This window comes from Agromyces badenianii (assembly GCF_003070885.1).
Taxonomy (GTDB): Bacteria; Actinomycetota; Actinomycetes; order Actinomycetales; family Microbacteriaceae; genus Agromyces; species Agromyces badenianii.
Genome location: NZ_CP028913.1, coordinates 1,652,414 through 1,767,756 on the forward strand (window position 1 = coordinate 1,652,414; position 115,343 = coordinate 1,767,756).

The following is a 115,343-nucleotide window of genomic DNA, read 5'->3' on the forward strand; positions in this document are numbered from 1 at the left end:
CCGGCGACGGCCTCGAGCTCTCCGACCTCGAGGCGCTGCGCACCTGGGGTTCGAAGACCCCCGGACACCCCGAGTACGGCCACACCGACGGCGTCGAGATCACGACGGGCCCGCTCGGCCAGGGCCTCGCCTCGGCCGTCGGCTTCGCCTACGCCTCACGCTTCGAGCGCGGCCTCTTCGACCCGGATGCCGCGGCGGGCACGAGCCCGTTCGACCACTTCGTCTACGTCATCGCGGGCGACGGTGACCTGCAGGAGGGCGTCACGAGCGAGGCATCCTCGCTCGCCGGTCACCAGCAGCTCGGCAACCTCGTCGTGATCTACGACTCCAACCAGATCTCCATCGAAGACGACACCAACATCGCCTTCACCGAGAACGTCGCCGAGCGCTACGAGGCCTACGGCTGGCACGTGCAGACGGTCGATTGGAAGAAGACCGGCCAGTACGTCGAGGACGTTGCCGAACTCAACGCGGCCGTCGAGGCGGCGAAGGGCGAGACCGCCAAGCCGTCCATCATCATCCTGAAGACGATCATCGGCTGGCCCTCCCCCGGCAAGCAGAACTCCGGCAAGATCCACGGCTCGGCGCTCGGCGCGGCCGAGCTCGCCGCGACGAAGGAGGTGCTCGGCTTCGACCCCGAGCAGAGCTTCGTCGTCGCAGACGAGGTTATCGCCCACACGCGTCTCGCCGTCGAGCGCGGCGCAGCAGCGCACGCCGAGTGGCAGCTCGCCTTCGACGCGTGGGCCGCGGCGAACCCCGACCGCAAGGCGCTGCTCGACCGGCTCGAGGCGGGCGAGCTGCCCGAGGGCATCGAATCGGCGCTGCCGGTCTTCGACGGCGGCACCGAGGTGTCGACGCGTGCCGCATCCGGCAAGGTCATCAACGCGCTCGCCGGTGCCCTGCCCGAGCTCTGGGGCGGTTCGGCCGACCTCGCCGAGTCCAACCTCACCACGATCAACGGGGCCGCCTCGTTCATCCCGACCGAGTGGTCGACGCACGAGTTCTCGGGCAACCCCTACGGCCGGGTGCTGCACTTCGGCATCCGCGAGCACGCCATGGGCGCCATCGTCAACGGCATCGTGCTGCACGGCAAGACCCGCGCCTTCGGCGGCACCTTCCTCATCTTCAGCGACTACATGCGCCCGGCCGTGCGTCTGGCGGCCCTCATGAAGGTGCCCTCGATCTTCGTCTGGACCCACGACTCCGTCGCACTCGGCGAAGACGGTCCGACGCACCAGCCCGTCGAGCAGCTCGCAACCCTCAGGGCGATCCCCGGACTGACGATCGTGCGCCCCGCCGACGCGAACGAGGTCGCGCACGCCTGGCTCGAGATCCTGAAGCGCACGGATGCCCCCGCGGGCATCGCACTCACCCGCCAGAACATCCCCGTGTTCGAGCGCGGCGACGCCGAGGCATCCGGCGACACGCTCGCTGCCGCGTCGAACGTGGCCAAGGGCGCGTACGTGCTCGCCGAGGCCGCATCGGGCACGCCCGACGTGATCCTCATCGCGACCGGCTCTGAGGTGCAGCTCGCCCTCGCCGCCCGCGAGACGCTCGCCGCCGAGGGCATCGGCGCGCGCGTCGTGTCGGCGCCGTCGCTCGAGTGGTTCGAGGAGCAGTCCGCCGAGTACCGGGCGCAGGTCCTCCCCGAAGCTGTGACGGCACGGGTCTCGGTCGAGGCGGGGCTCGCCCTCTCCTGGCAGCGCTACCTCGGCACGCGGGGCCGAGCCGTCTCCATCGAGCACTTCGGCGCCTCCGCCGACTACAAGACCCTGTTCCGCGAGTTCGGCATCACGGCCGAGGCCGTCGTCGCCGCCGCGAAGGAATCGCTCGCGTCGGCCTGACGCGAGCCAGAAGAGGAGACACTCACATGACCAGCTCCCCCACCGCAGCCCTCTCGGAGGCCGGCGTCAGCATCTGGCTCGACGACCTGTCCCGTGAACGCATCGCCTCAGGCGACCTCGCCCGCCTCATCGCCGAACGCGACGTCGTCGGCGTGACCACCAACCCGACGATCTTCGCCGGCGCCCTGGCGAAGGGCGAACGCTACGACGACCAGGTGCACGAACTCGCCGCCGCCGGCGCCGACGTCGACACCGCGGTCTTCGAGATCACGACCGACGACGTGCGCGACGCAGCCGACGTCTTCCGCCCCGTGTACGACCGTTCGAGCGGCTTCGACGGCCGCGTCTCGATCGAGGTCGCCCCCGGACTCGCGCGCGACACCGCCGGCACGATCGCCGAGGCCAAGGCGTTGTGGGCCAAGGTCGACCGCCCGAACGCCATGATCAAGATCCCCGCGACCGTCGAGGGTCTCGATGCGATCACCGAGGCCATCGGGTCGGGCATCAGCGTGAACGTCACCCTCATCTTCAGCCTCGACCGGTACCGTCAGGTCATCGAGGCCTACCTCGCCGGCCTCGAGCAGGCCAAGGCCGCAGGACTCGACCTCTCGACCATCCACTCGGTGGCATCGTTCTTCGTCTCGCGCGTCGACACCGAGATCGACAAGCGGCTCGTCGCGATCGGCACCGACGAGGCGCTCGCACTGAAGAGCAAGGCGGGGGTCGCCAACGCCCGTCTCGCGTACGAGCTCTTCGAGCAGGAGTTCGGCGGCGAACGCGCCTCGGCACTGCTCGCGGCCGGCGCCAACCGCCAGCGTCCGCTCTGGGCGTCGACCGGTGTGAAAGACCCTGCACTCCCCGACACGCTGTACGTGACCGAGCTCGTCGCGCCCGGCGTCGTGAACACGATGCCCGAGAAGACCCTCGAGGCGACCTTCGACCACGGCGTCATCACCGGCGACACGGTCACCGGCGCATACACCCAGGCCGCCGAGGTGCTCGACGCCCTCGCAGGCGTCGGCGTCGACTACGACGACGTGACCCTGGTGCTCGAGAACGAGGGCGTCGACAAGTTCATCGTCTCGTGGAACGAGTTGCTCGACACGGTCCGCGGCGCGCTGGAGGCAGCGCGATGAGCTTCCGCATCTCCGTCAGCGGGCCTGCGGCCGAGGCGGTGCGCCGCACCGTGCCGGCCCTCGTCGCCGACCTCGTCGCGAGCGGCATCACGGCTCAAGACGCCGCGCTCTGGGGCCCGGCGGCCGAAGAGGAGTCCGCGAAGCGGCTCGGCTGGACCGAGGCCGTCGCCGTCTCACGCCCCCTCGTCGCCGAGATCGAAGCGCTCCGCGCAGAACTCGACGCAGCGGGAGTCGACCACATCGTGCTCGCCGGCATGGGCGGCTCGTCGCTCGCGCCCGAGGTCATCACGCGCACGACGAACGTCGACCTCACGGTGCTCGACTCCACCGAGCCCGGCCAGGTGCGCGCCGCCCTCGCCGACCGCCTCCAGACATCCGCTCTCGTCGTCTCGTCGAAGTCGGGCTCGACCGTCGAGACCGACAGCCAGCGTCGCGTCTACGAGCAGGCCTTCCGCGACGCGGGCATCGACCCCGCCACGCGCATCATCGTGGTGACCGACCCGGGCTCGCCGCTCGACGAATCGGCCCGCGCCGCCGGCTACCGGGTGTTCAACGCCGACCCCAACGTCGGCGGTCGATACTCGGCACTCACGGCGTTCGGACTCGTGCCCTCCGGTCTCGCCGGCGTCGACATCTCCGAGATCCTCGACGAGGCCGAGACGATCGAGCTCTCACTCGCCGTCGACAGCCCCGAGAACCCCGGGCTCGTGCTCGGCGCAGCGATCGCGGCGACGACCCCCCTGCGCGACAAGCTCGGCATCATCGCCGACGGCACCCACATCGTCGGGTTCGCCGATTGGGCCGAGCAGCTCATCGCCGAATCCACCGGCAAGGCGGGCACCGGCCTTCTCCCGGTGGTGCTCGGTGTCGACGCGCCCGAGCTCGGAGAAGACCTTCCCGACCTGCAGATCGTGCGACTCGTCGACGATGCCGGCGACCAGATCTTCGGTCACGACGAGTCGGGCGAGATCCGGGTCTCGGGCACCCTCGGCGCCCAGTTGCTCGTGTGGGAGTACGCGACCGCGGTCGCGGGCCGTCTCCTCGGCATCAACCCGTTCGACCAGCCCGACGTGGAGTCGGCGAAGATCGCCGCACGCGGCCTGCTCGACGCCCGACCCGAACCTGCCCCGGCGGCCTTCGTCGAGAAGGGCATCGAGGTGCGCGGCACCCCCGAGGTCATCGGCGCATCGAGCGATCTGGCCTCGGCCGTCGATGTGCTGCTCGAAGAACTGCCGATCGACGGCTACCTCTCGATCCAGGCCTACGTCGATCGAGTGGCGCACCCCGAGCTCGAGCGGCTCCGCGATCTCCTCGCCGCGCGCTCCGGCCGGCCCGTCACGTTCGGATGGGGGCCCCGGTTCCTCCACTCCACCGGACAGTTCCACAAGGGCGGGCCGGCGGTCGGTGCGTTCCTGCAGATCACGCAGACCCCTGCCGACGACCTCGCGATCCCCGAGCGTCCGTTCACCTTCGGTCAGTTGATCGCGGCGCAGGCCTCCGGCGATGCGAGTGTGCTCGCCGACCACGGCCGGCCGGTGCTCACCCTGACTCTCACCGACCCCTCGGCCAACGCGGCGGCCCTGTTCGACGCCGCCAGCTGATCACCGGAGGAACGATGCAACCGGCCGCGATCACCGCGCAGCACAATCCGCTCCGCTCCCCCAAGGACTACCGGCTGAACCGCATCGCGGGTCCGTCGAGCCTCATCATCTTCGGCGTGACGGGCGACCTGTCGCGCAAGAAGTTGATGCCGGCGGTCTACGACCTGGCGAACCGGGGCCTGCTGCCGCCGGGATTCGCACTCGTCGGGTTCGCCCGGCGCGAGTGGGCCGACCAGGACTTCGAGCGAGTCGTGCACGACTCGGTCAAGGAGTACGCGCGCACCGAGTTCCGCGAAGACGTGTGGCGGCAGCTGGCCCGCGGCATCCGCTTCGTCCCGGGTGATTTCGACGACGACGCGGCCTTCGACCGGCTCCGCACCGTCGTCGAGGAGCTCGACCGCGAGCGCGGAACGATGGGCAACCACGCGTTCTACCTGTCGATCCCGCCGAAGTCGTTTCCGCTCGTCACCGAGCAGCTCAAGCGCTCCGGCCTCACCGAGCAGTCCGACGATCAGTGGCGTCGTGTCGTCATCGAGAAGCCGTTCGGCAGCGACCTGAAGACGGCCCGCGAACTGAACGACGTCGTGGCCTCGGTGTTCCCGCCCGACTCGGTGTTCCGCATCGACCACTACCTCGGCAAGGAGACCGTCCAGAACATCCTGGCGCTCCGCTTCGCGAACCAGCTCTACGAGCCCATCTGGAACGCCAACTACGTCGACCACGTGCAGATCACCATGGCCGAAGACATCGGGGTGGGCGGTCGCGCCGGCTACTACGACGGCATCGGTGCCGCGCGCGACGTGATCCAGAATCACCTGCTGCAACTGCTCGCCCTCACGGCGATGGAGGAGCCGATCTCCTTCGAGGCGGGCGACCTGCGCGCCGAGAAGGAGAAGATCCTCGCGGCGGTGCGTCTGCCCGAAGACCTCGCGAGCGGCACGGCGCGCGGGCAGTACTCCGGCGGCTGGCAGGGCGGCGAGAAGGTCATCGGGTTCCTCGACGAAGATGGCATGAACCCCGAGTCGACGACCGAGACCTATGCCGCGATGAAGCTCACGATCGGCACCCGGCGATGGGCGGGTGTGCCGTTCTACCTTCGCGCCGGCAAGCGGCTCGGCCGCCGGGTCACCGAGATCGCGGTCGTGTTCAAACGCGCCCCGCAGCAGGTGTTCGCCGACAGCCAGACCTCCCAGCTCGGCCAGAACGCGCTCGTCATCCGCGTGCAGCCCGACGAGGGGGTCACGATCCGTTTCGGTTCGAAGGTGCCGGGTGCCGGCATGCAGGTTCGCGACGTCACCATGGACTTCGGCTACGGCCACGCGTTCACCGAGGCGAGCCCCGAGGCCTACGAGCGCCTGATCCTCGACGTGCTGCTCGGCGACCCGCCGCTCTTCCCCCGCCAAGAGGAGGTCGAGCTCTCGTGGAAGATCCTCGACCCGATCGAGGAGTTCTGGGCGACGCAGGGCCAGCCCGAACAGTACCGACCCGGCACCTGGGGCCCGGCCTCCGCCGATGAACTGCTCCAACGCGACGGACGAAGCTGGAGACGCCCATGATCGTCGATCTGCCCGACACGACGACGAGCCAGGTCTCCAAGACCCTGGTCAAGATTCGGGAGGAGGGCGGTGTCGTCGCCCTCGGCCGCGTGCTCACGCTCGTCATCGCGACCTCGCCCGGTGCCGAGGAAGAGGCGATCGAGGCGGCCAACGACGCCTCGCGCGAGCATCCGATGCGCGTCATCGTCGTCTCCACCGAGCCCGGAACCGAGACCTCGGAGGTGCCGCCGCGCCTCGACGCCGAGATCCGCGTCGGCGGTGACGCCGGCGCGAGCGAAGTGATCGTGCTGCGCGCGTGCGGCGATGCGGCCCGCGATGAGGAGAGCCTTGTCATGGCGCTCCTGCTCCCCGACGCTCCGGTCGTCACCTGGTGGCCGGGCGCCGCCCCAGAAGTTCCGGGGCGTTCGGCGCTCGGGCGCATCGCACACCGTCGAATCACGGATGCCTCGGCCCAACCCGATCCGCAGGCGGCGCTCCGCGCGCTCGCCTCGACGTACACGCCGGGAGACGCCGATTTCGCCTGGACCCGGCTGACCCTGTGGCGGGCCCAACTCGCCGCCGTGCTCGACCAGCCGCCGTACGAGCCGGTCACTGCGGTGCAGGTCACCGGAGCGATCGACTCGCCGTCGACCACCCTGCTGGCGGCGTGGCTCCGGCTGGAGCTGAACGCACCGACCGAGTACGAACTCACCGGTGCCGAGGCGGGCGTCCACGGCCTGCACGGCGTGCGGCTGGTGCGCGACGGCGGTGCCATCGAGCTCATCAGGGACGTCCCCGGCATCGCGACCCTCCAGCAACCGGGTCAGCCGCTGCACGACCTCGCGCTGCCGCGCCGCACCCTGCGCGACTGTCTCGCCGACGAACTTCGGCGGCTCGACCCCGACGAGCTGTACGGTGAAGTCATCACGAGCGGGCTCGAGCTCCTCGGCACCGGCAACGAAGGAAGCGTGGCATGACCAACGAACGACGCGTGCTCGTGCACCCCGACAAGGGCTCGCTCGCGGGCTCGGTCGCCGCACGATTCATCACGAAGCTCCTCGACATCCTCGACACGCAGGCCGTCGCGCACGTCGTCCTCACCGGCGGTTCGATGGGCGGCACCGTCCTCGCCGCGGTCGGCGCCTCGCCGGCGCACACCTCGATCGACTGGTCGCGCGTGCACTTCTGGTGGGGCGACGAGCGCTGGCTCCCTGCGGGCGACGCGGAGCGCAACGACGAACAGGCGAGGGTCGCGTTCCTCGGCGAACTCGACATCCCGGACGGAAACACGCACCCCTTCCCCGCATCCGACTCCGGCCTCGAGCTCGACGCCGCGGCCGAGGTGTACGCCGCAGAGCTCGCGTCGCACGGCGTCGATGGACTGGCGCATCCGCTCTTCGACATCACGTTCCTCGGCGTCGGGCCCGACGGGCACATCGCCTCGCTCTTCCCGCACCGTTCCGACATCCAGGTCGTCGACCGCACGGTGATCCCCGTGCGCAACTCGCCGAAGCCGCCGCCCGAGCGGCTGAGCCTCACCCGGCCGGTTCTCAACTCGTCGCAACGCGTCTGGTTCGTGCTCGCAGGTGCCGACAAGGCTTCGGCACTCGGCCTCGCCCTGGCGGGCGCGAGCCGCGATGAAGTGCCGGTCGCCGGCATCAAGGGACGTCGCCGCACCGTGTTCTTCGTCGATGCCGATGCCGCGTCGGAGGTACCGGAGTCGCTGATCGCTCGCGACTACTGATCGCACCGTCTGCGGGAGTTCGCCAGCTTCGGACGGCACCGCGCACACACGCAGAAAGGGTCGGCCCACGGGCCGACCCTTTCTGCGTGTGCGAACCGAGTTACTTCTTCGGTGCCTGACCGCGACGGGTACGCAACTGGGTGAGTGCGTCGTCGAGCAGCGCGGCCGCCTCTTCGTCGGTGCGACGCTCCTTCACGTAGGCGAGATGCGTCTTGTACGGCTCGAGCTTCGAGACCGACGGCGGGTTCTCCCGGTCGCGGCCGGCCGGCAGACCGGTCGACGGGCTGTCGATCGTCTCGGGGATCTCTTCTTCGGGCAGGCTGGCGGCGAAGTGGCGCACGGTCTCGTTGCCGTGGGCGTCCCAGTAGCTGATCGCGACGCGATCGGCGTGGAAGCCGCGGTCCTGTTCGCCCATGGGGCCCGCTCCGACGCGTGACCCGCGGATGGCGCTGTTTCCTGATGCCATGATGGTACTCCCGTCAGATTCCGGCGTCGAACTTGGTGATGAGCCCCAGCACGACGATGCAGGTGACCCACACGAGCCCGAGGATGACCGTGATGCGGTTCAGGTTGCGCTCGGCGACACCGGATGCACCGAGGCTCGACGTGACGCCGCCGCCGAACATGTCCGACAGACCGCCACCACGCCCCTTGTGCAACAGGATGAGCAGCGTCAGCAGCAGGCTCGTGAGACCGAGCAGCACCTGCAGGACGACCTGGAGAATCTCCACGGGTTGAACCTTTCCGGGCACGACAGATGGGTCGATGCCGACAATCGAGTATAGCGGGATACGCCGTCGTGCCCGGGAGCGCAATCGCGCGCTCCCGGGCACTCGCGTTCAGGCGCCGACGTGCTTCTTGAACCGCACGATGCTCGAGAACTCGTCGATGTCGAGGCTCGCGCCGCCGACGAGCGCGCCGTCGACGTTCGGCTCGCGCAGGAACGAGGCGATGTTCGCCGCCTTCACCGAGCCGCCGTAGAGCACGCGAGTCGACTGGGCGACCTCTTCGCCGAGGAGTTCCACGAGGAGCGCGCGAAGCGCGGCCGCGACCTGCTCGGCCTGGGCCGGCGTCGCCGCCTGGCCGGATCCGATCGCCCAGACGGGCTCGTAGGCGACGACGAGGCCCTTCGAGCCGTCGACGCCCTCGAGCGCCGCCCGCAGTTGGGCGACCGGCACGGCACTCGGCCCGTGCGTCTCGAGGTCGTCGGCGGTCTCGCCGACGCAGACGACCGGCACGAGACCGTGGCGGTGCGCCGCCGCGACCTTGGCGTTGACCTCTGCGTCGGTCTCACCGTGCAGCGTGCGCCGCTCGGAGTGGCCGATGATGACGTACGTGCAGTCGAGCTGCGCCAGGAACGCGCCCGAGATCTCGCCGGTGTATGCACCTGAGTCGTGCGCCGAGACATCCTGCGCGCCGTACCCGATGGGCAGGGAGTCGGCCGCGACGAGCGTCTGCACCGAACGAAGGTCGGTGAACGGCGGGAACACGGCCACCTCGGCATCGGCGAAGTCGTGCTTCGCGTCGGCGAGGGCCCATGCGAGCTTCTGCACGAACGCGATCGCCTGCAGGTGGTCGAGGTTCATCTTCCAGTTGCCTGCGATGAACGGGGTGCGCTTCACTGCCATCCGAGGACCTCCAGTCCGGGGAGCTTCTTTCCTTCGAGGAACTCGAGGCTCGCGCCTCCGCCGGTCGAGATGTGACCGAACTGTGCGTCCTCGAAGCCGAGTTGGCGAACGGCGGCCGCCGAATCGCCGCCGCCGACGACGCTGAGTCCGTCGACCTGGGTGAGCGCCTCGGCGACCACGCGGGTTCCCGCTGCGAACGGGGCGAGTTCGAACACGCCCATCGGCCCGTTCCAGAACACCGTCTTCGAACCCCGGATGCGGTCCGCGAAGGCGGCCGCCGTCTCAGGGCCGATATCGAGCCCGAGACCGGATGCTCCGAACGGCGTCTGCTCGATGGCCTCAGCCGGTGCAACGACGTGCTCGGCGTCGGCCGAGAACGACGCCGCCACGACGACGTCGCTCGGCAGGACGATGTCGACGCCGCGCTCAGCCGCCTCCGTCAGGTAGCCCTGCACCGTTTCGATCTGGTCGGCCTCGAGCAGGCTCGAACCGACCTTGTGCCCCTGGGCGGCGAGGAAGGTGAACAGCATGCCGCCGCCGACCAGCAACGCGTCGACTCGCGGCAGCAGGTGCGCGATGACGCCGAGCTTGTCGGAGACCTTCGAACCGCCGAGCACGACCGTGTACGGGCGCTCGGGGTTCTCGGTGAGCCGGTCGAGCACGTCGAGCTCGGCCGCGATGAGCAGGCCGGCCGCGCTCGGGCGCAACTGCTCGAGCTCGAAGACGCTCGCCTGCTTGCGATGCACGACGCCGAATCCGTCGGAGACGACCGCATCGGCGAACTCGGCGAGCTCTCCGGCGAACGCCGTGCGCTCGGCCTCGTTCTTCGAGGTCTCGCCGGGGTTGAACCGCAGGTTCTCGAGCACGAGCACCTCGCCGTCGCCGAGCGCCGCGACCTTCGACGCGGCATCCGCTCCGACGGTGTCGGCCGCGAAGGCGACCGGTGCGTCGAGCAGTTCGCCGAGGCGGGCCGCGACCGGCGCGAGGCTGTATCGGGGGTCGGGTGCGCCATCGGGGCGCCCGAGGTGGGAGACCACGATCACGCGGGCGCCTTGGGCGACGAGCGCCGCAAGGGTGGGGACCGACGCCCGCACGCGGCCGTCGTCCGTGATGACCGTGTCCCGGAGGGGGACGTTCAGGTCACAACGGACGACGACGCGCTTGCCGGCGAGCGGACCGAGGGAGTCGATCGTTCGCAGGGTCACTGGTTCTCGATTCAGAGACGGTCGGCGACGTACTCGGTCAGGTCGACGAGACGGTTGGAGTAACCCCACTCGTTGTCGTACCAGCTCGAGAGCTTCACCTGGTCGCCGAGAACGCGGAGCAGGCCGGCGTCGAAGATCGAGGAGTGCGGGTCGGAGACGATGTCGCTCGAGACGATCTCGTCTTCGGTGTACTTCAGGATGCCCTTCATGGGCCCCTCGGCAGCGGCCTTGTACGCGGCCTTGACCTCGTCGACGGTCACGGGGCGCGACGAGGTGACCGTGAGGTCGGTGATCGAACCGGTGGGCACGGGCACGCGCAACGCGAAGCCGTCGAGCTTGCCGACGAGCTCGGGCAGCACCAGGCCGATGGCCTTGGCGGCACCGGTCGAGGTCGGCACGATATTGACGGCGGCGGCGCGGGCGCGGCGCAAGTCTTTGTGGGGGCCGTCCTGCAGGTTCTGGTCGGCGGTGTACGCGTGCACCGTGGTCATCAGGCCGCGCTCGATGCCGAAGTTGTCGTTGAAGACCTTCGCGAGCGGTGCCAGGCAGTTGGTCGTGCACGAGGCGTTCGAGATGATGTGGTGACGCTCGGGGTCGTAGTCCTGCTCGTTGACGCCCATGACGAACGTGGCGTCTTCATCGGTCGCGGGAGCAGAGATCAGCACCTTCTTGGCGCCGGCCTCGATGTGCTTGCGAGCGTCGGCGGCCTTCGTGAAGAACCCGGTCGATTCGATGACGATGTCGACGCCGAGCTCGCCCCAGGGCAGGTTCGCGGGGTCGCGCTCGGCGAACGCCTTGATGGCCTTGCCGTTGACGATGATGTTGTCGTCGTCGTACTCGACCGTGGCGTCCAGGCGACCCGTGATGGAGTCGTACTTCAGGAGGTGGGCGAGCGTCTTGTTGTCGGTGAGGTCGTTCACGGCGACGATCTCGAGGTCTGCGCCCTGAGCGAGGGCGGCGCGGAAGTAGTTGCGGCCGATACGACCGAAGCCGTTGATGCCGATCTTTACAGACACAGATGTCTCCTGGTTGACGATGGCGCGAACGCGCACTTTCACTGGTGAACTGGTCGGACGGCAGTGTCCCCGGATGGGCCCGGGGACACCATCCGTTTACGACAGTAGCAGCAGCCCTGAGGTCTTCTCACCCGCCGTCTGGAACCGCTTCTGGACGTTTTCCCAGTTCGCGATGCCCCAGAACGCCTTGACGTAATCGGCGCGCACGTTCTTGTAGTCGAGGTAGTACGCGTGCTCCCAGACGTCGAGCATGAGCAGCGGCACGATGCCGGCGGGCAGGTTGCCCTGCTGGTCGAAGAACTGCACGATGATCAGGCGTTCTCCGATGGAGTCCCACGCCAGCACCGCCCAGCCCGAGCCCTGCACGCCCAGCGCGGTCGCCGTGAAGTGCGCCTGGAACTTGTCGAAGGAACCGAAGTGGTCGTCGATCGCCGCGGCCAGCTCACCGGTGGGCTTGTCACCGCCGTCGGGCGAGAGGTTCGTCCAGAAGATCGAGTGGTTGACGTGGCCGCCGAGGTTGAAGGCAAGGTCCTTCTCGAGCTTGTTGACGTTCGCGAGGTTGCCCGAGTCACGGGCCTCGGCGAGCTGGGCGAGTGCGGTGTTCGCGCCCGTCACGTACGCCTGGTGGTGCTTCGAGTGGTGCAGCTCCATGATCGTGCCGCTGATCGCCGGCGCGAGCGCCGAGTAGTCGTAGGGCAGATCGGGGAGGGTGTAGTCAGCCATTGCTTCTCCTTGTCAGATGCGCCGGGGCGTCCGGGCGTATCCCCGGGGTTCCGCGGCTGCCTTCCGAGTCTATGCCCGCCGCGCGGAGGCACGCCAAGTGTGCACGGGGGTTGACACTGCATGACGCGCAGCGCGCTCGCGAACCCGGTTCACCGAGCCTGCCGTCACGGGCGGGACCAACGGGCGACCTGGGGCCGTCGCCTCAGACCTCGTCGAGATCCGCCGGAAGACTCGCTTCGGTGCCCGGCACGCCGAGGTCGGCGGCGCGCTTGTCGGCCATGGCGAGCAGGCGGCGGATACGGCCTGCGACCGCGTCTTTCGTCATCGGCGGGTCGGCGTAGTGGCCGAGTTCGTCGAGACTCGCCTCACGGTGCGAGAGCCGAAGCTCACCCGCGTACTTCAAGTGGTCGGGGATCCCGTCGCCGAGCAGTTCCATCGCACGCTCGACTCGAGCGCACGCCGCAACGGCGGCCTGCGCCGATCGGCGCAGATTCGCGTCGTCGAAGTTCACGAGGCGATTGGCCGTGGCACGCACCTCGCGGCGCTGGCGCAGCTCCTCCCAGTTGCGCACCGTGTCGGTGGCCCCCATCACGGCGAGCATCGCGCTGATCGCCTCCCCGTCACGGATGACGACGCGGTGCACGCCGCGCACCTCTCTCGCCTTCGCCGAGATGCCGAGCCGGCCGGCCGCACCGACGAGCGCCATCGCGGTCTCATTGCCGGGGCAGGTGACCTCGAGCGCGGCCGAGCGGCCCGGATCGGTCAAGCTCCCCTTGGCCAGGAACGCGCCGCGCCAGATCGCCGCCACCTCGTCGCGGGATCCGGTCGTGAGCTTGTTCGGCAGACCGCGCACCGGGCGGCGTCGCGCATCGAGCAGTCCGGTCTGGCGAGCGAGAGTCTCTCCCCCGTCGAGCACACGCACGAGGTATTGGTTCGAGCGCCGCATACCCGTCGGCGAGATCACCGAGACATCCGGGCGCACCCCGTAGATCTCGGCCAGGTCACGAGTCACCCGTCGCACTAGGGTCGGCGAATCGAGCTCCGCTTCGATCGCGATGCGGTTCGAGATGATGTGCAGTCCGCCGGCGAACCGCAGGATCGATGCGAGCTCAGCGATCCTGACCCCCGTCTTGGACACCTCGACGCGCGCCAGTTCCTCTTTCACGTCAGCGGTCAGTGCCACTTCGTCGTCCCATCTCTCATCTTGTCGCGTGGCCGTCGATCACTCGCGGCCGAGATCCCGGTCTTTCACACTCACCACGACACCGGGCAATGCGGCGATGCGCTCGCTCAGCTCGCGCACCAGGGCGACGGAGCGGTGCTTGCCGCCGGTGCATCCGATCGCGATCGTGGCATGTCGTTTGTTCTCACGCTGGTACCCGGCGAGCACGGGCTCGAGCGCCTTGGCGTACGCATCGAGGAACTCGACCGCGCCGGGCTGGCCCAGCACGTACTCGGCGACAACCGCATCGTTGCCGGTGAGATGGCGGAGTTCGGGAACCCAGAAGGGATTCGGGAGGAACCTGGCGTCGGCCACGAGGTCGGCGTCGGAGGGCACGCCGTACTTGAAACCGAAGCTCTCCATGGTGATGCGAAGCCCGGCATGGCCGGCTTCGGCGAACGTCTCGGTGACGAGGTTCGCGAGCTGGTGGATGTTCAGGTCGGAGGTGTCGACAAGGATGTCGCTCGCTCCGCGCAACTCGGCGAGTCGCCCACGTTCGGCTCCGATGCCGTCGAGCAGCGTGCCGTTGCCCTGCAATGGGTGCGGGCGTCGCACCGACTCGAACCGCCGAACGAGCACGGCGTCGGTCGCGTCGAGGAAGACGACGCGAACGTTGACGCCCGTGCGCAGCGCCTGGATGATCTCGCGCAGCTCCGAGAAGAAGTCGCCGCCGCGAATGTCGACGATCGCGGCGATGCGCGGCAGTGACGTGCCGGCCCGTTCGACGAGTTCGACGAGAGGGCGCAGCATCTGCGGCGGCAGGTTGTCGACGACGTACCAGCCCAGGTCTTCGAGCGCATTGCCGACGGTGGAACGCCCCGCGCCAGACATGCCCGTGACGATCAGCATCTCCTGCTGTTCGGAATCAGCGGTCATCATGTCGAGGCCCCCTTCCGTGTCGACACCCAAGCCTATCGGGGTGCGGGGGCCACATCCGCGTGCAGGGCGCGGTGCACGGTCGCCGCAAGCGTCGGGCCGATGCCCTTCACCTCGGCGATGTCGGTCTCGGATGCCGCGCGCAGCTGCTTCACGGAGCCGAAATGCCGCAGCAGCTCCTTCACCCGCGACGGCCCGAGCCCCGGGATATCGGACAGCACACTGCCGATGTCGCGCTTCCGGCGCTGCCGCTGATGGGTGATCGCGAAGCGGTGCGCCTCGTCTCGCACCCGCTGGAAGAGGAAGAGCGCGTCGCTGTTGCGGGGCAGGATCACCGGGTAGTCGCCGTCGGGCGTCCAGATCTCTTCGAGGCGCTTGGCGATGCCGCACAGGTAGATGCCCTCGACACCCGACTCCTCGAGTGCCCGCGCGGCGGCGGCGACCTGCGGCTGCCCGCCGTCGACCACGAGCAGATTCGGACGGTAGGCGAACCTCTTTCGACGATCGGATGCCGCGGCATCCGTCTCGCCGTCGCTCGCCGCGATCTCGGCTGAGACGCCTGCTGCCGCGCCGCCGACTGCGGCGTCGAGTTCACGGCCGTCTGCGGCACCGACCCCGATCGACCCCGGGTCCGACTCGATCGGCGAACCGATCGAGTCGGGCGCCTTCAGGTATGCGAGCCGTCGCGTCAGCACCTGGTGGATCGAGTCGGTGTCGTCGGTGGAATTCGGAATGGTGAAACGGCGGTACTCGTCTTTGCGCGGCAGCCCGTCTTCGAAGACCACCATCGACGCGACGATGTTCGTGCCGCTGAGATGGGAGACGTCGTAGCACTCGATGCGCAGCGGCGCGTCGGCCATGCCGAGCGCCTCCTGGATGTCTTCGAGGGCGCGGGAACGTGTCGTGAAGTCGGCGCTGCGCCGCGTCTTGTACAGCATGAGCGTCTGCTTCGCGTTCTGCGTCGCCGTTGCCAGCAGTGCCGCCTTGTCGCCGCGTTGCGCGGCGCGCAATCGCACCTTGCGCCCGGCGATCGATCCGAGCCAGGTCTCGACCGCATCGGCGTCGTCGGGCAGTTCGGGAACGACGACCTCGGCGGGCGGGACGATGCCATCGCCGTAGGCGTTCTGCACCACCGAGTCGACGAGGTCGCCGAGCGGCACATCGAGCTCCTTGTCGACCGTCCACGAGCGGACACCGCGGATCCGGCCTCCGCGCACGATGAACAGCTGCACCGCAGCAGCCAGTTCGTCGTGATCGATGCCGAACACGTCGATGTCGACCTTCTCGCCGAGCACGACCGCGCTCTTCTCGAAGAACGACGTCGCCGCCTGCAACCGGTCTCGCAATCGGGCCGCCGACTCGTAGTCCTGCACGGCCGCGGCCGCCCGCATGCGCTGCGTGAGTTCACCGATGATGCGCCGGTCTTGATTCTGCATGAAGGACACGAAGCGATCGACGTTCTCGCGGTGCTCCTCGATGCTCACGCGGCCCGAGCACGGACCGAAGCAGCGCCCGATCTGCCCGGCGAAGCAGGGCTTGCCGCTGGCCATCGCGCGGCGGTAGTCGGAGTCTTTGCAGGTGCGGATCGGGAACAGCTTGAGCAGGATCTCGAGCGTCTCGTTGACCGCCCAGACCTTCGGGTACGGCCCGAAGTACCGAGCGCCGCGAATGTTGCGATTGCGGGTGACGACCGCTCGCGGCGCCTCGTCGCCGAGTGTCACGGCGAGGTACGGATAGGACTTGTCGTCTTTGAACTGCACGTTGAACGGCGGATCGAACTCGTTGATCCAGGTGAACTCGAGCTGCAGCGCCTCGACCTCGTTGGCGACGACCGTCCATTCGACGGAAGCGGCCGTGGTGACCATGCGGCGCGTTCGTTCGTGCAGTGTGCGCAGCGGAGCGAAGTAGTTCGACAGCCGCGCGCGCAGGTTCTTCGCCTTGCCGACGTAGAGCACACGCCGATCAGCGTCACGGAAGCGGTAGACACCCGGAGCGGTGGGAATCTCGCCCTTCTTCGGGCGATACGGGACGCCCTCGGTGCTCGACAGAACTGTGCTCATCGCCTCAGCTGGCGACCGCAGCGCGCGTCGACGCCGCGTCGAGGATGTCGCGCAGGAAGTACCCAGTGTGGCTCTCGGACACCGCGGCGACCTCTTCGGGCGTGCCCGTCGCCACGATCTGGCCGCCGCCCGAGCCGCCTTCGGGCCCGAGGTCGATGACCCAGTCGGCCGACTTGATGACGTCGAGGCTGTGCTCGATCACGATGACCGTGTTGCCCTTGTCGACGAGCTTGCCGAGCACCTTGAGCAGCTTCTGCACGTCTTCGAAGTGCAGGCCGGTCGTGGGCTCGTCGAGCACGTAGACGCTGCGGCCGTTCGAGCGCCGTTGCAGCTCGGTCGCGAGCTTCACCCGCTGCGCCTCGCCACCCGACAGGGTCGTGGCGCTCTGGCCGAGCTGCACGTAGCCGAGTCCGACGTCGACGAGTGTCTTGAGGTACCGGTGGATGGCCGAGATCGGTTCGAAGAACTCGGCCGCCTCGCTGATCGGCATCTCGAGCACCTCGGCGATGTTCTTGCCCTTGTAGTGCACCTGCAGGGTCTCGCGGTTGTACCGCTGGCCGCCGCAGACCTCGCACGCGACGTAGACGTCGGGCAGGAAGTTCATCTCGATCTTGATCGTGCCGTCGCCGGAGCATGCCTCGCAGCGCCCGCCCTTGACGTTGAAGCTGAAGCGACCGGGCAGGTAGCCGCGGGCCTTCGCCTCGGTCGTCTCGGAGAAGAGGTTGCGGATGCGATCGAAGACGCCCGTGTACGTGGCGGGATTCGAACGGGGGGTGCGCCCGATCGGCGCCTGGTCGACGTGCACGACCTTGTCGAGCTGATCGAGTCCCGTGACCCGGCGATGCTTGCCCGGCACCTTGCGCGCACCGTTGAGGCGGTTCGCGAGCACCCGATAGAGGATGTCGTTGACGAGCGACGACTTGCCCGACCCGCTGACGCCGGTCACTGCGGTCAGCACGCCGAGGGGGAACTCGACGTCGACGCCGCGCAGGTTGTTGGCCTCTGCACCCTGCACGACGATTGTGCGTTCGGGATCGATGCGGCGCCGCTGCTCGGGCATCGCGATCTCTTTGCGGCCCGAGAGATAGTCGCCGGTGAGGGAGCGCGTGTTCTTCACGAGGTCGGCATAGCTGCCGGAGTGCACGACGGTGCCGCCGTTGACCCCCGCGCCCGGGCCGATGTCGACGATCCAGTCGGCGGTGCGGATGGTGTCTTCGTCGTGCTCGACGACGATCAGGGTGTTGCCGAGATCGCGCAGCGCGATAAGCGTGTCGATGAGGCGTCGATTGTCGCGCTGGTGCAGGCCGATGCTCGGCTCGTCGAGCACGTAGAGCACGCCGGTGAGCCCCGAGCCGATCTGGGTGGCGAGTCGGATGCGCTGCGCTTCTCCCCCGGAGAGAGTGGCCGCTGCCCGCGACAGATCGAGATAGCTGAGGCCGACGCGGATCAGGAAGTCGAGGCGCAGCTTGATCTCTCGCAGCACCTGCGCCGCGATCGCCTGCTCGCGATCGGTCAGTTCGAGCCGGTCCATGAATGCGCGGGCGTCGGTGAGGCTCAGGAGCCCGACATCGGCGATGCTCGCGTCGTGGATGAGCACCGAGAGCACCTCGGGCTTCAGCCGCTTGCCGTCGCAGACCGGGCACGGCACCTCGCGCAGGTACTCCGACCAGCGGGCCCGCTGCACATCGGTCTCGGCCTGGAGGTACTGGCGCTCGATGTAGGGCACCACGCCCTCGAAGCCCGAGGTGTAGCTCATCTCGCGGCCGTACCGGTTGCGCCATTTCACCTTGACCTCGAAGTTGTCGCCGCGAAGCACCGCCTGTCGGGCGACGTCGTCGAGCTCCTCCCACGGGGTGTCGAGCGAGAAGTCGAGGTCGCGGGCGAGGCCGCCGAGGAGCTTCTCGTAGTAGTTGTAGAGGCTCTTGCCCTGCGACGTCCACGGCAGGATCACGCCTTCGGCGATGCTGAGACTCTGATCGCCGAGCAGCAGCGAATCGTCGACCGACATGCGGGTGCCGAGGCCCGAGCACTCGGGACAGGCTCCGAACGGCGCGTTGAACGAGAAGGTTCGCGGCTCGATCTCGGTGAGCTGGATCGGGTGCTGGTTCGGGCACGAGAGCTTCTCGGAGAAGGTCGCCCACGCGGCCGGGCCGGTCTCGTCGACATAGTTGACCTGCACGAGCCCATCGGTCAGGCGCAGCGCCGTCTCGAGGGAGTCGGTGAGGCGCCCGAGCAGTTCGGGGCCGGCGACGAGCCGGTCGATGACGACCGAGATGTCGTGCTTGACCTGCTTCTTCAGCTTCGGCGGTTCGTCGAGCCGGATGACGTCGCCGTCGACGACCGCCCGCGAGTACCCCTGCGCGGCGAGATCGCGGAAGAGGTCGACGAACTCGCCCTTCTTCTTCGACACGACCGGGCTCACCACTTGGTAGCGAGTGCCCTCGGGCAGCTCCATGAGCTGGTCGGCGATCTGCTGCACCGTCTGGCGCTGGATGCGCTCGCCGCACACCGGGCAGTGCGGCACGCCGATGCGCGCCCAGAGCAGGCGCATGTAGTCGTAGATCTCGGTGATCGTGCCGACGGTCGAGCGCGGGTTGCGGTTGGTGGACTTCTGGTCGATCGACACCGCCGGGCTCAGCCCCTCGATGAAGTCGACGTCGGGTCGGTCGACCTGGCCGAGGAACTGCCGGGCGTAGGCCGAGAGCGACTCGACGTACCGTCGCTGCCCCTCGGCGAAGATCGTATCGAAGGCGAGCGATGACTTGCCGGAGCCCGACAGACCCGTGAACACGACCATCGCGTCGCGCGGAATCTCGACGTCGACGTTCTGCAGGTTGTGCACGCGGGCACCGCGAACACTCAGGTGCGAATGGGCATCGAGACGTGAAACTGGCACCCTTCGAGTTTAGAGAGCACCACCGACATGGATGCCTCGACTGCACGTGCTCTGAGCGAACATACGTTCGAACGAGCGAAGCAACCCGGCCTCGAGCAGCGCTGAGCCTGCGACGCGGAACCGCCGACTCACCTGCCGTTTCGGGCGAGCGGCATACCGATCGTTCAACCGAGGTGCCCAGCCTTCTCCATCTGCCGGAGCTCCCGTTTCAGGTCTGATACCTCGTCGCGCAGGCGCCCGGCGAGCTCGAACTTGAGCTCGCCGGCCGCGACCAGCATCTGGTCGTTGAGATCGCGGATGAGGTCTTCGAGATCGTTCGCACCGGCCGCTGCGATGCCCTCGCGGCGGAGGTTCGGTACTGACGTCTTCTTCTTCGCGTCGCGGCCCGCGAGGAGCGCGGCCGTATCTGCTTCTTCGCGCGCGAGCACGTCGGTGATGTCGGCGATGCGCTTGCGGAGCGGCTGCGGGTCGATGCCGTTGACGCGGTTGTACTCGATCTGGCGATCACGGCGCCGCGTCGTCTCGTCGATCGCCGATTTCATCGAGTCGGTGAGGACGTCGGCGTACATGTGCACCTCGCCGGAGACGTTTCGCGCGGCTCGGCCGATGGTCTGGATGAGCGAGGTCGACGACCGGAGGAACCCCTCTTTGTCGGCGTCGAGGATCGCGACGAGCGACACCTCGGGCAGGTCGAGACCTTCTCTGAGGAGGTTGATTCCGACGAGGACGTCGTAGACGCCGGCTCGGAGTTCGGTCAGCAGCTCGACGCGACGCAGCGTGTCGACATCGGAGTGGAGATACCTCACTCGCACCCCGGCCTCGGTGAGGAAGTCGGTGAGCTCTTCGGCCATCTTCTTCGTGAGCGTCGTGACGAGCACTCGCTCGTCACGCTCGGCCCTGGCCCGGATCTCTTCGAGCAGGTCGTCGATCTGACCCTTCGAGGGCTTCACGACGATGTGCGGGTCGACGAGGCCGGTGGGCCGGATGATCTGCTCCACCACGCCATCGGCGATGCCCATCTCGTAGCGCCCGGGCGTGGCCGAGAGGTACACGGTCTGCCCGACACGGGCCTTGAACTCGTCCCACTTCAACGGCCGGTTGTCGAGTGCGCTGGGCAGGCGGAACCCGTGCTCGACGAGCGTGCGCTTGCGAGAGGAGTCGCCCTCGTACATCGCACCGATCTGCGGCACCGTCACGTGCGATTCGTCGATGACCACGAGGAAATCGTCGGCGAAGTAGTCGAGCAGGCAGTGCGGCGCCTCGCCCGCCTGACGGCCGTCGATGTGCCGCGAGTAGTTCTCGATGCCCGAGCAGAATCCGATCTGCTCCATCATCTCGAGGTCGAACGTGGTGCGCATTCGCAGTCGCTGCGCCTCGAGCAGCTTGCCCTCTCGCTCGAGCTCGGCGAGTCGCTCTTCGAGTTCGATGCGGATGGTGCCGATCGCGCGCTGCATCACCTCGGTGCTCGCCACGTAGTGGGACCCTGGGAAGACCGGCACCGAGTCGAGCTTCGCGACCACCTGCCCCGTCAGCGGGTGCAGGCTGTAGAGCGCTTCGATCTCATCGCCGAACATCTCGATGCGGATCGCAAGCTCTTCGTAGATGGGGATGATCTCGATGGTGTCGCCGCGCACCCGGAAGTTGCCGCGCGAGAAGTCGACGTCGTTGCGCTGGTACTGCATCGAGACGAACTTGCGGATGAGCCAGTCGCGATCGACGCGCTGCCCCACCTGCAGCGGCATCATCGCGCCGAGGTACTCCTCTGGCGTGCCGAGACCGTAGATGCACGAGACCGATGACACGACGACGACGTCGCGACGGCTCAGCAACGAGTTGGTGGTCGAGTGCCGCAGCCGCTCGACCTCGGAATTGATCGAGGAGTCTTTTTCGATGAAGGTATCGGTCTGCGGCACGTATGCCTCGGGCTGGTAGTAGTCGTAGTACGACACGAAGTACTCGACGGCGTTGTTGGGCATGAGCTCGCGGAACTCGTTTGCGAGCTGGGCCGCGAGGGTCTTGTTGTGCGCGAGCACGAGCGTCGGCCTCTGCACCTGTTCGATGAGCCACGCGGTCGTCGCGGACTTGCCGGTGCCGGTGGCGCCGAGCAGCACGACGTCGGTCTCACCCGCATTGATACGCCCCGCGAGTTCGGCGATGGCCGCGGGCTGATCGCCGCTGGGAGTGTACTCGCTGATGACCTCGAAGGGCCGAACGGAACGGGTGGCCTGCATGCGCTCCAGTCTACGAGCGCCCGCTGACACTACGCCCGGGAGCGGCGCTCCTCGTTGATGCGGTGCCAGAGCGCGTCGGTCTGGCTCATCGTATGGGCCAGCGAACCGTCGGTGTCGATCACGACGTCGGCGATCGCGAGCCGGGCGGTGTTGTCGACCTGCGCATCGACCCGCGCCTCGGCCTGGTTCTGCTCGAGGCCGCGAAGTTCGACGAGGCGCTCGACCTGGGTGCGGCGCGGCGCGTTGGTCACGACGATCAGGTCGAAGGGGTGGTCGACGGCGGCCTCGATGAGCAGGGGCACGTCGTAGACCACGACAGCATCGGGGTCGTCTTGCTCGGCCTTCGCGATGAGCCGGTTGGAGAGCTCGCGAACCGCGGGGTGCACGATCGCGTTCAGCTTCTCGAGGGCGACCGGATTGCCGAAGACGTGTTCGCCGAGCTTCGCACGATCGAGCGACCCGTCACGGCGAAGCACGTCGGGGCCGAACTCCTCGACGACCGCCGCGAGTGCCGGGGTGCCAGGCTCGACCACACGACGAGCGAGCTGGTCGGCATCGATGTGCACGGCGCCGTGCTCGTAGAGCCGGCGCGCGACAGTGGATTTTCCTGAGGCGATGCCGCCCGTGAGGCCGATCAGATACACGCCCACCACTCTAGCCGTGCGATCGCCGGGCGCGGCGTCCACCGAGGGCACCGTGTACGCCGGAAGGCCGGCCCCCCGAGGGGACCGGCCTTCCGTATCGCGGATCGCGACTAGTTGTTGCTCGAGAGCTTCTCGCGCAGCGCCGCGAGCGACGCGTCGTCGGCGAGGGTGCCCGCGCCGGCCGAGTCGCTCGAGAACGATGCAGCGCTCGAGGTGAACGAGTCGTCGGCCACAGCAGCAGCGTTCGCCGCGGCGACCTGCTTCTTGTGGGCCTCCCAACGAGCCTGGGCGGCAGCGTAGTCCTGCTCCCACTTCTCGCGCTGGGCCTCGAAGCCCTCGCGCCACTCGTTGGTCTCGGAGTCGAAGCCCTCGGGGTACTTGTAGTTGCCCTGCTCGTCGTACTCGGTGAGCATGCCGTAGAGCGCCGGGTCGAACTCGGTGCCCTCGGGGTCGACGCCCTCGTTCGCCTGCTTCAGCGAGAGCGAGATGCGGCGACGCTCGAGGTCGATGTCGATGACCTTGACGAAGACCTCTTCGCCGACCGACACGACCTGCTCTGCGAGCTCGACGTGCTTGCCGGAGAGCTCGGAGATGTGGACGAGGCCCTCGATGCCGTCGGCGACGCGAACGAACGCACCGAACGGAACGAGCTTCGTGACCTTACCCGGGGCGACCTGACCGATCGCGTGGGTACGGGCGAAGACCTGCCACGGGTCCTCCTGCGTCGCCTTGAGCGACAGCGAGACGCGCTCGCGGTCGAGCTCGACGGAGAGCACCTCGACGGTGACCTCCTGGCCGACCTCGACGACCTCGCTGGCGTGCTCGATGTGCTTCCACGAGAGCTCGGAGACGTGGACGAGACCGTCGACGCCACCGAGGTCGACGAACGCACCGAAGTTGACGATCGACGAGATGACGCCCTTGCGGATCTGGCCCGGGTGGAGGTTCGCGAGGAACGTCGAACGCGACTCGGACTGCGTCTGCTCGAGGAGCGCGCGGCGCGAGAGCACGACGTTGTTGCGGTTCTTGTCGAGCTCGAGGATCTTCGCCTCGATCTCCTGGCCGAGGTACGGCGTGAGGTCGCGCACGCGGCGGAGCTCGATGAGCGACGCCGGGAGGAAGCCGCGCAGGCCGATGTCGACGATCAGGCCGCCCTTGACGACCTCGATGACCGAACCGGTCACGACGCCATCGGCTTCCTTGATCTTCTCCACGTCGCCCCAGGCACGCTCGTACTGAGCCCGCTTCTTCGACAGGATGAGGCGGCCTTCTTTGTCTTCCTTCTGGAGGACGAGGGCCTCGACGGTGTCGCCGACGCCGACGACCTCGCTGGGGTCGACATCGTGCTTGATCGAAAGCTCACGCGAGGGGATGACGCCCTCGGTCTTGTAGCCGACGTCGAGGAGCACCTCGTCGCGGTCGATCTTCACGACGGTGCCCTCGATGAGGTCGCCGTCGTTGAAGAACTTCAAAGTCTTCTCGACCGCGGCGAGGAAATCGTCAGCAGATCCGATGTCGTTGATCGCGACCTGCTTGGGTGCCTTGGTCGTTGCGGTTGTCATGTAGTGAATGCTCCGTAAAGGACAAAATCGAGCCCATCGCGCGGTAGAGCGTTGTGTTGGTTCCGCGATGGGCATGCGGACAGGGATGTCACACGAGTGACGATCCATCCTAACGGAAGCACTCCCCCGGCAGCAACCGGGCCCGTCATTGCTCCTGCGTCGTCGTTCGCACCGGCTCCGCCTTCTCCAGTTCAGGCGTCAGGCGAGCAGCGCCGAGCGCAGCGTGTCGAGCCCCACGCCGCCGAGTGCGAGCGACCGGCGGTGGAACTGGCGGATGTCGAACGCCGCGCCCTCACGGCGCGCCACCTCGTCGCGCAGCTGCTCCCACATGCGCTGGCCGACCTTGTACGACGGCGCCTGGCCGGGCCAGCCGAGGTAGCGATTCACCTCGAAGCGCACGAACCCCTCGTTCATGTTGACGTTCCGGCCGAGGAACTCGAAGGCGTACTCGCCCGTCCAGGCGCCCTCGCCGTCGGGCCGCTGCTTGCCGAGGTGCACGCCGATGTCGAGCACGACGCGGGCGGCGCGCATGCGCTGGCCGTCGAGCATGCCGAGCCGGTCGGCGGGGTCGTCGAGGTACCCGAGGCCCTGCATGAGCCGCTCGGCGTACAGCGCCCAGCCCTCGGCGTGGCCGGACGTGCCGGCGAGCTGTCGTCGCCACGTGTTCAGCTGGCCGCGGTTCACGACGGCCTGGCCGATCTGCAGGTGGTGCCCCGGCACGCCCTCGTGGTACACGGTCGTGAGCTCGCGCCAGGTGTCGAACTCGGTCACGCCCTCGGGCACCGACCACCACATGCGACCCGGGCGCGAGAAGTCGTCGCTCGGGCCCGTGTAGTAGATGCCGCCCTCCTGCGTCGGCGCGATCATGCACTCGAGCGTGCGGATCTCGGCCGGGATGTCGAACTGGGTGCCGGCGAGCTCGGCGACCGCCCGGTCGCTCGTCTCCTGCATCCAGCGCTGCAGCGCATCGGTGCCGTGCAGCTTGCGAGACGGGTCGTCGTCGAGGAAGGCGATGGCCTCGGCGACGGATGCCCCGGGCAGGATCTCGTTCGCGATCGACTCCTGCTCGGCGACCATGCGGGCGAGTTCCTCGATGCCCCACTCGTAGGTCTCGTCGAGGTCGATCTCGGCACCGAGGAAGTGACGCGATTGCAGGGCGTAGATCTCGCGACCGACCCCGTCGTGCTCGCCGGCGACCGGCTGGAGTTCGGTTTCGAGGAACTCGGCGAGACGCCCGTAGGCGGACGCCGCAGCGCCCGCGCCAGCGCCGAGGTGGCGTGTCAGCGAGCCGGGGAGTTCGGCTTCGCCCGCCCGTGCAGAGCCGGCGAACGTCGCGAAGAAGCCGTCGGGCTTCGCGATGCGCCGAGCCTGCGCGGCCACCGCTCGCACCTGGCGGACCGCGGGAACGATGCCCTGCCCGATGCCCGCACGCAGCGTTTCGACGTAGCCGTCGACGGCTGACGACACCGCCTCGAGGCGAGTCGCGATGCGCTCCCACTCCTCGGGCGCGTCGGTGGGCATGAGGTCGAACACCTCTCGGATGTCTTGCGCGGGGCTCGCGATGACGTTCAGGTCACGCAGGTGCAGGCCGGCGTCGTGCCGCTCGAGCTCGAGTTCGAGCTCGCTGCCGAGGTCGGCGACGGTGATGCGGTCGACATCGTCGACGGGCGTCGCCGAGCGAAGTGCGGTGAGCGTCTCGCGGGTGGCGGAGATGCTGCGCTCGTGACCTGCGGGCGAGTAGTCGGCGAGGCGGTCGTCGTGCGTCGTGCGCCCGATGTAGGTGCCCACCCCTGGGTTCAGCTCGACGAGCGTGTCGACCCACCCCTCTGCGATGCGATCGACGTCGGTCGGGGTGCGCTCACTCGATGCCATGCAGCGAGCCTAGTGCGCCGCGTCTTCCCAGTTGGCGCCGCGCCCGATCTGCACGTCGAGCGGCACGAGGAGCTCGGCGGCGTGCGCCATGCGGTCGCGCACGACCTCTTCGAGCACCTCGGACTCACCCTCGGCGACCTCGAAGATGAGCTCGTCGTGCACGGTCAGCAGCATGCGACTGCCGAGTCCGCGCTCGGCGAGATCGACCTCGACCCGCGACATCGCGATCTTGATGATGTCGGCGGCCGAGCCCTGGATGGGCGAGTTCAGTGCCGCGCGCTCGGCGTTCTCGCGGTGCACCCGGTTCGGGCTGTTGAGGTCTGGGAACGGACGCCGCCGGCCGAAGATCGTCTCGGTGTATCCGTCGATCTTGGCCTGCTCGACGACGCTGCGCAGGTAGTCGCGCACGGCTCCGAAGCGCTCGAAGTACTCCTTCATGAGCTGCGTCGCCTCGGCGCGATCGATGCGGAGCTGCTTCGAGAGCCCGAACGCGCTGAGTCCGTAGGCGAGGCCGTACGACATCGCCTTCACCTTGGTGCGCATCACCGGGGTGACGTCGCCCGGGTCGACGGAGAACACGCGCGCGCCGACGAAGCGGTGCAGGTCTTCACCCGCGTTGAACGCCTCGATGAGCCCTGGGTCACCCGAGAGGTGCGCCATGATGCGCATCTCGATCTGCGAGTAGTCGGCCGTGAGCAGCTCGGTGTACTCCGTACCGTGCCGGAACGCCTTGCGGATGCGTCGGCCGTCTTCGGTGCGGATCGGGATGTTCTGCAGGTTCGGATCGTTCGACGACATGCGACCGGTCGCGGCGCCGATCTGGCCGTAGCTCGTGTGGATGCGGCCGTCGTCGGCGATCGACTTGTCGAGGGACTCGACGATCTGGCGCAGCTTCGTGGCGTCGCGGTGCTCGAGCAGGTAGCCGAGGAACGGGTGCGGGTTCGACTCCTGGAGATCTGCCAGCGCGCTCGCATCGGTCGTGTAGCCCGTCTTCGTCGCCCGCGTCTTCGGCATGCCGAGCTGGTCGAACAACACCTCCTGCAGCTGCTTGGGCGAACCGAGGTTGACCTCGCGCCCGATCTCGGCGAAGGCCGCCTCGGCCAGGCCCGCGGCCCGCGCACCGAGTTCCGCCGAGAGTGCCGCGAGCTCGGTGTGGTCGACGCTCACCCCGCGCAGCTCCATCGCCGCGAGCACACGCACGAGCGGCATCTCGATGTCGGCGAGCAGCTGCCGTGAGGTCTCGGGAAGCGCCCGGAGCACGACGGGTGCGAGCCGAAGGGTGTACCAGGCGTACTCGGGTGCACCCGCGTCGGCGCCTTCTTCGGGCACGAGTTGGGCGGGGTCGGCCTGGGGAACGTTCTCGCCGAGGTATCGCTCGACGAGGTCGGCGAGCGTCTTCTCGGCGAGGATCGGCCGTACGAGCCACCCGGCGACGAGGGTGTCGACGACGAGCCCGTCGAAGGCGAGCCCCGAACGCATGAGCGCCTTCAGCTGCGGCTTCGCGTCGGTCATGATCTTCGGTGCATCGCTCGCGAGCCACGCCTCGAACGGCGCGTAGTCGGAACGCCCGGACTGCCACGACAGGTGCACGGTCTCGTCTGCGGTCGCGATGCCGGCGCCGATCACACGGCCGTCGAGCACTTCGAGGCTGAGCCCGAGCCCGGCCGGTTCGGCGGCGACGGCGCGTTCGAGCCAAGCGGCGAGTTCTTCGTCGAGCAATCGGCGCGAGGCCGGCGCGACGGGCGCGGGAGACGCATCCTCCGCCGGTGCCGCCGCGACCGCCGGGGTGCTGGAGGGGCTCGCGCTGCCATTCGCCTCGCCCGCGGCGATCTTCTTCATGCGTTCGAAAAGCGTGCGGAACTCGAGTCGCTCGAAGAGCGGCTGCACGGCCTCGATGTCGATCGGCTTCGCAGCGAGCTCGTCGAGCGACACGTCGAGTTCGACGTCGTCGACCAGCCGGTTGAGCCGACGGTTGCGAATCGCGTTCTCTTTCTCGTCGCGCAGGTTCTGCCCGACGACGCCCTTGATCTCGTCGGCGTGCTCGAGGATGCCGTCGAGGTCGCCGTAGAGACCGAGCCACTTGACCGCGGTCTTCTCTCCGACCTTCGTGATGCCGATGAGGTTGTCGCTCGATTCGCCGACGAGCGCCGCGACATCGGGGTACTGCTCGGGCCGGATGCCGTAGCGTTCCATGACCGCCGCCGTGTCGTATCGCTTCAACTGCGAGACGCCCTGCGTGTTCGGGTAGAGCAGCGTGACGTCGTCGTTGACGAGCTGAATGGTGTCGCGGTCGCCCGAGACGAGCAGCACCCGGTAGCCCTCTGCCCGCCCACGCGCCGCGAGCGTCGCGAGGATGTCGTCGGCCTCGTAGTCCTCTTTCTCGAGGGTGCGCACGCCCATCGCCTTCAGGGCGTCTTGCAGCAGCGGCACCTGCCCCTTGAACTCGACCGGCGTCTCACCGCGGGTGCCCTTGTACTCGGGGTACTCCCGCGTGCGGAACGAGAAGCGCGAGATGTCGAACGCGACGGCGATGTGCGTCGGCTTCTCGTTCTGCAGGAGCAGGAGCAGCATCGACAGGAAGCCGTGGATGGCGTTCGTGTGCTGTCCGTCACGGGTGGTGAAGCTGTCGACCGGGAGGGCGTAGAAGGCCCGGAAGGCCAACGAATGGCCGTCGACGACGAGGAGGGTGGGCTTTTCTGCGTCCGACACCCCCCAAGACTACAAGCGGCCGACCACACTCCCCGACGGCCCGTTTCGAGGGCGGGCACGACCCCCGCGGGCGGTCCGATCGAGTCCGTGCAGGCGCGCATTCCGCGACGGGAAACGGCGGATGCCGCGGCGACACGTGTCGCCGCGGCATCCGCCGTTTCTGAGAGCTGTTCTTACTTCTTCGCCGCGAGCTGTTCGATGATCGCCTGCGAAACGTCTTTCATGGTGAGGCGTCGGTCCATCGACGCCTTCTGGATCCAGCGGAACGCCTCGGGCTCCGACAGGCCCATCTTCTCGTTGAGGAGGCCCTTCGCCCGATCGACGAGCTTGCGGGTCTCGAAGCGCTCGACGAGGTCGCCGACCTCGGCCTCGAGCGCGATGATCTGCGCGTGCCGGGCCAGGGCGATCTCGATCGCGGGCAGCAGGTCGTTGGGCGTGAACGGCTTCACGACGTAGGCCAGTGCGCCCGCCTCGCTGGCGCGCTCGACGAGCTCCTTCTGGCTGAACGCCGTGAGGAGCACGACCGGGGCGATGTGCCCCTTCGAGAGTCGCTCGGCCGCCGAGATGCCGTCGAGCTGGGGCATCTTGACGTCCATGATGACGAGATCGGGCCGAAGCTCGGTGGCGAGTGCCACTGCGGTCTCGCCGTCACCTGCTTCACCGACGACCTCGAAGCCGTTGTCGCGCAAGATCTCGACGATGTCGAGGCGGATGAGCGACTCATCTTCCGCCACGACCACGCGGCGCGGTGCCGGCTGGGTTGATTCCGTGTCTGTCACGCACCAAAGCCTACGGTATTCTGGGCGAGGCCTCTGGCCGGTGTGGCGGAATGGCAGACGCGGAGCACTCAAAATGCTTTGCCCGAAAGGGCGTGTGGGTTCGACCCCCACCACCGGCACCAGTTCGCCTGTTCGCGACCTCACTCGGGCGACGATGCGGCGAGGTATTCGTTGCGGCGCTCGATGAGACGGTGCAGATACGGGCCGATCACGAGCTCGGCGATGACTCCCAGCGGCCCGAACGGCGCGGCGAAGGACACGCGATCGATCATGAGGGTGCCGGCACCGGATGCCGCGGCATCCGGTGCATGCATGCCGCCACGCACGCAGAAGGAGCCGGCCCGAACGGACCGGCTCCCTCACGAGCTGACGGCTAGAGCACCTCGCCGACGACGTGCACGCGCACGTCGTTCGTGGTGCCGGGGATTCCGGGAGGGGAACCCGAGATGATGATGACCTTCTCGCCGTTCTCGGCCTTGCCGGTCGTGACGAGCACCTCGTCGACCTGGCCGACCATCTGGTCGGTGTGTGTGACTCGGGCGACGACGTACGACTCGACGCCCCAGTTGAGCGCCAGACGACGACGGATCGCGGGGTCGGGCGTGAACGCGATGATCGGGATCTTGGAGCGGAGGCGCGTCATGCGGCGCACCGACTCCCCCGACTCGGTGAAGACGCACAGGTATTTCGCCTCGACGAAGTCGGCGACCTCGACGGCTGCTGCCGTGATCGCACCGGCCTGCGTGCGGGGCTTGGTACCGAGCGGCGCGATGCGGTCGAGCCCGTGCTGCTCGGTCGACTCCACGATCCGCGCCATCGTCTGCACGGTGATGACGGGGTACTCCCCGACGCTCGTCTCGCCCGAGAGCATGACGGCGTCCGCACCGTCGAGCACGGCGTTCGCGACATCCGAGGTCTCGGCACGGGTCGGCACCGGGCTGTGGATCATCGACTCGAGCATCTGCGTCGCGACGATCACGGGCTTGGCGAGACGACGGGCGATCTCGACCGCGCGCTTCTGCACGATCGGCACCGCCTCGAGGGGAAGCTCGACGCCGAGGTCGCCGCGCGCGACCATGATCGCGTCGAAGGCCTCGGTGATCTCTTCGAGCGCGTCGACCGCCTGGGGCTTCTCGATCTTCGCGACGACCGGCACCCGGCGGCCCACTTCGTCCATGATCTCGTGCACGCGGGTGATGTCGGAGGCGTTGCGCACGAAGGAGAGCGCGATGAGGTCGGCGCCGAGCTCGAGGCCCCAGCGCAGGTCGGCCTCGTCCTTCGCCGAGAGGGCAGGCACGTTCACCGCGACGCCCGGCAGGTTGATGCCCTTGTTGTTCGACACCGGACCGGCGACGATGACGCGGGTGGTGACGACCGTGCCGTCGGTCTCGACGACCTCGACGCGCACCTTTCCGTCGTCGATCAGCAGGAAGTCGCCCGGCTTCACGTCGTCGGGCAGGCCCTTGAAGGTCGTGCTGACGAGCTCCTTCGTGCCCACGACGTCTTCGGTCGTGATCTTGAAGATGTCGCCTTCAGCGAGCTCGTGGGGGCCGTCGGCGAACTTGCCGAGCCGGATCTTCGGCCCTTGCAGGTCGACGAGCACGGCGATCGCACGACCGGAGTCGTTGGCCGCCTTCCGCACGTTCTGGTAGACGCCCTCGTGCACGTCGTAGCTTCCGTGACTGAGGTTCATCCGTGCGACGTCGATGCCAGCATCGATGATCGCCCGGATCTGTTCGTAGCTCGATGTCGCCGGCCCGAGGGTGGCGACGATCTTCGCTCGTCTCATGTGGTGTGTGCTCCCGATTTTCCGCGCCTCAGCGCTTGCGTGGTGGTCGAAGCGCGCCGCTCGGCGCGCCATGGGTCAAATGGAGAACGCGTGCGCAGTCGATGGGATCGGCGCTGGCAGCAGTGTCTCGCCTTCAAGGTAGCGGTCGACGGCGGATGCCGCGGCACGTCCTTCGGCGATCGCCCAGACGATGAGCGACTGGCCGCGGCCGGCGTCACCGGCGACGAAGACGCCCTGGTGAGCCGTTGCGTAGTCGGCCTCGCGAGCGAGGTTGCCGCGGTCGGTGACCGGCAGTTGCAGCTGCTCGTCGAGCGAGTCGGTCTCGGGTCCGGTGAATCCGAGCGCGAGCAGCACGAGGTCTGCGGGGATCTCCCGTTCGGTGCCGGCCTTCGGCACTCGACGGCCTGCGAGGTACTCGGTCTCTGCGACGCGGATGGCGCGCACCTCGCCGGCCTCGTTCGCGAGGAACTCCACCGTCGAGGCGAGGAACTGACGGTTGCCGCCCTCTTCGTGCGCACTCTGCACCTCGAACAGCGTCGGGTGCATCGGCCACGGCTGGTGTTCGGGCCGGTTCGCGCTCGGCTCCTTGCCGATCGCCAGGTTCGTGACCGACAGCGCACCCTGGCGGTGGGCCGTGCCGATGCAGTCTGCGCCGGTGTCGCCGCCACCGAGGACGACGACGTGCTTGCCCTCGGCCGTGATCTGGTCGAACACCTGGTCACCGGCGAGGTGGCGGTTCGACTGGGTCAGGTAGTCCATGGCGAAGTGCACGCCGGGAAGGTCGCGGCCGGGAATGGGCAGGTCCCGGGGCACGATCGCACCGGTGGCGATGACGACGGCGTCGTAGCGCTCGCGGAGTTGGCCCCACGTGAGGTCGACGCCGATGTTCACGCCGGCACGGAAGCGGGTGCCCTCGGCGGTCATCTGCGCGAGTCGCTGGTCGAGGTGCTTCTTCTCCATCTTGAAGTCGGGGATGCCGTATCGCAGCAGCCCGCCGATGCGGTCGTCGCGCTCGAAGACGGCCACCGTGTGACCGGCCCGCGTGAGCTGCTGCGCCGCGGCGAGGCCGGCCGGGCCGGAGCCCACCACCGCGACGGTCTTGCCCGTCAGGCGTCCGGGCGGCTGCGGCTGCACCCAGCCGTTGCCGAAGGCCTGGTCGATGATCGAGACCTCGACCTGCTTGATGGTCACGGCCGGCTGGTTGATGCCGAGCACGCACGCCGATTCGCACGGCGCCGGGCACAGTCGCCCGGTGAACTCGGGGAAGTTGTTCGTGGCGTGGAGGCGTTCCGCCGCCGCTCGGCCTTCGCCGCGGTACATGAGGTCGTTCCATTCGGGGATGAGGTTGCCGAGTGGGCAGCCCTGGTGGCAGAACGGGATGCCGCAGTCCATGCACCGGCCGGCCTGACGGCGGAGCTGCGCGGGGTCGCCCTGTTCGTAGACCTCCTTGAAGTCCATGATCCGCACCGGAACGGGCCGCCGCTTGGGCAGCTCGCGCTCGGTCACCTTCAGAAAGCCCTTGGGGTCAGCCATTCGTCACCTCGAGAATACGAGTCCAGACCACGTCGCCGTCGGGGTCGAGCCCCTCGTCGACGGCGCTCTGGCGGGTGCGGAGCACTGCGGCGTAGTCACGCGGCAGCACCTTGGTGAAACGGTCGAACGCGTCGTCGCCGGCCGCGAGGAGTGCCGCAGCGACCGCGGAATCGGTGTTCGCGACGTGCTGTTCGAGCAGGTCGCGCACGATCTCGCGGTCGGCGCTGCCGAGTGGGAGCAGCTGGAGTTCGCCGGTCGTGAGCGATTCCCGGTTCACCCGGCCCTCGCGCAGGCCCAGCACGTAGGCGGTGCCGCCCGACATGCCGGCGCCGAGGTTTCGCCCGGTCTCCCCGAGAATGAGCGCGAGTCCTCCGGTCATGTACTCGAGTGCGTGATCGCCCACGCCCTCGACGACCGCGGTCGCGCCCGAGTTGCGCACGAGGAACCGCTCGCCCACGATGCCGCGGATGAACATGCTGCCCTGCGTCGCGCCATAGCCGATGACGTTGCCGGCGATCACATTGCCTTCGGCGACGAAGCCGCTGTCGCGCGGCGGGCGAACCACGATCTGCCCGCCCGAGAGCCCCTTGCCGACGTAGTCGTTCGAGTCGCCCTCGAGCCGAAGCGTGATGCCGCTCGGCAGGAACGCGCCGAGCGACTGGCCGGCCGACCCGGTCAGGGTGACGTCGATCGAGCCCGCGGGCAATCCGTGCTCGCCGCGGCGCACCGTGACCTGGTGGCCGAGCATGGTGCCGACCGCCCGCTCGGTGTTGCGGATCGGCAAGGCGATCTCGATGCTGCCGCCCTGTTCCAGCACGAGCTTGCTGCGGCGGATGAGCTCGTTGTCGAAGTGCTCGTCGAGCTCGTGGTCCTGGCCGCGCGCATTTCGGCGCGGCTCGGCCTCGGAGAAGTCGGGTCCGACGAGCACCGGAGTCAGATCGAGTCCCGATGCCTTCCAGTGGTGGAGGGCACGGTCGATGTCGAGCAGCTCGCGCCGGCCGACGATCTCGTCGATCGAGCGGTAGCCGAGCGCCGCGAGGTACTCGCGCACCTCCTGCGCGATGAACTCGAAGAAGTTGACGACGAACTCGGGTTCGCCGGTGAAGCGCTTGCGCAGCTCCGGGTTCTGCGTGGCGACGCCCACCGGGCAGGTGTCGAGGTGGCAGACGCGCATCATGACGCACCCCTGCACGACGAGCGGCGCCGTGGCGAAACCGAACTCCTCGGCACCCAGCAGCGCGCCGATCACGACGTCGCGGCCGGTCTTCAGCTGTCCGTCGACCTGCACGACGACGCGGTCGCGCATGCCGTTCAGCATGAGCGTCTGCTGGGTCTCGGCGAGGCCGAGCTCCCACGGCGTGCCCGCGTGCTTGAGCGAGTTCAACGGACTCGCTCCGGTGCCGCCGTCGTGGCCAGAGACGAGGATGACGTCGGCGAGGGCCTTGGCCGTGCCGGCGGCGACCGCGCCGATGCCCGACTGGCTCACGAGCTTCACGTGCACGCGGGCCTTCGGGTTGGCCCGCTTCAGGTCGAAGATGAGCTGCTTCAGGTCTTCGATCGAGTAGATGTCGTGATGCGGCGGCGGGGAGATGAGGCCGACGCCCGCAGTCGCGTGCCGGGTGCGGGCGACCCACGGGTACACCTTCGTCGGCGGCAACTGACCGCCCTCGCCGGGCTTGGCACCCTGTGCGAGCTTGATCTGGATGTCGTCGGCGTGCGTGAGGTACATGCTCGTGACGCCGAATCGGCCCGAGGCGACCTGCTTGATCGCGCTGCGACGCTCGGGGTCGAGCAGCCGGTCGAGGTCTTCGCCGCCCTCACCGGTGTTGGACTTCGCGCCCAACCGGTTCATGGCGATCGCGAGCGACTCGTGCGCCTCCTTCGAGATCGAGCCGTAGCTCATCGCGCCGGTCGAGAAGCGCTTCACGATCGACTCGACCGATTCGACCTCGTCGATCGGCACTGCCGGGCGGGTGCCGGTGCGCAGGGCGAACATGCCGCGGAGCGTCATGAGTTCTTCGGCTTGCGAGTCGACGAGCGCGGTGTACTCGCGGAACACGTCGTAGCGACGGTTCCTCGTGGAGTGCTGCAGTCGGAACACGGTCTCGGGGTTGAAGAGGTGAGGCGAACCGTCGCGGCGCCACTGGTACTCGCCGCCGGTGCCCAAGCGCTCGTGAGCGCGCACTGCGACGTCTTGCGGGTAGGCCTGCGTGTGGCGTTCGAGGTTCTCGGCCGCGATCACGTCGATGCCGACACCACCGAGCTTCGACGTCGTGCCGGTGAAGAACTCGTCGATGAACGTCTGTGCGAGGCCGATCGCCTCGAAGGCCTGCGCACCGGCGTACGACGAGATCGTCGAGATGCCCATCTTCGACATGATCTTGAGCACGCCCTTGCCGAGCGCCTTGATGACGTTGTGCACGGCCGCTTCAGGCGTGATGCCCGTGATCACTCCGGAGCGCACGAGGTCTTCGCACGTCTCCATCGCGAGATACGGGTTCACGGCGGATGCCCCGTAGCCGACGAGCAGCGCGATGTGATGCACTTCGCGCACATCGCCGGCTTCGACGATGAGGGCGACCTTCATGCGGTTCTCGGAGCGGATGAGGTGGTGGTGCACCGCGGAGAGCATGAGGAGCGACGGGATGGGCGCGAGGTCCTTGTTGGAATCGCGGTCGCTCAGCACGATGAACGCCGCGCCGGCCTCGATCGCCTCGTCGACCTCGGCGCAGATCGCCGTGAGGCGGTTGCGCAGGGCGTCGGCGCCATCGTCGAAGCGGTAGAGGCCCCGCACGGTGACGGTGGTGCGGCGCCCCGGCGTCGGATCGATGTGCACGATCTTCGCGAGCTCGTCGTTGTCGATCACGGGGAACGTCAGCGAGACCTGGCGCGCGTGCTCGGGCCCGGCGTCGAGCAGGTTGCGTTCGGGGCCGAGCGAGGTGCCGAGCGAGGTGACGACCGATTCGCGGATCGAATCGAGCGGGGGGTTGGTGACCTGGGCGAACTGCTGGGTGAAGTAGTCGAACAGCAGCCGCGGGCGCTTCGACAGCACGGCGATCGGCGTGTCGGAGCCCATGGCGCCGAGCGGCTCCTGCCCGGCGCGAGCCATGGGCGCGAGCAGGATCTTCAGCTCCTCCTCGGTGTAGCCGAAGGTGCGCTGGCGACGGTTGACCGAGGCCGGCGGGTGCACGATGTGCTCGCGCTCGGGCAGATCGGCCAGTTGGATGCGGCCCTGCTCGAGCCACTCGCCCCATGGCTCGGATGCCGCGAGCTCCGCCTTGATCTCGTCGTCTTCGATGAGGCGGCCCGCCTCGGTGTCGACGAGGAACATGCGGCCCGGCTGGAGCCGCCCCTTGCGCACGATGCGGCTCTGCTCGATGTCGAGCACGCCGATCTCGCTCGCGAGCACGACGAGGCCGTCGTCGGTCACGACGTAACGGCCGGGGCGGAGCCCGTTGCGGTCGAGGGTCGCGCCGACGAGGGTGCCGTCGGTGAAGACGATCGCCGCGGGGCCGTCCCACGGCTCCATGAGCATCGAGTGGTACTCGTAGAACGCACGTCGCTCTGGGTCGATCTCGCTCTGGTTCTCCCACGCCTCGGGAACCATCATCATGACGGCGTGCGGGAGGCTCCGACCGGCGAGTGTGAGCAGCTCGACGACCTCGTCGAACGAGGCCGAGTCGCTCGCACCGGGCGTGACGATCGGCAGGATGGGTGCGAGATCGCCGAGCAGCTCGGACTCGAGCTGCGACTGTCGCGCACGCATCCAGTTGCGGTTGCCCTGGATGGTGTTGATCTCGCCGTTGTGCGCGATCATGCGGAACGGCTGCGCGAGCGGCCACGACGGGAACGTGTTCGTCGAGTACCGCGAGTGCACGAGTGCGAGCTTCGACGCGAAGCGCTCGTCGGAGAGATCGGGGTAGAACGGCTCGAGCTGCAGCGTCGTGACCATGCCCTTGTAGACGATGGTGCGGCTGGAGAGCGAGGCGAAGTACAGCTCGAGCTCTCGTTCGGCACGCTTGCGCAGCCGGAACGTGAGCCGGTCGAGTTCGATGCCCGACACCGTTGCGCCGTTCGACGACGTCGCCACGGCCTGCACGAAGAGCTGCTGCACGACCGGCATGGCCGCACGGGCGAGCGTGCCCAGCTCATCGGGACGCACGGGCACCTCCCGCCATCCGATGACCGCGAGGCCTTCGGATGCTGCGAGCTCGACCAGCGCCTGCTTGACCCGGCTGCGCGACGTGGGGTCGACGGGAAGGAACGCGTTGCCGACGGCGTAGCTGCCCACTGCCGGCAGGGAGAACGTGGTCACCGCACGCAGGAAGGCATCGGGAATCTGCGTCACGATGCCCGCGCCGTCACCCGTTCCGGCGTCGGAGCCGACCGCACCGCGGTGCTCGAGGTTCCGGAGCGCGTCGAGCGCCGCCGTGATGATGTCGTGCCCGGCGGTACCGCGCAGGGTGGCGACCATCGCGAGGCCGCAGGCGTCCCGCTCGGCGGCAGGGTCGTACATGCCCTGGACAGCCGGAACGGTACCGAACCTCGAGAAGGGTGGGGTGAGCGACACGTGAACCGTCCTCATCAACTAAGTGTGCAGCGGGGGACGTCGTCGGCCCATCAAGGGGGATGTCGCGGCGCGTGGTGCGGCGTCGCTTCGGAGAACGTGGCGTTGGGGCGTACCTACTCTGAGGTGGATCGGCTGGGGCTTGTGGCCGCCGTCGCGCCCGGTTCGCTCTCGCCCTCGACATCGTCGTCGAGAGAGTCGGAGTCGGACTCGGTGTCTTCGGAGTCTACCTCAGCATCGGGAGCACTCCACTCACGTCCAGGCACGTACGGGCTCGGCTCGTCACCGGTGTGCCTGCGGCGCTGCACGAGGATCAGCACGATGCCGATGACGATCGCGGCGAAGGACGCCCAGACGTTCACCCGGATGCCGAAGAGCATCTCGCTCGGGTCGAGGCGGATGGACTCGAAGAACGCGCGGCCCGCGCCGTACCAGATGAGGTACACGCCGAAGGCCTTGCCCCAGCGCAGGTTGAACCTGCGCTCGAGCAGGACGATGACGGCGGCACCCGCGAGGTTCCAGACGAGTTCGTAGAGGAACGTCGGGTGGAAGAGGGTGCCCTCGGCCAGGCCGGCCGGGAAGGCCGGGTTGGCGGAGGAGATCTCGAGGCCCCACGGCAGATCGGTCGGCGAGCCGAAGAGCTCGTGATTGAACCAGTTGCCGAGTCGGCCCACCGCCTGCGCCACGAGCAGGCCGGGAGCGAGCGCGTCGGCGAACGACCAGAAGCGGATGCCGGTGAACCGGCAGCCGATGATCACACCCACCGCGCCGCCGAGCAGGGCGCCGTAGATCGCGTTGCCGCCCTCCCAGATGTTCCAGATGGCGCCGGGTTCCAAGGGGTTCCAGACGTTCGCACCCTCGAAGAAGTAGTCGTCGGGGTGGGTGAACACATGGTAGAACCGGGCACCGATGATGCCGAGCGGCACCGCCCACAGGGCGATGTCGAGCACGATGCCGGGCTCGGCGCCGCGCTTAGTGAGCCGGCGCGAGGTGATGATGACGGCGAGGATGATGCCGACGAGGATGCAGAGGGCGTACATCTGGATCGACAGGATGCCCCACGGAACCGGGATCTCGAGGGTGCGCCACGCGGGGTCGGGGCTCGGAATGCTGAACGGTGCGATCACGCCGGCTTGTGCCTTTCCTCAGATGCGTCGGCCGCGGACGGCCTCAATGAGCGTACTTCACTCGGCGCTGGTGCCGCGCGCGAGTTCGGTCGCGAGCTCGCCCACTGCGGCGACACCGCCGTTCGCGAGCGCGTTGACGAGGGCTGAGCCGACGATGGCACCCTCGGCGTACTCGAGCACCTCGGCGACCTGCGCGGCCGTCGAGATGCCGAGCCCGACGCAGCTGGCGGGTGCGCCCGCCGCGGAGAGCCGCTCGACGAGCGTGCGCGCGGCCTGGTCGACGTCGCTGCGGGCGCCTGTGATGCCCATGGTCGAGACGGCGTAGACGAAGCCGCGACTCGCCTCGACGGCCTGGCGGATGCGTGCATCGCTCGACGTCGGCGCGGCGAGGAAGACCCGGTCGAGGCCTGTGCGCTCGGATGCCGCGATCCACTCGGCGCCCTCATCGGGAATCAGGTCGGGGGTGATGAGCCCCGCTCCCCCGGCCGCGGCGAGATCGTCGGCGAACCGGTCGACGCCGTACTGCACGACGGGATTCCAGTAGGTCATGATCAGCACCGGGGCATCCACCCGTTCGGTGATGCGCCGCACCGCCTCGAAACCGTCGGCGATCCGGAAGCCGTTCGCGAGGGCTTGCTGGGTGGCCGCCTGGATCACGGGTCCATCCATGACCGGGTCGGAATACGGAAGACCGAGTTCGATCACGTCGACGCCGTGCTCGACGATGGCGACGGCCGCCTCGATGCTCTCGTCGAACGTCGGGAACCCGACCGGGAGGTAGCCGATGAGGGCCCCGTTGACCTCGTCGTTGCGTCGGCGAATGACGGGACCAACGGTGTTCATTCGGCGTTCTCCTGGTCGTAGAGCTCGAAGTAGCGTGCGGCCGTGTCCATGTCTTTGTCGCCGCGACCCGACAGGCTCACGAGGATCGTCGCACCGGGGCCGAGCTCACGGCCGAGTTCGAGCGTGCCGGCCAGGGCATGCGCCGACTCGATCGCCGGGATGATGCCCTCGGTGCGGGTGAGCAGGCGCAGCGCCTCCATCGCGGCGGCATCGGTGACCGGACGGTAGTTCGCGCGGCCCATCGCGGCAAGCCAGGAATGCTCGGGACCGACGCCCGGGTAGTCGAGGCCGGCCGAGATCGAGTGCGACTCGATCGTCTGGCCGTCGTCGTCTTGCAGCATGTAGCTGCGAGCACCGTGGAGCACGCCGGGGCGGCCCTTCGTGATGGTCGCGGCGTGCCGCTCGGTCTCGGCGCCGTCGCCACCCGCCTCGTAACCGTAGAGCGCGACGTCGACGTCGTCGAGGAAGGCGTGGAAGATGCCGATCGCGTTCGAACCGCCGCCCACGCACGCGGTGACCGCGGTCGGCAGTGCGCCCGTGAGATCGAGCACCTGCTGGCGCGCCTCTTCGCCGATCATCTTCTGGAAGTCGCGCACCATCTCGGGGAAGGGGTGCGGCCCGGCGACCGTGCCGAAGATGTAGTTGGTCGTCTCGACGTTGGTCACCCAGTCGCGCAACGCGTCGTTGATCGCGTCCTTCAGGGTGCGCGAGCCCGCCGTCACCGCGATGACCTCGGCGCCCAGCAGCCGCATGCGCGCGACATTGAGCGCCTGTCGCTCGGTGTCGACCTCGCCCATGTAGATGACGCAGTCGAGCCCGAAGAGCGCTGCGGCGGTCGCCGTGGCCACGCCGTGCTGGCCGGCGCCCGTCTCGGCGATCACCCGCGACTTGCCGATGCGCTTCGTGAGGAGCGCCTGGCCGAGCGCGTTGTTGATCTTGTGCGAACCCGTGTGGTTGAGGTCTTCGCGCTTGAGGATGACCCGGGCGCCACCCGCGTGCGCGGCGAAGCGCGGCACCTCGGTGATGATCGACGGTCGCCCGGTGTAGCTGCGACCGAGCTCGGCGAGTTCTGCGCCGAACGCCGGATCGAGCTTCGCGAGGTCGTAGGCCTCACCGAGCTCATCGAGGGCGGCGACGAGGGACTCGGGCACGAAGCGCCCGCCGAAGTCGCCGAAGTACGGACCGGTCTGCGCTCTGAGCGCCATGTCACACCGCCAGGAAGGTTGAGAGATTGGCAATCGGGTCGCCGCCTGTGACGAGCGCCTCTCCGACGAGCACGACGTCGGCGCCCGAAGAGCGGTAGTGCACGACATCCGCCACCGACAGCACGGCGGACTCCGCAACGCGGATGGCGCCCTCGGGGAACAGTGGGGCGAGTCGACCGAAGAGGTCGCGGTCGAGTTCGAACGTCGAGAGGTCGCGGGCGTTCACGCCGATGAGACGGGCACCGAGCGCTGCCGCGCGCTCGAGCTCGTCGGCGGCGTGGGTCTCGATGAGGGGCGTCATGCCGAGCTCGACGATGAGGTCGTAGAGCTCGCGGAGCGTCGGATCGTCGAGTGCAGCGACGATCAACAGCACGAGGTCTGCGCCTGCCGCTCGTGCCTCGAACACCTGGTACGGCGTCGCGATGAAGTCCTTGCGAAGCACCGGCAGCGCCACGGCCTGCCGTACGGCCTCGAGATCGGCGAGCGAGCCGCCGAACTTGCGACCCTCGGTGAGCACGCTGATGGCGCTCGCGCCGCCGAGCTCGTAGCGGCGTGCCAGGGCGGCGGGGTCTTCGATCGACGCGAGCGCGCCTCGCGAAGGACTCGAGCGCTTGATCTCGGCGATGACCTTCACACGCGAGCCGGGCCGCAGCGCCTCGATCGCATCGAGCGCGGCCGGGCGGGCGAGCGCGGCCGCCTCGACCTCGGCCAGCGGTGCGCTCTCGCGGCGCGACAGTGCGTCGGCGACCGCGTTGGCCGTCAACTCGGCGAGCACTAGTGCGCCTTTTCGGTGACCTTCGAGCCGCCGACGCCGTAGCCGGCCCGGGCGAGGACCCAACCGACGAGGAGGCCGACGACGACGAGCCCTGCCGATGCCCAGACGAGCCACTGCACGTCGAAGAAGAAGGCGACGGTGCCGATCGTGATCGCGATGAGCATGATCGTGACGGAGGTCCATGCCGCGGGCGAGTGTCCGTGGCCGGGATCTGCGGTCTCAATGCTCATGATGCTCCTTCGTGCGGGGGTTTCCGTCGGCCAGTCTAGCGGTTCGCGCCGCTCGGGCTCTCGTCGGCCGTCGGCTCGCCGTCATCGTCTGCCGGGCCGGTCGCGCCCGGGGTCGACCGGGCATCGTCGGTCGGATCGTCGCCGCGGCTCAGGCCGTCCCAGTCGTCGATCGCGCGATCCGAGGCCGGGCGCTCGGCGTCGGCCGCGGGCCGATCAGTCGCCGACAGGCGGGCACTGCTGTATCGGCGCGACGAGGCCGGCCACCGGCTGCCGGTCACGAGCACGACGAGGCCGCCGAGCACGAGGATCACCCCGCCGACGAGTGCCAGCGTCGGCCAGAACGTCGCAGCGACCGAGGCCACGAGCTCGGCGGTCGGTGCGGCACCGGCGACGCCGGTGGCCTCGGTGACCGCGGCGGAGACGGCGGAGACGGGATCGGCCAGTGTCAGACCCGCCGCGAGCAGCACGCACCCGCCGAGCACGATCTCGAGCATTCCGAGCACGATGCGGATGCCGGGGCCGGCGATCGCGATGGCGGGTGCGACCGCAAGTCCTGCGAGCCCGAGCGCCGCGAGCGCCGGGGAGGCGACGCCGCCGGCGACCGCAATGGCCTCACCGGCACCCACGGCGGTGCTCGCCTCGATCACCAGCTCGAACCAGGTCTGGCTCCAGGAGAGCAGCACGAACCCCGCGCCGATGATCGTCGCGACGATCGACGGCAGTTTCATGCGCGCCGCACTCATGAGTCCACCCTGCGCATGGCGTTCGCGACGGCGACGGCGCGGAGCGGCGCGGCGGCCTTGTTGCGCGACTCCTGGTACTCGGATTCCGGGTCGGAGTCGGCCACGAGTCCGCCGCCCGCCTGGACTCGGGCGACGCCGCCCGAGATCGTCGCGGTGCGGATCGCGATCGCGAGATCGGCATCCCCGCCGAACCCGAAGTACCCGACCACTCCGCCGTACAAGCCCCGCTGCGCGGGCTCGAGCTCGTCGATGATCTCGAGCGCCCGCGGTTTCGGCGCACCCGACAGGGTGCCGGCAGGGAACGTGGCACGGAACACGTCGATCGCCTTCGCCCCGGGCAGCAGATCGCCCTCGACCGAGGAGACGAGGTGCATGATGTGGCTGAACCGTTCGACCCGCATGAACTCGGTCACTTCGACCGAACCCGCGGTGCAGACCTTCGCGAGGTCGTTCCGTGCGAGGTCGACGAGCATGAGGTGCTCCGCCTGCTCCTTGGGGTCGGCGATGAGTTCGGACTCGAAGTCGGCATCCGCTTCAGGCGTTGCGCCCCGGGGCTTCGAGCCGGCGATCGGATGCGTGAAGACGCGGCCGTGCTGCACCTTCACGAGCGCCTCGGGCGACGAGCCGACGATCCAGTACGGCTCCCCCGCGGTGTCCTCCAGGTGCAGGAAGTACATGTACGGGCTGGGGTTCAGGCTGCGGAGCACTCGGTACACGTCGATGGGATGCGCGGTCGCCTCCTGTTCGAAGCGCTGCGAGATGACCACCTGGAAGACGTCGCCGTCGCGGATGTACTCCTTCGACCGCTCCACGGCCGCGAGGAAGTCGGCCTTCCGGGTGCGGTGCACCGGCTCGGCGGCGCGACCCAGGTCGATCTCGGCCAACCACGCCTCCGACGGTTGGGCGAGTCCGTGCTGCAGGCGGTCGAGACGGCTCTGCGCATCTGCCCAGAGGGCGTCTGCCGCCTCGCCGCAATCGTTCAGCACCGAGGCGATGAGCTGGACCGTGCCGGTGTGATGGTCGATCACGACCAGCTCGGAGACGAATGCGAACGCCTGGCCGGGAAGCGAGAACTCGGACGGCGGACGGTTCGGCAGCCGCTCGATCTGACGGATCGCCTCCCAGCCGATGAATCCGACGAGGCCGCCCCTGAGGGGCGGCGCCCCCGGCACGTCTTCGGTGCGCCAGCGTTCGAAGAGGGCCTCGAGGGCGGCCAGCGGCGGAAGATCCGCGGCATCGCCGAGTGCGCGTTCGGCGCTCAGCCCGTAGTCCTGCCACTTCACCCGGTCGTCGGCCTCGGTGATCACGCCGTACGAGGAGACGCCGACGAAGGAGTAGCGCGACCAGATGCCTCCCTGCTCCGCGGACTCGAGCAGGAACGTGCCCGGGCGGTCGCCGGCGAGCTTGCGGTAGATGCCGACCGGAGTCTCGCCGTCGGCGAAGAGCTCGCGCACGACGGGCACGACCCGGCGCCCCGCGAGCAGGGCGGCGAAGTCGTCGAAGGTGGTCGTGGCGTCGGCCAACGTATGCTCCTCGTCGTCAGGCTGCGGGCGGGAATCCGGCGGTCACGGCGATGGGATCGCCGTCGAAGCAGGTACGGGTACCGGAGTGACAGGCCGCGCCGACCTGCTCGACCTTCACCAGCAGGGTGTCGGCGTCGCAGTCGAGGGCGGCCGAGCGCACGTACTGCACATGCCCGGAGGTGTCGCCCTTGCGCCAATACTCCTGGCGCGACCGCGACCAGAAGGTCACCCGGCCCTCGGTGAGGGTGCGTCGCAGCGCTTCGCGGTCCATCCAGCCGAGCATCAGCATCTCACCGGTGTCCCACTGCTGGATGACGGCGGGCAGCAGCCCGTCGTCGTTGAAGACGGCGCGCTCGAGCGCTTCTTCGGCCGTCGATCCGGCGATGCTCATCGCACGATCCTCCCGTCGGCCGCCAGGGCGGCCTTCACTTCGCCGATGGTCAGCTCGCCGTTGTGGAAGACGGATGCCGCGAGCACCGCATCAGCGCCGGCAGCGATCGCGGGCGGGAAGTCGGCGACAGCTCCCGCTCCACCCGAGGCGATGACCGGCACCGTCGACAGTTCGTGCATGAGCGCGGTGAGCTCGAGGTCGAATCCGGCCTTCGTGCCGTCGGCGTCGATCGAGTTGACGAGCAGCTCCCCTGCGCCGAGCTCGATCGCCCGTCGCGCCCAGTCGAGCGCGTCGAGCTCGGTCTCGGTGCGCCCGCCGTGGGTCGTCACGACGAAGCCCGACGGCGTGCGCTCGGAGCGCTTCACGTCGAGCGAGAGCACGAGCACCTGGGCGCCGAAGCGATCGGCGATCTCGGCGATGAGCGGAGGGCGCGCGATCGCGGCGCTGTTGACGCCGATCTTGTCGGCACCATGCCCCTGCAGCCGCGCGACATCGTCGACCGAGCGGATGCCGCCGCCCACCGTGAGCGGAATGAAGACCTGTTCAGCGACCCGCTGCACCATGTCGTAGGTCGTCGATCGGTCGTCGACGGTGGCGGTGACGTCGAGGAAGGTGAGCTCGTCGGCTCCCTGCTCGGCGTAGCGGGCCGCGAGCTCGACGGGGTCGCCGGCATCCCGCAGGTTCTGGAAGTTGACGCCCTTCACGACGCGGCCCGCGGCCACGTCGAGACACGGGATCACGCGGACGGCGAGTGACATGCGAGCCTCACAACCGTGCCGCGTGGATGGCGCTCACGAGGATCGCCCGTGCGCCGAGTTCGTACAGCTCGTCCATGACGTGGTTCATGTCGACCCGCGGGATCATCACCCGCACGGCGACCCACTCGGGGTCGTGCAGCGGCGAGACGGTCGGGGATTCGAAGCCCGGGGCCGCGGCCGTGGCGCGTTCGAGGTACTCGACCGGCACGTCGTAGTCGAGCAGCACGTACTGGCGCGCGACGAGCACGCCCTGCAGGCGCCGCAGGAGTGTCGCGGCACCGGGCTTGTCGACGCCGGAACCGATGAGCACGGCCTCGGAGTCGAGGATGACCGGACCGAAGATCTCGAGGCCGGCCTTGCGGAGCGTCGAACCCGTCGAGACGACGTCGGCGACCGCGTCGGCGACCCCGAGGCGCACGGCCGACTCGACCGCGCCGTCGAGCTTCACGAGCTTGGCGGTGACGCCGTGACCGGCGAGGAACGCCCCCACGAGGCCCGGGTAGCTCGTGGCCACGCGGACGCCCTCGAGGTCGGCCAGTTCGGTGAACCCGCCCGCCGGCCCGGCGAAGCGGAACGTCGAGTCGCCGAATCCGAGCGGCGCGATCTCTGCGGCATCCGAGCCAGAATCGAGCAGGAGGTCGCGCCCTGTGATGCCGACGTCGAGGGCCCCTGAGCCGACGTACGTCGCGATGTCACGCGGGCGGAGGTAGAAGAACTCGACCCCGTTGCGGGGATCGGCGGTGTGCAGGTCGCGCGGGTCTCGGCGACCGGTGTACCCGGCCTCCCACAGCATCTGCGCGGCGGTCTCGGCGAGCGAGCCCTTGTTGGGCACGGCGATTCGGAGCATTTCCTGACTTTCGTGTCGACGGTTCTGATCGGGCATGAGCGGGATCAGAGATGTCGGTACACGTCGGCGGGCGAAAGCCCCTTGGCCAGCATGAGCACCTGCAGGTGGTAGAGCAGCTGCGAGATCTCTTCAGCGGTCTCGTCATCGCTCTGGTACTCGGCCGCCATCCACACCTCGGCCGCCTCCTCGACGATCTTCTTGCCGATGGCGTGCACGCCGGCGTCGAGCTCACGCACCGTGCCGGAACCCTCGGGGCGGGTTCGGGCTTTGTCGGCGAGCTCGACGAAGAGGTCGTCGAAAGTCTTCACCCGTTCAGACTACCGGTGCCTGAACGCGGCCGATGCGTGTGCGCCGATGCGGCGTCACGAAGCGATGCGATGCGCTCGGCCGGCACCTCGGCGCCGAAGACCGCGGAGCCCGCCACGAAGGTGTTCGCACCGGCCTCGGCGGCGATGCCGATCGTGTCGAGCGAGATGCCGCCGTCGACCTGCAGCCACACGTCGAGGCCGGTCGCTTCGACGGCGGAGCGCAACCGCTGCAGCTTCGGCATCGTCTCGGGCATGAACGACTGCCCGCCGAAGCCGGGTTCGACCGTCATCACGAGCACCTGGTCGAACTCGGGCAACAGCTCGAGGTAGGGCTCGACGTCGGTGCCGGGCTTCAGCGCGATGCCGGCGCGTGCACCGATCTCGCGGAGCCTGCGCGCGAGCGCCACCGGGTCCGCGGCGGCTTCGGCGTGGAACGTCACCGAGAAGGCGCCCGTCTCTGCGTAGCCGGGTGCCCAGCGATCGGGGTCGTCGATCATGAGGTGCACGTCGAGCGGGATCGCGCTCACCTCTTGGAGTCGTTCGACCATCTGCAGTCCGAAGGTCAGGTTCGGCACGAAGTGGTTGTCCATGACGTCGACGTGCACGAGGTCTGCGCTCGCGATTCGATCGAGCTCGCGCTCGAGGTTCGCGAAGTCGGCAGCGAGGATGCTCGGGTTGATCCGCGTCGTCATGCTGCCACCCTATCGAGCGGCACCGGCGGCTGAGGCACCGCCCTGCCGCTTGCGCACGAGCGCGATGAACATCGCGTCGGTGCCGTGCCGGTGCGGCCACAGCTGCACGGTCTCGGGTGCGCCGGCGAGATCGAGCGGGTGCTGCGACAGCCCCTCGACGACGAGGCGCGTGTCGAGTTGCTCGGCGATCGAGCCTGCGCGCCGCAGCGCAGCAGCGAGGACGCCGTGCGTCTCGGCCGTGTGGGGCGAGCACGTGACGTAGGCGAGGATGCCGCCGGGGGCGAGCGCGGCGAAGGCGCTGTCGAACAGCTCGCCTTGCAGCTTCGTCAGCTCCGCGACATCCGCGGGGGCCTTGCGCCACCTGGCCTCGGGGCGACGACGGAGCGCGCCGAGCCCCGTGCATGGTGCGTCGAGGAGGATGCGGTCGAACCCGTCGGGCGCTCCGAGCACGTCGAGATCGAGATCGCGTCCGTCGCCGACGTGCACGTCGACGTCGAGAGGCACCCCGGCGATCGCACTGCGCACCAGTTCGGCGCGAACCGGCACGGTCTCATTCGCCGACAGCCGAGCACCGCCCGCCAGCGCCTCGGCGGCGAGCACCGCGGTCTTTCCGCCGGGCCCCGCGCAGAGGTCGAGCCACCGCTCGCCCGATCGCACCGGCACCGCACGGCTGAGCGCCAGGGCCGCGAGCTGCGACCCCTCGTCTTGCACCCGGATGCGCCCCCCGGATGCCTCGGCGGCGGCGATCGGGTCGCCCGCGACCGCTCCGATCGGCGAGAACCGGTCGGGCTCGAAGCCGTCGATGCCGGTCGTGTCGACGCCGAGGCCGGGCAGCACCGCGAGGTTCACGCGCGGCGAGGCGTTGTCGGCGTGGAGCAGCGCCTCGAGCTCGTCGCCGCGGCCCTCGTGCTCGAGGGCGGTGCGCAGCGCGCGCACGATCCACTCGGGATGACTGGTCACGGCCGCGAGCCGGGCGTCCTCTCCGGACGTGCCCTCGGCGACGAGTTCGCGCCACTCCTCGGGCGAGGTGCGGGAGATCGTGCGGAGTACCGCGTTCGCGAAGCCCGCCGCCTTCGGGGCGACCCGGCGCGCGAGCTCGACCTGCTCGTTCACGGCGGCGTGCGTCGCCACCCTGGTCGCGAGCAGCTGGTGCGCGCCGAGCCGCAGCACATCGAGCACCGCCGGGTCGATCGCCTCGGCAGGCCGATTCGCGGCAAGCTCGATGACACGGTCGTAGAAGCCCTGCATGCGCAGCGTGCCGTAGGTCAGCTCGGTCGCGAAGGCCGCATCGGCACGGCTCAGTCCGGCACGACGGATGCGGGTCGGCAGCAGCAGGTTGGCATAGGCCTCATCGGCGCGAACGGCCTCGAGCACGTCGACGGCGACGAGCCGGGCGGGCGAGATGTGCGTCGACGCGGCGCGGGAGCTGCTGCCGGGCCGGCTTCCGTTTCCGTTTTCCTTTCCGTTTCCGCCTCGAGCACCGCCCGCGTTGCCGCGGCCACCGCTCGTCGTACCGCCGTTCATCGTGCCACCGCCGCGCTGCGCGCTGCGCCGCGCCACCAGTCGCCGGCATCCATCGCGGGTTTGCCGGCCGGCTGCACGCGCCGCAGTTCGAGCGGCCTCGTGCCCGTGCCGACGAACAGGCGGCGATCGGCCAGCACCATCTCGCCGGGCGCGAGCGTCGGAGCATCCGCGATGCCGCTGGCATCGTCGAGGCCCAGCACCTTCAGCCGCTGTTCATCGACCGTCGTCCACGCGCCGGGCTCGGGCGTGACGCCTCGGAACCGCGCGTGCACCTCGGTCGCGGGGCGCGACCAGTCGAGGCGCGCATCGTCGATCGTGAGCTTCGCGGCGAGACTCGGTTCACCCGTCTGAGGGTGCGCGTGCGCCGTGCCGTCGGCGATACCGTCGACGACGCCGGCGAGCAACTCGGCACCGGAGACGGCGAGCTCGTCGAGCAGCTCGCCGGCCGTCTCATCGCCGCGGAGGGGGTGCGGCCGGGTCGCGAAGACCTCGCCCGCGTCGAGTTCGGGGACGAGCTGGAAGACGGATGCGCCGGCGACGCGGTCACCGGCGATGAGCGAGTGCTGCACGGGGGCCGCTCCGCGCCAGGCCGGCAGCAAGGAGAAGTGCAGATTGATCCAGCCGTGCACCGGCGTGGAGAGGAGTGGTTCGCGCACGAGGCCGCCATACGCCACGATGACGCCGAGATCGGGGGCGAGGGCGGCCACGCGCTCGGTGACGTCGGCGTCCAGACGATTCGCCTCGATGACGGGCACCTGCAGGCGCGCCGCGGCCCGGGCGACCGGCGACGGAGTCAGCACGCGCTTGCGTCCGAGCGGCGCCGGCAGACGCGTGACGACGCCGACGAGTTCATGGTCGGTCGCCGAGAGACGTTCGAGCGACGGGACGGCGACGGCAGGAGTGCCGGCGAAGACGATGCGGAGCTTCTGCACACTCCATTGTCGCCGACCGGGCGACGCCTACGGCACGTCGGGGTCGTCGAAGCGCACGCGCAGCACCGACGGGCGCTTCGGCGGCCGGCCGGTGACCGGCCGCCGGCGCTCGGTCGACACCGTGATCATCTCGGCACGGAGCGCCCGCGCGACCGCGGCGCCGGCCGAGTAGTCGAACCGCACGATCGCGCGCTCGAGTCCTTCATCGGCGGGCACGGGCCCGAGGGCGTCGACACCGTCGGCTGCGGCCTGCGCCGCGGTCAGGGCCCGCGCGACGAGCGCCGGTGCCGCCGTCACGCTCGCGACGCGAACAGCCGGCGGGAAGCGGAGCGCACGTCGGCTCGCGAGTTCGCCGCTCGCCCATTCCGCTTGCCGCCACGAGGTCAGCGCGTTCGCGAGCGCGCCGGCCACGCCCACGAGGTAGACCGGCGAGCCCGGCGAGGCGAGCGCCGCGGCGTTCGACCACCAGCGCAGGCAGTCTTCTGCGACGCGAAGGGACTCGCGCAGGAGCATCCGCTCGCCGTCGAGAAGGAGCACGGCCCGGTAGCCGCCGTCGGCGATCGGCTCGGCACCGCGCGTCGCCACCACGAGCGCGGGCTCGCCGCCGACCCGGAGCACCGGCCGCTCGCCGTCGGAGAGGATGACCCTTGCAGCCGGGAACGCCCGCCCGAGCTCTTCGGCGGTGCGACTGGCCCCCACCGTCGCCGCGCGCAGCTTCGTGCCCTCGCAGACCGGGCACTTCCACGTGCTCGCACTCGTGCCGCAGAGCACGCAGCGCGGGTCTCCCCCGCTGCGCGGCACGACCAGCGCACCGCCGCACGCGGCGCATCGCGCCGGCTCGCGGCATCGGTCGCACGTGAGCAGCGGCGCATGCCCCGGGCGTGCCACCTGCACGAGCACCGGCCCTTCGCGGATCGCCTGTTGTGCCGCACGCCACGCACTCGACGGGATGCGCGCCGAGCCCGGCTCGGGTGCGGCCTGGTGCTCGGTCGGGATGACGCGCGGCTTCACCTGCTTGACGGCCGGCACGTCGTGCACCCAGCCGATCTCGACGAGTCGCTCGACCTCGACGCTCCGGGTGTGGCCGAGGAAGACGAGCGCAGCCCCCGATTGCTCCTGCCGGATCAGCGCGGCATCGCGCGGATGCACGCCCGGCGCGAGCTGTTCGTTCTGCAGCCCATCGCCGTCGTCCCACATCGCGATGAGGCCGAGCCGCGCCGCCGGGGCGTAGACGGTCGACCGGTTTCCGATGATGACCCGGGCATCGGAACCGGTGGCGTCGAGGAACGCCCGGAACCGCTCGCCGCCAGTCTGGCGCGCGTCGGTGCGCAGGACTCGACGCGGGTCGAGCAGATCGGCGAGGGCCGCCTGAAGCTGCTCCTGGTCGCGGTAGTCGGGCACGATGATGAGGCTCGACCGGTCGGCCGCGAGCGTGTGCGCCGCCGCCGCCGCAAGGATCGCCGCCCAGGCGCCGACCCACTCGCCGGAGCCGAGCCGCACGGGTCGGGGGTCGGCGGCGAGAGACATCCGCTCGCCTGCGTCGATGCCCGCCTCGAAACGACCGCTCTCGTACCCCGGGATCGGAGCCGCCCGCGCCGGCAGCTCCCCGGCGTCTGGCTCGGCCGCCCGCCACGCCCGCTCGGCACGCACATAGCGGCTCGGGATTGCGACACGCAGGATGTCACCGGCGTTTCCGGCCGCACGGTCGGCCGCGGCACGCGCGAGTGCCCACACCTCGGGCATCAGCAGGGGCACCTCGGAGACGACGTCTTCGAGCTCGCTCAGCCGCCCCTCGTACTCGCTCGTTCCGACGAGTTCGACGAGCCAGCCGTTCGCGATGCGCCCGCCCGATCGCAGCGGCACCCGCACCCGCACTCCCGCGCGGGCCGCCTCACGGAACCGCTCGGGCACCGCGTAGTCGAAGAGCTGGTCGAGCTGCGGCAGCGGCGAGTCGACGAGCACTCGGGCGACCGAGCCGCCGGCCACGTCAGATCCTGGCAGCGGTGCGGAGGTCGTCGACGCGGTCGAGGCGCTCCCAGGTGAAGTCGGGCAGCTCGCGGCCGAAGTGGCCGTAGCTCGCGGTCTGCGCGTAGATCGGCCGAAGCAGGTCGAGGTCGCGGATGATCGCGGCCGGTCGCAGGTCGAACACCTCGCGGATGGCCGCGATGATCTGCTCGTCGGGCAGCGCGCCGGTGCCGAAAGTCTCGACGTAGAGGCCCACCGGTGCGGCCTTGCCGATGGCGTACGCCACCTGCAGCTCGAGCCGGTCGGCGAGTCCTGCGGCGACCGCGTTCTTGGCGACCCAGCGCATCGCGTACGCCGCCGAGCGATCGACCTTTGATGGGTCTTTGCCGCTGAAGGCGCCGCCGCCGTGCCGGCTCGCGCCGCCGTAGGTGTCGATGATGATCTTGCGCCCGGTGAGCCCGGCGTCGCCCTGCGGGCCGCCGATCTCGAAGCGGCCGGTCGGGTTGATGAGCACGTCGAGGTCGGGCCGCGCAAGTTCGACGGTGTCGAGCACCGGCCTGATCACGAGCTCATCGACTTCGGCGCGAAGCTGCTCGGTCGAAACGGCGAGCGTGTGCTGCGTCGAGAGCACGACCGTCTCGACCGTCTGCGGCACCTGCCCGTCGTAGCCGATCGTGACCTGGGTCTTGCCGTCGGGGCGCAGGTAGTCGAGCTCGCCGTTCTTGCGCACGGCGGCGAGCCGCTCGGCGAGTCGGTGGGCGAGCCAGATCGGCACGGGCATGAGTTCGGGCGTCTCGCGCGTGGCGTAGCCGAACATGATGCCCTGATCACCGGCGCCCTGCTGGTCGAGCGCGTCTTCGCTCGCGCGCTCACGGGACTCGAACGCGTGGTCGACGCCCTGGGCGATGTCGGGCGACTGGCCACCTATCGACACCGACACTCCGCACGATCGCCCGTCGAACCACGCGTCGGAGGAGTCGTAGCCGATCGAGGTGACACGTTCGCGCACGATCGCGGGGATCTCGACGTATCCGCTCGTCGTGACCTCGCCCGCGACGTGCACGAGACCGGTGGTCACGAGCGTCTCGACGGCCACGCGGCTCGTGGGGTCTTCGCGAAGGAGGGCATCGAGGATCGAATCCGAGATCTGGTCGCAGAGCTTGTCGGGGTGTCCCTCGGTGACGGACTCGGAGGTGAAGAGGCGGAGTGCGCTCATGCGGGATCTGTTTCCTTCGTGCTCGTCGCGGTCGATGCCGCAGTCGTCGCTTCCGAGACAACCACGTCGAGGATCGCATGCGCCACCGACAGCTTCGTTCCGTGTGCTCGTGTGACGATGGTGCCGTCGTCGCCGATGACGACGACCTCGTTCTCGTCGCTCGCGAAACCCTCGTTCCAGCCGACCCGGTTGACGACGAGGAGGTCGGCGCCCTTCGCCTCGCGCTTGGCGCGGCCGAGCGCGAGGAGGCGCGCGTCGTCGGACTCGGTCTCGGCCGCGAAGCCGACGAGCACGGTGCCGGCATGCGGCGCATGGCCGAGCCCGGCGAGGATGTCGGGGTTTCGCACGAGTTCGAGGGTCAGGCCGTCGTCGCTCTGGTCTTTCTTGATCTTCGACTCGCTGACGCTCGCGGGGCGGTAGTCGGCGACCGCCGCAGCCATCACGACGACATCGGCGCCGGGCGCGACCTCGGCCACGGCATGCTGCAGTTCGAGCGCGGTCGAGACGCGGCGGATGTCGCAGCCCTCGGGTTCGTCGACCTCGAGGTTCGCCGCGATGAGCGTGACCTGCGCACCTCGTGCCTGCGCGGCCTCGGCGATGGCGATGCCCTGCTTGCCGCTCGATCGGTTGCCGAGGAACCGCACGGGATCGAGCGGCTCTCGTGTGCCGCCCGCGCTCACGACGACGCGGCGCCCCTCGAGATCGCGACGATTCGCGGATGCACCGGACGCGTCGGTCTCGACGGCAGCACGTTCGAGTGCCGCCCGCACGATCACGTCGGGCTCCTCCATGCGGCCGGCGCCGCTGTCGGACCCGGTGAGCTGGCCGACGGCGGGGCCGACGATCGTGACGCCGCGAGCGCGGAGCGTGGCGATGTTCGCCTGGGTCGCCGGGTGTCGCCACATCTCGGTGTGCATGGCGGGCGCGATGACGACCGGCGCTTCGCTTGCGAGCACCGTGTTGCCGAGCAGGTCGTCGGCGAGGCCGACGGCGAGCTTCGCGATCGAGTTCGCGGTCGCCGGCGCGATGACGATGAGGTCGGCAGCCTGCCCGATCGCGACGTGCCGCACCTCGGCGACGCCCTCGTACAGTTCGGTGTGCACCGGATTGCGCGAGATCGCCTCGAGGGTCGGCCGCCCGACGAAGCGCAGCGCGCCTTCGGTCGGCACGACGTGAACGTCATGCCCCGCGAGCACGAGCGCCCGAACGACGCCGACGGCCTTGTACGCGGCGATGCCGCCGGTGATGCCGACGACGACGTTGAGCCGAGTCATCCGGCCCTCCGGATCACTCGGCGATCGGGCGGAGCCGGAGCTTGTCTTCGTTGATCTCGTGCAGTGCGACCGAGAGCGGCTTGTCGTCGATCGAGGAGTCCACGAGCGGGCCGACGTTGTCGAAGAGGCTTCCCTCGTGCAGGTCGGCGTAGTAGTCGTTGATCTGGCGCGCACGCTTGGACGCGAAGATGACCAGCTGGTACTTCGAGTCGACCTTCGAGAGCAGGTCGTCGATGGGCGGATCGATGATGCCGGACAGCTTCTCAGCCATGGAATGACTCCTTGATCGTGGTGTGCGCACCCGCAGTGCGCGGAAAGTCGTGGCGAGGGCAGCTCAACGCCGACCCTTGCGAGATCTCATCAAGTCTACGACCTCTTGCGCGGCTTCGGCGACGTCGTGGTTGACGACCTGGTGATCGAACTCGTCGACGGCCGCCAATTCGACCTTCGCGGTCTCGAGTCGGCGCTGCTGTTCGGCCGGGCTCTCGGTGCCCCGGCCGACGAGCCGACGCACGAGTTCGTCCCAGCTCGGCGGCAGCAGGAAGACGAGGGTGGCCTCCGGTGCGGCGCGGCGAACCGAGCGTGCGCCCTGGATGTCGATCTCGAGCAGCACGCTGTTGCCGGCGGCGATCGCCTCTTCGACCGCCTTGCGCGGGGTGCCGTACCGCGAGGCGTTGTGCACGGTCGCCCACTCGAGGAGCTCACCGGCCTCGATCAGGCGGTCGAACTCCGCGTCGTCGACGAAGAAGTAGCTCTCACCCTCGACCTCACCGGGGCGCGGCTGGCGCGTCGTGGCCGACACCGACAGCCGTACATCGGGGTGATGGCGTCGGATGTACTCGGCGACGGTGCCCTTGCCCACCGCCGTGGGCCCGGCGAGCACGACGAGTCGATCGCCGGTGCCGCCATGGGAGGCGACCCAGTCGGCGACGAACTCGCGGAGCCGGCGTCGCTGCAACCGCCCGAGCCCGCCGAGGCGCTTCGACGGCGAGATCTCGAGCTCCTGCATGATGCGCGCGGTCTTGGTCTGCCCGATCGCGGGGATGGACGTCAGGAACTCGGTCACCCGCAAGCGCCCCTCGACGCCCTCGGGAGATTCGAACGCCGCGCGGAGCACGTCGAGCGGGCTCCGCGATCCGGCCGCGATCGCGGACTTGACGGTCGCTCGAGCACGGCGCGCGGCCACCGCGGCACGGGACGCCGCGACGCGGTCGACCTCTGGCGGAGACGATCGCACGGCGTCGGCGGCGGGGTCGGCGGGGTTGCCGGTGGACGTCTCGTGTTCAGACACTCGCGGCACCGACCTCGTTGACCCGGCGGCGGATGGCTTCGGCGAGACCGTCGGGACCCGCACCGAGGATCGATCGCGACTCGCTGACGATGACGCCGCCTGCGAGCGATCCGTAGATCGCACGAAGGTCGGAGAGCTCCGCCCCCTGATGACCGAAGCCGGGCGCGAGCACCGGCAGACCGGGCTTCGGCGGCTCGGCATCGAGATCGATGCCCGAGGTTCGGAGGTCGACCGTCGCGCCGAGCACCACGCCGACCGAGCCGAGCGGCCGGCTCGCGGCATCCGCTCGCCCCTGGTTCCAGCCGATGACGCCCGCGGTGATGGCCTGCGCCACGGTGTTTCCGGCACGGCTCGACTGCTGCAGCACCGCGCGCTGAATGGCGGCGGCCTCGGGGTTCGAGGTCGCGGCCAGCACGAACACGCCCTTGCCGGCCGAGTCGGCGGCGGTCAGCACGCCGTCGATCGATCCGAGCCCCTGATACGCGCTGATCGTCATGGCATCGGACTCGAGACCCGAGCCGGGACGCAGCCACGCCTGCCCGTACGCCTCGACGCTCGTGCCGATGTCGCCGCGCTTCACGTCGGCGATCACCAGCAGGCCGGCGTCGCGCGCCTCGGCCAGCACGCGTTCGAGCGCCACGTAGCCCGCTGCGCCGTGTCGTTCGAAGAACGCCACCTGCGGCTTCACGATGCCCGCGCGACCCGCGACGGCATCGACCGTGCGGAGGCCGAACTCACGCACGCCCTCGGCCGAGTCGGGCAGCCCCCACTGGTCGAGCAGCGACGCGTGCGGGTCGATGCCGACGCACAGCTTGCCGTACGCGGCGAAGATGGCGTCGAGCCGCTCGCCGAACGGTGTGGCGTCGCTCATGCGTTCGCCTCCCGCCTGAGCTGGTACTCCTGCAGGCTCGTGACCTCGAATCCCTCGCGCTGTACGTCGAGTGACGCCACGGCCGCCGAGAGCTCGGCGATGGTCGTGAAGAGCGGGATGTCGGCGGCCACGGCCGCGGCACGGATCTCGTACCCGTCGGCGCGCGACGAACGCCCGCTGGGGGTGTTCACCACGACATCGACCTCACCGCGGTGGATGAGCTCGACGACCGACGCGGCATCCTCGCTCGTCTTGTCGCTGAACTTCAGCACCACCTGCGCACGGATGCCGTTGCGCCGCAGCACCTCGGCGGTGCCCTCGGTCGCTGCGATGTCGTAGCCGAGCTGCTGCAGACGGAGCACGGGGAGGATGATCGACCGCTTGTCGCGATCGGAGACCGAGACGAAGACGGTTCCCGACGTCGGCATGCCGCCGTACGCGGCGAGCTGGCTCTTCGCGAACGCCGTCGGGAAGTCCTTGTCGATGCCCATGACCTCGCCGGTCGAACGCATCTCGGGGCCGAGCACCGAGTCGACCATGATGCCCTCGCGGGTGCGGAAGCGGTGGAACGGCAGCACGGCCTCTTTCACGGCGATCGGTGCGTCGAGCGGCACTCGCGACCCGTCGGACGCGGGAAGCATGCCCTCGGCGATGAGTTCGGCGACGGTCGCACCGACCATGATGCGCGAGGCGGCCTTCGCGAGCGGGATGCCCAGGGCCTTCGAGACGAAGGGCACGGTGCGGCTCGCGCGCGGGTTGGCTTCGAGCACGTAGAGCACGCCGGCGCCGATCGCGAACTGCACGTTCAACAGGCCGCGAACGCCGATGCCCTCGGCGATGGCGCGCGTCGCCACGCGCACCCGGTCGACCTCGGCGCGGCCGAGCGTCACGGGCGGCAGGGTGCAGCTCGAGTCGCCGGAGTGGATGCCGGCCTCCTCGATGTGCTCCATGACGCCGCCGATGTACAGGTCGGTGCCGTCGTATAGGGCGTCGACGTCGATCTCGATCGCGTCGTCGAGGAACCGGTCGACGAGCAGCGGATGCGTCGGCCCGACGATGCCTTGGCCCTCGATACGCGCGAAGTAGTCGGCGAGCGACGGCGAGTCGTAGACGATCTCCATGCCGCGCCCGCCGAGCACGTAGCTCGGACGCACGAGCACGGGGTAGCCGATGCCCTCTGCGACGTGCACCGCGCCGGCGAGATCGATGGCGGTGCCGTTCTTCGGCGCGAGCAGGCCCGCCGCGTCGAGGATGCCGGAGAAGAGCCCGCGCTCCTCGGCGAGGTCGATCGCCTCGGGGCTCGTGCCGAGGATCGGGATGCCTGCGGCCTCGAGTCCCTTGGCGAGTCCGAGGGCGGTCTGGCCGCCGAGCTGCACGACGACGCCGACGAGCTCGCCCGACTGCGACTCGGCGTGGATGACCTCGAGCACGTCTTCGAGGGTGAGCGGCTCGAAGTAGAGCCGGTCGCTCGTGTCGTAGTCGGTCGAGACCGTCTCGGGGTTGCAGTTGATCATGATCGTCTCGAACCCGGCGGCCGACAGCGCGAAGGAGGCGTGCACGCACGAGTAGTCGAACTCGACGCCCTGGCCGATGCGGTTCGGGCCCGAGCCGAGGATGACGACCTTGCTGCGGTCGCTGGGCTCGACCTCGGTCTCGACGTCGTAGCTCGAGTAGTGGTACGGCGTGAGCGCCGGGAACTCGCCGGCGCACGTGTCGACCGTCTTGTAGACCGGGCGGATGCCGAGGATGTGGCGAACCTCGCGGGCGTCGGCCTCGCCGAAGCCGCGGAGCTGGCCGATCTGAGCGTCGGAGAAGCCGTGGTCCTTCGCGAGCAGCAGGAGCTCGGTGTCGAGGTTCTCGGCCGAGGCGATGGTCTCGGCGACCTCGTTGATGAGCACGATCTGGTCGAGGAACCACGGGTCGATCTTCGTCGCCTCGAAGAGCTGCTCGAGGCTGGCACCCTTGCGGAGCGCCTGCTGCACGAGCACGATGCGGCCGTCGGTGGGAATTCGGGATGCCTCGACGAGCTCCTCGGCGGTGCGCTTCTCGTCTCCCCAGTGGAACGAGGAGCCGCGCTTCTCGAGCGAGCGGAGCGCCTTCTGCAGCGCGGTCGCATAGTTGCGGCCGATCGCCATCGCCTCGCCGACCGACTTCATGGTGGTGGTGAGGGTGGGGTCGGCGGCCGGGAACTTCTCGAACGCGAACCGGGGCACCTTGACGACGACGTAGTCGAGGGTCGGCTCGAACGACGCCGGGGTCACCCGCGTGATGTCGTTCGGGATCTCGTCGAGGCGGTAGCCGATGGCGAGCTTCGCGGCGATCTTCGCGATCGGGAAGCCGGTGGCCTTCGAGGCGAGCGCGCTCGAGCGGGAGACACGCGGGTTCATCTCGATGACGATGACGCGGCCGTCGGCCGGGTCGATCGCGAACTGGATGTTGCAGCCGCCGGTGTCGACGCCGACGGCGCGGATGATGTCGATGCCGATGTCACGCAGGTGCTGGAATTCACGGTCGGTCAGCGTGAGCGCGGGTGCCACGGTGATCGAGTCACCGGTGTGCACGCCGACGGGGTCGACGTTCTCGATCGAGCAGACGACGACCGTGTTGTCGGCGGTGTCGCGCATGAGTTCGAGCTCGTACTCCTTCCAGCCGAGGATCGACTCCTCGAGGAGCACCTCGGTCGTCGGCGAGTCGTGCAGGCCCTGCGTGACGATGCGCACGAGCTCGTCCTCGGTGTACGCGAAGCCCGAGCCGAGTCCGCCCATCGTGAACGACGGGCGCACCACGAGCGGGTAGCCGAGGTCGAGCGCGAACTCCTTCGCCTGCTCGAGCGTCTTCGCGACGTGCGATCGGGCGACGCCAGCGCCCGCCTCGATCACGAGGTCCTTGAAGAGCTGGCGGTCTTCGCCCTTGCGGATCGCGTCGACCTTCGCGCCGATGAGCTCGACGCCGTGCTTCTCGAGGATGCCGGCGTCGTGCAGGGCGATCGCCGCGTTCAGCGCCGTCTGGCCGCCGAGCGTCGGGAGCACCGCGTCGGGCTTCTCCTTGACGATGATCGACTCGATGATCTCGGGCGTGATCGGCTCGATGTACGTCGCGTCGGCGAAGTCGGGGTCGGTCATGATCGTCGCGGGGTTCGGGTTCACGAGGATGACCCGCACGCCCTCGGCCCGCAGCACGCGGCACGCCTGGGTGCCCGAGTAGTCGAACTCGGCGGCCTGCCCGATGACGATCGGGCCGGATCCGATGACGAGAACGCTGTTGATGTCGTCGCGCTTGGGCATTACTCGTTGCTTCCTTCGGTCGCTGAGTTCGTCGAGGTGTTCGCGATCACCATGTCGCGGAATCGATCGAAGAGGTAGTTCGCGTCGTGCGGGCCGGCCGCGGACTCGGGGTGGTACTGCACGCTGAACGCCGGGATGTCGAGGCAGTTCAATCCCTCGACGACGTTGTCGTTGAGGTCGTAGTGGCTCACCTCGACGCGGCCGAAGCCCTCGCTCGATTCGCTCACCCGGTCGATCGGGGCGTCGACGGCGAATCCGTGGTTGTGCGCGGTGATCTCGACGCGCCCGGTGGCCTTGTCGAGCACCGGCTGGTTGATGCCGCGATGCCCGAAGGGCAGCTTGTAGGTGCCGAAGCCGAGGGCGCGTCCGAGCAGCTGGTTGCCGAAGCAGATGCCGAAGTACGGCAGCCCTTCGCGCAGCGTCGTGCGCAGCAGCTCGACATGCCGGTCGGATGCCGCGGGGTCGCCCGGCCCGTTGGAGAAGAACAGTGCGTCGGGAGCCAGCGCGAGCACCTCTTCGGCCGTGACCGACTGCGGCACGACATGCACGTCGAAGCCGCGTTCGGCGAGGTACTTCAGGGTCGACGTCTTCACGCCGAGGTCGAGCACCGCGACCGAGCCCACGCGGTCGCCATCGGCCGGCAGCGTGTAGGCCTCGGCCGTCGAGACCGCCCCCGACAGGTTCGCCCCGGCCATGGCCACAGCGCTCTGCACGAGGTCGAGCTGTTCGCCGGGGGTCAGCAGCGCGTCGTCGCCCGAGAAGATGCCGGCTCGCATGGCGCCCGCCGAACGGAGGTGACGGGTGAGGGCGCGCGTGTCGATGCCGCTGATGCCGATGACGCCCGCGGCCTCGAGGTCGTCGTCGAGGCTCCGCTGCGAGCGGAAGTTCGAGACGACGCGGGAGGGGTCGCGCACGATGAATCCGGCGACCCAGATGCGGGCGGACTCCATGTCTTCGTCGTTCATGCCGGTGTTGCCGATGTGCGGCGCGGTCATCATGACGATCTGGCCCGCGTACGACGGATCGGTCAGGGTCTCCTGGTAGCCGGTCATGCCGGTGGCGAAGACCGCTTCGCCGAGGGTGCGACCACGCGCGCCGTAGGCGCGCCCGTCGTAGCGGCGTCCGTCTTCGAGGACGAGCACGGCGGTGTCGTTCGTGCCGATGGGGGTCTCAGTCATTCGAGGCCTCACTCTCCTGCTCTGGCCGCGGCGCGGGTGGCGCCGCGGCGATGTCGTTGACGGCCTGGACGATCCGGGCCGAGTCGCCCGGATACCGGGCGCGCACGTAACTGTCGACGCGGGCGCGGGCCTGATCGGCAGCACCCCGCTCATCGGCGATCCAGGTGAGGGCGATGAGGCCCTCGGGCTCGACGCCGCGGTCGATGGCGTAGCTCGCGAGCTCGGCGCCGACGAGTCGATCGACCGGGATGAAGGTCGTGGACTCCCCCGCGATGCGCAGCACGACGCCTTCGGGAAGCACCTCGATGCGGGCGGAGCCGCGGAACGCGAGCCCGCTCACGGCGAGGCGCTCGAGGGGCTCGCCCATCGGCGTGGTCGCCACGTAGAGCACTTCGGTCTCGAGGGTCGGCGCATCGTGATCGGTGGGCAGCGGATACGAGCCGAGTGACTCGTCGCGCACCGTGCGTCGCTTCCACGAGCGGTACATCAGCCAGCCGGCGATCGCGACGATCACGACGGCGACGACGATCCCCATCCACTTATCCATGCTGGACCCCCCAGGCGGACTCCGCGTTCCGGGCGACCTCTTCGCGCGGTCGCACCGCACCGTCGAGGAAGGTCGGGTAGCCGCCGTGGAAGGTCGCAACCACGCGGCCCGGCAGCAGACGACCGAGATACGGCGAATTCGTGCTGCGTCCGGCGAGCCGGTCGAGGTCGAACTCGGATGCCGCGGCGGGGTCGTACAGCGTCAGCTCGGGTGCCGCACCGGCGGTGATCGACTCGCCGTGACCGCGGAGGCGGCCGATGCGCGCCGGCGCGGACGACATCACCCGCGCGACATCCGCCCAGCCCATGAGCCCCGTCTCGACGACGGCGGCGTGCACGACCGCCAGGGCGGATTCGAGACCGACCATGCCGTTGGCGGCGGCCTGCCACTCGCTCTCCTTCGCCTCGACCGGGTGCGGCGCGTGGTCGGTGGCGACGATGTCGATCGTGCCGTCGGCGAGAGCGGCGCGGAGCGCCTCGACGTCTTCAGCACGGCGGAGCGGGGGGTTCACCTTGAATCGCGGGTCGTAGCCGGCGATGAGCTCTTCGGTGAGGAGCAGGTGGTGCGGGGTCACCTCGGCGGTCACGTCGATGCCCCGGGCCTTCGCCCAGCGGATGACCTCGACCGACCCGGCCGTCGAGACGTGGCAGACATGCAGCCGCGAGCCGACGTGCTCGGCGAGCAGCACGTCGCGCGCGATGATCGATTCCTCGGCGACGGCCGGCCAGCCGGTGAGGCCGAGCTCTCCGGAAAGCGCACCCTCGTTCATCTGGGCGCCCTCGGTGAGGCGCGGCTCCTGCGCGTGCTGGGCGATGACCCCGTCGAAGGCCTTGACGTACTCGAGGGCCCGCCGCATGAGCAGCGGGTCGGAGACGCAGAATCCGTCGTCGGAGAAGACCCGCACGTTCGCACGGGAGCGCGCCATCGCACCGAGTTCGGCGAGCTGCTGTCCGGCGAGGCCCACCGTCACCGCCCCGATCGGCTGCACGGTCGCGTAGCCTGCGGCACGGCCGAGGCTCGCCTCCTGCTCGACGACGCCGGCCGTGTCGGCGACCGGGAAGGTGTTCGCCATCGCGAACACGGCCGTGAAGCCGCCCGCGGCGGCGGCCTGCGTGCCGGTCAGCACGGTCTCGCTCTGTTCGTAGCCGGGCTCTCGCAGGTGCGTGTGCAGGTCGACGAGGCCGGGAAGGGCGATGAGCCCGTCGGCGTCGACGACCGTCGCGCCCGCGGCATCCGCGATGCGGCCGACCTCGGCGATGATGCCCCCGTCGAGCAGCACGTCGGCGCGCTCGCCACCGGGCAGGGTGGCGCCGGTGATCAGGAAACGTCGGTTCATCAGGCCTCCCCCCGTTCGCCGGACAGCAGCATGTAGAGGGCGGCCATTCTCACTGAAACTCCGTTCGCAACCTGCTCTCGCACGGTCGACTGCTGTGAGTCGGCCGCGCGGGCGGCAATCTCGAGCCCGCGGTTCATCGGGCCGGGGTGCATGACCATCGTACCGGGGGGCAGTGCGTCGAACCTGGCGTCGTCGAGCCCCCAGGTTCGCGCATACTCGCGAGTGTTCGGGAAGAACGCCGCGTGCATGCGCTCCGCCTGGATGCGCAGCATCATGACGACGTCGGGAGTGCCGCGCAGTGCGGCGTCGAGGTCGTAGCCGACTCGCGCCGGCCACGAGCTCGTGTCGACGGGAACGAGCGTCGGCGGGGCGACGAGCTCGACCTCGGCGCCGAGGGTCGCGAGCAGCCAGACGTTCGATCGGGCGACCCGGGAGTGCAGCACGTCGCCGACGATCACGACCCGCACGCCGTCGAGCGCTCGCCCTCGCGATGCGCCGCCGTGCAGGCGCCGGCGCATCGTGAACGCATCGAGCAGCGCCTGAGTGGGATGTTCGTGGGTGCCGTCGCCGGCGTTGATGACGCCGGCGTCGATCCATCCGCTCGTCGCGAGCGTGTGCGGCGCCCCCGACGCAGGGTGCCGGATCACGACCCCGTCGGCGCCCATCGCCTGCAGGGTCTGCGCCGTGTCCTTCAGGCTCTCGCCCTTCGAGACGCTCGAGCCCTTCGCGCTGAAGTTGATGACGTCGGCCGAGAGGCGCTTGGCCGCGGCCTCGAACGAGATGCGGGTGCGGGTCGAATCCTCGAAGAAGAGGTTCACGACGGTCTTTCCGCGAAGCGTCGGGAGCTTCTTGACCTCGCGCTCCTGCACGGCCGCCATCTCCTCGGCGATGTCGAGCAGCTCGATGGCCTGATCGCGGTCGAGCTCGCGGGTGCTCAAGAGGTGCCGCATCACTCCTCGCCTTCGTCGATGGTGACGGCGTCGTCGCCGTCGATCTCGACGAGGCGCACATTGATGCGCTCCCGGGCCGAACTGGGCAGGTTCTTGCCGACGAAGTCGGCACGGATCGGGAACTCCCGGTGGCCGCGATCGACGAGCACCGCGAGCCGCACCGCGCGGGCGCGGCCGAGGTCGCTCAACGCGTCGAGCGCGGCGCGGATCGTGCGTCCGGAGTAGAGCACGTCGTCGACGAGCACCACCGTCTTGCCGTCGATGCCGCGCGGGGGCAGATCGGTCGGCTGCGGAGTGCGAGTGCGCGTGCGCGTGAGGTCGTCTCGGTACATCGTGACATCGAGCGCGCCGGCGAGGGCCGGGGCGGCATCGGGTTCGATGCGGGCGATGGTCTCGGCGATGCGACGGGCGAGGATCACGCCCCTGGTCGGGATGCCGAGGATGACGAGATCGGAGCTCCCGCGATTGGATTCGAGGATCTCGTGCGAGATGCGGGTCAGCGCCCGCGAGATGTCAGCTTGACTGAGCACGGCACGTGCCATCAAACGACTCCCTTCTCCGCCTCACAGGACGGCCTTAAAGGTTGTCAACGTCAGGCCAGCTTATCGTGCCCGGCGCGCGGTGACTGCCGCGGTGACTGCCGGGGAGACGACCGCGTCGATGCCCGGCCCAAGACGCGAACGACCCCCACCGCGCGCGGAGGGGGTCGTCAGTGGGGGCGGGCGGCGGCCGCACAGGGTCACCGGATCGGACGGGTGAACGCCTTCGCCGCGATCACCATGGCGGCGGCCACGAGCACGACGTCCTTCAGGATGTACTGCGCGGTCAGCGTCGGGCCGGCCGCGGCGAAGAGTTCGCCCGCGAAGAACACGAGGGGCGAGAACACGCCGACGAAGGTCACGGCCAGCGCGAGCAGGCCGATTCGGAGCAGCAGGCCGGTCACGAGCGCGACGCCGACGAACACCTCGAGTGTCGCCGTCAGGGCGAGCGCCGCGTACCCGTCGACGATTCCGAACGACAGCACGTTCCAGGTTCGGCTCACGAGCGCCTCGACAGGGCTCAGCCCCGGGAAGAACTTCAGCGCACCGAACACGAGGAAGACGAGCCCGAGCGAGACCCGAAGCGCCGGGACGCCGGCGCTCGCGAGGAATCGCTGAACGACCGCCTGGGCGGAGTTCGCCCGATCGAGGATCGAGTTGTACCCGGCCGCGGTCGAGACGTGACCGGTGCCGATGGTGGTGCTGGACATGGTGCTCCTTCCGAGAGCGATGTGGGAGGTGCCGGCTGGAATCGGCGGCACACCCCATCACACCCTCGGCGCCCTCACCCGTCGTCGGGAGTGCCACTGAACTCGCTTCGGTGGCCGCCCGGAACGCGGTCTCAGGGCCCCGGCTCGCACCCTGCCGCGCGGGGATCCCGCCGGCCAGCGCTCCGACGCGTGGCGGCGGCTGGATCAGGCCTTGGAGTGCGAGATCGCGGCGAGCAACCCGTTCACGAACCCGGCCGAGTCGTCGGTCGAGAGCACCGTGGCCGCCTCGACGGCCTCGGAGATCGCGACGGGGTCGGGAACGGCGTCGTTGTGGATGATCTCCCAGACTCCGATGCGGAGGATCGCCCGGTCGACGGCGGGCATGCGCTCGAGCGTCCACCCGTGCGAGTGGGTCTCGATGAGCTCGTCGATCTCTGCGCGGTGGTCGACGATGCCGTCGATGATCTCGCGCGCATACAGCCAGGACGCGGCCCGTTCGGGCTCGCTCGCCGCCTTCTCGGCCTCGACCACGAGCATCTGCTCGACCGGCACCTGACGCATGTCGGCCGAGTAGAGCAGGTCGAGCGCGCGCTTGCGCGCTTTGGTACGAGCGCTCACTAGTCGTTCACACGGCCGAGGTAGTCGCCCGTGCGGGTGTCGACCTTGACCTTCGTGCCGGTCTCGAGGAACAGCGGCACCTGGATCTCGTAGCCGGTCTCGACGGTCGCGGCCTTGGTGCCGCCGGTCGATCGGTCGCCCTGCAGGCCGGGCTCGGTGTACGTGATCTCGAGCACGACCGAGGCGGGCAGTTCGACGTAGAGCGGGTTGCCGTTGTTCAGCGCGACGGTGACCGACTGGTTCTCGAGCATGAAGTTCGCCGCGTCGCCGACGACCGTGCCGGGCACGGTGATCTGGTCGTAGTCGGTCTGGTCCATGAACACGAAGCCGTCTCCGTCGGCGTAGAGGTAGGTGAAGTCGCGACGGTCGACGTTCTCGATCTCGATCTTCGCGCCGGCGTTGTACGTGCGGTCGACGACCTTGCCCGTGACGACGTTCTTCAGCTTGGTACGCACGAACGCACCGCCCTTGCCGGGCTTGACGTGCTGGAACTCGATGACGCTCCAGAGCTGGCCGTCGATGGAGAGGACGACGCCGTTCTTGATGTCAGCGGTGCTTGCCATGCGTGTGTGTTCCGTTCAGTTGCGAAGAGGCTCGGCCGGAAGAGGCCGGCGAAGTACAGTCGGTCGAGTTTAGTCGCTCGGCTGAAGCTGCGCCAATGCGAGCGGATGCCGCGGGCCCCCGCCGCCCGCCCCGTCACACGACTCAGCCGTGACGCAGCAGCCAGTCGACGGCGAGTCGATACGAATCGCTGCCGAACCCGGCGATCACGCCCGTGGCGACGCCGGAGATCACGCTCGTGTGGCGGAAGGTCTCACGCGTGTGCGGATTCGAGAGATGCACTTCGACGAGCGGCACGCTCGCCTGCTTGAGCTGCGCCGCTGCGTCACGAAGCGCATAGCTGTAATGCGTGAACGCGGCGGGATTCAGCACGACCGGAATCCGGCGGTCTACGGCCTCGTGGATCCAGCCGATGAGTTCCGCTTCATCATCGCTCTGCCGCAGATCGATCTCGACGTCGGCGGGCACGGATGCCGCGAGCGAGGCGCGGATGTCGTCGAGGGTCTCGCTGCCGTACACCTCGGGCTCGCGCGTGCCGAGCCGGCCGAGGTTCGGTCCGTTGAGGACGAGGATCGTGGAGGTCACGCGGCCAGCCTACCCAGCGGTGCCGGGCGCCGTCGTCGCATCCACTCGGCGCGCGGGCACCCCGCGTTCACCGATTGGTCGACGTCGAGACCTCGGACAGCCACGCCGGCGTGTGCTCGGCCCGATTGGGTGGCGACATGGCACATCGCATCGCACGCGCACAGACGCGTCTTCTCGCCCTTGCCGCGGCGGCCGCCACCGCGGCCGTCCTCCTCATCCCCTCCCCTGCTCACGCGGCCGCCGACGGAAAGCCGCACGGGCCGAGCGCCAAGATCGTCGAGCCCACCCTCGTCGCCCGGGCGACCCTCTCCGCCGACCACCTCGAATCTGGACCGGCGTCGGGCGCACTCGCCTCGGCGGCCAATGGCCGCACGGGCCCCTTCGCAGGCCAGGTCGTACCCGGGTTCTCCGCCATGATCGACAACGGCGACGGCACCTTCTGGGCGCAGCCCGACAACGGTTTCGGCTCCAAGGGGAACTCGGCCGACTTCCTGCTGCGCAACTACCTCGTGCGGCCCGCTTGGGAGACCGCGAACGGCGGTACCGGCGAGATCGAGATCGAGCGTTTCATCTCCTACAACGACGCGAACCGGGTGCTCGACTTCCCGATCGTGAACGAGAGCACCACGGAACGCCTCCTGACGGGCGCCGACTTCGACATCGAGTCGATCGTGCGCGCGAAGGACGGCTCCTTCTGGGTCGGCGAGGAGTTCGGCCCGTTCCTGCTGCACTTCGGTGCCGACGGCACGCTCCTCGAGCGTCCGTTCCCGATGCCGGGCGGAGTCAAGTCGCCGCAGAATCCCTATCTCGTCGCGGGCGAGGCCCCGCTCGTTCGCGCGAGCCGCGGATTCGAGGCGCTCGCGGGCTCGAACAACGGGCGCTACCTCTACCCGGTGCTCGAGGGCGCTTACGTGAACGACCCCGACCGGCGCCGACGCGAGATCCTCGAGTTCGACACCAAGCGCGGCACCTATACCGAGCGTCGGTGGAGCTACCAGACCGACCAGGACGCGAACGTCATCGGCGACGCCTTCACCGTGCGCGGCGATGTGCTGCTGCTGGTCGAGCGCGATGACTTCGAGGGCGATCAGGCGGTCACGAAGCGCGTCTACGAGATCGACCTCTCGCGCACCGACGCCGAGGGCTACGTCGAGAAGAGGCTCGTGCTCGACGCCCTGCGCATCGCGAACCCCGATCTGCTCGCCGCCGGCGACGGCTACGGCACGGGCGAGGTGTTCTCGCTGCCGGTGCAGTCGTTCGAGACGGTGGTGCGCCTGCGCGACGGGCGCCTCCTCATCGGCAACGACAACAACTATCCGGGCAACGACGCACGTCTCACGGGAACCCCCGACGACACCGAGTTCGACCTGATCGACCTCACGAAGCGCCGTGTTCCCTCGTCGGACGTCACGGTCATCAGCCACCGCGGCGCAAGCGGTTACCGGCCCGAGCACACCCTCGCGGCCTATGAGACGGCGATCACCCAGTGCGCCGACTTCATCGAGCCCGACGTGGTGGCGACGAAGGACGGGGCACTCGTCGCCCGTCACGAGAACGAGATCAGCGGTACGACGGATGTGGCATCTCGCCCCGAGTTCGCCGACCGCAAGACGACGAAGTCGATCGACGACGTCACCGTGACCGGCTGGTTCACCGAGGACTTCACGCTCGCAGAGCTGAAGACCCTCCGCGCGATCGAGCGTCTCCCCGAGCTGCGCCCGCAGAACACGGCCTTCAACGGGCTGTACCAGGTGCCGACCCTCGACGAGGTCATCGATCTCGCGCGCCACTCGGTCAGCTGCCAGGGCGAACCGATCGGTGTCTACCCCGAGACGAAGCATCCGACGTACTTCGACTCGATCGGTCTCTCGCTCGAGGAGCCGCTGGTCGCCCAGCTCGCAGCCAACGGTCTCGACCACGCCGGAGCCCCCGTCATCGTGCAGAGCTTCGAGGTCGCGAACCTCCGGGAGCTCGATCGCCTGACCGACGTCGACATCGCCCAGCTCGTCAACCGGACCGGACGCCCGTACGACTTCACGGTCGCCGGCGACAGCCGCAGCTACGCCGATCTCGTGACCCCGGCGGGGCTCGCCGAGATCGCGACGTACGCCGACGGCATCGGTGTCGAGAAGGGCGTGGCGATCCCCCGCCTGGCCGACGGAACGCTCGGCGAACCGACCGCGGTGATCGCCGATGCGCACGCACTCGGCCTTGCCGTGCACGCGTGGACCTTCCGCCGCGAGAACGCGTTCCTCGCCGCCGAGTTCCGCTCGAGCACCGATCCTGCCGGCATCGGCGACCTCGCCGGTGAGATCCGCGTCTTCGTCGAAGCCGGTATCGACGGCCTGTTCAGCGACAATCCCGACATCGCGGTCGCCGCGATCGACTGAGCCCAGCGCTCGGTGCGAGGGCGGATCGGTGCTCGTGGCATCGGTCCGCCCTCGTCGTTCGGGCTAGGAGGCGATCTCCTGGTACGCGGCGAACAGCAGCGATTGGTCGGGGGCGAGCATCACGGTGGGCTTCGCCAGGTCGTCGAGCACGATGAAGCGAAGCTGGCCGGCGCGAGCCTTCTTGTCGCGCTGCATGGTCGCGAGCAGCGTGTTCCAACGGCCCGCCGGATACGAGGTGGGCAGGCTCAACAGGTCGAGCACGCGTCGGTGACGATCGGCGACCTCGTCGGGCAGTCGCCCCGAGAGACGGCCGAGCTCGGCCGCGAACGCCATGCCGACTGCGACGGCCGCACCGTGCCGCCACTGGTATCGCTCGGCGTGCTCGACCGCGTGACCGAGCGTGTGCCCGTAGTTCAGGATCTCCCGGAGCCCCTGTTCGGTGAAGTCCTCGGAGACCACGTCGGCCTTCATCTGGATCGCCAGTTCGACGACGCGACGGAACTCCGGCGTGGCCGGGTCGGTGGCGACCTCGGGGTCGGCCTCGATGATGTCGAGGATCTCGGGGTAGCGGATGAAGCCCGCCTTCACGATCTCGGCGAATCCGGCGAGGATCTCGTTCTTCGGCAGGGTGTCGAGCACGTCGAGGTCGCAGATCACCGCGGCGGGCGCATGGAACGCGCCGACGAGGTTCTTGCCCTCGTTGGTGTTGATGCCCGTCTTGCCGCCGACGGCGGCGTCGACCATGCCGAGCACGGTCGTCGGCACTTGCACGACTCGCACGCCCCGGAGCCAGGTCGCAGCGACGAATCCCGCGAGGTCGGTGATCGCTCCCCCGCCGAATCCGATGACCGCGTCGGTGCGCGTGAAGTCGGCCTGCCCGAGCACCTGCCAGCAGAACGCGGCGACCTCGATGCGCTTGCCCGCTTCGGCGTCGGGCACCTCGGCGAGCAGCACCTCGTAGCGGCCGCTGAGCTCTTCGAGCAGTTCCGCGGCGCGAGCACCGAGGGTCGCCGGGTGCACGATGAGCACCTTGGCGGGCTCCGAGCCGAGCGCGTCGCCGAGCTCGGCGAGCACACCGCGGCCGATCACGACGTCGTATCCCGACTCGCCGCCGACGCGAATGCTCGTGCGGGTCTCGTCTGCCGTCATCGTGTTCCTCCGAAATGCCCGGTGATGTCGTCGACGATCCGGGCGACCGAGCGGCGCGAGGTGTCGATGCTGTACTTGGCCACGGCCTCGTAGACCGGGCGCCGCTGCGCGAGGATCGCCGACCAGCGTTCGATCCCGCCATCGGCGAGGAGCGGACGATTGCCGCCGACGAGTCTCGGCGCCACCGCGGATGCCGAAACCTTCAGCCACACCACCGGAAGACCGGCGAGGTCGTCACGGGTGTCGGCGTGCAGCACCGCCCCGCCGCCGAGCGAGATGACCGCCTCCTCGCGGAGTGCCTCGGCGACGACCTCTCGCTCGACGATGCGGAAGTACTCCTCACCCTCGCGTTCGAAGATCTCCTCGATCGGCCCGTATCGCTCGATGATGCGAAGGTCGGTGTCGATGAACGGTGCGCCGACGGACTCCGCGAGCCGGTGCCCGACACGGGACTTGCCCGCCCCCATGGGGCCGACGAGCACGATCGGCAATGCGAGGCGAACGGTGTCAGACACGGTCTGTCGCGGCATCCGCCGCAGCGCCGGCCGTGCGCAGCGTGTCGGGGATCGCCGCGAGGTAGGACTCGAGGTTGCGCCGTGTCTCTTCGACCGAGTCCCCGCCGAACTTCTCGAGCACGGCGTTCGCGAGCGTGAGGGCGACCATCGCCTCGGCGACGACGCCGGCGGCGGGAACCGCGACGACATCGGATCGCTGGTGGTGTGCAGCTGCGGCCTCCCCCGTCGCGACGTCGACCGTCGGCAGGGCGTGCGGCACGGTCGCGATGGGCTTCATGCCGGCGCGGACCCGCAGCACCGTGCCGGTGGACATGCCGCCCTCGGTGCCGCCTGCCCGGTCGCTCGCCCTCGCGATGCGGCCGTCGGCCACGTGCAGTTCGTCGTGCGCGGCGGAGCCGCGACGGGTGGTCGTGAGGAACCCGTCGCCGACCTCGACGCCCTTGATCGCCTGGATGCCCATGAGCGCCGCCGCGAGCTGCGCGTCGAGCCGGCGATCCCAGTGCACGTGCGAACCGAGACCCGGCGGCACACCGTAGGCGAGCACTTCCACGACACCGCCCAGCGTGTCGCCCTCTTTGTGCGCGAGATCGACCTCGGCGACCATCGCGGCCGAGGTCTCGGCATCGAAGCACCGCAGCGGGTCGGCGTCGAGCCGGTCGACATCGTCGGGCGTCGGCAGCGGTCGACCCTCGGGCACCCGCACCGGGCCGATCGCGAGGGTGTGGGCGACGAGGCGGATGCCGAGCTCCGCGAGGAAGGAACGCGCGACCGCACCGAGCGCGACGCGAGCCGCGGTCTCCCGGGCGCTCGCCCGCTCGAGCACGGGGCGCGCCTCGTCGAAGCCGTACTTCTGCATGCCGACGAGATCGGCGTGACCGGGACGCGGGCGGGTGAGCGGCGCACCCCGGCCGCGACCGAGCTTCGCCTCGTCGATGGGCTCGGGGCTCATGACCTCCTGCCACTTCGGCCACTCCGTGTTGCCGATGCGCAGCGCGACGGGGCTGCCGAGCGACAGCCCGTGCCGAACACCGCCCGAGATCGCGAGTTCGTCCTGCTCGAACTTCATGCGCGCTCCGCGCCCGTAACCGAGCTTGCGGCGCGCGAGATCGGCGCGGATGTCGTCGAGCGAGACGGGGATACCGGCGGGGAGACCCTCGAGGATCGCGACGAGCTCAGGCCCGTGCGACTCTCCGGCAGTGAGCCAACGGAGCATGTTCCTATCCTTCCACAGCCTCGGCGCGGGGACTCGCGCATGACGGCGCGGCCCGCGAGGGATGTCGGCGCTGCGCGTCAGCGCAGCGTGTCAGCGCAGTGATCCGCGCATGACGCCGAGTACAGCGGCCTCATCGCGGAGGGGCACCTCGGGGTCGCCGTTCACGAAGATCCGCACTTGCAGCAGCGCCTGGTGCAGCAGCATCCCGAGGCCGTGCACGACGACGCCGCCGCCTGCGAGCCAGCTCGCGGCGAGCGGCGTCGGCCACGGGTCGTAGGCGACGTCGAGCAAGGCGGCAGTCGAGATCAGCTCCTCGGATGCCTCGGCGCCGAGCTCTGCGCCGCCCGGCACGGTGCTCACCACGAGATCCGCTCCGCGGAGCGTCGCCAGCTCGGTGACGGAACCGGGCTCGACCGAGATGCCGAGCCGAGCGCCGAGTTCGGCGAGGGAGGTCGCAGCGCCCGTCCGCCGCACGAGCACCTGCACCCTGCGGGCGCCGAGTTCCGACATCGCGACGAGCGCGGAAGCCGCGGTCGCTCCCCCGCCGATGAGCACGCCGTGCGAGACGTCGCGAAGGCCGGCCTCCTGCAGCGTGCGAACGATGCCGCCGACATCGGTGTTGAAGCCCCGGCGCGCGTCGCCGTCAAGGAGCACGGTGTTGGCCGCTCCGGCGAGCACCGCGACACCGTCGACGTGGTCGAGCAGGGGGAGCACATCCTGCTTCAGCGGCATGGTGAGGGAGAGCCCGCGCCACTCGGAATCGAGCCCTCGGACGAAGTCGCCGAGCCGCGCGCCGTCCATCTCGACGGCCGTGTACTGCCATGGCAGGCCGAGGTACTCGTAGGCGGCCCGATGGAGGCGAGGGCTCTTCGAGTGCGAGATCGGCGAGCCCAGCACGGCCAGTCGCCGAACGTCACTCACAGTACGACGCGTTCTCGTCTTGGGCGCACCATTCCTGCAGCTGTGCCACCGCAGCCTCGTGCTCCTCGACGGTCGAGGTGAACACCGTCTCGCCGGTGGCGAGATTCACCGGCACGAAGAACAGCCACGGGCCGTCTGCGGGATGGATCGCCGCGTCGATCGCGATGTCACCCGGGTTGCCGATCGGCCCGACTGGGAGCCCGGGATTCGCATAGGTGTTGTAGAGGTTCGAGGCGTCGGCGCGTTCCTCGTCGGTCGTCCAGACGGTGTGCGTGTTGCCGGTACCGTACGCGACCGTCGCATCGGACTCCAGGTTGATGCCCTGATCGAGGCGGTTCTGGAACACCCGCGCGACCTTCGGGAAATCACTGAGGTTCGAGCCGGCCTCGCGCTGCACGATCGAGGCCAGCACGATGGTGCGCCAGCGCTGGTCGACCGGCACTCCGGCGGCATCGAGTGCCTCGAACTGCCGGTTCACGAGGGTCTGCAGCGCACTGTGCGCGTCGAGCCCCGGCTCGAGCGTGTAGGTGGCCGGGAAGAGGAATCCTTCGAGCGTGGTGGCCTCAGCGGGCAGCCCGTAGCTCGCGGGCGGTTCCGCCGCGGCAGCCTGAAGGCTCTCGAGCGGAACATCGCTTCCCTCCGAGATGGCGACGAGGGCATCGGGCAGGGAGGTGCCCTCGGGAATGACGAAGGTGTTCTCGAGCTTGTTCTCAGGATCCTGAAGTGCGTCGAGCGCGGCCTGCGCGCTCATCTCCTCGGCCAACTGGTAGGCACCGGGATGGAACTCGGGCTCGGGCGACTGTTCGAGCAGGAGGTCGTAGAACGCGTCGTAGGAGGCGGTCACCCCTTCGTCGACGAGGTTCTCGGCGACGCTCGAGCCGGTGTCTCCTTCGTGGATCATGAAGACGAGCTCTCCGGTGCCGGAACCGGAGAAGTCCGCGGCGGGAGTGAAGCGTTCGATGACCGCATTGATCGGCCCCTGCAGGAAGATGTAGGCCCCGGCGCCGAGGGCCGCGACGACGAGCAGTGCGATGAGGCATCCCCACGCCCCCTTGCGCTTCGGCGTGGCGGGCTCGAACGGATCGGAGGTCACCGCGCGTCGTTCGGCCCGCGACGGTCGGGCCGGCTCTTCGCCCACCGGATCGACGCCCAGCGGATCGGCGATGACCGCTTCGAAAAGGGGCGGCGCGGTCGCTGCGGGCACCGCGGCTCTCGGCTCAGGGGCAGCCGGCTCGGGGGCAGCAGCCTCCGCCGCAGCCGCAGCCGCAGCCGACTCGTCGGCAGCCGCCTGCCGCTGCTCGGCCTCCCTCGCCTCCCGGCGCGTCATCGGGCGCCCATCCCCGGGCGGCGTACGGGCGGGGCCGCCCTGCACCGCGGCGGAATCCGTTCGCCGGGGCGCAGCGTCCGCCGGCCCGGTGCCGGCCTCCGCTCGCCCGCTGCCGGCATCCGCTCGACCCGGCGCCCGACTCGGTGGCTCCCCTGCGAGCAGGGCGTGCCAGTCGGTGGCGGCGTTGTCGGCGTCTTCGTGCTCTGGGGGGAGCTGGGTCACAGGGGGGATGGCCCTTCGTCGGTCTCGATCGTTCGGCCAGGCGGGCGTTCGGAGGCCCGCTCGGCGTCGATGGCGTGTTGCAAAATGATAACGGCTGCAACCTGATCGACGATGGGACGTTGCTTGCGAGTCGATTTTCCCGTCGCGCGAAGCGCCTGCTGTGCGCTGACGGTCGACAGTCGTTCATCGACGAGCCGCACCGGTGTGCCCGTGCTCGCGAGCCGCTGAGCGAACGCGACCGCATCGTCGGTCGACGGCGTCGAGGTGCCCGAGAGCGACAGCGGATTCCCGACGACGATCTCGATCACGTCGTGCTCGCGCGCGATCTCGAGGATGCGTTCGATATCGGCGTCACCGTCGGCCGCACGGGGAACCGTCTCCACGGGGGTCGCCAGCATCGCCCCGGCGTCGCACCGGGCCACGCCGATCCGCGCGCGCCCGACGTCGATGCCGAGCCTCGCTCCGAGTCGCACGAGGCCTACCCGCGGAGCGTCGAGCGCACCGCGTCGAGCGCGGCGGGGATCGCCCCGAGGTCGCTGCCGCCGCCCTGGGCGAGGTCGGGCTTGCCGCCGCCCCCGCCGCCGAGCACGTTGGCCATGGTCTTCGCGAGCGCACCGGCGTTCGCACCGGCCTCGCGGGCGGCGGGCGAGGTTGCGACGATCGCGACGGGCTTGCCGCCGACCTCCGCGGTCAGTGCCACGACGGATGCGGCATCGCCGAGCTGCGATCGCACCGCGAGCGCGAGCGATCGCAGTTCGTCGCCCGAGCCCAGCGTGCCGACCGTCTCGGCGACGAGCAGCACTTCGCCCGTGCGCACGGCCTTCGATGCGAGCGCCGGAACCCGGTCGTTCAGGGCGCGTGCCTCGAACTGCTGGATGCGCTTCTCGGCGGCCTTCAGACTCGTGACGAGTTCGCCGACGCGGTCGACGAGCTGATCGGGCCGCGTCTTCAGCGTCGAGGTGAGCTCGGAGACGAGCGCCCGCTCCGAGGCGAAGCGGCGGAACGCGTCGAGACCGACGAGCGACTCGACGCGGCGGTTCGAGGCGCCGACCGACGACTCCCCCACGATGTTGATCATGCCGACCTCGGCGCTCGTCGACACGTGAGTGCCCGCGCAGAGTTCACGGGACCATGGGCCGCCGATGTCGACGACGCGCACGACATCGCCGTACTTCTCGCCGAAGAGCGCCATCGCGCCGAGGGACTTCGCCTCGTCGAGCGGCATCTCGCGGGTGACGACCTCGAGGTTGTCGCGGATCGCGGCGTTGGAGATCTCTTCGATCTCGCTGCGGGTCTCGGGCGAGAGCGCCGAGTTCCAGCCGTAGTCGAGTCTCAGGTACCCCGCCTTGTTGAAGGAGCCCGACTGATGCGCGTTCGGCCCGAGCACCTGGCGGAGCGCTGCGTGCACGAGGTGCGTGCCCGAGTGCGCCTGCGTGGCGCCTCGTCGGTACTCCTCGTCGACGAGCGTGGTCGCCGGCACACCGACGCCGACCTCGCCCGAGGTCACCTTCACGGTGTGGCTGATGAGGCCCTTGATGGGCTTCTGCACGTCGAGCACTTCGAGCTCGAAGCCGTCGCCGACGATGCGACCCTGATCGGGCGCCTGTCCGCCCGACTCGGCATAGAGGGAGGTCTCGGCGAGGATGACCTCTGCGGTCTGCCCCGCGGTCGCGACGGGCACCGGGCGACCGTCGACGAGCAGGCCGAGCACGGTCGACGCGGTCGTCAACTCGGAGTAGCCCGTGAAGATCGTCTCGCCCTTTGCGCGGAAGTCGGCGTACACCGAGAGGTCGGCGAGCACCTTCTTCTTCGACTTCGCATCGGCTTTCGCGCGCGAGCGCTGTTCGGTCATGAGCGTGTCGAAGGCCGCGCGATCGACGGCGAGGCCGGCTTCGTCGGCCATCTCGAGGGTGAGCTCGATCGGGAAGCCGTAGGTGTCGTGCAGGAGGAACGCCGTGTCGCCGGCGAGTTCGCCGCGGCCGGAGCCCTTCGTCTTCGTCACCGCGAGGTCGAGGATCGCGGTCCCGGCCGTGAGGGTGCGCAGGAACGTCTCCTCTTCACCGAGAGCGAGCTGCTCGATGTGGCTGTAGTCGGTCGCGACCTCGGGGTAGGCGGCCTTCATCGCATCGCGCGAGGCGGCGAAGAGCTCGCGGAACGTCGGACCCTCGACGCCGAGCAGTCGCATCGCCCGGATGCTGCGGCGCAGGAGCCGCCGCAGGATGTATCCGCGCCCCTCGTTCGACGGGCTCACACCGTCGCTCATGAGCATGAGCGCGGAGCGGACGTGGTCGGCGATGACGCGCATGCGCACGTCGTCGTCGTGGTTCGCGCCGTAGCGGCGCCCGGAGATCTCGGCGGCGCGGTCGAGCACCGGGCGCACCTGGTCGATCTCGTACATGTTGTCGACGCCCTGCTTGATGAAGGCGACTCGCTCGAGCCCCATGCCGGTGTCGATGTTCTTCTTCGGCAGTTCCTTCACGATGCGGAAGTCGGTCTTCGACTTCACGTCATCGATGAGGTACTGCATGAACACGAGGTTCCAGATCTCGACGTACCGGTCGTCATCCGTCGCCGGGCCGCCGTCGGCACCGTACGCGGGGCCGCGGTCGAAGAAGATCTCGGAGCAGGGGCCCGCAGGGCCGGGCTGACCGGTGTGCCAGTAGTTCGTGTCCTTGCCGAGGCGCTGGATGCGCTCTTCGGGAAGGCCCGCGATCGACTTCCAGAGCTCGATCGCCTCGTCGTCGTCTTCGAAGACCGTCACCCAGAGGTCGTTCGGGTCGAAACCGTAGCCGCCGCCGTCTTCAGGCGTCGTGAGCAGGTCCCACGCCATCGAGATGGCGCCCTCTTTGAAGTAGTCGCCGAACGAGAAGTTGCCACTCATCTGGAAGAACGTGCCGTGGCGCGGCGTCTTGCCGACCTCTTCGATGTCGTTCGTGCGGATGCACTTCTGCACGCTCGTCGCTCGGGGGTACGGCGCGGGCACGAGTCCGGTCAGGTACGGCACGAACGGCACCATGCCGGCGACGGTGAAGAGCAGCGTCGGGTCGTCGGACACGAGCGAAGCCGAGGGGACGACGGTGTGTCCGCGCTCGGCGAAGAAGTCCAGCCAACGCTGGCGGATGTCGGCAGTCTGCATGGTTCCGTTCTCAGTCGTGCCCGGGGTTTCCGGGCAAGCACATCGTGGGCGGCTCAGAGAGTCGCGGGCGCCTCGGCCTGCTCGGCGCGGAGCTCGGCGTCACGAGCGTGGTACCCCTCGGCGATCGCGTGGCCGAAGGCCCTCGCCTTCGCGTCGACCGCGGATAAGAAGTCCCGCCCCTGCTTGGTCTGGTTGACCTGGTGCGCGACCGCGAATCCGGCCGCGACGCCGACGGTGAACCACAGAATGCTCTTCACGAAGGTGCTCCTGCTCCTGATCGATGTGTCGCCGGCGCCGTGCGCTCGGCGCGCCTCGATCCAGTCTAGTGGCCGGGCCGAAGCCCTCGCCGAGTACGCGACAGGGGCCGCGGGAAACCCCGCGACCCCTGTCGGAACTGCTCTGCGTCAGCGAGCGGCGTAGTACTCGACGACCAGCTGCACGTCACAGGTCACGGGGACCTCGGCGCGCTTCGGGCGGCGGACGAGCTTCACCTGGAGCTTGTCGAGCTCGACCTCGAGGTAGCCCGGGAGCTTGGGCAGCACGTCGACGTGACCGCCGGCGGCGGCGACCTGGAAGGGCTCGGTGCCCTCGCTGCGTGCCTTCACGTGCACGAGCTGGCCCGGCTTCACGCGGAACGAGGGGCGGTCGACGAGCTGGCCGTCGACGAGGATGTGGCGGTGCACCACGAACTGGCGGGCCTGCGAGATGGTGCGGGCGAAGCCGGCGCGCAGCACGATCGCGTCGAGACGCATCTCGAGCAGCTCGACCAGGTTCTCACCGGTCAGGCCGTCGGTGCGGCGCGCCTCGTTGAACGCGATGCGCAGCTGCTTCTCGCGGATGCCGTACTGGGCGCGAAGGCGCTGCTTCTCGCGCAGACGCACGGCGTAGTCGCTGTCCTGCTTGCGCTTGGTGCGGCCGTGCTCACCGGGAGCGTACGGGCGCTTCTCCATGTAGCGGGCGGCCTTCGGGGTGAGGGCGACGCCGAGCGCACGGGAGAGGCGGGTCTTGCTACGTGACTGGTTCGACACGAATGTCCTTTCGGAAGAATCTCAAGTGAATAGCCGGCGCGATCGTGCGCCGGGAATCTGTGTCAGAGGGATTCGCCAAGGGTGGATCGGCTACAGATCGCACCCGTTCGCCGGTGACCCTCTCGCAGCCGCGCTCGAGGATCAGGCTTCAGGCCAACGGAAATGATATCACGGGGCCGCGCCCTCGCCCACCGGACCGAACGCTCCGGCACCGCCCGCTCAGCGCCCGCCCCGCACGATGCGCCGCAGCTTCGCGAGCCGCGCCGACACCTCGCGCTCGTTGCCGTGCTCGGTCGGCTGGTAGTAGACGGCGCCGCGGAGTGAATCGGGCAGGTACTCCTGCTGCACCACCCCGATCTCATCGTCGTGGGGATACTTGTAGCCCTTGCCATGGCCGAGCCGCTTGGCGCCCGGGTAGTGGGCGTCGCGCAGGTGCTTCGGCACGCGCCCGGCCTTGCCCTCTCGCACGTCGGCGATCGCCCGGTCGATGCCGAGGTAGGCCGCGTTCGACTTGGGCGCGGTGGCGAGGTGCACGACCGCTTGCGCGAGTGGGATGCGACCCTCGGGCATGCCGATGAGTTGCACCGCCTCGGCGGCTGCCACGGCGACCCCGAGCGCGCTCGGGTCGGCGAGACCGATGTCTTCGGAGGCGAGCACGATGATGCGCCGGGCGATGAACCTGGGGTCTTCGCCCGCCTCGATCATGCGAGCGAGGTAGTGCAGCGACGCATCGACGTCGCTGCCGCGCACCGATTTGATGAACGCGCTGATGACGTCGTAGTGCTCGTCGCCGTTGCGGTCGTAGCGCAGCAGCGCCCGGTCGACCGCGCGGGCCACGATGTCGGTGGTGATCACGGGAGCAGCGGATGCCGCGGCATCCCCTTCGTCGCCGCTTGCCTCGCCCTCGTCGCTGCTCGGCTCGGCTCCGTCTTCGGTGTCGGTCACTGCCGCGTCAGTCACGACCGTCTCGGCGGCCTCGGCCGACTGGCTCGCGGCCACCGCCGCCGCCTCGAGCGCGGTGAGGGCGCGACGCGCGTCTCCGGAGGCGAGCCGGATGATGACCGCCCGCGCCTCGGGGTCGAGCGTCACCTTGCCTGCGAGACCGCGCGGGTCTGCCACTGCGCGGTCGACGAGCACGCCGAGGTCGTCGTCGGTGAGGAGTTCGAGGGTGAGCAGGAGCGAGCGCGACAGCAACGGCGAGATCACCGAGAACGAGGGGTTCTCGGTCGTCGCGGCGACGAGGATGACCCAGCCGTTCTCGACGCCCGGCAGAAGCGCGTCTTGCTGCGCCTTCGTGAAACGGTGGATCTCGTCGAGGAACAGCACCGTCGAGAGTCCGTAGAGATCTCGGCTTGCCCGCGCCTCTTCCATGACCTGGCGCACGTCGCGCACCCCGGCGGTCACCGCCGACAGCTCGACGAACTTGCGCCCGGAGGACCGTGCGATCGCTTGGGCGAGTGTCGTCTTGCCGGTGCCGGGCGGCCCCCAGAGGATGACCGAGACCGAGCCCGACTCACCCGAACGATCGCCCGCGAGCGCCACGAGCGGGGAACCCGGTGTCAACAGGTGCCGTTGACCTGCGACCTCGTCGAGACTCGTCGGCCGCATGCGCACCGCGAGCGGGGTCGCGCCGGAACGCAGCCCCGGGCCGGAATCCACCATGGGATCCAGCGTAGTCGCGGCATCCGACACCGGGATCGCGACCCCGACCGGTGCGGCGATTGGTCTGGGCACCCGGCCTTGCGTAGAGTCGGCTCGCAGGAGTCCCGAGAAGGAGCACGTGTGGTATCGAACGACCGACAGTCGCGCGAGGAACGAGCGCGCCTGCGCACCTACCAGGCACGCCAGGAAGTCCACACGCGAAAGCAGCGCCGGCGCACCAGAGACAACGGCATCGCCGTGCTCGCACTCGTCATCGTGCTGGCCCTCGCGACCGGCGCGCAGGTCCTCTACTTCGGCGGCGGACCCGGCACGCCGGAGCCCGTCGCGTCCGAGACCCCGACGCCGAGCGCCACGCCCCCCGCGGGCGAGAACCAGGGCGACGTACCGTCGGCCGATCTCGCCGAAGACCGCACGTGGAGCGGCACGCTGACCCTCAACGAGGTCCCCCTCGGCGTCGAGCTCGACGGCGCGGCCGCCCCGCAGGCCGTCTCGAGCGAGATCAGCCTCATCCAGTCGGGCTTCTACACCGGCACGAGCTGCCACCGGCTCACGAAGGACTCCATCTGGGTGCTGCAGTGCGGCGACCCCGCCGGCGACGGTTCGGGCGGCCCGGGCTACAGCTACGGGCCGGTCGAGAACGCACCGGCCGAGGGCCTCTACCCGGCGGGCACCATCGCGATGGCGCGCACCGCCGACCCGTACAGCCATGGCAGCCAGTTCTTCATCGTCTACGAAGACACGACCCTCCCCGGCGATACCGGCGGATACTCGGTCATCGGCCGCGTCACGAGCGGGCTCGACGAACTCCGGGCGAGCATCATCGATGCGGGCACCGCCGACGGCGGCGCGGATGGCGCCCCCGCGGTGCCGACCACGATCACCTCGTTCACCGTCCAGTGAGGGCCCGTCGCGCCTGAGGGCCCGTCGCGCCACTCTGCGGTGCAATAGGCTTGATGCCGTCATCGTCGCCTGCGGGCGGCATCCGACATACGACAGGGTGAGGCCGTGACCGATTCAGAGCAGCAACCGTGGGGCCGCGTCGACGAGACGGGCACCGTCTTCGTGCGCACGAGCGACGGCGAGCGGGCGGTCGGGCAATATCCCGACGGCTCGGCTGAAGAGGCCCTGGCCTACTTCGAGCGCAAGTACACCGATCTCGCGGGCCAGGTCGGCCTGCTCGAGCAGCGTGTCCGCCGCGGCGCACCCGCAGCGGATGTCGCGAAGGCCGTCGCCACCCTTCGATCGTCGGTCTCCAGCGCCAACGCCGTCGGTGACCTCGACTCGCTGGCACGCCGCCTCGAGGCGCTCTCGGGCACCACGAAAGAGCTGACCGAGCAGCAGCAGGCCGAGAGCAAGGCCGCGGTCGCCGAGGCGATCGCCGAGCGCACCGCGATCGTCGAGGCCGCAGAGGCCCTCGCTGCGGGCGACCCTGCCAAGACGCAGTGGAAGCAGGCGACGGCCGAACTCGACGAACTGTTCGCGCGCTGGCAACGGCACCAGCAAGACGGCCCGCGTCTGCCGAAGAACGAGGCCAACGAACTCTGGAAGCGCTTCCGCGCTGCCCGCTCGACCATCGAGACGCACCGCAAGGCGTTCTTCGCCGAACTCGACGCGGCGCACCGCGACGTGCGAGCCCGCAAGCAGGCGCTCATCGAACGGGCCGAGGCGCTCGCCCCCCGTGGGGCCGACGCCGTCGGCGACTACCGCAACCTGCTCGACGAGTGGAAGCTGGCCGGACGTGCCGGCAAGAAGCTCGACGACGCCCTCTGGGCCAAGTTCAAGGCCGCCGGCGACGTGCTGTTCAATGCCAAGGCCGAGGTCGACGCCATCGAAGACGAGAGCTACCGCGCGAACCTCGACGAGAAGCTCGAGCTCCTCACCGAGGCCGAGACGCTGCTCTCCGAGAAGGACCCGAAGCAGGCGCGCGCCGGCCTCAACAAGATCCAGCGCAAGTGGGACGAGATCGGCAAGGTTCCCCGCGACCAGGTGCGGGTCGTCGAAGACCGCCTGCGCAAGGTCGAGAACCACGTGAAGTCGCTCGAGGAGGAGCGCTGGCAGCGCGAAGACCCCGAGAAGAAGGCGCGCTCCGAGGGCATGCTCGGGCAGTTGCACGACGCCATCGAGAAGCTCGAAGCCGAGCTCGCCGCTGCCGAGGCCGCGGGCGACGAGCAGGCCGCGGCATCCGCTCGTGAAGCGCTCGAGGCACGCCGCGCATGGCTGAAGGCCGTCGGCGGCTGATCCTCGTCCGGTGGTCGCGGACTCCCCCGCGACCACCTCGGCGCCGCGGCCGTTCTCCACAGTTCGCGTTCGAACGATCCGTCAGCGGTGTGGATGCTGCAGCATGAGCTCATGGCCAAGCTCCCGAGCGTGCTCAGCATCGACGACCTTCCGCTCGCAGAACTCTGCGCCGCTCGCATCGACGGTGAACTCATCGCCCTCGACGAGGCATGGGCACCAGTCGATGAACCCGACCTGCCGGCACTCCGGGCCGCGGCGATCGCACTGCGCGCAACGCGCGCACTCGTCATCGAGCGCTACTCCGCTGCGTGGGTGCACGGGGCGCTGCCCGCTCCCCCGCCGATCGCGCAGTTCTGCGTGCCGAGAAGCTCTCGGGTCGCGGTGATCACGGCACCGCGGGTCGTCGTTCGCGAGGTGGCACTCGCCGAGATCGACATCGTCGACTTCGCGCACGCGCGCTGCACCTCGCTCGTTCGCACGGGATTCGACCTGCTCAGGGAACCCGGCCATGCAGACGCCAGACCCGAGCGAGTCGTCACCGAGCTCTGTGCAGAGCGGGCCGGGCTCTTCGACGAACTCAGAGCGCGGCTCGCGCTCGCCGCCCGCATGCCGCACCGCGCGATCGCACTCGAACGCCTCGGCCGTGTCGAGACGAGCCTGCGCGAGCGGCGCGAGACGATCGCGGCTCAGCCGTCGCTGACGCGGTAGACGTCGTAGACCGCGTCGATGCGGCGCACCGCGTTCAGCACGCGATCGAGATGCGTGGTGTCGCCCATCTCGAAGACGAACCGGCTGAGCGCCAGCCGATCGGTCGACGTCGACACGTTGGCCGAGAGGATGTTGACGTGGTGCTCGGAGAGCACCCGGGTGACGTCGGAGAGGAGCCCGGCCCGGTCGAGCGCCTCGATCTGGATCTGCACGAGGAAGACGCTCTTCGAGCTCGGCGCCCACTCGACCTCGATCATGCGCTCGGGCTCCTGCATGAGCGACTGCACGTTGTGGCAGCTCGCCTGGTGCACCGAGACCCCTGCGCCACGCGTGACGAAGCCGACGATCTCATCGCCGGGCACCGGTGTGCAGCACCGCGCGAGCTTGACGAGGATGTCGGGCGCGCCGCGCACCAGCACTCCCGAATCGGAGTTGCGCGGCAGGGGGCGCGAACGCACCGGGATCGGCAGCTCGGGTTCGTCGCCCTCGTCGACGTCGCGCACGAGCGCGACCACCTTCTCGAGCACCGACTGGGTCGACACATGCCCCTCGCCGACGGCGGCGTAGAGCGAAGACACATCGTCGTATCGCAGCTGCGCGGCGACCTCGGCGAAGGACTCCTGGTTCATGAGCTTCTGCAGCGGCAGGTTCTGCTTGCGCATCGCCCGGGCGATCGCATCCCGGCCCTGCTCGATCGCCTCGTCGCGGCGCTCCTTGGTGAACCACTGACGGATCTTGTTCCGCGCCCGGGGGCTCTTGACGAATCCGAGCCAGTCCTTGCTCGGGCCGGAGTCGGGGTTCTTCGACGTGAACACTTCGACGACATCGCCGCTCGACAATTCGCTCTCGAGCGGCACGAGGCGCCCGTTGACCTTCGCGCCCATCGTGCGGTGGCCGACCTCGGTGTGCACCGCATAGGCGAAATCGACAGGGGTCGCGCCGGCGGGCAGGCCGATCACACGGCCCTTCGGCGTGAAGACGTAGACCTCCTTGGCGCCGATCTCGAACCGCAGCGAATCGAGGAACTCGCCGGGATCGGCGGTCTCGGCCTGCCAGTCGGAGATGTGGGCGAGCCAGGCCATGTCGGTCTCGTTCTGACCGGGCTTCTCTCCGGCTCGGCTGCCGGCCATGCGCTCTTTGTACTTCCAGTGCGCCGCGACACCGAACTCGGCCCGCTGGTGCATGTCGTGCGTGCGGATCTGGATCTCGACCGCTCGACCCTTCGGCCCGATGACCGTCGTGTGCAGCGACTGGTAGAGGTTGAACTTCGGCGTGGCGATGTAGTCCTTGAACCGGCCGGGCAGCGGCGTCCACCGCGCGTGGATCGCACCCAGCACGGCGTAGCAGTCGCGCACGGAGTTCACGAGCACGCGGATGCCGACGAGGTCGTAGATCTCGTCGAAGTCGCGGCCGCGCACGATCATCTTCTGGTAGATCGAGTAGTACTGCTTGGGGCGGCCCACGACCTTGCCGCGGATCTTCGCGGCCTTCAGGTCATCGGAGATGAGATCGATCACGTTCTGCACGAACTCTTCACGCTGCGGCGTGCGCTGCTTGACGAGACTCTCGATCTCGGCGTAGAGCTTCGGGTACAACACGGCGAAGGAAAGGTCTTCGAGCTCCCACTTGATCGCCTGGATACCGAGGCGATGCGCGAGCGGCGCGTAGATCTCGAGCGTCTCGGTCGCCTTGCGCGCGGCCGAAGCCGCCGGCACGAAGCCCCACGTTCGCGCGTTGTGCAGGCGGTCGGCGAGCTTGATGATGAGCACCCGGATGTCTTTCGACATCGCGACGATCATCTTTCGAACGGTCTCGGCCTGTGTCGAGTCGCCGTACTTGACCTTGTCGAGCTTGGTGACGCCGTCGACGAGCATCGCGATCTCGTCGCCGAAGTCCGCGCGCACCTGATCGAGCGTGTAGGCGGTGTCTTCGACAGTGTCGTGAAGCAAGGCCGCTGCGACGGTCTTCGCACCGATGCCGAGGTCTGCGAGGATCTGGGCAACCGCGATCGGGTGGGTGATGTAGGGCTCACCGCTCTTGCGCTTCTGCCCTTCGTGGGCCCGTTCGGCCACGGTGTAGGCGCGCTCGACGAGCGAGAGATCGGCCTTCGGATGGTGCATGCGCACGGTGCGCATGAGCGTGTCGACGGCACCCGAGGGCTGCGCCTTCGAGAAGATGCGGGGCACCAGACGGCGCAGCGATGCCGTCGAGTTGACACCCGTTTCCGTCATCGCTCACCTCCGGAACTCAATTATCGCCGTTCCGAAGGCCTCGACGTGCCACCTGGCGCACGCCCACCGCGAACATCATGCGGTGGGAAGCGCCTCGGCACTGGTCGCAGCGGATACCGCGCGCTCTCGCTCCTTCAGCACCTTCTGATCGTGACGGCGGATCGCCGGCTCCCCCTCGCGCAGCTGGGAGTACAGCGGAGCAGCGACGAAGACGGTCGACCAGGTGCCGACGAGGATACCGATCAACAGGGCGAGGGAGATGTCGCGCAGGGTGTCGGCCCCGAGCACTCCGGCACCGATGAAGAGGATCGCGGCCACCGGGAGCGCTGCCACGACGCTCGTGTTGATCGAGCGCACGAGGGTCTGGTTCACCGCGAGGTTCACCGACTCCGCGAAGGTCCGTCGCGACTCCTCGCCGTCCTCGGCCGTGTTCTCGCGGATCTTGTCGAACACCACGACGGTGTCGTACAGGGAGTAACTGAGGATCGTGAGGATGCCGATGGTCGCCGCAGGGCTGATCTCGAAGCCGACCGCGGCGTAGATGCCCGTAGTGGCGACGAGGTCGCCGAGCAGCGCGAGGATCGCGGCGGCCGACATCTTCCAGGTGCGGAAGTAGAGCGCCATGATGATGCCGGCCAGCAGCAGGAACGCGACGAGGCCGACGAGGGCCTGCCTCGTGACATCCGCACCCCAGCTGGGGCCGATGAACGAGGAGGTGACCTCGGATTCTGGCACGTCGTAGGCTGCGGCGAGAGCGTCGCTGACCTCTTGCGAGTCGTCTTGCGTGAGCTGGTCGGTCTGCACGCGCACGCCGGTGCCGCCGACGATCGCCACCCGCACCTCGGCCTCGGGCACGACCGAGTGCACGGCCCCGATCGCGGGCTCGGCTTCGGCGTTCTCGACCTCGCTGATCTGGAACTGGGAGCCGCCGCGGAACTCGATGCTGAAGTTGACCCCGGTGAACAGGGGCACGATGACGGAGAGCAGCACCAGCACCCCGGCGATCGTGTACCACTTCTTGCGTCCGCTGACGAAGTTGAACGAGCGCTTACCGGTGTAGAGGTCGTTTCCGAAGGTCGTGAGACGGTTGGCCATCAGGACTCCTTCCCGTCGTTGGACGTATCGGAGGCGCCGACCGCGGCCGCGGCCTTCCGCTCGGCGATCGTCTGGCGGCGCTGGGCCTCTTTGGCGCTGGCTGCGGCCTTCTTCGGGGGCAGCCCTGCCGGCTTGCGGAACTCGGCGCGACCGCGGTAGACAGCGCCGAGCGCGTTCGGGTCGAGTCCCGACCACGGGTTTCCGCTCGAGAAGAACCTCGTCTGCGCGAGCAGCTGCAGCATCGGGTGGGTGAAGAGGATCACGACGATGACGTCGATGACGGTCGTGATGCCGAGTGTGTAGGCGAAGCCCTTCACGCTGCCGACCGCGAGGATGAACAGCACGATCGCCGCGAGCAGGTTCACGCCCTTCGACGCCAGCACGGTGCGGAACGCACGCTTCCAGCCCGCCTCCACGGCGCCGACGAGCGGTCGGCCGTCGCGGAGCTCATCTCGCACGCGCTCGAAGTACACGATGAACGAGTCGGCGGTGAAGCCGATCGCGACGATCAGACCGGCGATGCCGGCGAGCGACAGTCGGTACCCCTCGCGCCACGAGAGGATCGTGATCACGAGATAGGTGATGATCGCCGCGATCACGAGTGAGGCGATGGTCACCGACCCGAGTGCTCGGTACTGGAACAGCGTGTAGATGACCACGAGGATCAGGCCGATGAGACCGGCGATGAGACCGGACTGCAGCTGCGACGTGCCGAGGGTCGGAGAGATGGTGTCGGAGGACTGCACCGTGAAGCTGATCGGCAACGCACCGAACTTCAGCTGGTCGGCGAGCGACTTCGACGACTCCTGGTCGAAACTGCCGGTGATCTGCGGCTTGCCGTCGGTGATCGCTCCGTTCATCGACGGGGCGGTGAGTACCGCACCGTCGAGCACGAACGCGAACTGGTCGCGCGGCGTCTGGCCCTGCAGCCCGTAGAGGCGGGTGCTCACGGCGGCGAAGTCCTCGGTGCCCTCTTCGTCGAAGACGATGTTCACGGCCCACTGGCCGGTCGTCGCACCCGTCGAGGTCTGCACCATGCCGTTCGTGGCGTCGACGATGTTCTCGCCGCTCGCCTCCACCGGCCCGAGCAGGTACTTCACGGTGCGATCCATGTCGCACGTGACGAGCGGCTCGTCGGCCGGCGCGACGTTTGTCGAGGCCTCATCCACCTGCGAGCAGTCGAAGCCGTCGAACTGCTGCTGCAGCGCCGGCGTGATCCACGAGGGGTCGCTGCCGTCGGTGGGCACCGCGGTCGGGGTCGACTCGAGCTCTTCGGCCGGTTCTTCGCTCGGCGCCGCGCTCGCGCTGGGATCGGCCGAGGTGTTGGTCGCCGCGTCGGCGAGCAGCACTGCTCGGAGCTCGAGCTTGGCCGAGGACTCGATGCGAGCGCGAGTCTGGTCGTCGAGCTCACCGGGAATGCGGACGACGACGTTGTCGCCCTCGGTGTTGATCTCGGCTTCGGCCACGCCCGAGGCGTCGACGCGCTGGCGGATGATCGAGACCGCCTGATCCAGCTGCTCCTGCGAGACGTCGGCTCCGGTCTCGACCTTCGGCGCCAGGATGATCTGCGTGCCGCCCTCGAGGTCGAGCGCGAGCTTCGGGGTCCACGAACCGCCGCCCCAGATGACCCCGGCGGCGTTGATGCCGAACAGCACCGCGATGATGACACCCAGCCAGGTGAGGGATCGCCATGCCTTGCGCACGGGGGTCGGCCGAGATGACCGCTTGGATGGTGCAGCCACGTGTTCCGCTTTCTCTGCAGGAGCCCGCGCGACAGCGCGCGGGCCGAGCCTCGGGGTGAGTCCTAGTCGTCCGACTTCTTGGTGTCGGGCGTCTCATCGCTCGCGTCGCCGGTCGTGGCGTCGGTGCCGGAGTCGGCGACACGCTCGCCGAACTCGGGCGCGCCCTCGACGGCTGCGGTCTCTTCGACGACATCGGCCTTCGGCTCGACCACGCGGGCGACCGTCTGACGGTGCACGGTGAGCACGGTGCCGGGCGAGGTCTCGAGCTGCACCTGGTTCTCGTCTTCATCGATCGAGAGGATGGTGCCGAAGACGCCGAAGTTGGTCATCACCTTCGCACCCGGCTGCACCTTCGACTGCAGTTCACGGGCGTCGGCCTGACGCTTGCGGGAGTTGCGGAACATGAAGAAGATGAGCACCGCCAGGACGGCGAGCATGATGATGGTGAACGGATCGAACGTCATGAGGGGGAGGTACCTTCCGAGTGCGGCACGCGCACGAAGTCATCGGTGCTGAAGAATCAGCCTCAAAGGATTATAGGTCATCGAGCGGAAGTGCCGTGGCCGAGTCGGGAGCGTTCGTTGCGAGGCCGAAATGGCTCCACGCCGCCGGGGTTGCGACTCGCCCCCGAGGCGTTCGGGTGATGAGCCCGATTCGTACGAGGAAGGGCTCGACGACGGCTTCGATCGTCTCGGCCTCTTCGCCGACGGAAACGGCCAGGGTGTTCAACCCGACGGGGCCGCCGCCGAACCGGGTGAGGATCATCTGCATCACCGCGCGGTCGAGCCGATCGAGCCCGAGCGGGTCGACGTCGTAGAGCTCGAGCGCGGCGCGAACGGAGGCGATGTCGACACGTTCGCCGTGCACGAGCGCATAGTCGCGCACCCGCCTGAGCAGGCGGTTGGCGATGCGCGGGGTGCCACGGCAGCGCCCCGCGATCTCGGCAAGGGCCTCTCGGTCGGCGTCGAGGCCGAGCATCGCACCGGCGCGACCGAGCACCTGCTCGAGTTCGGCCTCGTCGTAGAACTCGAGGTGCGCGGTGAAACCGAATCGGTCGCGGAGCGGGTTCGGCAGGAGCCCGGCCCGCGTGGTGGCGCCCACGAGCGTGAACGGCGACAGGTCGAGCGGCACCGAGGTCGCACCGGCCCCCTTGCCGACCATGATGTCGATGCGGAAGTCCTCCATCGCGAGATAGAGCATCTCTTCGGCCGAGCGAGCCATGCGGTGGATCTCGTCGATGAAGAGCACTTCGCCGGGCACGAGCGAACTCAGAATGGCCGCGAGGTCGCCCGCGTGCTGGATCGCCGGGCCGCTCGACATGCGGAGCGGCCGGCCGCCTTCGTGCGCGACGATCATCGCGAGGGTCGTCTTGCCGAGGCCGGGCGGGCCCGCGAGAAGGATGTGGTCGGGAGTGCGCTGCTGCAGCGTCGCGGCCGTGAGCAGGAGCTGCAACTGCCCGCGCACGCGGGTCTGGCCGACGAATTCACCGAGGCTCTTCGGACGCAGCGCCCCTTCGAACGCGAGTTCGGCCTCTGACGCGAGCACCGGATCGGTGAGGTCGAGGTCGTCGCTCATCGTGCCCGACCCGCCTGCTGGGCCGGGCCGAGCCGAGCGAGCGTGAGCCGCAACAGCGTCGGCACCGATGCGGCCTCGATGTCGGATGCCGCGGCGATCGTCTCGTCGACGGCCTCTGCCGCGACCCGCTCGGACCAGCCGAGACCGGTGAGCGCCGCAAGCACGCTGTCGGCGGCACCGCCCGCGACGACCGGTGTCTGCGGCGTCGCGGCGGCCGGGGCGACGAGCTTGCCCGCGAGCGAGACGGTGATGAGTTTCGCGGTCTTCGGCCCGATGCCGCTCACCTTGCGGAAGACGGCGTCGTCGTCGCGCTGCACGGCCTCGGCGATCTGCCCGGGTGAGAGCGACGACAGCACGCCGAGCGCCGACTTGGGGCCGACCCCGGTGACGCCGATCAACAGGTTGAACACGTCGAGCTCGTCGTGCGTGGCGAAGCCGAAGAGGGTCAGCGAGTCTTCGCGCACGACGAGCGTCGTGTGCACGGATGCCTCGTGCCCCTCGCGAGTCGAGAGGGCGAATGCCGGGGTCGTGTTGACGTGGAAGCCCACCCCGCCGACCTCGATCACGACCGAACCACCGGCTGCAGCGAGCACGCGGCCACGAAGAGAGGAGATCACCGCTTCAGCCTACGGGCCGCCCCCGACACGACGGCGGAGCGCTCGGCGGCGATCCACGCCCGCTGCGCCGGGGTGAGCATCGAGTCGGCGGTGGAGCCGGCATCGGCACTCTCCCGAACGGCGGCCCCGGCGACTCCCCCGGTGCGCCAGGCATGGCAGATGGCGAGGGCGAGGGCATCCGCGGCATCCGCCGGTTTCGGCACGTCGTCGAGCCCGAGGATGCGCGCCACCATCGCACCGACCTGCTTCTTGTCCGCCCGCCCGTACCCGGTGATCGCGGCCTTGACCTCGCTCGGCGTGTGCAGTGCGACCGGCAGCTCCCGGCGCGCCGCGATCAGCATGGCCACGCCCGAGATCTGCGCCGTGCCCATGATCGTCGAGACGTCGCTGCGGGCGAACACGCGCTCGAGGGCGACGGCCTGCGGTCGATGCTCCTCGATGATCGCCTCGAGCCCCTCGGCGATGCGGGCGAGCCGGCGCGGGGTGTCGAGATCGGCCGGCGATCGCAGCACCACCACGTCGACGAGCCGCGCCGTGCGGTTCGCTTCGACATCGACCACTCCCACGCCGCATCGCGTGAGGCCGGGGTCGATGCCGAGCACGCGCACGGCGATCGGCTACTCCGCCTCGAGTTCGGCCTGCACCTCGGGGCTCAGGTCGAAGTTGCTGTAGATGTTCTGCACGTCGTCGCTATCTTCGAGGGCGTCGATGAGGCGGAACACCTTGCGCGCGGTGTCGGCATCGATCTCGACCTTGAGCGAGGGCACGAACGCGGCATCCGCCGAGTCGTAGTCGATGCCCGCCTCCTGCAGCGCCGTGCGCGTCGCGACCATGTCGGATGCCTCGGTGATGACCTCGAAGGTCTCGCCCTCGTCGGTGACCTCTTCGGCGCCGACGTCGAGCACCGCGCCGAGCACGTCGTCTTCGGTGAGGCCATCGGACTTGGGAACGACGATGACGCCCTTGCGTGCGAAGTTGTACGCGACCGAGCCCGGGTCGGCCATCGTGCCGCCGTTCCTCGTCATGAGCGTGCGCACCTCGGCGGCGGCGCGGTTCTTGTTGTCGGTGAGGCACTCGATGAGGAGGGCCACGCCGTTGGGGCCGTAGCCCTCGTACATGATCGTCGTGTAGTCGATCGACTCACCGGTCAGACCGGCACCGCGCTTGATCGCGCGATCGATGTTGTCGTTCGGGACGGAGGTCTTCTTCGCCTTCTGCACGGCGTCGACGAGGGTCGGGTTGCCGGAGAGATCGGCGCCGCCCATCTTCGCGGCGACCTCGATGTTCTTGATGAGCTTCGCGAACGACTTCGCACGGCGCGAGTCGATGATCGCCTTCTTGTGCTTGGTCGTCGCCCACTTGGAATGCCCGGACATGCGTCTCCTGAATCGAATCCTTCGCGCGGCCGCGTCGCGGCCGGCGCGCCCCCATTCTAGGTCAGCGCCGCGCAGCCCTCTCGCTCATCGGCGGGACGGGGTGAAGTCGGCGCAGGGCGTGCTCGTACCGGCGCCGGCCGACGACCCGGTACGCAAGACGCATCGGCGCGGGCAGCTCGCGTGCCATCCAGGCCGCACGCTCCGGCTCGGGGACCACCTCCATCAGGAGGCCGAGCAGGAGGAACAGCGGCAGTGGCGGCTTCTCATGCTGCGCGTGGGCGGAGATCTCGTCCCACTCCGCCTCGGATAGCACCGCATCGAGCACCGGGAACGCGTCGCGCTCCTCATCGGCGAGATGCTCGGCGAGCGTGCGGTCGACCTCGTCGAGGACCGCCGCCAGGCGCGCCGCATCGGCGGCATCCGCGCCCGGCGCCCAGGCGTCGACGAGGGTGTCGATCTCATCGAGCTGGTCGGAGACCGTCTGATGCTGCCGGCGCATCACCGCGACGTGCAGGCCGCAGGCCGGAGCCCGTTCGGTCATCCGGTCCCAGAAGAAGTCGTCTTCGGCGTGGTGGTGGATGTGCAGGAGCGCCGTCAGACCGTGCAGGTGACGCGCGAGGAACGTCGCGCGGCGGGTGTCACCCGGCGTGACGTCTCGCACGAGCCCCGGCGCCTCGGCGAACAAACGTCGGAACATGCGGTGGATGAGCACGACCTCGTCGCTGCGGCATGCGGTCACCGGTGCAGTGCTCGAGTCGGGCGCACCGGTACTGGGGAGTCGGGTGGTCATGGAAGGTCAGCGAAGCGGATGCCGCGGCCTCCCGCACCCGTGCCGTCCCGACTCTCGACTCGGTGCCCTCCCTGAACCGAACGCGCTCAGCCGTGCGCGCTCAGCCGTGCGCGCTCAGCCGAGGATCTTCCGGAGCGTTCGGAGGTTTCGATTGGTGGTCGTCGGCTTGAACTTCGCCTTCGCGAGCAGCTTCGCGAACGGGGTGTCGACGGTCGTGCCCTTCACCGGGTTCCAGTACACGACGCCGTCGCCCCTCGCGATCGGATCGACGTCGGGATCGGCGTCGCCCGAGAACTCGAGGAGCTCGTCGACGATGCCGGGAGCGGAGGCGAAGATCACCCAGGGTTGTCGATGCGCGTCGTCGGCATCGAACGGGAACCCGTCGACGGCGCGCTGCAGCTCGTCGCGGGTCACGAGCACGATCCAGGCGTCGTAGCCGAACCGGGCGCGGAGGGCCTGCTCGATGCGACCCTTGAGCGGGGTGCGAGACTCGCGGCTCGGGTCGTCGAACACGACATTGCCACTGGCGAGCACCGTGCGCACGCCGTCGAAGCCGAGCAGCTCGAACAGCTCGCGAAGCTCGGCCGACTTGATCGTGATGCCGCCGACGTTCACGCCACGGAGCAGGGCGATGTATGCCGTCATGCTGCGACAGTACCGAGGTCGGCCGACATCGCGCCGCCCAAGGCGGCGAGGCTCACCGTCGAACCCGGCTGCGCACCTTTGCGAGGAAGTACTCGTGGAAGCGGTACTCCCCCGTGATCTCGGGGTGGAAACTCGTGCCGAGGAGGTTGCCCTGCTCGACGGCGACGACTCGACCGTCGGCGAGCGTCGCGAGCGGAGTCGCCGCCTCGCCGACCGATTCGACGACCGGCCCCCGGATGAAGACCGCGTGCACCGGCTCGTCGCCGAGCGCGGGGATGTCGAGGTCGGTCTCGAACGACTGGTTCTGCGAACCGAAGGCGTTGCGGCGTACGACCACGTCGAGGCCGCCGAGGGACTCCTGCCCGGCGATCGCGTCGAGCACCGTGTCGGCGAGCAGGATGAGGCCTGCACAGGTGCCGTAGACGGGCAGGCCCGCCGAGATCGCCTGCTGCAACGGCGCCTGCAGCCCGAAGGTGCGCGCGAGCTTGTCCATGACGCTCGATTCCCCGCCGGGGATCACGAGGCCGTCGATCTCGGCGAGCTCCTCGGGACGACGCACGAGCGACACCTCGGCTCCGAGCTTCGCGAGTACGTGCGCGTGCTCACGGAAGTCGCCCTGGAGGGCGAGGACCCCGACGCGAGGCCCGGCCTGAGCCGTGCGCCCCGCGTCGAGTGATCCGCTCCTGAGGTTCGTCGTCACCAGCCGCGCTCGGCGAGGCGGTGCGGCGCCGCGAGGTCGGCGACATTGATGCCGACCATGGCCTCGCCGAGACCGCGCGAGACCTCAGCGACGACCGACGGGTCGTCGTAGAACGTCGTCGCCTTCACGACGGCTGCGGCACGGGCCTCGGGGTTGCCCGACTTGAAGATGCCGGATCCGACGAACACCCCGTCGGCGCCGAGCTGCATCATCATCGCGGCATCCGCGGGGGTGGCCACGCCGCCGGCGACGAAGAGCACGACCGGGAGCTTGCCGGTCTCGGCGACCTCGAGCACGAGCTCGTAGGGGGCCTGCAGCTCCTTCGCCGCGACGTAGAGCTCGTCGCGCGTCATCGACCTCAACTGGTTGATCTCGGAGGAGATCTTGCGGATGTGCTTCGTCGCCTCAGAGACGTCGCCCGTGCCGGCCTCGCCCTTCGAGCGGATCATCGCGGCACCCTCGTTGATGCGGCGGAGCGCCTCACCGAGGTTCGTGGCACCGCAGACGAAGGGGGTGTTGAACGCCCACTTGTCGATGTGGTTCACGTAGTCGGCCGGCGAGAGCACCTCGGACTCGTCGATGTAGTCGACGTCGAGCGCCTGCAGCACCTGCGCCTCGACGAAGTGGCCGATGCGGGCCTTCGCCATGACGGGGATCGACACCTCGGCGATGATCGCATCGATGAGGTCGGGGTCGCTCATGCGGGCGACGCCGCCCTGAGAGCGGATGTCGGCGGGCACGCGCTCGAGGGCCATGACGGCGACGGCGCCGGCGTCCTCGGCGATGCGTGCCTGCTCGGCGGTGACGACGTCCATGATGACGCCGCCCTTCAGCATCTCGGCGAGGCCGCGCTTCACGCGGCTCGAACCCGTTTCGGATACGGTCACAGGGGAATCCTCTCGGATGGGCGCGCGCTGTCGTCGCGCATCAGAACAGACCAACAGAACTATTGTCCTAGGCCAAAAGATAGCATGGGTGGGGACATGAGGAAGGGCGGTGACGTCATCATCGACATCGAGGGTCGCTCAGCGGCCGAGATCGCCGACAGCCTGCGCACGCTCATCGAGCGCGGCGCCCTCCGACCGGGCGATGCGCTCCCTCCGGTGCGGACGCTCGCGGAGCATCTCGGGGTCAACCGCAACACCGCCGTCTCCGCCTATCGGCAGCTGATGAACGCCGGCGTCGTCATCACCCTGGGCCGCGGCGGCACTCGTGTGGCAGGCGCCTCGACGGTCGCGCAAGAGGGATTCGCCGCCGACACGGCACTCCGCGACATCGGCACCGGCAATCCCGATCCCTCGCGCATCCCCGACCCGTCTCTCGCACTCGCGAGCATCGCACGGCGGCCCGTGCTGTACGGCGAGCCCGTCATCGATCCCGAGCTCGCGCGGTCGGCGCACGACTGGATGAGTGCCGATCTCCCCGCAGAGACCCCGATGCGCATCACGGTGACGAGCGGCGCCGCCGATGCCGTCGAGCGCCTGCTCGCCCAGGCGCTCACTCGCGACGACGCCGTGGCTCTCGAAGACCCGTGCTTCCTCACGAGCATCCACACGGTGCGCGTCGCCGGATACCGCCCGGTGCCGGTGCCGATCGACGACGAGGGGATGACGGTCGCGGGCCTTCGGGCCGCACTCGAACAGGGCGTCCGCGCGGTCATCTGCACGCCGCGCGCGCAGAACCCCACGGGGGCAAGCCTCACCGAACGGCGCGCTGCCGAACTGCGCGAGGTGCTCAGGGAGCATCCGTATGTGCTCGTCATCGAAGACGACCACTATTCGCTGCTCTCGCAGCTGCCGTACCACTCGCTGATCGGCCCCGAGCATCGGCGCTGGGCGCTCGTGCGTTCGGTGTCGAAGTTCCTCGGCCCCGACATGTGCCTCGCCGTCACCGCCTCAGACCCCGAGACCGCCGAACGGCTTGCGATGCGGCTGACCCCGGGCACGACGTGGGTGAGCCACCTGCTGCAGCGACTCGTGCACGCCCTCGCGACCGACCCCGAGATCGTGGCGGGCATCCGAGCCGCCGGCGCGCACTACGCGGCGCGCAACGCCGCATTCGCCGGGTTGCTCACGGCGGAGGGCGTCCCGACGCGATCGGGCGACGGCCTGAACGTCTGGGTTCCGCTCGGCGCGCCGGCCCGTGCCGTGTCCGAACAGCTCATGCGGCGCGGCTGGCTCGCCCGCCCGGGTGACGAGTTCGCACTCGACGGCACCGAGGCATCCGATCACCTGCGCCTCACCGTGCACGATCTCGACGACGCCGATCTGCAGAAGCTGGCGACGGATCTCGGGGCGGCCGTGCGCACGGTGCTCGAGCAGTCCAGGGCGCTGGGCGGAGCCTGGACGTCGGAGATGCGATGATCGAGCGGTGAAGATTCTCTCGATCCAGTCCGCGGTCGCCTACGGTCACGTCGGCAATTCCGCCGCCGTGTTCCCCCTGCAGCGCATCGGCGTCGAGGTGCTGCCCGTCTACACCGTCAACTTCTCGAACCACACGGGCTACGGCGCTTGGCGCGGGCCGATGATCAGCCCTGACGAGGTGCGCGAGGTCATCACCGGCATCGAGGAGCGCGGGGCGTTCCCGCAGATCGACGTGGTGCTCTCGGGCTACCAGGGCGGCGAGGGCATCGCCGACGTCATCCTCGAGGCCGTGGCGAAGGTGAAGGCCGCCAACCCGTCGGCGATCTACGCGTGCGACCCGGTCATGGGCAATGCGACGTCCGGATGCTTCGTCGCGCCCGCCATTCCGGTGCTGCTGCGCGAGCGCGTGGTCCCGGCCGCCGACCTCATCACGCCGAACCAGTTCGAGCTCGGGTTCCTCACCGGCACGCAGCCCGACACGCTCGAGTCGACCCTCGCCTCCGTCGATCTCGCTCGCGCGGCGGGCCCGCGCACGGTGCTCGTCACGAGCGTCGAGCGCCCCGATCGCGAAGAGGGCACGATCGAGATGCTCGCCGTCGACGACCACGGCGCCTGGATCGCACAGACTCCGCAGCTGCCGATGAAGGCCAATGGCTCAGGGGATGTCACGGCCGCCCTCTTCACGGCGCACTACCGCCGCACCGGCGACGCGGCCGACGCCCTCGCCCGCACGACCTCGAGCGTCTTCGACCTGCTCTCGCGCACCCACGATTCGGGTGAGCGCGAGCTCCAGCTCGTCGAGTCGCAGGAGTTCTACGCCCATCCGCGCATGCAGTTCGCCGTGCGTCAGGTGCGCTGAGCGCTCAGGCGGGCCACGCCTCGGCGATCTCCTGGCGCACCTCGCCCAGCAGGCGCGGAAGCGCCTTCGTGCCCGCGACGATCGGGAAGAAGTTGGAATCGAGCGCCCAGCGCGGCACGATGTGCTGATGCAGGTGCTCGGCGATGCCGGCACCGGCGATGCGGCCCTGGTTCATACCGAGGTTGAAGCCGTCGCACTTCGAGACCTGCTTCACGACCCGCATCGCGATCTGCGTGAGCTCGCCGATCTCGGCGACCTCTTCGGGTGTCGCCTCGTCGTACGTCGCGACGTGACGATATGGGCAGACCAGCAGGTGTCCGCTGTTGTACGGGTAGAGGTTCAGCAGCGCGTACGCGTGGGTGCCGCGCGCGACGATGAGCGACTGCTCGTCGCTCATCTCGGGAGCCCGGCAGAACGGGCAGGCGTGCTCGTCGGGCTGCTGGCCGTGCTGGATGTAGACGAGTCGGTGCGGCGTCCACAACCGCTGGAAGGCGTCGGGCACCCCGGCGAGGTCGGCCGCGGCATCCGTCTGCACACCCTCGAACTCGTCGGGCTGGTACGCACTCATGCGAACAGGTCGTCGCGTGTGACGACCTGGCGACGCTCCTCGATGACCTGCTTGATGCGCTCGACCGCCTCGGCGATCGCGACGCCGTTCTCCTGCGTGCCGTCGCGGAAGCGGAAGCTGACGGTCTCGGCTGAGCGGTCGCTCTCACCCGCGATGAGCTGGAACGGCACCTTCTGGGTCGTGTGCGTGCGGATCTTCTTCTGCATGCGGTCGTCGCTCACGTCGAGCTCGGCGCGGACGCCGCCGCCCTTCAGCTGCTCGATGATCGCACCGAGGTACGGAGCGTACTCGTCGGCGACAGGGATGCCGACGACCTGCACCGGGGCGAGCCAGACCGGGAAGGCGCCCGCGTAGTGCTCGAGGAGGATGGCGAAGAACCGCTCGATCGAACCGAACAGCGCCCGGTGGATCATGATGGGGCGCTTCTTCTGCCCGTCGCGGTCGGTGAACTCGAGGCCGAAGCGCTCGGGCAGGTTCGGGTCGACCTGCACGGTCGAGAGCTGCCAGGTGCGGCCGATCGCGTCTCTCGTCTTGAGGTCGATCTTCGGCCCGTAGAACGCGGCCTCACCGGGCATCTCGGTGAGCTTCAGACCACTCGCACGGGCGACGTTGCGCAGTGCGTTCGTGGAGTACTCCCAGAACTCGTCGGAGCCGATCCACTTGTCTTTCGCGTCGTCTCGCATCGACAGCTCGAGCTCGAAGTCGTCGAGGCCGAAGTCGCGAAGCATCGAGATGACGAACTCGATGACCTTGGTGGCCTCCTCTTCGAGCTGGTCGGGGGTGACGAAGAGGTGCGAGTCGTCTTGCGTGAAGCCGCGCACGCGGGTGAGCCCGTGCAGCGCGCCGGAGAGCTCGTTGCGGTAGACGGTGCCGTTCTCGGCGAGCCGCATCGGCAGCTCGCGGTAGCTGCGCCCCCGCTCCTTGTAGATGAGGATGTGCATCGGGCAGTTCATCGGCTTCAGGTAGTAGTCCTGGCCGTGCTTGGTGATGTTGCCGTCGGCGTCGCGTTCCTCGTCCATGCGGATGGGCGGGAACATGCCCTCCTTGTAGGTCACGAGGTGGTTCGACTGGAGGAAGAGGTCCTCCTTCGAGATGTGCGGCGTGTAGACGTAGGTGTAGCCGCCCTCGATGTGTCGACGGCGCGCGTGCTGCTCCATCTCCATGCGCACGACACCGCCGCGCGGGTGCCAGACCGAGAGGCCCGAGCCGATCTCGTCAGGGAAGCTGAAGAGGTCGAGGTCGCGCCCGAGCTTGCGGTGGTCGCGGCGTGCGGCCTCCTCGAGTCGGTGCTGATAGGCGCGCAGCTCGTCTTTCGTCGGCCACGCGGTGCCGTAGATGCGCTGGAGCTGGGGGTTCTTCTCCGAACCGCGCCAGTAGGCCGCAGCGATGCGAGTCAGCGACCAGCCGTTGCCGATCATGCGGGTGTTCGGCAGGTGCGGACCGCGGCAGAGGTCCTTCCAGACCGTCTCGCCGGTCTTGGGGTCGACGTTGTCGTAGATCGTGAGCTCGCCGGCACCGACCTCGACGTTCTCGTTGTCGCCACCGGCCGAGGCCGAGCCCTTCAGGCCGATCAGTTCGAGCTTGTAGGGCTCGTTCGCGAGTTCGGCACGCGCCTCGTCATCGGTGACGACCCGGCGCATGAAGCGCTGACCGGCACGGATGATGCGCGACATCTCTTTATCGAGAGCCTTGAGGTCTTCGGGGGTGAACGGCTCGGCGACGTCGAAGTCGTAGTAGAAACCGTCGGTGACGGGCGGCCCGATGCCGAGCTTGGCCTCGGGGTTGATCGACTGCACCGCCTGCGCAAGCACGTGTGCCGCCGAGTGGCGCAGGATGTTCAGGCCGTCGGGCGAGTCGATCGTGACGGGTTCGACCTCGTCGCTGTCGGTGACCGTCGTGGCGAGGTCCTTGAGCTCGCCGTTGACGCGCATCGCGACAACGGATCGGTCGGTGAAGAGCTCGAAGCCGTCGGCCACCTTGATCCACTCCTTGGAATCGGTCTACAGAACCCTTCAACTGTAGTCGCCGAGCGGGCGGCCGCTCGGCGGCTCGGTGCTGCCCCGGAGCCGCGGCCGCGGATCCGCTTCTAGAGTTTTTCTCATGAACAGGACATCGAACGAACTGGGCTCACGCAGCGAGTTCGACGAGCGCGTCATCGAGCTCGCCGACTTCGAGCCCGACATCCCTGCGGTCTCCATCCACTTCGAGCCGGCCGCCTGCGGCATCACCGGGCTCGGCACCTACGTCTGCACCTTCTCCGTCGAGGCGTTCGGCCGGGCGACCCTGACCGCGAGCGGCTACGCGGCGACGGGATCCGTCGTCAATGCCGACCCAGGAGCGTGAGCGGAAAGCAGACCGTGAGCATCACCCTGAAGAACCTGCCCGCCCACGGCGGCTGGGCCGTGATCGAGCAGACGGAGGGCGAGGCGTGGGTCTGGTACTCGACCAGGATCGCCTATCCGCCCATCGTGCTCGAACCAGCTCCCCCGATCGCCTAGGCGCTCGCGCCTCCGCTACCGGAGAGCGCGGCCGCACGCCCGCAGACGCGAGTCACACGAGACGGGTAGTCTCACACTCCATGACGCCTCAACGGTTGAGCGTGGCTGCTGCGGTCACGGTATTCTGCGGGTTCGTGTTCACCGGGTGCGCAGGAGGGCAACCACCCGCCACCGAACTCACGAACGGACCGATGGTGTCGATCGACCCGAAGGCGCTGGTCACCGATGAGGACCTCGAGTTGCTCGGCGAAGCCGGCTACCAGGGCGACGGCATGACGGCGGAGTTGATGGAGTTGACCACCGCTCTCACCACCCGATATCAGGGCAGCGATGCCTTCTCCGGGTTCGAGTGGTCCCGTGACACGCGACAGATGACCTTGTGGTGGCACGGGCCGGTGCCCGCGGAGCTCGACGAACTGCTCGCCTCGGTCGACCCGCCGATCACCGTCGAGCAGACCGTGAACCCGCCCGGGCGGCTCCGGGCGGTTCAGCAGCGCCTGATGGCGACCGGCGCCGTGCCCGGCATCACCGTCTCAGCGGTTTCGGTGTCGATCGACTGCTCACGCCTGCAGGTGATGGCGGAACCCGTCGACCCGTCGACGACCCCAGCGGAGATGACGACCGCCCTCGAAGCATTCTCCGGATACCCGGTCGCCGTGGAAATCGGGAGTGTCGTCCCCTTCTCAGGTGTGCCGCCCGCTGTCGGCGTGGCACCGACGGGCCAGTGACCCGAGAGGCTGAAGGCGTGCAGGCGACGAAGATGCCAGCCAGGAGCACGAACGCGCCGACAACGATGAGTATCGTGCGGGCCTGGCAACTTGACGACGGCCTCGATCGCAGCGGCGATGCCAGCCGCGAGCAGCACGACGACGCCGAGCGCGATGGAACCGAGCACGATGCCGAATTGCGCCTCATCGGCCTGCAATCTGGGGATGTCGCCAAACTCCTCCGCAAGTTCCTGCGTCGTCCTCCTCAAGCACGGCCACCGCACGATCAACGAGTTCCAACGTCATCCTGGGGGCCGCGCGGCGGTCGTGCGGAGATGCATCTACAACGAACGCGAGTGACCTGACGGCGCCGCGCCCTCTCGAAGGGAGGGATGCCGGGCATCACACCCGCCGGCATCGCCGGTCAACCCGAGTGCATCGATGGCGGGTACCACGCGGTACCTCAGAGCCCCGAGAGCTCCCGGAAAAACAAAAAACCCCCGGTAAACCGGGGGTTTCGTGGTGGGCGATACTGGGATCGAACCAGTGACCTCTTCCGTGTCAGGGAAGCGCGCTACCGCTGCGCCAATCGCCCAAGTCGAGAATGGAAGTTCTCAGCTTGGAGGTGGATACGGGATTCGAACCCGTGTATACGGCTTTGCAGGCCGCTGCCTCGCCTCTCGGCCAATCCACCGTGTCTGGGTTCACCACCAAAAGAACAGAAATCGGGCTTGCGCCCGATCCTGATCAGAGCGGATGACGAGATTCGAACTCGCGACCCTCACCTTGGCAAGGTGATGCGCTACCACTGCGCCACATCCGCGTTGCCCGCATTTCTGCGTGCAGAGAGACTCTAACCGATTCCCTGAACGATTCACAAACTGACGGGGTCGCGTGGCCGTTTCGAGCCGGTCACAAGGGGAATCCGTGCACGTATCCCGGGCGTGTCGGCCCACCGGCAACCCTCCCGCGACCGCGCCGGCGAGCCACCCGTCGGCTCGATGTGCATTCGCCCCATCCGGTCGGCTAGTATCGAATCCGCGGTCACGGCGTGACCACGAATCCCATATGGGCGATTGGCGCAGCTGGTAGCGCGCTTCCTTCACACGGAAGAGGTCGTCGGTTCGAGCCCGGCATCGCCCACGAAAGCCCCCACTCCACTGGGGGCTTTCTCCTTTTCCCCGCGATCGCGGCCGCCCTTCGGGCACGCAGCCGCCTTGCTCCACTCGTCCGATCCCCGTTGTGGTCGCTCCGATCCCCGACTACCGTGTGCCGTGACCACGCGTCGAGGCGAGGGGGAACCATGTCGGGCGAGGTGTCGTTCATCGAGTTCGGGGCAGCGGATGCCACGACCGCACGCAGCTTCTACGGCAAGCTCTTCGGCTGGTCGTTCGAGAAGGGGCCGGGCGGCGACGGCTACGCAGTCACCGGGGCCGGCGTGCCGGGGGGTGTGCACGGCGGCGACCCCGGCGCCGCACCCAACGTGTTCTTCAGGGTCGACGATCTCGATGCCGCTGTGGCCGCGGTCGAACGGCTCGGCGGCACCGTCGAATCACTCCCAGGCGCCGACGACGAGGAGACGACCGCGATATTCGGCGAGTTCCGGCTCTGCCGCGACGATCAGGGATCGCCGTTCGGGCTCCACCGACCGCCACGCGCCTGAGCGGGCCCACCCCACGGCACGGAGCGCACCGAACAGTGCTGCGCGGTCTCGGCAGCCGCTGAGTTCAGCGCCAGCCGTACCGAGCGCGGAGCGCCGCAGCCACACGGTCGAAGCGCTCCGCATCGAGTGACGCCGCTTCGCGCCGCATGCCGCCCGCCCGCACTCGGAACACCCGGTCGATGCGCGCCCAGCTCGCGCGTCCCTCGGCATCCCAGGCCCCGTCTCCGAGCGCGACCAAGTCACGGTCGCCGTCGTGGGCCTTGCTGGTCAGTTGCACCGCGAGGCAGTCGCCTGCGCGGGATGCGGCCACGATCACGACCGGTCGATCCTTCCCTCGCCCGTCGTTCTCCTCGTACGGCACCCAGGTCCACACGACTTCACCGGGGTCGGGGTCGGCATCGCGCGACGGCGCATAGCCGAGCTTCACGCGCCGCAGCTGCCGCGGATCCACCTCGATCGTGGCCGACGGACCCGACTGCCCCGGTGAGAGGGTGGTGGTCGCCGCGACCGGCCGTGACGCGGCATCCGGCGGCCGCGCGGACCCACTGCCCAGCAGCGACCTGACGACACGACCGAGGGCGGTGAGGAAGCGGCTGGTGTCTGACACACCGGCACACTACCCCACCGCCCTCGCGGTGATCCCGTCAGGCTCAGACGGTCTCGAGCTTGTACGCGTCTTCGCCGTGGACGACGGTGTCGACCCCCGCGATCTCGTCTTCGTTGGTCACCCGGAAGCCCATCGTCTTCTGGATGAGGGTGCCGATGATGAAGGCGAGCACGAACGAGTAGATCAGTACAGAGAACGCGGCGATGGCCTGCACGAGCAGTTGGGTCGGGTCACCGCTGTAGATGAGGCCGGTGCCGTTCGCGAAGAAGCCGAGGTACAGCGTTCCGATGAGGCCGCCGACGAGGTGGATGCCCACGACGTCGAGCGAGTCGTCGAAACCGAACTTGAACTTCAGGTCGATCGCGAGGGCGCACACGGCCCCGGCGACCAGGCCCAGCACGATCGCCCAGCCAGGGGTGAGCGACGCACAGGCCGGGGTGATCGCGACGAGGCCAGCGACCGCACCGGAAGCGGCACCGACGGAGGTGGGCTTGCCGTCCTTGATCTTCTCGACGAGGAGCCAGGCGAGCAGTGCCGCGGCAGGAGCCGCGAGGGTGTTGACCCACGCGAGGGCTGCGGTGCCGTCGGCTGCGAGTTCGGAGCCGGAGTTGAAGCCGAACCAGCCGAACCAGAGGAGGCCCGCGCCGAGCAGCACGAACGGCGGGTTGTGCGGCACGTGTGCGCCCTTCGAGAAGCCGACCCGCTTGCCGAGCACGAGTGCCAGCGCGAGGGCGGCGGCACCGGCGTTGATGTGCACCGCGGTGCCACCGGCGAAGTCGATGACGCCGACGCCGAAGGCCTCCTGCATGCCGAACGTGGTCCAGCCGCCGTATGTGAAGGACCCATCCTCGACGCCGAAGTTGAACACCCAGCTGGCGACCGGGAAGTAGACGATCGTCGCCCAGATCGCGGCGAAGACCATCCAGGCGCCGAACTTCGCGCGGTCGGCGATGGCGCCCGAGATGAGCGCGACCGTGATGATCGCGAACGTCGCCTGGAAGGCCACGAAGGCGAGCGGCGGGTACGCGGCGCCCTCGGGCGTCTCGAGCAGGCTCGTCAGGCCGATGGCCGACCAATCGATGGACCAGGGCGCGACCAGGCCCTCAGCACCGGGGAACGCGATCGCGTAGCCGTACAGCACCCAGAGGACGCCGATCAGGCCGATCGCACCGAAACTCATCATCATCATGCTGATGACGCTCTTCGCCTTGACGAGTCCGCCGTAGAAGAACGCGAGTCCGGGGGTCATGAGCAGCACCAGGGCCGCCATGATCAACAGGAACGCGGTGTTGCCTTGATCCATCTCGAACCTCTCTCAGGGAATGCAGGCGGGGAACCTGTGTCGCCAAGTTTCACGAGAGGAGGTTTCGAGCGGGACCATCTGTTGTTTCGGGACTGTTACGTGCGGAGCCCGCACGTAAACAGCGCGTTTCGCACCGCCGCTCGAGCGATGTGAAACGCTCGGGCGAGCCGGACTCAGTCGTGCGGCGGCAGCTCGCCCGTGGTGAGGGCGATCATGCGCGACATGGCGCGCAGGTACTTCTTGCGATACCCGCCCGCCATCATGTCGGCGGCGAAGACCTCGTCGAGCGGCAGGCCGCTCGCGATGATCGGCACCTCGGCGTCGTAGACGCGGTCGATGAAGGCGACGAGGCGCAGTGCCGCGTTCTGGTCGGTGAGCTCGTGCACGCCCTCGAGCGCGATGAACTCGAGACCGGCGACGAGCTTCACGTACTTCGAGGGATGCACCGTCGCGAGGTGCGCGATGAGCTCGTCGAAGCCGTCGAGCGAGACGCGGTGTCCGCGGGCGGCGAGCGCCGCGGCAGTGCGTGCGACATCGGCGTCGCCCGCGAGCGACTCCGCGTGACCCTCGGTGTCGCGGCGGCGGTAGTCGAGCCCGTCGATGCGCAACGTCTCGAAGTTCGACGAGAGGGCGTGGATCTCGCGGAGGAAGTCAGAGGCGGCGAACCGGCCCTCGCCGAGCGCGTTCGGCGGCGTGTTCGACGTCGCGGCGACGCGGGTGCCGCCGGCCATGAGCTCACCCAGGAATCGCGTCATGAGCATCGTGTCGCCCGGGTCGTCGAGCTCGAACTCGTCGATGCAGACGAGTTTCGCACCGCGCAGGAGCTCGACCGCCGGTTGGTAGCCGAGAGCGCCGACGAGGGCCGTGTACTCGATGAAGGTGCCGAAGTACTTCGGCCCGTGCGCCACGTGCCAGAGCGCGGCGAGCAAGTGGGTCTTGCCGACGCCGAACCCGCCGTCGAGGTAGACGCCCGGCAGCTCGATGCGCGCAGGGCGCTTGCGTGAGAAGAACCCGCCCGGACGCTGCGCCGCGCGCCAGGCACCGGCGAACTCCTTCAAGCGCTCGAGTGCCGCCTGCTGCGACGGGAAGTCGGGGTCGGGTCGGTACGACTCGAACGACGCGTGCTCGAACTGCGGCGGCGGCGAGAGCTCCGAGGCGATCTCGGCCCCGGAGATCGACGGATTCCGTTCGATGAGACGGATGAGGGCCTGACTCGATACCGTGGTCATGCTGGAGGAACTCCTGTATTGCACCGGATGACGGGCCTACTGACTTCGCCCCGAGCGCCGCGTAGATTCGTGGTGGACAGGTGATCAGCCTAGCCCGCTCCCCCCAAACCCCCGCCCGATCGGGCGACCCAGGAGGTAACCATGTCCGCCGCGTTCGATCCCGCAGCGAAGCTCGCCGAGTACGCGCACCCCGAGCGTCTCGTCACCACCGGATGGCTCGCCGAACACCTCGGCGAACCCGGCCTGGTCGTGGTCGAATCCGACGAAGACGTGCTGCTCTACGAGACGGGTCACATTCCCGGCGCCGTCAAGATCGACTGGCACACCGACCTCAACGACCCCGTGGTGCGCGACTACATCGGCGGTGAGCAGTTCGCCGCGCTCCTTGGTTCGAAGGGCATCTCCCGGGACTCCACCGTCGTGATCTACGGCGACAAGAACAACTGGTGGGCGGCGTACGCCCTCTGGGTGTTCACGCTGTTCGGGCACGAAGACGTGCGCCTGCTCGACGGGGGCCGCGACCTCTGGATCGCCGAGGGCCGTGAGATCACGACGAAGGCTCCCGAGGTCACGCCGGTCGAGTACCCGGTCGTCGAGCGCGACGACCGCGCGGTGCGCGCGTACAAGGAGGATGTGCTCGCCCACCTCGGCAACCCCCTGGTCGATGTGCGTTCGCCCGAGGAATACAGCGGCGAGCGCACCACTGCACCCGCCTACCCCGAAGAGGGCGCCCTGCGCGCCGGACACATCCCGACTGCGGCATCCGTTCCGTGGGCCCGCGCCGCAGCACCCGACGGCACGTTCAAGTCCCGCGAAGAGCTCGACGCGATCTACCGCGGCGAGGTCGGCCTCGAAGACGGCGACGACATCATCGCCTACTGCCGCATCGGCGAACGCTCGAGCCACACCTGGTTCGTGCTGGGCCACCTCCTCGGATTCGAGAAGGTTCGCAACTACGACGGTTCCTGGACCGAATGGGGCAGCGCCGTGCGTGTGCCGATCGTGACCGGCGAGGCCCGCGGCGAGCTTCCCTCCCGCTGACGCGAGGGCGGGCAGTGCCGACCGCCCCGTGGGAGAATGGATCCGATGGACGCGACGACCCTGCCCGCACGACTCACCGAGACCCGCGACGACTTCCTCGCCCTCGGCGTGCGGGATCGCCTGCAGCTGCTGCTCGAGTTCTCGAACGAGCTGCCGGAGCTGCCCACCCGCTACGCAGACCACCCCGACCTGTTCGAACGGGTCGAGGAATGCCAGTCTCCGGTGTTCATCTTCGTCGAGGTCGACGAGGGCAGGGTGCACCTCTACGCCACCGCGCCCGCCGAGTCGCCCACGACCCGGGGGTTCGCCTCGATCCTCGTTCAGGGCCTTGACGGATTGACGGCCGACGAGGTGCTCGAGGTGCCGGCCGACTACCCGCAGTCGCTCGGCCTCGCCGAGGCGGTCTCGCCGCTTCGGGTGCGCGGCATGACCGGCATGCTCGCGCGCATCAAGCGTCAGCTCCGCGAGCGCATCGCGGCCTGAGGTCAGCCCGCGATCTGAGCTTCGTCGCCGAGCTGCGCCACGGTCTCGCTGCGCCGGTCGAGCCAGCCCTTGACGAGTCCGGTCCACCGCTCGGGGTCGTGGTTCCAGAGCTTCGTGTGCCGTGCACCCTCGAACTCCTCGAAGTCGATGAGGTCGGGCCGGGCCGCGGCGAACCGCCGCGATCCGTCGATCGGCACGAAGCCGTCGTCGACGCTGTGCATGAGCAGCATCGGAACGTCGAACTCGTCGGCTCGAGCAATGGGATCGAGTTCTTCGACGTCGATCGGTGCCGCGATGCCCGTGAGGCCGCTGCCGAGCGGCCCGCCGAGCACTCCCGCCACGAGGTCGCCGAGCTCCGGCGGCATCCGGTACAGCTGTCCCTGGAATCGGAGGATGTCGGTCCAGTCGATCGCCGGTGAGTCGAGCATCACGCCGACGAGGCTCGCTCGTACCTCTGCGGAGCGGAGCACCGCCTGCAGCGTGATGGATCCGCCCATCGACCAACCCATGAGCACGATCTCCTCGGCGCCGTGCTCGACGGCGAACCGGGTCGCGGCGACCACGTCTGCCCACTCCGTGCCGCCGAGTCCGTATCTGCGGTCTTCGCTCTCGGGGGCCTCGCCGTCGTTGCGATAGGAGATCAACAGGGAGTTCCAGCCCGCTTCGCGTGACGGCGGCACGGCGCGCAGGCACTCGGGGCGCTTCGCGCCGCGGCCGTGCACCTGGATGACCCATCGAGCCGAGACATCCGCCGCCCTGATGAGCCAGGCCGGTGCCGGGCCTCGGTCCGTCTCGATCACGACGTTCTCGTAGGGGGCGTCGAGTTCCCACGGCCCGAGGTGGTACCAGCCGTTGATGCGGCCTCTCGTGGACCGGTCGAGCCGCCCGAAGTCGACCGACTCGATGCTGCGACGAACCTCGCGCTCGCCGTCTTCGATGACGTCGCCGAGTCGGGCGTGGCCGGTGTCATGGTCGAACCAGAGCCCGTATCGCCCGCGCATACGGGTCTCGTCGGAGCCGATGAGGGTGATCTCCTCGGCCGCGAGGTCGACCCTGGTGATGCGCACATCCTCTTCGCGCTTGTCAGGAGGCGTGACGACCTTGCGTGCGAAGTACACGGCCGCGGCGGCGGTGGCCGCCCCGATCGTCACGGCGATGAGCGCCCCCGCGCCGACCGCGATCCCGATGATGGCACCTGCACTGCGCTTTCGACGCATCCGTTTCCTCCCGAAGCAGTCACCGTGTGCCGGTGGCGCGGCGTGCCGCCGACATCCCCCGTATTCGAGACTCTAGTCTGCACTCGTGCCCGACTCAGTGCCTCCGCTTCCTCCCGAGTTCGAGGCCGCCCTCCACTCGTTGCGCGCGGCCAGCCCCAGAGCGGAATTGCGGATCTCCGAGATCCCGGCGCCGGGCTCGCTCGCGCCGAACTCCGTCGCGCTCTCCGCCGACGTCACGCCGAGCCGCCACGACGACTCGGAACTCGGCACGGGGCGCTTCGTGCTGCTGCACGATCCGAGCGAACCCGAGGCCTGGGGCGGTCGCTTCCGGATCGTCTGCTTCGCCCAAGCACCGCTCGAGACCGACATCGGCCTCGACCCGTTCCTCGCGGATGTCGCGTGGTCCTGGCTCGTCGACGCACTCGACGCCCGTGGCGCCCGGTACATCGCCGCATCGGGAACGGCGACGAAGATCCTCTCCACCGGATTCGGCGAACTGGCCCGGCAGGGCGACGGCGCGCAGATCGAACTCCGTGCGTCGTGGACTCCCCTGGACTCGGCGATCGGCCCGCATGTGGAAGGCTGGGGAGAACTGTTGTGCATGCTCGCAGGACTCCCGCCCCGCTCCGACGGCGTGACCGCCCTGCCACGTCGGAGGTCGAACCGTGGATGAATTCCAGGTGATCGAGTCCACCGCAGCCTTCGACGAGGCGGTGCGGCGGCTCCTCGCCGGACAGGGTCCGATCGCCGTCGACGCCGAACGCGCGAGCGGGTTCCGCTACTCGCAGCGGGCCTACCTGATCCAGATGTTCCGGCGCGACGCCGGCACGTTCCTCTTCGATCCGACGCAGATCCCCGACTTCTCAGAGCTCCAGGCCGGAATCCACTCCGAGGAGTGGGTGCTGCACGCGGCCAGCCAAGACCTCGCGTGCCTGCGGGAGGTCGGGCTCGACCCCGACCGGATCTTCGACACCGAGCTCGCGGCGCGACTGCTCGGCATGCCGAGGGTCGGGCTGGCGTCGGTCGTCGAGGAGCTCCTCGGCATCCGACTCGCGAAAGAGCATTCGGCCTCCGACTGGTCGACGAGGCCCCTGCCGCAGTCGTGGCTGAAGTACGCCGCGCTCGACGTCGAGCTCCTCGTCGATGTGCGTGAGCAGCTCGGTGCCCGGCTCATCGAGACCGGCAAGGCCGAGATCGCCGAAGAGGAGTTCGACGCGGTGCTGCATCGCGCCGCGAAGCCGCCGGCCGCCGAACCGTGGCGTCGCCTGTCCGGCATCCACGCGATGCGCAGTCCGCGCAACCTCGCCGTCGCCCGCGAACTGTGGCTCGCCCGCGACGCCCTCGCGACGGAACTCGACGTCGCGCCGGGCCGCCTGGTTCCGGATGCCTCGCTCCTCGCGGTCGCCCAATCCTTGCCGTCGACCCGACGAGCGCTCAGCGAGCTGCGCGAGTTCAACGGCCGCGCGAGCCGCTCGGAGCTCGATCGGTGGTGGGCGGCCGTCGAGCGCGGTCTCACGACATCGGATCTGCCCGCGGTGCGGGTACCGAGCGATGCGCCTCCCCCGCCACGCGCGTGGGCGGCGCGCAATCCGGAGGCCGACGCACGTCTGCGGCTCGCGAGGGCCGCGGTGGCCGAGGCGGCGGAGCAGCTCGACATGCCCGTCGAGAACCTGCTGACGCCCGATCACCTTCGACGGGTCGCGTGGAACCCGCCGGCTGACGCGACCGCGGAATCGATCGGCGAGGCGCTGCTCGCACTGGGTGCACGGCACTGGCAGGTTGCGGCAACCTCACAGATTATCGCGGATGCATTTGTCGAGGCGGCACAATCGGTCGAGGACGCCGCCTCCGACGCTTCGTAGGTTCCGTCAAGCGATTCAGCCCCTCCGCAGCGGCATTCGTAGGATCGAAGCATCCTGATCGAAAGTGAGCTGCAGCGTGGCTGATCAAGCTGAAGTCGTGTTCGTCGACGGGGTCCGCACCCCGTTCGGCAAGGCCGGCGACAAGGGCATGTACTGGAACACCCGGGCCGATGACCTCGTCGTGAAGGCGATCGTCGGACTCCTCGAACGCAACCCGAACGTCCCGAAGGACCGCATCGACGACGTCGCCATCGCCGCGACGACCCAGACCGGAGACCAGGGGCTCACCCTCGGCCGCACGGCGGCGATCCTCGCCGGGCTGCCGAAGACCGTGCCGGGCTTCTCCATCGATCGCATGTGCGCCGGCGCGATGACGGCCGCCGCGATGATGTCGGGCTCGATCGGCTTCGGCATGTACGACCTCGCGATCGCCGGCGGCGTGGAGCACATGGGTCACCACCCCATGGGCTCGGGCGTCGACCCGAACCCGCGCTTCCTCAGCGAGCGCCTCGTGGGCGAAGACGCCCTCGTCATGGGCGCGACCGCCGAGCGCATCCACGACCGGTTCCCGCAGCTCACCAAGGAGCGCAGCGACCGCTACGCGCTCGCGAGCCAGCAGAAGACCGCCGCGGCCTACGCTGCGGGCAAGATCCAGCAAGACCTCGTGCCGGTCGCGATCCGCACCGACGAGGGCTGGGGTCTCGCGACCCGTGACGAGGTCATGCGACCCGAGACGACACTCGAGGGCCTCGCGGCACTCAAGACCCCGTTCCGCCCGCACGGGCGCATCACGGCCGGCAACGCCTCGGGCCTGAATGACGGCGCGACCGCCGCCATTCTCGCCTCCGGAGCCGCCGCGAAGGAACTCGGCCTCGCCCCGAAGATGAAGCTCGTGAGCTTCGCCTTCGCCGGCGTCGACCCCGAGATCATGGGCATCGGCCCGATCCCGGCCACCGAGAAGGCGCTCCGCAAGGCAGGTCTCTCGATCGACGACATCGGCCTGTTCGAGATGAACGAGGCCTTCGCCGTGCAGGTGCTCTCGTTCCTCGACCACTACGGCATCGCCGACGACGACCCTCGCGTCAACCCCTGGGGCGGCGCGATCGCCGTCGGCCACCCGCTCGCCTCCTCCGGGGTGCGCCTCATGAACCAGCTCGCCAGCCAGTTCACCGAGCGCCCCGACGTGCGCTACGGCATCACCAGCATGTGCGTCGGCCTCGGCCAGGGCGGGACGATGGTCTGGGAGAACCCGAACTACGACAAGAAGGCGAAGAAGGCCTGATGACCGACTACACGAAGATCGACTTCGGTTCGCTGGTGGCCCTCGCGGGCGATGACGAGGTCGTCACGCACTCGTATGTGCGCGATGTCCCGCTCTCCGGCGGCAAGACCCTCGCCCTGCTGACGCTCGACAACGGTCGCGACCACACCCGGCCCAACACGCTCGGTGCCGCCACCCTCCTCGAATACGCGAAGACGCTCGACGGGCTCTCGTCACGGGCTGCTGCGGGCGAGATCCACGCCGTCGCCGTCACCGGAAAGCCGTTCATCCTCGCCGCCGGCGCCGACCTCTCGAAGGTCGCCGAGATCCCCGACAAGGAGACGGCGAAGAAGTTCGTGCAGCTCGGCCACTACGCGCTCGCGAAGATCGGCGAGGTCGGCGTGCCGTCGTTCGTGTTCTACAACGGCCTCGCGCTCGGCGGAGGTCTGGAGATCGGCTTGCACGCGGACTACCGGACGGTGGATGCCTCGGCGCCGGCGCTCGCCCTGCCAGAGGTGTTCCTGGGGCTCATCCCGGGCTGGGGCGGCGCGACGATCCTGCCGAACCTCATCGGCATCGAGAACGCGCTCAAGGTTGTCATCGAGAACCCGCTGAAGCAGAACCGCACCCTCAAGGGCCAGGACGCGTTCGACCTCGGCATCGCCGACGCGATCTTCCCGTCGGTGAGCTACCTCGAGGATTCCATTCGCTGGGCCGACGACGTGGTCTCCGGACGGGTCAAGGTCAAGCGGCCGAACGAGCCCGGCAAGATGGAACGCCTCGTCAAGTGGGATGCCGCGATCTCGATCGCCACCAAGATGCTGAAGAGCCGCATCGGCTCGGTTCCGAAGTCGCCGTATGCCGCGCTCGACCTGATGAAGGCGGCCAAGAGCGGCACGCGCGCCGAGGGATTCCAGCGTGAAGACGAGGTGCTCGCCGACCTCATCGCGGGCGACCAGCTTCAGGCATCCATCTACGCCTTCAACCTCGTGCAGAAGCGGGCGAAGCGGCCGGCGGGCGCCCCCGACAAGGCGCTCGCGAAGAAGGTCAGCAAGGTCGGCGTGCTTGGTGCCGGCTACATGGCGAGCCAGCTCGCCCTGCTCTTCGTGCGCCGCCTGCGGGTGCCCGTGGTCATCACCGACATCGACCAGGCCCGTGTCGACAAGGGCGTGGCCTACATCGCCGAAGAGATCGACAAGCTCCTCGAGAAGGGCCGCATCTCCCCCGACGAAGCGAACCGCCTGAAGGCGCTCGTCACCGGCACGACCGACAAGGCCGACTTCGCAGACTGCGACTGGGTCATCGAGGCCGTCTTCGAAGAGCTCGAGATCAAGCAGAACGTCTTCGCCGAGGTCGAGCAGTTCATCTCGCCCGAGGCCGTGCTCGCGACGAACACCTCATCGCTCTCGGTCGAGCAGATCGGCGCGAAGCTCGCACACCCCGAGCGGCTCGTGGGCTTCCACTTCTTCACCCCGGTCGCGGTCATGCCGCTGATCGAGGTCGTGAAGACCCCGCACACCGATGAGGCGACGCTCTCGACCGCGATGGTCACCGCGAAGAACCTGAAGAAGAACGCGGTCATCACGGCGGACACGCCGGGCTTCGTCGTCAACCGACTGCTCGCCGTGCTGCTCGGCGAGGCGATGCGCGCGGTCGACGAGGGCACCTCGTTCCAGACCGTCGACGAGGCGATCGCGCCGCTCGGCCTGCCCATGGCGCCGTCGGCGCTGCTCGACCTCGTGGGCCTGAAGGTCGGCGCTCACGTGCTCGACACGCACCACGCGGCGTTCCCCGAGCGGTTCTACCGCAGCGAGAACCTGCACAAGCTCGCCGACTACGGCAAGCTGCTCGACAAGGACGACAAGGGCAAGGTCAAGGGCTTCGACAAGGGCGCCCTGAAGATCGTCGCGGGCGGCTCGAACCCTCGATCGGCCGACGACATCCTCATCGCCCTGCAAGACGGACTCGCCCGCGAGGTCAAGCTGATGCTCGACGGCGGTGTGGTCGAGGCTCCCGAGGACATCGACCTGTGCATGCTGCTCGGTGCCGGGTTCCCGTTCCAGATGGGCGGCTTGACGCCGTACCTCGACCGGGTGGGAGCGTCGGAGCGCGTCTTCGGCGACACGTTCCACCACCCGACGATCACCGGTGTGGGCGGCTGACCGCCGCACTCGACGAGAACGGCCCCCGGCTTCACGCCGGGGGCCGTTTCATGTTTTCGGCAAGCGAGCGCCCTGAGGCATCCGCCCTCGCCTCGCGTCAGACGCGTGGCTGCGGCCTCGTATCGGTCGACACCCCGGATTCGAAGCCGGCACGGCGTGCGTGCGGCAGTTTCGAGCCGAGCACCATGCCGGTGACATCTCGTGCGATGTGCTGCGGAGTCAGCCCGACCCGTTCGAGGATGTCGGCGCGCGATCCATGATCGAGGAACTCATCGGGCAGGCCGAGCTCGGTTACCGCGGTGTCGACGCCGGCCTCGCGAAGGTCTTGACGGATGCGCGTTCCGATGCCGCCGACGCGGATGCCGTCTTCGATGCTGACCACGATGCGATGGTCGGCAGCGAGGTCGATCACGCTCCGCGGCACGGGCACGACCCAGCGCGGATCGATCACCGTGGCACCGATGCCCTGCGCCTCGAGCCGCTCGGCGACCTGGAGTCCGGTCGCGACCATCGGGCCGACCGTGACGATGAGCACATCCTTGCGATCGGACTCCGCGAGCACGTCGACCCCGTCGTGGGTGCGGCGTACCGCTTCGAAGTCGACACCGACCGTGCCCTTCGGGAAACGGATCACGGTGGGGGCGTCGTCGACGGCGACCGCCTCGCCCAGCTCTTCGACGAGGCGCACCGAGTCGCGCGGGGCCGCGATGCGGATGCCCGGCACGACCTGCAGGATCGAGAGATCCCACACTCCGTGGTGGCTCGGCCCGTCGGGCCCGGTCACACCGGCCCGATCGAGCACGAACGTGACACCGGCCTTGTGCAGCGCGACATCCATGAGGACCTGGTCGAACGCCCGGTTGATGAAGGTGGCGTAGACGGCCACGACCGGGTGCAAGCCGCCGAAGGCGAGACCCGCCGCAGAGGTCGCGGCGTGCTGCTCGGCGATGCCGACATCGAACACGCGGCTCGGGAATCGTTCGGCCATGCGGTGAAGCCCGGTCGGACGCAGCATGGCGGCCGTGATGCCGACGAGGTGGTCGTGGCGCTCGGCGAGATGCACGAGCTCGTCGGCGAAGACGCTCGTCCACGACGGCGCCGACGAGGTCTCGAGCGACTCCCCGGTCTCGGGGTCGATCTGGCCGACGGCATGGAACTGGTCGGCCGCATCGCGAAGGGCCGGCTCGTAGCCGCGACCCTTGTCGGTGATCGCGTGCACGATCACCGGGGCGCCGTAGGCCTTCGCCTGACGCAGCGCCGCCTCGAGGGCACGCTCGTCGTGTCCGTCGACGGGGCCGATGTACTTGATGTCGAGGTTCGAGTAGAGCGCCTCGTTGTCGGTGAACCGGCTGAGGAAGCCGTGGAGACCACCGCGCACACCGCGATAGAACGCGCTCGCGGGGCCGCCCAGGCGGTCGAAGGCGCGCCGACTCGAGAGATGGAGGTTGCGGTACGTCTGCTTCGTGCGCACCGTGTTGAGGAATCGCGCCATGCCGCCGATCGTCGGCGCGTACGAACGTCCGTTGTCGTTGACGACGACGATGAGCTTGCGCGTGTTGTCGTCGGAGATGTTGTTCAACGCCTCCCACGTCATGCCGCCCGTGAGCGCCCCGTCGCCGACGACCGCCACGACGTGCCGGTCGTGCTGGCCGGTCATCTCGAAGGCCTTGGAGATGCCGTCGGCCCATGAGAGCGAACTGGAGGCGTGCGAGCTCTCGACGATGTCGTGCTCGGACTCGGAGCGCTGCGGGTACCCGGCGAGGCCGCCGGTCTGGCGGATGCTGGAGAGGTCCTTGCGCCCCGTCAGGAGCTTGTGCACGTACGACTGATGCCCGGTGTCGAAGACGACCGCGTCGCGCGGCGACTCGAAGACCCGGTGGATCGCGATCGTGAGTTCGACGACGCCGAGGTTCGGGCCGAGGTGCCCGCCGGTCTTCGAGACCGACTCCACGAGGTACTCGCGGATCTCGCGTGCAAGCTGATCGAGCTGTTCGGGACTCAGCGCATCGAGATCGCGGGGTCCCGAGATGGTCTCGAGCAGGGTCATGCGTCTTGCCTCCGGAGTTTCGCGGGCACTGCCGCCGAAGCGGGCAGTGCCGCCGAACGGGAACGAGTCTACGCCGGGCTCTCTGTGAAGCCGGGCAAAGATCGGGGCGATCGGCGAGAAGCCGACCGCCCCGATGTTCTCGTGGTGGCTCAGACGAGCGAGCGCAGCACGTACTGCAGGATGCCGCCGTTGCGGTAG

103 protein-coding genes and 5 tRNA genes (2 of these 108 running past the window's edge) are annotated in these 115,343 nt (G+C 69.0%); 25 read left to right on the top strand and 83 right to left on the bottom strand.

Annotation, left to right across the window (positions count from 1 at the left end):
- The 6 genes in view from tkt to pgl are tightly spaced (at most 26 nt apart) and all read left to right on the top strand, a layout consistent with a single transcriptional unit that may run on beyond the window.
- A protein-coding gene (tkt, locus tag DCE93_RS07880; protein WP_108595403.1) for a transketolase crosses the window boundary here: on the top strand, positions 1 to 1,844 show its 3' portion. Its footprint begins 250 nt before the window's first position; only the last 1,844 of its 2,094 coding nucleotides appear in the window; its start codon lies off the left edge, out of view; the stop codon is at positions 1,842 to 1,844.
- 26 nt (positions 1,845 to 1,870) lie between these two features.
- Positions 1,871 to 2,980: a transaldolase gene (tal, locus tag DCE93_RS07885; protein WP_108595404.1), complete on the top strand. Its 1,110-nt coding sequence runs from the start codon at positions 1,871 to 1,873 to the stop codon at positions 2,978 to 2,980.
- Positions 2,977 to 4,581, top strand: a complete 1,605-nt coding sequence (locus DCE93_RS07890) for a glucose-6-phosphate isomerase (RefSeq protein WP_108595405.1) — start codon at positions 2,977 to 2,979, stop codon at positions 4,579 to 4,581. The genes tal and DCE93_RS07890 overlap by 4 nt, the downstream gene beginning before the upstream one ends.
- A 14-nt stretch (positions 4,582 to 4,595) precedes the next feature.
- Positions 4,596 to 6,137 (top strand): glucose-6-phosphate dehydrogenase, encoded by a 1,542-nt coding sequence (zwf, locus tag DCE93_RS07895; RefSeq protein ID WP_108595406.1) that lies wholly within the window; start codon positions 4,596 to 4,598, stop codon positions 6,135 to 6,137.
- Positions 6,134 to 7,093: a glucose-6-phosphate dehydrogenase assembly protein OpcA gene (locus DCE93_RS07900; RefSeq protein ID WP_108595407.1), complete on the top strand. Its 960-nt coding sequence runs from the start codon at positions 6,134 to 6,136 to the stop codon at positions 7,091 to 7,093. Before zwf ends, DCE93_RS07900 begins: the two co-directional genes overlap by 4 nt.
- Positions 7,090 to 7,860, top strand: a complete 771-nt coding sequence (gene pgl, locus DCE93_RS07905) for a 6-phosphogluconolactonase (RefSeq protein WP_108595408.1) — start codon at positions 7,090 to 7,092, stop codon at positions 7,858 to 7,860. Before DCE93_RS07900 ends, pgl begins: the two co-directional genes overlap by 4 nt.
- Positions 7,861 to 7,960: 100 nt before the next feature.
- On the opposite strand, the gene DCE93_RS07910 is transcribed toward pgl, so the two are convergent.
- The 16 genes from DCE93_RS07910 to DCE93_RS07985 form a co-directional block, all read right to left on the bottom strand.
- Positions 7,961 to 8,326 (bottom strand): RNA polymerase-binding protein RbpA, encoded by a 366-nt coding sequence (locus DCE93_RS07910; RefSeq protein ID WP_108595409.1) that lies wholly within the window; start codon positions 8,324 to 8,326, stop codon positions 7,961 to 7,963.
- A gap of 13 nt (positions 8,327 to 8,339) precedes the next feature.
- Positions 8,340 to 8,591: a preprotein translocase subunit SecG gene (secG, locus tag DCE93_RS07915; protein WP_108595410.1), complete on the bottom strand. Its 252-nt coding sequence runs from the start codon at positions 8,589 to 8,591 to the stop codon at positions 8,340 to 8,342.
- Positions 8,592 to 8,699: 108 nt separating this feature from the next.
- The gene (gene tpiA, locus DCE93_RS07920) at positions 8,700 to 9,488 is read right to left on the bottom strand and encodes a triose-phosphate isomerase (protein ID WP_108595411.1); all 789 of its coding nucleotides are present in this window, start codon (positions 9,486 to 9,488) and stop codon (positions 8,700 to 8,702) included.
- On the bottom strand, positions 9,479 to 10,693 hold the full coding sequence (locus tag DCE93_RS07925) for a phosphoglycerate kinase (RefSeq protein ID WP_108595412.1): 1,215 nt from the start codon (positions 10,691 to 10,693) through the stop codon (positions 9,479 to 9,481). The genes tpiA and DCE93_RS07925 overlap by 10 nt, the downstream gene beginning before the upstream one ends.
- Before the next feature lie 11 nt (positions 10,694 to 10,704).
- On the bottom strand, positions 10,705 to 11,709 hold the full coding sequence (gap, locus tag DCE93_RS07930) for a type I glyceraldehyde-3-phosphate dehydrogenase (RefSeq protein ID WP_108596657.1): 1,005 nt from the start codon (positions 11,707 to 11,709) through the stop codon (positions 10,705 to 10,707).
- Positions 11,710 to 11,805: 96 nt separating this feature from the next.
- Positions 11,806 to 12,432 (bottom strand): superoxide dismutase, encoded by a 627-nt coding sequence (locus DCE93_RS07935; protein ID WP_108595413.1) that lies wholly within the window; start codon positions 12,430 to 12,432, stop codon positions 11,806 to 11,808.
- A gap of 202 nt (positions 12,433 to 12,634) precedes the next feature.
- Positions 12,635 to 13,615: a DNA-binding protein WhiA gene (gene whiA / locus DCE93_RS07940; RefSeq protein WP_108595414.1), complete on the bottom strand. Its 981-nt coding sequence runs from the start codon at positions 13,613 to 13,615 to the stop codon at positions 12,635 to 12,637.
- A 39-nt stretch (positions 13,616 to 13,654) separates the two neighbouring features.
- On the bottom strand, positions 13,655 to 14,530 hold the full coding sequence (gene rapZ, locus DCE93_RS07945; RefSeq protein ID WP_108596658.1) for an RNase adapter RapZ: 876 nt from the start codon (positions 14,528 to 14,530) through the stop codon (positions 13,655 to 13,657).
- A 35-nt stretch (positions 14,531 to 14,565) separates the two neighbouring features.
- Positions 14,566 to 16,590 (bottom strand): excinuclease ABC subunit UvrC, encoded by a 2,025-nt coding sequence (uvrC, locus tag DCE93_RS07950; RefSeq protein ID WP_108595415.1) that lies wholly within the window; start codon positions 16,588 to 16,590, stop codon positions 14,566 to 14,568.
- Positions 16,591 to 16,594: 4 nt separating this feature from the next.
- Positions 16,595 to 19,486, bottom strand: coding sequence for an excinuclease ABC subunit UvrA (uvrA, locus tag DCE93_RS07955; protein WP_108595416.1), 2,892 nt, complete (start codon positions 19,484 to 19,486; stop codon positions 16,595 to 16,597).
- A gap of 164 nt (positions 19,487 to 19,650) precedes the next feature.
- Entirely contained in the window at positions 19,651 to 21,717 is a 2,067-nt protein-coding gene (gene uvrB, locus DCE93_RS07960; protein WP_108595417.1) for an excinuclease ABC subunit UvrB, read from the bottom strand.
- A gap of 29 nt (positions 21,718 to 21,746) precedes the next feature.
- The gene (gene coaE / locus DCE93_RS07965) at positions 21,747 to 22,361 is read right to left on the bottom strand and encodes a dephospho-CoA kinase (protein WP_108596659.1); all 615 of its coding nucleotides are present in this window, start codon (positions 22,359 to 22,361) and stop codon (positions 21,747 to 21,749) included.
- A gap of 110 nt (positions 22,362 to 22,471) precedes the next feature.
- On the bottom strand, positions 22,472 to 23,923 hold the full coding sequence (gene rpsA, locus DCE93_RS07970; protein WP_108595418.1) for a 30S ribosomal protein S1: 1,452 nt from the start codon (positions 23,921 to 23,923) through the stop codon (positions 22,472 to 22,474).
- A gap of 198 nt (positions 23,924 to 24,121) precedes the next feature.
- Positions 24,122 to 25,795 (bottom strand): DUF885 domain-containing protein, encoded by a 1,674-nt coding sequence (locus DCE93_RS07975; protein WP_108595419.1) that lies wholly within the window; start codon positions 25,793 to 25,795, stop codon positions 24,122 to 24,124.
- Positions 25,796 to 25,804: 9 nt separating this feature from the next.
- A complete protein-coding gene (polA, locus tag DCE93_RS07980) occupies positions 25,805 to 28,504 on the bottom strand; it encodes a DNA polymerase I (protein ID WP_108595420.1) in 2,700 nt (899 codons plus the stop codon).
- 173 nt (positions 28,505 to 28,677) lie between these two features.
- Positions 28,678 to 29,283, bottom strand: a complete 606-nt coding sequence (locus tag DCE93_RS07985) for an ANTAR domain-containing response regulator (RefSeq protein WP_022892009.1) — start codon at positions 29,281 to 29,283, stop codon at positions 28,678 to 28,680.
- Positions 29,284 to 29,319: 36 nt separating this feature from the next.
- Between DCE93_RS07985 and DCE93_RS07990 the strand changes: the two genes are divergently transcribed.
- Positions 29,320 to 29,405: transfer RNA gene (locus DCE93_RS07990), tRNA-Leu, on the top strand.
- Between the two features lie 18 nt (positions 29,406 to 29,423).
- Here DCE93_RS07990 and DCE93_RS14570 read toward each other — a convergent pair.
- From DCE93_RS14570 to aroQ, 34 genes are all read right to left on the bottom strand, one after another.
- Positions 29,424 to 29,597: an SRPBCC family protein gene (locus tag DCE93_RS14570; protein ID WP_168186187.1), complete on the bottom strand. Its 174-nt coding sequence runs from the start codon at positions 29,595 to 29,597 to the stop codon at positions 29,424 to 29,426.
- Positions 29,598 to 29,656: 59 nt separating this feature from the next.
- Positions 29,657 to 31,072 (bottom strand): pyruvate kinase, encoded by a 1,416-nt coding sequence (pyk, locus tag DCE93_RS08000; protein WP_108595422.1) that lies wholly within the window; start codon positions 31,070 to 31,072, stop codon positions 29,657 to 29,659.
- Positions 31,073 to 31,147: 75 nt separating this feature from the next.
- Positions 31,148 to 32,605: a glutamate synthase subunit beta gene (locus tag DCE93_RS08005; RefSeq protein WP_108595423.1), complete on the bottom strand. Its 1,458-nt coding sequence runs from the start codon at positions 32,603 to 32,605 to the stop codon at positions 31,148 to 31,150.
- On the bottom strand, positions 32,598 to 37,190 hold the full coding sequence (gene gltB / locus DCE93_RS08010) for a glutamate synthase large subunit (protein WP_108595424.1): 4,593 nt from the start codon (positions 37,188 to 37,190) through the stop codon (positions 32,598 to 32,600). Before gltB ends, DCE93_RS08005 begins: the two co-directional genes overlap by 8 nt.
- Before the next feature lie 98 nt (positions 37,191 to 37,288).
- The gene (gene lgt / locus DCE93_RS08015; RefSeq protein ID WP_108595425.1) at positions 37,289 to 38,299 is read right to left on the bottom strand and encodes a prolipoprotein diacylglyceryl transferase; all 1,011 of its coding nucleotides are present in this window, start codon (positions 38,297 to 38,299) and stop codon (positions 37,289 to 37,291) included.
- 57 nt (positions 38,300 to 38,356) lie between these two features.
- A complete protein-coding gene (trpA, locus tag DCE93_RS08020) occupies positions 38,357 to 39,142 on the bottom strand; it encodes a tryptophan synthase subunit alpha (protein WP_108595426.1) in 786 nt (261 codons plus the stop codon).
- Positions 39,139 to 40,347 (bottom strand): tryptophan synthase subunit beta, encoded by a 1,209-nt coding sequence (gene trpB / locus DCE93_RS08025; RefSeq protein WP_108595427.1) that lies wholly within the window; start codon positions 40,345 to 40,347, stop codon positions 39,139 to 39,141. Before trpB ends, trpA begins: the two co-directional genes overlap by 4 nt.
- Position 40,348: 1 nt before the next feature.
- Positions 40,349 to 41,122 (bottom strand): indole-3-glycerol phosphate synthase TrpC, encoded by a 774-nt coding sequence (trpC, locus tag DCE93_RS08030; protein ID WP_108595428.1) that lies wholly within the window; start codon positions 41,120 to 41,122, stop codon positions 40,349 to 40,351.
- Positions 41,122 to 41,352, bottom strand: a complete 231-nt coding sequence (locus DCE93_RS08035) for a DUF6704 family protein (protein WP_108595429.1) — start codon at positions 41,350 to 41,352, stop codon at positions 41,122 to 41,124. Before DCE93_RS08035 ends, trpC begins: the two co-directional genes overlap by 1 nt.
- Positions 41,353 to 41,387: 35 nt before the next feature.
- Positions 41,388 to 42,095, bottom strand: coding sequence for a Trp biosynthesis-associated membrane protein (locus tag DCE93_RS08040; protein ID WP_108595430.1), 708 nt, complete (start codon positions 42,093 to 42,095; stop codon positions 41,388 to 41,390).
- A complete protein-coding gene (locus tag DCE93_RS08045) occupies positions 42,092 to 43,618 on the bottom strand; it encodes an anthranilate synthase component I (RefSeq protein WP_108595431.1) in 1,527 nt (508 codons plus the stop codon). Before DCE93_RS08045 ends, DCE93_RS08040 begins: the two co-directional genes overlap by 4 nt.
- A 16-nt stretch (positions 43,619 to 43,634) precedes the next feature.
- Positions 43,635 to 44,009, bottom strand: a complete 375-nt coding sequence (gene hisI, locus DCE93_RS08050; RefSeq protein ID WP_108595432.1) for a phosphoribosyl-AMP cyclohydrolase — start codon at positions 44,007 to 44,009, stop codon at positions 43,635 to 43,637.
- Positions 44,006 to 44,767 (bottom strand): imidazole glycerol phosphate synthase subunit HisF, encoded by a 762-nt coding sequence (gene hisF / locus DCE93_RS08055; RefSeq protein WP_108595433.1) that lies wholly within the window; start codon positions 44,765 to 44,767, stop codon positions 44,006 to 44,008. Before hisF ends, hisI begins: the two co-directional genes overlap by 4 nt.
- Positions 44,768 to 44,774: 7 nt before the next feature.
- Positions 44,775 to 45,614 carry an ATP phosphoribosyltransferase gene (gene hisG, locus DCE93_RS08060; protein ID WP_108595434.1) on the bottom strand — a complete coding sequence of 280 codons (840 nt, stop codon included), beginning with the start codon at positions 45,612 to 45,614 and terminating at the stop codon, positions 44,775 to 44,777.
- A 44-nt stretch (positions 45,615 to 45,658) separates the two neighbouring features.
- Positions 45,659 to 45,922, bottom strand: a complete 264-nt coding sequence (locus tag DCE93_RS08065) for a phosphoribosyl-ATP diphosphatase (RefSeq protein WP_108595435.1) — start codon at positions 45,920 to 45,922, stop codon at positions 45,659 to 45,661.
- Positions 45,919 to 46,614 (bottom strand): ribulose-phosphate 3-epimerase, encoded by a 696-nt coding sequence (gene rpe / locus DCE93_RS08070; RefSeq protein ID WP_108595436.1) that lies wholly within the window; start codon positions 46,612 to 46,614, stop codon positions 45,919 to 45,921. Before rpe ends, DCE93_RS08065 begins: the two co-directional genes overlap by 4 nt.
- A gap of 9 nt (positions 46,615 to 46,623) precedes the next feature.
- Positions 46,624 to 48,138, bottom strand: coding sequence for an RsmB/NOP family class I SAM-dependent RNA methyltransferase (locus DCE93_RS08075; protein ID WP_108596660.1), 1,515 nt, complete (start codon positions 48,136 to 48,138; stop codon positions 46,624 to 46,626).
- On the bottom strand, positions 48,135 to 49,070 hold the full coding sequence (fmt, locus tag DCE93_RS08080; RefSeq protein WP_108595437.1) for a methionyl-tRNA formyltransferase: 936 nt from the start codon (positions 49,068 to 49,070) through the stop codon (positions 48,135 to 48,137). Before fmt ends, DCE93_RS08075 begins: the two co-directional genes overlap by 4 nt.
- A gap of 27 nt (positions 49,071 to 49,097) precedes the next feature.
- Positions 49,098 to 51,056: a primosomal protein N' family DNA-binding protein gene (locus DCE93_RS08085; protein WP_108595438.1), complete on the bottom strand. Its 1,959-nt coding sequence runs from the start codon at positions 51,054 to 51,056 to the stop codon at positions 49,098 to 49,100.
- 1 nt (position 51,057) lies between these two features.
- Positions 51,058 to 52,251, bottom strand: coding sequence for a methionine adenosyltransferase (metK, locus tag DCE93_RS08090; protein ID WP_108595439.1), 1,194 nt, complete (start codon positions 52,249 to 52,251; stop codon positions 51,058 to 51,060).
- The gene (coaBC, locus tag DCE93_RS08095; RefSeq protein WP_108595440.1) at positions 52,248 to 53,525 is read right to left on the bottom strand and encodes a bifunctional phosphopantothenoylcysteine decarboxylase/phosphopantothenate--cysteine ligase CoaBC; all 1,278 of its coding nucleotides are present in this window, start codon (positions 53,523 to 53,525) and stop codon (positions 52,248 to 52,250) included. Before coaBC ends, metK begins: the two co-directional genes overlap by 4 nt.
- Positions 53,526 to 53,538: 13 nt before the next feature.
- A complete protein-coding gene (gene rpoZ / locus DCE93_RS08100) occupies positions 53,539 to 53,796 on the bottom strand; it encodes a DNA-directed RNA polymerase subunit omega (RefSeq protein ID WP_022891987.1) in 258 nt (85 codons plus the stop codon).
- A gap of 63 nt (positions 53,797 to 53,859) precedes the next feature.
- Positions 53,860 to 54,762 carry a guanylate kinase gene (gene gmk, locus DCE93_RS08105; RefSeq protein ID WP_108596661.1) on the bottom strand — a complete coding sequence of 301 codons (903 nt, stop codon included), beginning with the start codon at positions 54,760 to 54,762 and terminating at the stop codon, positions 53,860 to 53,862.
- A gap of 46 nt (positions 54,763 to 54,808) precedes the next feature.
- Positions 54,809 to 55,687: an orotidine-5'-phosphate decarboxylase gene (gene pyrF / locus DCE93_RS08110; protein WP_108595441.1), complete on the bottom strand. Its 879-nt coding sequence runs from the start codon at positions 55,685 to 55,687 to the stop codon at positions 54,809 to 54,811.
- A complete protein-coding gene (carB, locus tag DCE93_RS08115; RefSeq protein ID WP_108595442.1) occupies positions 55,684 to 58,971 on the bottom strand; it encodes a carbamoyl-phosphate synthase large subunit in 3,288 nt (1,095 codons plus the stop codon). The genes pyrF and carB overlap by 4 nt, the downstream gene beginning before the upstream one ends.
- Positions 58,971 to 60,149, bottom strand: coding sequence for a glutamine-hydrolyzing carbamoyl-phosphate synthase small subunit (gene carA, locus DCE93_RS08120; RefSeq protein WP_205647410.1), 1,179 nt, complete (start codon positions 60,147 to 60,149; stop codon positions 58,971 to 58,973). The genes carB and carA overlap by 1 nt, the downstream gene beginning before the upstream one ends.
- Positions 60,142 to 60,684, bottom strand: coding sequence for a PH-like domain-containing protein (locus tag DCE93_RS08125; protein ID WP_108595443.1), 543 nt, complete (start codon positions 60,682 to 60,684; stop codon positions 60,142 to 60,144). The genes carA and DCE93_RS08125 overlap by 8 nt, the downstream gene beginning before the upstream one ends.
- Before the next feature lie 4 nt (positions 60,685 to 60,688).
- Positions 60,689 to 62,032 (bottom strand): dihydroorotase, encoded by a 1,344-nt coding sequence (locus DCE93_RS08130; RefSeq protein WP_108595444.1) that lies wholly within the window; start codon positions 62,030 to 62,032, stop codon positions 60,689 to 60,691.
- The gene (locus tag DCE93_RS08135) at positions 62,032 to 62,982 is read right to left on the bottom strand and encodes an aspartate carbamoyltransferase catalytic subunit (RefSeq protein ID WP_108595445.1); all 951 of its coding nucleotides are present in this window, start codon (positions 62,980 to 62,982) and stop codon (positions 62,032 to 62,034) included. Before DCE93_RS08135 ends, DCE93_RS08130 begins: the two co-directional genes overlap by 1 nt.
- The gene (pyrR, locus tag DCE93_RS08140; RefSeq protein ID WP_108595446.1) at positions 62,982 to 63,527 is read right to left on the bottom strand and encodes a bifunctional pyr operon transcriptional regulator/uracil phosphoribosyltransferase PyrR; all 546 of its coding nucleotides are present in this window, start codon (positions 63,525 to 63,527) and stop codon (positions 62,982 to 62,984) included. The genes DCE93_RS08135 and pyrR overlap by 1 nt, the downstream gene beginning before the upstream one ends.
- Before the next feature lie 194 nt (positions 63,528 to 63,721).
- On the bottom strand, positions 63,722 to 64,231 hold the full coding sequence (locus DCE93_RS08145; RefSeq protein ID WP_108595447.1) for a DoxX family membrane protein: 510 nt from the start codon (positions 64,229 to 64,231) through the stop codon (positions 63,722 to 63,724).
- Between the two features lie 204 nt (positions 64,232 to 64,435).
- Positions 64,436 to 64,849: a transcription antitermination factor NusB gene (gene nusB / locus DCE93_RS08150; protein WP_108595448.1), complete on the bottom strand. Its 414-nt coding sequence runs from the start codon at positions 64,847 to 64,849 to the stop codon at positions 64,436 to 64,438.
- Positions 64,849 to 65,412, bottom strand: a complete 564-nt coding sequence (gene efp, locus DCE93_RS08155; RefSeq protein WP_108595449.1) for an elongation factor P — start codon at positions 65,410 to 65,412, stop codon at positions 64,849 to 64,851. The genes nusB and efp overlap by 1 nt, the downstream gene beginning before the upstream one ends.
- Before the next feature lie 142 nt (positions 65,413 to 65,554).
- Positions 65,555 to 65,995 (bottom strand): type II 3-dehydroquinate dehydratase, encoded by a 441-nt coding sequence (gene aroQ / locus DCE93_RS08160; protein ID WP_108595450.1) that lies wholly within the window; start codon positions 65,993 to 65,995, stop codon positions 65,555 to 65,557.
- 137 nt (positions 65,996 to 66,132) lie between these two features.
- Here aroQ and DCE93_RS08165 point away from each other — a divergent pair, with 137 nt between their 5' ends.
- Positions 66,133 to 68,385: an esterase-like activity of phytase family protein gene (locus DCE93_RS08165; protein ID WP_108595451.1), complete on the top strand. Its 2,253-nt coding sequence runs from the start codon at positions 66,133 to 66,135 to the stop codon at positions 68,383 to 68,385.
- Between the two features lie 63 nt (positions 68,386 to 68,448).
- Here DCE93_RS08165 and aroB read toward each other — a convergent pair whose 3' ends face one another.
- The 10 genes from aroB to DCE93_RS08215 all read right to left on the bottom strand — a co-directional run bounded on the left by aroB (position 68,449) and on the right by DCE93_RS08215 (position 79,558).
- Positions 68,449 to 69,534 (bottom strand): 3-dehydroquinate synthase, encoded by a 1,086-nt coding sequence (gene aroB / locus DCE93_RS08170; RefSeq protein WP_108595452.1) that lies wholly within the window; start codon positions 69,532 to 69,534, stop codon positions 68,449 to 68,451.
- Positions 69,531 to 70,049, bottom strand: coding sequence for a shikimate kinase (locus DCE93_RS08175; RefSeq protein WP_244284124.1), 519 nt, complete (start codon positions 70,047 to 70,049; stop codon positions 69,531 to 69,533). The genes aroB and DCE93_RS08175 overlap by 4 nt, the downstream gene beginning before the upstream one ends.
- Entirely contained in the window at positions 70,042 to 71,262 is a 1,221-nt protein-coding gene (gene aroC, locus DCE93_RS08180) for a chorismate synthase (RefSeq protein WP_108595453.1), read from the bottom strand. Before aroC ends, DCE93_RS08175 begins: the two co-directional genes overlap by 8 nt.
- A 90-nt stretch (positions 71,263 to 71,352) precedes the next feature.
- The gene (locus tag DCE93_RS08185; RefSeq protein WP_108595454.1) at positions 71,353 to 72,183 is read right to left on the bottom strand and encodes a shikimate dehydrogenase; all 831 of its coding nucleotides are present in this window, start codon (positions 72,181 to 72,183) and stop codon (positions 71,353 to 71,355) included.
- Positions 72,176 to 73,732, bottom strand: a complete 1,557-nt coding sequence (gene mltG / locus DCE93_RS14785; protein ID WP_244284125.1) for an endolytic transglycosylase MltG — start codon at positions 73,730 to 73,732, stop codon at positions 72,176 to 72,178. Before mltG ends, DCE93_RS08185 begins: the two co-directional genes overlap by 8 nt.
- Positions 73,729 to 74,205 (bottom strand): Holliday junction resolvase RuvX, encoded by a 477-nt coding sequence (gene ruvX / locus DCE93_RS08195; RefSeq protein ID WP_108595456.1) that lies wholly within the window; start codon positions 74,203 to 74,205, stop codon positions 73,729 to 73,731. The genes mltG and ruvX overlap by 4 nt, the downstream gene beginning before the upstream one ends.
- A gap of 5 nt (positions 74,206 to 74,210) precedes the next feature.
- Positions 74,211 to 76,868, bottom strand: a complete 2,658-nt coding sequence (gene alaS, locus DCE93_RS08200; protein ID WP_108595457.1) for an alanine--tRNA ligase — start codon at positions 76,866 to 76,868, stop codon at positions 74,211 to 74,213.
- Between the two features lie 53 nt (positions 76,869 to 76,921).
- Positions 76,922 to 77,125, bottom strand: coding sequence for a hypothetical protein (locus tag DCE93_RS08205; protein ID WP_108595458.1), 204 nt, complete (start codon positions 77,123 to 77,125; stop codon positions 76,922 to 76,924).
- Between the two features lie 147 nt (positions 77,126 to 77,272).
- Complete coding sequence (gene rpsD, locus DCE93_RS08210; RefSeq protein ID WP_056650762.1) at positions 77,273 to 77,896, bottom strand: 30S ribosomal protein S4; 624 nt, start codon at positions 77,894 to 77,896, stop codon at positions 77,273 to 77,275.
- 219 nt (positions 77,897 to 78,115) lie between these two features.
- Entirely contained in the window at positions 78,116 to 79,558 is a 1,443-nt protein-coding gene (locus tag DCE93_RS08215) for a replication-associated recombination protein A (protein WP_108595459.1), read from the bottom strand.
- A 120-nt stretch (positions 79,559 to 79,678) separates the two neighbouring features.
- Between DCE93_RS08215 and DCE93_RS08220 the strand changes: the two genes are divergently transcribed.
- From DCE93_RS08220 to DCE93_RS08230, 3 genes are all read left to right on the top strand, one after another.
- Positions 79,679 to 80,458, top strand: a complete 780-nt coding sequence (locus DCE93_RS08220; protein ID WP_108595460.1) for a peptidylprolyl isomerase — start codon at positions 79,679 to 79,681, stop codon at positions 80,456 to 80,458.
- A gap of 105 nt (positions 80,459 to 80,563) precedes the next feature.
- Entirely contained in the window at positions 80,564 to 81,796 is a 1,233-nt protein-coding gene (locus DCE93_RS08225; RefSeq protein WP_108595461.1) for a DUF349 domain-containing protein, read from the top strand.
- A 111-nt stretch (positions 81,797 to 81,907) separates the two neighbouring features.
- Positions 81,908 to 82,504 carry a hypothetical protein gene (locus tag DCE93_RS08230; RefSeq protein WP_146184962.1) on the top strand — a complete coding sequence of 199 codons (597 nt, stop codon included), beginning with the start codon at positions 81,908 to 81,910 and terminating at the stop codon, positions 82,502 to 82,504.
- Here the strand turns inward: DCE93_RS08230 and DCE93_RS08235 are convergent.
- From DCE93_RS08235 to pdxS, 12 genes are all read right to left on the bottom strand, one after another.
- Positions 82,483 to 84,735 (bottom strand): RelA/SpoT family protein, encoded by a 2,253-nt coding sequence (locus tag DCE93_RS08235; RefSeq protein ID WP_108595463.1) that lies wholly within the window; start codon positions 84,733 to 84,735, stop codon positions 82,483 to 82,485. The two genes, DCE93_RS08230 and DCE93_RS08235, sit on opposite strands and share 22 nt — an antisense overlap.
- 75 nt (positions 84,736 to 84,810) lie before the next feature.
- Complete coding sequence (secF, locus tag DCE93_RS08240) at positions 84,811 to 85,830, bottom strand: protein translocase subunit SecF (RefSeq protein ID WP_108595464.1); 1,020 nt, start codon at positions 85,828 to 85,830, stop codon at positions 84,811 to 84,813.
- Positions 85,830 to 87,533 (bottom strand): protein translocase subunit SecD, encoded by a 1,704-nt coding sequence (gene secD / locus DCE93_RS08245; RefSeq protein WP_108595465.1) that lies wholly within the window; start codon positions 87,531 to 87,533, stop codon positions 85,830 to 85,832. Before secD ends, secF begins: the two co-directional genes overlap by 1 nt.
- Before the next feature lie 101 nt (positions 87,534 to 87,634).
- Positions 87,635 to 88,036, bottom strand: coding sequence for a preprotein translocase subunit YajC (yajC, locus tag DCE93_RS08250; RefSeq protein ID WP_108595466.1), 402 nt, complete (start codon positions 88,034 to 88,036; stop codon positions 87,635 to 87,637).
- A 70-nt stretch (positions 88,037 to 88,106) separates the two neighbouring features.
- Positions 88,107 to 89,147, bottom strand: a complete 1,041-nt coding sequence (gene ruvB, locus DCE93_RS08255) for a Holliday junction branch migration DNA helicase RuvB (protein WP_108595467.1) — start codon at positions 89,145 to 89,147, stop codon at positions 88,107 to 88,109.
- A complete protein-coding gene (gene ruvA / locus DCE93_RS08260) occupies positions 89,144 to 89,764 on the bottom strand; it encodes a Holliday junction branch migration protein RuvA (RefSeq protein ID WP_108595468.1) in 621 nt (206 codons plus the stop codon). Before ruvA ends, ruvB begins: the two co-directional genes overlap by 4 nt.
- Positions 89,761 to 90,372: a crossover junction endodeoxyribonuclease RuvC gene (ruvC, locus tag DCE93_RS08265; RefSeq protein ID WP_205647411.1), complete on the bottom strand. Its 612-nt coding sequence runs from the start codon at positions 90,370 to 90,372 to the stop codon at positions 89,761 to 89,763. Before ruvC ends, ruvA begins: the two co-directional genes overlap by 4 nt.
- A gap of 9 nt (positions 90,373 to 90,381) precedes the next feature.
- Entirely contained in the window at positions 90,382 to 91,140 is a 759-nt protein-coding gene (locus DCE93_RS08270) for a YebC/PmpR family DNA-binding transcriptional regulator (RefSeq protein WP_108595470.1), read from the bottom strand.
- Between the two features lie 61 nt (positions 91,141 to 91,201).
- On the bottom strand, positions 91,202 to 91,930 hold the full coding sequence (locus DCE93_RS08275) for a hemerythrin domain-containing protein (protein WP_108595471.1): 729 nt from the start codon (positions 91,928 to 91,930) through the stop codon (positions 91,202 to 91,204).
- A gap of 114 nt (positions 91,931 to 92,044) precedes the next feature.
- Positions 92,045 to 92,575: a DUF1697 domain-containing protein gene (locus DCE93_RS08280; RefSeq protein ID WP_108595472.1), complete on the bottom strand. Its 531-nt coding sequence runs from the start codon at positions 92,573 to 92,575 to the stop codon at positions 92,045 to 92,047.
- Between the two features lie 52 nt (positions 92,576 to 92,627).
- Positions 92,628 to 93,275, bottom strand: coding sequence for a pyridoxal 5'-phosphate synthase glutaminase subunit PdxT (gene pdxT / locus DCE93_RS08285; protein ID WP_108595473.1), 648 nt, complete (start codon positions 93,273 to 93,275; stop codon positions 92,628 to 92,630).
- Entirely contained in the window at positions 93,272 to 94,162 is an 891-nt protein-coding gene (gene pdxS, locus DCE93_RS08290) for a pyridoxal 5'-phosphate synthase lyase subunit PdxS (RefSeq protein WP_108595474.1), read from the bottom strand. Before pdxS ends, pdxT begins: the two co-directional genes overlap by 4 nt.
- Before the next feature lie 96 nt (positions 94,163 to 94,258).
- Between pdxS and DCE93_RS08295 the strand changes: the two genes are divergently transcribed.
- Both DCE93_RS08295 and pdxY read left to right on the top strand, forming a co-directional pair.
- Positions 94,259 to 95,638 (top strand): aminotransferase class I/II-fold pyridoxal phosphate-dependent enzyme, encoded by a 1,380-nt coding sequence (locus DCE93_RS08295; protein WP_108595475.1) that lies wholly within the window; start codon positions 94,259 to 94,261, stop codon positions 95,636 to 95,638.
- 7 nt (positions 95,639 to 95,645) lie between these two features.
- A complete protein-coding gene (gene pdxY, locus DCE93_RS08300) occupies positions 95,646 to 96,497 on the top strand; it encodes a pyridoxal kinase PdxY (protein WP_108595476.1) in 852 nt (283 codons plus the stop codon).
- 4 nt (positions 96,498 to 96,501) lie between these two features.
- Here the strand turns inward: pdxY and DCE93_RS08305 are convergent, their stop codons facing one another.
- Positions 96,502 to 97,065, bottom strand: coding sequence for an HIT family protein (locus DCE93_RS08305; protein ID WP_108595477.1), 564 nt, complete (start codon positions 97,063 to 97,065; stop codon positions 96,502 to 96,504).
- Complete coding sequence (gene thrS / locus DCE93_RS08310; protein ID WP_235825285.1) at positions 97,062 to 98,996, bottom strand: threonine--tRNA ligase; 1,935 nt, start codon at positions 98,994 to 98,996, stop codon at positions 97,062 to 97,064. The genes DCE93_RS08305 and thrS overlap by 4 nt, the downstream gene beginning before the upstream one ends.
- Positions 98,997 to 99,165: 169 nt before the next feature.
- Between thrS and DCE93_RS08315 the strand changes: the two genes are divergently transcribed.
- The 4 genes from DCE93_RS08315 (at position 99,166) to DCE93_RS14425 (ending at position 100,635) form a co-directional block, all read left to right on the top strand.
- Positions 99,166 to 99,408 carry a hypothetical protein gene (locus DCE93_RS08315; RefSeq protein ID WP_108595479.1) on the top strand — a complete coding sequence of 81 codons (243 nt, stop codon included), beginning with the start codon at positions 99,166 to 99,168 and terminating at the stop codon, positions 99,406 to 99,408.
- Positions 99,405 to 99,563, top strand: coding sequence for a hypothetical protein (locus DCE93_RS14575; protein ID WP_168186188.1), 159 nt, complete (start codon positions 99,405 to 99,407; stop codon positions 99,561 to 99,563). Before DCE93_RS08315 ends, DCE93_RS14575 begins: the two co-directional genes overlap by 4 nt.
- 80 nt (positions 99,564 to 99,643) lie before the next feature.
- Positions 99,644 to 100,291, top strand: coding sequence for a hypothetical protein (locus DCE93_RS08320; protein WP_146184963.1), 648 nt, complete (start codon positions 99,644 to 99,646; stop codon positions 100,289 to 100,291).
- Positions 100,292 to 100,308: 17 nt separating this feature from the next.
- Positions 100,309 to 100,635 carry a hypothetical protein gene (locus tag DCE93_RS14425; protein ID WP_146184964.1) on the top strand — a complete coding sequence of 109 codons (327 nt, stop codon included), beginning with the start codon at positions 100,309 to 100,311 and terminating at the stop codon, positions 100,633 to 100,635.
- Between the two features lie 155 nt (positions 100,636 to 100,790).
- On the opposite strand, the gene DCE93_RS08325 is transcribed toward DCE93_RS14425, so the two are convergent.
- The 3 genes from DCE93_RS08325 to DCE93_RS08335 all read right to left on the bottom strand — a co-directional run bounded on the left by DCE93_RS08325 (position 100,791) and on the right by DCE93_RS08335 (position 101,093).
- A tRNA-Val gene (locus DCE93_RS08325) sits at positions 100,791 to 100,865 on the bottom strand.
- A gap of 25 nt (positions 100,866 to 100,890) precedes the next feature.
- Positions 100,891 to 100,964, bottom strand: a tRNA-Cys gene (locus DCE93_RS08330).
- Positions 100,965 to 101,021: 57 nt separating this feature from the next.
- A tRNA-Gly gene (locus DCE93_RS08335) sits at positions 101,022 to 101,093 on the bottom strand.
- A gap of 247 nt (positions 101,094 to 101,340) precedes the next feature.
- Between DCE93_RS08335 and DCE93_RS08340 the strand changes: the two genes are divergently transcribed.
- Both DCE93_RS08340 and DCE93_RS08345 read left to right on the top strand, forming a co-directional pair.
- A tRNA-Val gene (locus DCE93_RS08340) sits at positions 101,341 to 101,413 on the top strand.
- Positions 101,414 to 101,573: 160 nt separating this feature from the next.
- Positions 101,574 to 101,933: a VOC family protein gene (locus DCE93_RS08345; protein WP_108595481.1), complete on the top strand. Its 360-nt coding sequence runs from the start codon at positions 101,574 to 101,576 to the stop codon at positions 101,931 to 101,933.
- A gap of 64 nt (positions 101,934 to 101,997) precedes the next feature.
- Here DCE93_RS08345 and DCE93_RS08350 read toward each other — a convergent pair whose 3' ends face one another.
- The 3 genes from DCE93_RS08350 to zapE all read right to left on the bottom strand — a co-directional run bounded on the left by DCE93_RS08350 (position 101,998) and on the right by zapE (position 105,072).
- Positions 101,998 to 102,540, bottom strand: a complete 543-nt coding sequence (locus DCE93_RS08350) for a type II toxin-antitoxin system PemK/MazF family toxin (RefSeq protein WP_108595482.1) — start codon at positions 102,538 to 102,540, stop codon at positions 101,998 to 102,000.
- Positions 102,541 to 102,583: 43 nt separating this feature from the next.
- Positions 102,584 to 103,843, bottom strand: coding sequence for an ammonium transporter (locus DCE93_RS08355; protein WP_108595483.1), 1,260 nt, complete (start codon positions 103,841 to 103,843; stop codon positions 102,584 to 102,586).
- A gap of 173 nt (positions 103,844 to 104,016) precedes the next feature.
- Complete coding sequence (zapE, locus tag DCE93_RS08360; protein ID WP_108595484.1) at positions 104,017 to 105,072, bottom strand: cell division protein ZapE; 1,056 nt, start codon at positions 105,070 to 105,072, stop codon at positions 104,017 to 104,019.
- 141 nt (positions 105,073 to 105,213) lie between these two features.
- On the opposite strand from zapE, the gene DCE93_RS08365 reads away from it, so the two are divergent.
- The gene (locus DCE93_RS08365) at positions 105,214 to 106,113 is read left to right on the top strand and encodes a sulfurtransferase (RefSeq protein ID WP_108595485.1); all 900 of its coding nucleotides are present in this window, start codon (positions 105,214 to 105,216) and stop codon (positions 106,111 to 106,113) included.
- Between the two features lie 45 nt (positions 106,114 to 106,158).
- Positions 106,159 to 106,596, top strand: a complete 438-nt coding sequence (locus DCE93_RS08370) for a SufE family protein (protein WP_108595486.1) — start codon at positions 106,159 to 106,161, stop codon at positions 106,594 to 106,596.
- Positions 106,597 to 106,598: 2 nt separating this feature from the next.
- Here DCE93_RS08370 and DCE93_RS08375 read toward each other — a convergent pair whose 3' ends face one another.
- Complete coding sequence (locus DCE93_RS08375; RefSeq protein ID WP_108595487.1) at positions 106,599 to 107,813, bottom strand: alpha/beta hydrolase family protein; 1,215 nt, start codon at positions 107,811 to 107,813, stop codon at positions 106,599 to 106,601.
- A gap of 85 nt (positions 107,814 to 107,898) precedes the next feature.
- Here DCE93_RS08375 and DCE93_RS08380 point away from each other — a divergent pair, with 85 nt between their 5' ends.
- The 4 genes from DCE93_RS08380 (at position 107,899) to DCE93_RS08395 (ending at position 113,098) form a co-directional block, all read left to right on the top strand.
- A complete protein-coding gene (locus DCE93_RS08380) occupies positions 107,899 to 108,486 on the top strand; it encodes a DUF3000 domain-containing protein (RefSeq protein WP_108595488.1) in 588 nt (195 codons plus the stop codon).
- Entirely contained in the window at positions 108,479 to 109,675 is a 1,197-nt protein-coding gene (locus DCE93_RS08385) for an HRDC domain-containing protein (RefSeq protein WP_108595489.1), read from the top strand. Before DCE93_RS08380 ends, DCE93_RS08385 begins: the two co-directional genes overlap by 8 nt.
- Positions 109,676 to 109,751: 76 nt before the next feature.
- The gene (locus tag DCE93_RS08390) at positions 109,752 to 110,957 is read left to right on the top strand and encodes a thiolase family protein (protein ID WP_108595490.1); all 1,206 of its coding nucleotides are present in this window, start codon (positions 109,752 to 109,754) and stop codon (positions 110,955 to 110,957) included.
- Positions 110,957 to 113,098 carry a 3-hydroxyacyl-CoA dehydrogenase NAD-binding domain-containing protein gene (locus tag DCE93_RS08395; RefSeq protein WP_108595491.1) on the top strand — a complete coding sequence of 714 codons (2,142 nt, stop codon included), beginning with the start codon at positions 110,957 to 110,959 and terminating at the stop codon, positions 113,096 to 113,098. Before DCE93_RS08390 ends, DCE93_RS08395 begins: the two co-directional genes overlap by 1 nt.
- 97 nt (positions 113,099 to 113,195) lie before the next feature.
- Here the strand turns inward: DCE93_RS08395 and dxs are convergent, their stop codons facing one another.
- Both dxs and acnA read right to left on the bottom strand, forming a co-directional pair.
- Complete coding sequence (dxs, locus tag DCE93_RS08400; RefSeq protein ID WP_108595492.1) at positions 113,196 to 115,145, bottom strand: 1-deoxy-D-xylulose-5-phosphate synthase; 1,950 nt, start codon at positions 115,143 to 115,145, stop codon at positions 113,196 to 113,198.
- A gap of 149 nt (positions 115,146 to 115,294) precedes the next feature.
- Positions 115,295 to 115,343 carry the final stretch of an aconitate hydratase AcnA gene (gene acnA / locus DCE93_RS08405; protein WP_108596664.1) on the bottom strand. Its footprint extends 2,762 nt past the window's final position, so only the last 49 of its 2,811 coding nucleotides appear in the window; its start codon lies off the right edge, out of view — the gene reads right to left on this strand; it ends in the stop codon at positions 115,295 to 115,297.

Bases quoted from the DNA above. Each gene is read 5' to 3' on its own strand.
- tal (WP_108595404.1), top strand. From the start codon at position 1,871: ATGACCAGCTCCCCCACCGCAGCCCTCTCGGAGGCCGGCGTCAGCATC.
- DCE93_RS07890 (WP_108595405.1), top strand. From the start codon at position 2,977: ATGAGCTTCCGCATCTCCGTCAGCGGGCCTGCGGCCGAGGCGGTGCGC.
- zwf (WP_108595406.1), top strand. From the start codon at position 4,596: ATGCAACCGGCCGCGATCACCGCGCAGCACAATCCGCTCCGCTCCCCC.
- DCE93_RS07900 (WP_108595407.1), top strand. From the start codon at position 6,134: ATGATCGTCGATCTGCCCGACACGACGACGAGCCAGGTCTCCAAGACC.
- pgl (WP_108595408.1), top strand. From the start codon at position 7,090: ATGACCAACGAACGACGCGTGCTCGTGCACCCCGACAAGGGCTCGCTC.
- DCE93_RS07910 (WP_108595409.1), bottom strand. From the start codon at position 8,326: ATGGCATCAGGAAACAGCGCCATCCGCGGGTCACGCGTCGGAGCGGGC.
- tpiA (WP_108595411.1), bottom strand. From the start codon at position 9,488: ATGGCAGTGAAGCGCACCCCGTTCATCGCAGGCAACTGGAAGATGAAC.
- DCE93_RS07935 (WP_108595413.1), bottom strand. From the start codon at position 12,432: ATGGCTGACTACACCCTCCCCGATCTGCCCTACGACTACTCGGCGCTC.
- rapZ (WP_108596658.1), bottom strand. From the start codon at position 14,530: ATGACCGCTGATTCCGAACAGCAGGAGATGCTGATCGTCACGGGCATG.
- uvrC (WP_108595415.1), bottom strand. From the start codon at position 16,590: ATGAGCACAGTTCTGTCGAGCACCGAGGGCGTCCCGTATCGCCCGAAG.
- uvrB (WP_108595417.1), bottom strand. From the start codon at position 21,717: ATGCAGGCCACCCGTTCCGTTCGGCCCTTCGAGGTCATCAGCGAGTAC.
- rpsA (WP_108595418.1), bottom strand. From the start codon at position 23,923: ATGACAACCGCAACGACCAAGGCACCCAAGCAGGTCGCGATCAACGAC.
- DCE93_RS07975 (WP_108595419.1), bottom strand. From the start codon at position 25,795: ATGGCATCGAGTGAGCGCACCCCGACCGACGTCGATCGCATCGCAGAG.
- DCE93_RS14570 (WP_168186187.1), bottom strand. From the start codon at position 29,597: ATGCATGCACCGGATGCCGCGGCATCCGGTGCCGGCACCCTCATGATC.
- pyk (WP_108595422.1), bottom strand. From the start codon at position 31,072: ATGAGACGAGCGAAGATCGTCGCCACCCTCGGGCCGGCGACATCGAGC.
- DCE93_RS08005 (WP_108595423.1), bottom strand. From the start codon at position 32,605: ATGGCTGACCCCAAGGGCTTTCTGAAGGTGACCGAGCGCGAGCTGCCC.
- gltB (WP_108595424.1), bottom strand. From the start codon at position 37,190: ATGAGGACGGTTCACGTGTCGCTCACCCCACCCTTCTCGAGGTTCGGT.
- trpA (WP_108595426.1), bottom strand. From the start codon at position 39,142: ATGAACACCGTTGGTCCCGTCATTCGCCGACGCAACGACGAGGTCAAC.
- trpB (WP_108595427.1), bottom strand. From the start codon at position 40,347: ATGGCGCTCAGAGCGCAGACCGGTCCGTACTTCGGCGACTTCGGCGGG.
- DCE93_RS08035 (WP_108595429.1), bottom strand. From the start codon at position 41,352: ATGAGCATTGAGACCGCAGATCCCGGCCACGGACACTCGCCCGCGGCA.
- DCE93_RS08040 (WP_108595430.1), bottom strand. From the start codon at position 42,095: ATGAGTGCGGCGCGCATGAAACTGCCGTCGATCGTCGCGACGATCATC.
- hisI (WP_108595432.1), bottom strand. From the start codon at position 44,009: ATGAGCATCGCCGGATCGACGGCCGAAGAAGCGCTCGAGCGCGCCGTC.
- hisF (WP_108595433.1), bottom strand. From the start codon at position 44,767: ATGTCACTCGCCGTCCGCGTGATCCCGTGTCTCGACGTGGCCGCGGGC.
- hisG (WP_108595434.1), bottom strand. From the start codon at position 45,614: ATGCTCCGAATCGCCGTGCCCAACAAGGGCTCGCTCGCCGAGACCGCC.
- rpe (WP_108595436.1), bottom strand. From the start codon at position 46,614: ATGACGACGCGGATCAACCCGAGCATCCTCGCTGCCGACTTCGCGAAC.
- DCE93_RS08075 (WP_108596660.1), bottom strand. From the start codon at position 48,138: ATGAACGGCGGTACGACGAGCGGTGGCCGCGGCAACGCGGGCGGTGCT.
- metK (WP_108595439.1), bottom strand. From the start codon at position 52,251: ATGAGCGCACTCCGCCTCTTCACCTCCGAGTCCGTCACCGAGGGACAC.
- coaBC (WP_108595440.1), bottom strand. From the start codon at position 53,525: ATGACTCGGCTCAACGTCGTCGTCGGCATCACCGGCGGCATCGCCGCG.
- rpoZ (WP_022891987.1), bottom strand. From the start codon at position 53,796: ATGGCTGAGAAGCTGTCCGGCATCATCGATCCGCCCATCGACGACCTG.
- pyrF (WP_108595441.1), bottom strand. From the start codon at position 55,687: ATGAGCGACGCCACACCGTTCGGCGAGCGGCTCGACGCCATCTTCGCC.
- carB (WP_108595442.1), bottom strand. From the start codon at position 58,971: ATGCCCAAGCGCGACGACATCAACAGCGTTCTCGTCATCGGATCCGGC.
- carA (WP_205647410.1), bottom strand. From the start codon at position 60,149: ATGACTGAGACCCCCATCGGCACGAACGACACCGCCGTGCTCGTCCTC.
- DCE93_RS08125 (WP_108595443.1), bottom strand. From the start codon at position 60,684: ATGGGGATCGTCGTCGCCGTCGTGATCGTCGCGATCGCCGGCTGGCTG.
- DCE93_RS08130 (WP_108595444.1), bottom strand. From the start codon at position 62,032: ATGAACCGACGTTTCCTGATCACCGGCGCCACCCTGCCCGGTGGCGAG.
- DCE93_RS08135 (WP_108595445.1), bottom strand. From the start codon at position 62,982: ATGCGGCACCTCTTGAGCACCCGCGAGCTCGACCGCGATCAGGCCATC.
- DCE93_RS08145 (WP_108595447.1), bottom strand. From the start codon at position 64,231: ATGTCCAGCACCACCATCGGCACCGGTCACGTCTCGACCGCGGCCGGG.
- efp (WP_108595449.1), bottom strand. From the start codon at position 65,412: ATGGCAAGCACCGCTGACATCAAGAACGGCGTCGTCCTCTCCATCGAC.
- DCE93_RS08165 (WP_108595451.1), top strand. From the start codon at position 66,133: ATGGCACATCGCATCGCACGCGCACAGACGCGTCTTCTCGCCCTTGCC.
- aroB (WP_108595452.1), bottom strand. From the start codon at position 69,534: ATGACGGCAGACGAGACCCGCACGAGCATTCGCGTCGGCGGCGAGTCG.
- aroC (WP_108595453.1), bottom strand. From the start codon at position 71,262: ATGCTCCGTTGGCTCACTGCCGGAGAGTCGCACGGGCCTGAGCTCGTC.
- alaS (WP_108595457.1), bottom strand. From the start codon at position 76,868: ATGCAGACTGCCGACATCCGCCAGCGTTGGCTGGACTTCTTCGCCGAG.
- DCE93_RS08215 (WP_108595459.1), bottom strand. From the start codon at position 79,558: ATGGTGGATTCCGGCCCGGGGCTGCGTTCCGGCGCGACCCCGCTCGCG.
- DCE93_RS08230 (WP_146184962.1), top strand. From the start codon at position 81,908: ATGGCCAAGCTCCCGAGCGTGCTCAGCATCGACGACCTTCCGCTCGCA.
- DCE93_RS08235 (WP_108595463.1), bottom strand. From the start codon at position 84,735: ATGACGGAAACGGGTGTCAACTCGACGGCATCGCTGCGCCGTCTGGTG.
- secF (WP_108595464.1), bottom strand. From the start codon at position 85,830: ATGGCCAACCGTCTCACGACCTTCGGAAACGACCTCTACACCGGTAAG.
- yajC (WP_108595466.1), bottom strand. From the start codon at position 88,036: ATGACGTTCGATCCGTTCACCATCATCATGCTCGCCGTCCTGGCGGTG.
- ruvB (WP_108595467.1), bottom strand. From the start codon at position 89,147: ATGAGCGACGACCTCGACCTCACCGATCCGGTGCTCGCGTCAGAGGCC.
- DCE93_RS08270 (WP_108595470.1), bottom strand. From the start codon at position 91,140: ATGTCCGGGCATTCCAAGTGGGCGACGACCAAGCACAAGAAGGCGATC.
- DCE93_RS08275 (WP_108595471.1), bottom strand. From the start codon at position 91,930: ATGACCACCCGACTCCCCAGTACCGGTGCGCCCGACTCGAGCACTGCA.
- DCE93_RS08280 (WP_108595472.1), bottom strand. From the start codon at position 92,575: ATGACGGCATACATCGCCCTGCTCCGTGGCGTGAACGTCGGCGGCATC.
- DCE93_RS08295 (WP_108595475.1), top strand. From the start codon at position 94,259: ATGAGGAAGGGCGGTGACGTCATCATCGACATCGAGGGTCGCTCAGCG.
- DCE93_RS08305 (WP_108595477.1), bottom strand. From the start codon at position 97,065: ATGAGTGCGTACCAGCCCGACGAGTTCGAGGGTGTGCAGACGGATGCC.
- thrS (WP_235825285.1), bottom strand. From the start codon at position 98,996: ATGCGCGTCAACGGCGAGCTCAAGGACCTCGCCACGACGGTCACCGAC.
- DCE93_RS08315 (WP_108595479.1), top strand. From the start codon at position 99,166: ATGAACAGGACATCGAACGAACTGGGCTCACGCAGCGAGTTCGACGAG.
- DCE93_RS08320 (WP_146184963.1), top strand. From the start codon at position 99,644: ATGACGCCTCAACGGTTGAGCGTGGCTGCTGCGGTCACGGTATTCTGC.
- DCE93_RS08345 (WP_108595481.1), top strand. From the start codon at position 101,574: ATGTCGGGCGAGGTGTCGTTCATCGAGTTCGGGGCAGCGGATGCCACG.
- DCE93_RS08355 (WP_108595483.1), bottom strand. From the start codon at position 103,843: ATGGATCAAGGCAACACCGCGTTCCTGTTGATCATGGCGGCCCTGGTG.
- zapE (WP_108595484.1), bottom strand. From the start codon at position 105,072: ATGACCACGGTATCGAGTCAGGCCCTCATCCGTCTCATCGAACGGAAT.
- DCE93_RS08365 (WP_108595485.1), top strand. From the start codon at position 105,214: ATGTCCGCCGCGTTCGATCCCGCAGCGAAGCTCGCCGAGTACGCGCAC.
- DCE93_RS08370 (WP_108595486.1), top strand. From the start codon at position 106,159: ATGGACGCGACGACCCTGCCCGCACGACTCACCGAGACCCGCGACGAC.
- DCE93_RS08375 (WP_108595487.1), bottom strand. From the start codon at position 107,813: ATGCGTCGAAAGCGCAGTGCAGGTGCCATCATCGGGATCGCGGTCGGC.
- DCE93_RS08395 (WP_108595491.1), top strand. From the start codon at position 110,957: ATGACCGACTACACGAAGATCGACTTCGGTTCGCTGGTGGCCCTCGCG.
- dxs (WP_108595492.1), bottom strand. From the start codon at position 115,145: ATGACCCTGCTCGAGACCATCTCGGGACCCCGCGATCTCGATGCGCTG.